Source organism: Corynebacterium sp. sy017 (assembly GCF_017918135.1).
Lineage (GTDB): Bacteria > Actinomycetota > Actinomycetes > Mycobacteriales > Mycobacteriaceae > Corynebacterium.
The window spans coordinates 230,687-346,029 of the sequence record NZ_RZUE01000002.1 but is presented as its reverse complement, the minus strand read 5'-3'; the positions used below and the strand labels follow the sequence as shown (position 1 = coordinate 346,029).

Below are 115,343 nucleotides of genomic sequence, written 5' to 3'. Positions count from 1 at the left end.
CAGTCTTGCCGATTTTGGGTGTGCATTACAATGGCATGGCTCTAAGCCCTGACGATCCGCTTACGGTGGAAAGCCCCTGGGTTGCTGTATCTCTGTGTATAGTATTGGCTGTTCTGGGGGTCATTATGGCGATTATCACGCCGGAGAAATCTCCCGGGCGAGCAGCCCGACGCACGAAACACGGCACACCACCTGCTCTTTCTCCGATAGATGAGAGTGCGACAGTTCCTGCTGGTGTGTATCGTCCCGTATCTTTTAATCGCCGACGCCCAGCCCATTTCCATGCAGCTGTTATCGCACTGAACAGGGCGTTATTCACACCAGCCATAGCCTCTTGCCTGGGGTTAAGCATCCTGCTGCTGGCTACTGTTGCTGTGGTTTATCCCGCTAGTTATGTTCATGGCTTATGGACTTTTGCGCTGCTGCCAATTGGTTGCGGCGTGTTACCGGTGTTAGCGTGGCAGTCCTTATCGAAAGCCTGGGCGTTGATGTATATGGAGAACCCGCGGTGTGCGAGCGCGCTGCTCATGTGGCTTGGACTATGTATTGGTGTGATGAGCACTGTGGCATCACTGGCTGGTGTATGCGCTGGTGGAACGCATGGTGATGAATGTCGGCGTTGGCTACTATCCAGCATTGTTGGCTTCATCATCTGCGTTGCTTCTCTGCTCATTGCGGTGTTTGTGTCATATGCTGCGGCGTTGGTACTGACGGTGGTGTTAGCCATAGTGTCTCTCACGCTTGGTGGGGATGTCTTGGCACACTCTGCTCTGTGGATGGCAGCCATGCCAGCGTGGGTTGAGATTGCGGATACCTCTGCACGGCTGATAAGAGCTATTCCTACTGCAGTGCTACTCGGTGTGGGCTTGGGTTTTACTGCGCAGTATTGCCTAGGGAAAGCGGTATTTAAGCTGCGGAAATAGCACAAAATAGTACGTTACGGCGCTTCTCTAAAGTTGCCAGCTAAGCCGTAATCCATTTTGAGATTCTTTAACTATTACCGAATATATATTCATGTTGCATGTTTCTTACATGAAAAAACAAGACCTTATTAAAAGAAAACAAATCCACAAAAGTTGGCATCCACAGTGACTATAGATCCCACACCGTCAATAAAATAACACGACTGCCTGTTCAACAATATCTACACAAAATAGCTCTTCTCATAGTCACAGAGCTCAAAGTGAGTACAGCTTAACTCAAGGTTCGCCAAAACCATGTAAGACTCAAAACCACCCCCATGATACAGGCAAAATAAAAACCAGCCCCCCCCCCATAACCTGAGAAAACATTAAAAAATAAAGCGTAAGCAGCATAAATAATACATAATTGCAGGCACCGTACACTTCACCGGAAAGGAAAGAATATGACTAAAAAAGGAAAAATTATTGCAGGCGTAATAGGCGGTCTAGTTGTATTGGCAGGAATTGGTGCAGCAATCGGTGGCGATGACAATAAAGAAACCACCATAGCCCAAGAACAAAAACCAGATCAAGCAGAAGAAAAAATCGAAGCAACGCCTGAAAGCAATACCCTCACCTATGTACTTGAATCTGACGGTGCACCGATTAATGCAAATTACATTGTAGAAGGAGCGAATGTAAGCCAAGAACAAGGCGTAGAATCAGGCTGGACAAAGGATCTCGAATTTGAGAATAAATGGAAAGCCATAGGAACAAACGTTATGGGACAGTTGCAAGGTTCTGGCTCTGTTACCTGCAAAATTCTATGGAACGGTGAGGTAATATCCGAAAATACCTCTACTGGTGACTACGCTGTAGTGACCTGCACTTCTGACACAGAAAAGATGTAGTTAATCACACCACTATACTGATCTTGATTCTTAACTTTTAATCAATACTGAAGTTGTCAGGAAAAAGATGAAAAGGAAGATAAAAAGATTTTGAGTACGAAGAGAGGATTTGGTGCTTGAGCATAGTTTTGGCTAGGCTGTTCTGCGGTAGCGTGTCCGAGCGGCCGAAGGTGCTCGCCTCGAAAGCGAGTGTTGGGTAACCCCCAACCGCGGGTTCAAATCCCGCCGTTACCGCCAAAAATCCCTCTAGTTATTTACTAACAGAGGGATTTATACACTTTAGAAAGTAGATTTCCAGCAATCACTGAAAATACGCTACTGTTACGTGAGATTAAGATATCAAACCCACCACTAGAACCTACCCAAACCACCCCTCACCACCAAAAACCTTCACCACCAAAAAGAAAAAGAATATGCCCCGCATAATGCGAGGCATATTCATAGGTTGTATCTCGAAGGCTAAAAATTAGTCTTTCTTAAAAGCACCAAGAACCTTGTTCGCTGCATCTTTTACAGCTTCACCGGCGTTAGATAGTGCTTCTTTAGCGTCAGCCTTAACCTGGTCCGCCTTGCCTTCGTTAGCAAGATCATCGTTACCAGTAACGTCGCCAAGACCTTCTTTTGCCTTACCGAGAGTATCCTCTACTTTGTTCTCGAAATCACTCATAATGTTCTCCTAAAAGAATTAGTTGATATACCGTACTCTCCCGAGTGTAGCCACTTTTGCGCATCAATACCGCGATAATCCAGGAATTCCCCAGATTGCAACCAAATCGCAACCAACATGAAACAAAGACGAAACTCTCCCACCTTTATACCCCTTATGCCCCACGCCAGTTCCCGCAGCTATGCCCCGTTCTCATCCCTCAAACAGCCATGCCCCACGCCAATTTCCACCACTATACTTCACGCTTATCACGGAAAAATTCCTGTAGCAGCTCTTGGCATTCCTGTTCTAGCACACCGCCACGCACATGAGTATGGTGCAGCACTTTCCTATCACGCACCACGTCGAACACAGATCCAACGGCTCCCGTTTTAGGTTCATAAGCACCAAAAATAATGCTACCAATCCTTGCCCCGACTAATGCGCCGGCACACATTGTGCATGGCTCTAGGGTCACCACTAAGGTGCAGTCACTCAAACGCCAACCATCATTATGAGCTACAACGGCTTGTCGGATAGCCAGCATTTCTGCGTGAGCAAGTGGGTCGGAGTCAATCTCGCGCCTATTGACCCCTTGTCCTATGAGAGTGCCGTCGGGAGCGTAAATATGTGCTCCGACGGGGACATCACGTGGGTTGGTGGTGCGTGCCAGTGCTAAGGCTTTGCGCATATATTCCTCGGCGCGCACGCATCCTTCCTGCTTTGCCATTCTCACTAGAGTCCCACTACTTTGTTGAACTCTTCCTCAAAACCTAATTCTTCGGCGATTCTTTGGAGCTGTTCGCTTGCCCACCAGTCAGTTTCGTCGCAGATCACATTCATGACTTGCTCGCTTAAACCGAGGTCAGCAAGGATTGCGAAGTCGCCTTCTGCCCACGGTTCCATTGTGTCGCGTTCTGCCGAATCAATGTCGGGCATCTCGACGGCTAACTCCTCGAGTATGGCTGCTGCGTAGTCGTCGTCGATCGCTGCGGTGGCGTCGGAAAGCAAAAGCCGCACCCCTTTTGGTGTGGGGCGCACGATAACGAAATAATCATCATCAACGCTGAGCAGAGCAAATGCCGCTTCTTGTGCCCGCAAATCGCGTACTGCCTGGATAGCGGTAGTAATGCTGCGGAAATCATCGGCAAAGGTGCGTACCTGCCATTGCGCATCTACTCGTGCAACTGTCACTGCAAAATCGTGCTTCATACAGCTAACCATAGTGGGAATGTGTCACACTTGTCAGGTGACTTCTCTTATTATTTCTCGCCCAGTGTGCATTATTGGTTTAGGTCTTATTGGTGGCTCCTTGCTCAGATCCTTAACGCAGCAGAATATCCCAGCTTATGGCTTTAATCGTTCCCCCTCAGGCGCAAAGGCTGCGCGCAAAGATGGGTTCGACGCTAGTTCTCATCTCATTGAGACACTAGAGCGTGCCGAAAAAGATAATGCACTCATCGTATTGGCGACTCCCATGCCGGCGATTGATTCCCTCTTGGCTGATATTGCCACTTATGCGCCTTCTTGTGGCTTTACCGACGTCGTGAGCGTGAAAACTGAGGTGTATAACCTCGTGTGCAAGCATAATATGCAAGATAAATACGTTGGTGGTCATCCTATGGCAGGAACAGCCAACTCCGGTTGGTCGGCTTCTGTTGATGATCTCTTCCGCGGTGCGGCATGGGTTATTACTTTTGACCATGCTGTCGATGCGCAGGACAAACCTAGCAAGGCGTGGATTTCGCTATGGAATGATGTTGCGGCAATGGCGCTTGCTGTGGGGGCTGAGGTGATTCCTGCTCGGGTTGCCCAGCATGATGCTGCGGTGGCGCGCATTTCACATTTGCCGCATTTACTTGCAGAAACTCTGGCAATTATTGGTGACAATGGCGGCGCGTTGTCCCTTTCCTTGGCTGCGGGTAGTTTCCGCGATGGCACACGGGTTGCTGGCACGGAGCCCTCTTTGGTTCAGGCAATGTGCGAAACTAATGCCTCCGCCCTCTTAACCGCGCTCGACGAAGCCCTGTCTCTTTTATCAGATACCAGGCAGCAGCTACTCAAGGATTCTCCCTCTATCCATGAGCTTGCCGACGCCGGGTACCGGTCTAGGATTCGCTATGAGGCGCGCTCTGGTGCCAGGGATACCGACTCTGTAAGCCCGGCGAAAATATCACATCGGCCAGTGTTTCGGGTGCATCCAGGGGCTCCGGGGTGGGTAGGTACATTGATTCAAGCGGAAAATTTAGGTGCTCGGATAGAGGTTTTTTAACCTGGAAACCGCGCGGATATTTCGGTGAGCATTCGGCAAGTATTAGGTGAGTGTTGCTTTACTTCCACAAAAATGTTAGTTTGTTGATATGTCAATTATTAAAGATATTGCACTTTTAATCTCTCGTGTCATCCTTGGTGTTATTCTCGTTGCCCACGGCTGGGATAAATTCCAAAACCTTGATGGGGTAACAGCCATGTTCACCCAAGTTGGCGCACCAATGCCAAATCTGAGCGCACTAGCTGCAGCTAGCATCGAACTTGGGGGCGGAATTTTGCTTATCCTCGGACTCCTTACCCCAATTGCCGGCGTCCTAGTATTCCTGGTTATGCTCGGCGCAGCCATCCTGGTACACCTAGAAAATGGCATTATGGCAGCCGATGGCGGCTGGGAGCTTGTTGGCGCAATTGGTGTAGCCGCGCTAGCACTAGCAGCAGCTGGTTCTGGCACATTCGGTATCGACCAGATCTTCCGACGCTCAAAGTCCAAGGATCCTAAGGTAGCACATACCGCAGAACAATAATGCAATAATCACATTTTTAATCATCTCACCACCGCAGTGCAGCATTGCACTGCGGTTTTTATTATCTGCAAACTATCTGCAATAAGTTCACGCAAAATTTTCCATCACTTTTCCCGCAAGAAACCACAGACCATCAACCTTAGTGATGGACCTTGGGGAGAGCGCTCCCCCCTTGGTGTGTCGTATCGATATATGACGCACCAGCCACAACATCACTCAAGGAATATGCAAGGAATTTAAGGGATAACTGTGAAAAAGAAAGTTCTCGCCACGTTTTCAGCTGCAACGTTAGTGTTCTCACTCACCGCTTGTGCACAATCATCTGACACTGAAACTGCTCATTCATCCGATAATACCCTCGTGGTATATACCAATTCTAATGCCGATGGTCGTGCCCAGTGGCTCACCGAAGAAGCCAAAAAAGCTGGATTTGATATCCAGATTGTTGGTCAGGGAGGCAGCGATACCACAAATAAGCTCATTGCCGAGCAAGGAAATCCTGTCACAGATATTGTTTTCGGTCTTAACAATATGTACTTTGAGCAGCTCGAATCCGAAGATATTTTGCTTGATTACACGCCGCAATGGTCAGATAAGGTTGATGAAAAACTTGGCGATAACGATAGCGAACATTCATATTGGCCACTCGTTCAACAAGGTATCGTGTTAGCCTATAATGCCGATAAACTCAGCCCAGAAGAAGCACCACAGGATTGGACTGATCTAGGCACAAAAGAAAAATTCCATGGTCACTACCAAACTGAGTCGGGTCTTGGGGGCGCGACCACAGCACTTGTAGTTGCCGGAATCCTGTCACGTTTTAGAGATGATAGTGGTGAGCTTGGGGTATCAGACAAAGGATGGAAGCAGATTGAATCATTCTTTGCCAATGGCTCCCCTTCTGTTCCAGATACTGACCTCTACGCCCGAATGAAAGACGGGGAGGTCGATATGGGGCAAATGTGGTCTTCGGGTATTCCAGCTTTTGAGCAAGAGTACAAAATCACAACTGGCATTGTAAAACCAAAGGTAGGAGTACCTTATGCCGTTGAACAAATTGGGATTGTCAATGGCAGTGACCGCACAGAACAAGCACAAAAGTTTATCGACTGGTTTGGTAGCGCCCAAACGCAGATAGCATGGTCGGCACAATTCAACTCTATGCCTGCCAATAAAGATGCTATTGCGCAAGCTGACCCAGCCATTGTTAATTTTCACAATGAATTACCCCAACAAGATATTGATTGGGATTTTGTGCGCGAAAACATAAACTCCTGGATCGAAAAAATCGAGCTTGAATACTTATAAGGGCAGCAACCCAGCAGCCCCATACGTCGCATAGCATCAACGTGCATAGATCAGAGCGGAAAGATTGCCCCAGTGATTACTTACCAAAACATAGACGTCGCTTTTCAGGATTTTACGGCAGTGAAAGATCTCAACCTACACATTAATGAGGGTGAATTTTTCACGTTCCTCGGTCCATCGGGGTGCGGTAAATCGACCACACTACGTACTTTGGCAGGTTTTGTGGAACCACGTTCTGGAAAAATACTCGTCGACGGCACAGATGTTACGCATCTGGCGCCTAATAAGCGCAATATAGGTATGGTTTTCCAGAATTATGCACTCTTTCCGTCGATGAGTGTGCGGGAAAACATTGCTTTCGGGTTAAAAGTTGCCTCACTGCCACGCAAGGAAATAGCGCAACGGGTACATGAAATTGCAGAGAAAGTGAAACTGCACAGTACAGAGCTCGATAAAAATCTCGATGAACTATCCGGTGGTCAGCAGCAACGAGTGGCTATTGCGCGTGCCCTTGTTATGCGCCCAAAGATTCTTCTCCTCGACGAGCCTTTGTCTAATCTCGACGCAGCGCTACGGCAACAATTGCGCTTAGAACTTAAAAAGCTACAAGCCGAATTTGGCATTACCACTATTTATGTCACGCATGACCAAGAAGAAGCACTCAGTATGTCCGATCGTATCGCGGTGTTTAATCATGGGAAAATAGAACAGATCGGAACCCCTACAGAAATCTATGAACGCTCAGCCACCGAGTTTGTGTGCAATTTTGTTGGCGCGTCTTCTGCCCTAACAGAGGTCATACTGACTGCCCTCAATAACCAAGGAGCAGCACTTCGCCCCCAAGCAAGCAGCTATATTAGAGGGGAGAAAATCGCATTTGTTCCCTTCCACCACGCGCTCCCCTTGCGCGGGAGGGTCGTCGCACAGCACTATCAAGGGATAACCTCTACCGCCATTGTTAGTATGCACGAGGATCCGCAATGCCAACTCAGCGTTATTTATGCTAATGACCAGCAGAGTTATCCTCAGGTTGGTCAGGAATGTACGGTGTTCATCAATCCGGCTGATGTTTTGCAATTTGACTCCGTCGCCAGTGCGGAAACAGATACTGAGGTGGCATAGATGAAGAAAAAACTCAGTCTGTGCCTCATTGCCCTTGTCTTGGCATGGGCAATTTTCACTTTCCTTATCTGGCCGCAAGCTAATCTGCTATTTTCCATATTCTTCCCCGATGGGCATTTTTCTTTCGACGCGGTGGAAAAGCTCATAAAATCACAACGCACTACTAGATCCTTGATAAATAGTGTGTTGCTTGCGCTCTTCCTTTCAGTCAGCAACAATCTCGTAGGTATCTTCATTGTGCTTGTCACCAGGTATTTTCGTATCTATGGTGCACAATTATTATGGCTAGGTTTCGCCACGACATTCATCTATGGCGGTGTAGTGCTCGCTGCTGGATACAAGTTCATTTATGGCGCCAAGGGCATTGCCACACAACTCTTATCCAGTTTTATTCCGGGACTAGATCCGCATTGGTTCCAAGGATTCTGGGCTGTCGCTTTTACGATGACACTCGCCACTACCACCAATCACCTCCTCTTTGTCTCGGCAGCATTAAGAAAAATAGATAATCAAACCATTGAGGCGGCTCGGAATATGGGAGCGTCGCATTTGCTCATTCTGCGTCGCATTGTCTTACCGACGCTCGCCCCCACCCTTTTTGCGGTCACTATTCTTACTTTCCTCACCGGTCTTGGAGCACTGTCCGCGCCGCAAATCCTGGGTGGACGCGAATTTCAGACGATAACGCCCCTGGTTCTCGCGTTTTCCATGAGTCAATCCTCTAGACAACTGGCTGCACTTTTAGCATTGAGTCTCGGACTGATCACCATTGGGCTCCTGGTTGTGTTTAATCACCTGGAAAAGTCGGGAATGTATTTCTCTGTTTCTAAGGTATCCATGCGACTACAAAAACAGAAAATCGACAATCCCATTGCAAACAATTTAATTCATCTACTCGCTTACTTCCTGTGGCTCCTCTACATCCTTCCCATTGCGCTAATCGTCATATTCTCCTTTATGCCACCAGCAGCCATTGCCGACGGGAAACTCAATTTCAGCGCCCTGAGTTTAGAAAATTACATACGCGTCTTTACTCACGACAATGCGCTACGGCCTTTCGTCGTCAGTGTTGGCTATGGCGTATTGGCTGCCCTCATCGCTACCGTGCTCATGCTTTTTGTTGCGCATATAGTGAGCAAATATCACACCGCACTTGCAAAAATACTGGAGTATGCACTACATATCCCTTGGCTATTACCAGCGACAATGCTCGCATTAGGTTTGATTATGAGTTACGATCACCCCACTGCACAATTAGGTGGCATGGTGCTTACTGGAACCCCAATCATATTGCTCATTGCCTATGTAATCGTGAAAATCCCATTCACACTACGCCTGCTCAAGGCGGCATTCAGCTCACTCAATTCCTCATGCGAAGAAGCTGCCACTCTGCTGGGCGCGAATCCGTTGTATATATTCCGACGTATTACATTGCCCGCAATCTTTCCAGCGACTGCAGCTGTTACCGCATTAAATATCACGAGTTTGCTTGATGATTACGATATGGCAGTCTTTTTGGCTCACCCACGCTATCAGCCCTTAGGGCTTATCATCCAAGCCAATACCACTGGTGCCGTAGGTCCTGAAGCTCATGCCAATACCCTTGTTTACTCGGTCTTGCTCATGATCATTTCTACTGTCACCATGTATGTAGTGTATGGACGTGCACATTCGGAAAGGTACACACGATGACTCCACCACATAATCGCATTACTATGGCTGATGTTGCTCGTGAGGCAGGGGTATCTCGTTCTTCGGTTTCGCGTGTGTTTTTGGGGCAGAAAAAAGTGTCTGCAGAAAATCGTCGGAAAGTACTGGAAGTTGCCGAGCGCCTGGGTTATGTTCCTAATGTTATTGCTAGTGAATTAGCCTCTCATCAATCTCGTACCGTCGGTTTGCTCCTGCGCGATGCTGCCAATCCTGCCTATGGGCTGCTTTTTACCGAACTACAGCGACAAGCTCAAGCTGCAGGGATCAATGTGGTTTCGATGACTATTTCTATTGATCGCCATGAGCAGCAGCATATTGCTAGTCTGAATCATTTATTAGGTATGCAAGTCGCTGGTCTTATTGTTGCCACAGGTAGTGTTCCCAGTGAGAAATTGGTGCCGTTTCATAATCGACTCCCCATTATTCGTGCTGGTCGCCCAGAGCCGACAGGAAAAATACACGCAGTTTCCTATGATGAAGTTGATGCTGGTACTCGCCTAGCGCATCATGTTGCACACCACGGACATCGTCATGTTGCGGTGATATGCACAGCACCAACAGCGTCTTATCCTGAGTGGGTACGAGCCAGCAGCATGATAACCACCTTAGCGGAACATAATGTTCAGGTCACCCAAATCCACGCCGATCACGATGATAATGGGCACAATCACCTGGCACAATGTCTTGACACTCCACGCAATGACACACCCATTACTGCAATTATGTGTCCCTCTGATGTCCGCCAACTCGAGGTCATCCGTTGGGCCAAGGCACGCGGTTTCGCCATTCCCGACGACCTCTCCATAACCGGTTGCGATGGTATTATGCCGGGGATTGACTTGTTAGGAATCTCCACCTACCGCATTGATGTTGCAGGAGTTGCCACGAGAGTAATCGAACACATTACTAACCTGATCTCAGCGCAGGCGCCACCTGCCACCATCATCAATGAAACCCTACCAGGCACACTCATACCTGGGCATACCGTCGCACAGCCACTACTGACCAATCACGCTTAAGGATTTTCATGTCTTTTACCTCTGCAGAACACCCAGCGCCAGAACATTTCCTTGTCCATTTCAGTGACACTCACTTTCTGGCACCACACACCACAACATTGCATGGTGTCGCACGCTATTATGATCACCTCGCACAGCTGTTGGAGAGTGTGGCGGAATATGCCATTGCGCCTGAGGCTCTCATTTTCTCTGGCGATTTGACTGATCATGGCGAGGAGCATGCTTATGCCTCACTGCGTGCGCTGGTCGAGCCTGTGGCACAACGAATGGGCGCGCGCGTTATTTGGATTATGGGCAATCATGATGACCGGACAAACTTCCGCCATATGCTTCTCGACGAACAACCCAGCAATCCACTAGCGCCCTGCGATAGTGTGCACTGGCTTGGCGGGTTACGCATTATTGCACTCGACACTTCAGTCCCTGGTCAGCACTATGGCGAGCTTAGCGACGCGCAACTAGAGTGGTTAGCCACTGAACTTCGTAGCACAGCACCAGAAGGCACTATTTTGGCCATGCATCACCCACCAATTCCATGTATCCAAGCACAAGCTCGGTCAGTGGAACTCCGAGGACAGCATAGGCTGAAAGAAGTGATTTACGGTAGCGATATTCGCAGTATTTTAGCTGGTCATGTCCACTATTCAACTTTTGCTACTTTTGCCGATATTCCGGTATCTGTTTCTATGGGAACCTGCTATACCCAGGATTTACTCACGCCAAAGCGTGGCACGCGTGGACGAGATGCAGGACAAGGAATGCATTTTGTTCATGTTTATCCCGACACCATTATGCATAGCGTCGTCCAGCAGCCCGGCGGAGAAACAGTAGGCAGATTCGTTCCTGGTGATGCCACGCAATAGCTGATTACAAGCCGATTACGCTACTGTGGGTTTTGGTGCAGGCTGTATATCCTTGAGCAGGAAAGCGAAAACAGCCAGGACGGCAGTAACGATACTTCCTGTGTGCATAATGAATACCACATTTTCAGCGTCGAAAACATACCCGAAGAAATAAGACGCCAATGAGAAACAATAAATGAGGAAAATATATGCCGGAATGCGTATTTCACGGTTATCTTCCGTAGTGGTTATTTTCATGAAGCGATTGAAATACACATTCTACACCCCATTACCAATGCCTAGCAATAATCCACCAAGGCATAATCCGAGCCACGACCAGGGCAAAAAGACACCGCCGATTCCTAAAGCAGTCAGTAGCGCACCTAAAGCCAAACCTGATTGGGTTCGTAGTCTAATTGAGCACAATTCAAGCGCAAGTGGTCCAAGTACCAGTCCGGTACTTATTGCGGTACCAATTGCACCAAACACCATTGTCCCCATGTCACGCATATTGAGAACATAAAGCACTACTCCCACATTCACGACTGAACCGAAAAATACAGTGCACAATGGTGTTATCAGGCGATTCCTCAGGCGTGTGTCACCAAGTAGTTCCACAAGACCGGAAAGAAAAATATGCTTCTTCTGCTGTTGTGTTTCAGTTTTATTAGCCGTCATTCCAGGAAAAATATCCGACCAGCGTATTGCACATAGTGCAGCGCTAAGGAAAGCGATAGCAGCCACCAATGCCACCACTGCGGAAAATCCCACATGAAATAGGAACCCAGTACAGGCGGGACCGGTCACAAAGCCTAGATTTCTCATTGTGGTTATCACACTATTGACCTGGTCAAAATGCTTTCCCTCGAAAGAATCCGCGATGATCACCATAATGACAGCCCACAAGAGTGCCCCCAACAATCCCATTAATCCTGAGCTAAAAATGAGCATATGCGGAGCGTCGAAAAGCGTAGCTGATAACGCCATGACACTGCCTTCACAGAGAAACACTGCGAAAATAATTGCACGACGATGCGCTATGCGAACAAGGAGTCGAGAACTTAATGGACCTGCCATGAGAGCGCCGATAGTTACTACGAGAAATAGAGTTACCGACATTCGGGCATCTATTGCAGAGATTTTTAGCAGCACAGCAGTAGCGAATATCTCATCCACCAGGCTACTCAATAAAAGAGCAACAGCCAGGACCATTGTCTTTCCCGATATTTTTACATTGCGCGCAATCATGAATTTTTATTATCCGCTACAGTCACACTCGCAGCAAAGGCCGCTGCTAGAGCTTTGCCATTGCGCTGAATATCAGCGTCATATTTTTCTTGTTCCTCGCGATACCAGGTTTCATCACCTCCGGAAAGCGATGCCCAATAACCAGCAGTACGTGGTGAAGCCTCAGGGTGGAATTGCACTGCAGTGATAGAACCGAGTCGGAAACTTTGCAGCGGGCAAGCAGCACTAGATGCTAAGAGCGTGGCACCTGCAGGCAACACAGTTACCGCATCGTGGTGCGAGAGTGGCAGGTGGGCTTTAGCGTCGAGGGCACCCAAAATGGGATCTGCCTGACCAGCTGAGGTCAAAACAATTTCGCGCACGCCCTCTTCGGCATGAGTGTGACTATTCACCACCACTTCACCGCCAAAGCAGTCAGCAATGATTTGATGCCCTAAACAAATGCCCATGACCGGGACATTCTGAGCCAAAGCCTGGCGCAGCAGGCGATGAAGATCAGGCAACCACGGGGACTGCTGAGCGTCGAGAGCATCCATAGTGCCACCAAGGATAAGAAGCGCCTCACCACATTCTCCTAATTGTGGAACTGGCTGTTCATAGAGCGCAATGAGTTGTATTTCCTGCCCAGCCTCCTGCAACCAAGTCTGGAATCTATCGAGGGTGACTTTCGGATCCGGTTGCATGACTGTGATCATTTTTACTCCCAAAGCTAAAACAAGACTAAGATATCTGTCATTAAATAGTTATGATGTAAACACTATAGCAAGCACAACACTACAACACCCACCAGCACTAAAGCAGCAAATGCTGACACATACCAACAAGTACAGACAGCCGCGCAAACACCCCACAAGAAAAGGAACCCACATGGCCGAGCTACTCACCACCATCAACGACACCATCTGGTCAACCCCACTCGTTATGCTCTTCCTTGCCGCCGGGATATTCTTCACCCTAAGAACCGGACTCATACAGGTACTCGGCTTACCCGACTTCTTCCGACAAATCCGACGCGAAAAAGCATCACAAGACGGACTCTCCCCATTCCAAACACTTATGGTATCCATGGCAGCTCGCGTCGGGATTGGCAACATAGCCGGAGTCGCCACCGCCATCGCCTTCGGCGGACCAGGTGCAGTATTCTGGATGTGGGTCATGGGATTCCTTGGCGCCGCCACATCCTTTATCGAATGCACCCTCGCACAAATCTACAAAGAACGCGACCCCGAAACAGGGCAATACCGAGGCGGACCTGCCTTCTACATCGAAAAAGCCTACGCCCACACCAAAGCCGCACCCATCCTCAAGATCCTTGCCCTCGTCGTGGCAGCAATCCACGCCATAGCCACCATATTCTTCCTCCCATCCATGCAAGCCAATGGCATCGCCAATGCAGTCACCACCGTCTGGCACCTCGACGCCCGCCTGATCGGGTTAATCCTCGCACTACTACTGGCAGTGATTGTCGTCGGCGGTGTACAACGCATCGCCCAATTCGCCAGTTTCATCGTCCCCTTCATGGCAAGCACCTACATCATCATCGCACTCATCATCATGCTCAGCCACGCCACACGCATACCAGAAGTATGTGAGCTCATCTTCAAGTCCGCCTTCGGCAAAGAAGAAATCTTCGCCGGCATCACAGGCTCCGCCTTTGCCTGGGGAATCCGACGCGGCGTATATTCCAACGAAGCCGGACAAGGAAACGGCGCCATGTTCGCAGGCTCCGCCGAAGTCAGCCACCCCGTCAAACAAGGCTTCGTCCAAGCCGTATCAGTTTACGTCGACACGCTACTCGTATGCTCCGCCACAGCCTTCATCATCATCTCCACCGATATGTTCAACGTATACAGCTCCACCGACGCATCCGGCAACACCCCACTGCTCTACCACGGCGCACTCGGCGACAACACCCCCGCAGGACCAAACTACGTCCAAGCCGGGCTCGACACCTTCATCGCCGGCACAGGACCTGCATTCGTCGCCATCGCCATCTGTTTCTTCGGATTCACCAGTGCCGTTGCCTGCTACTACCTTGCCGAAACAAACCTGTCATTCTTGCTGCGAAGTGGGGTTAAACGGCGAGGTTATGGCACTCAGCTTCCTCGGGTCGCTGCCCCGTTCTCCCGACGCATATCGTTCTCCCGGCGCATAGCCCAAGGCACGATTATCGCCGCCATGTTCATCGGGGCCACCAGCACACCCGGCGCCGCCTGGCTACTAGGCGACATCGGCATGGGCAGTCTCGCCTGGTTCAACCTCATCATCATTGTTGCACTACACAGGGTAGTTATCACCGCCCTCAAAGACTATCGACGCCAACGCGCCCAAGGACTCGACCCACAATTCCACCCCGAGAAACTAGGGATCAAGAACGCAGAGTTTTGGGTGGGGTGAGGGGTTATAAGAGGCGGTTTTGAGCGCGGAGCAGCATTACAATCTATGTTTTAAGTAGGATCCCTCAATCGTGAAAACTAATTAATTAGGAGCAACTTCCATGGTATTTACCCCTATCCATCGAGCTTTAGGATTCACAGCCGGAGATATCTCTCTTGAATTATTTAAGCAAGCTACTCAAAACCATGTCGAGGAGGTAGCTGATCTTGATTGGAAACGAGAGTTTTACAGTTTTCAGGATAAAAAGTGGGAAGAAAAAGCCGCTAAAGATATTGCAGCCATGGCTAATAGTGGTGGTGGGTGGATTGTGTTTGGAGTTGAAGAAGACGGTGAGCGTAATGCAGCATCGAAGATCTCTCCTGTGATATGGAATTCAGATATTCAACAACGCATACTCCGAGTTGCATATGCAAAAATTGGTCCGCCTGTACTTGGATTAGAGTTCCACCCTGTACCTGTTGATGATGAGAAAAGCGTAGTAGCTATGCATATCCCTGACTCGCCAGATGCACCTCATTTTGCACGTAAAGGTGATGACGCTTTCACTGCGCCACGTCGAAATGGACCACATACTGTATTCATGAGTGATCGAGAAATTGAACGTGGTTTTCGTGAAAGATTCCAATACGTCGATAATCAAGAGAAGTTATTACAGGATAAATTCAGAGAAGCTTCCCAATCTCTGTATGCAGAAAAAGGAGTGTTCATTGCTTTTGCTGCTCTTCCGAATGTGCCAATCCGGCATCGCTCTGCTCCGACACAAGATGATATACATGAACTAAATTATCAACGATCAATTCCTTTTATGTTTGGACAAAATGTTTCTTCTTATCTTTCGAAATGGAAAAGCCGTGATATTAGCAAAGGAATGCGCCAATGGAAAATTCGTACTGCTGCTCAAGCTGACGCGCAATCTCGAAAGTCACTTCAGGACGATGCTACAGTTCTTGCTGCTTATCAACTAGGCAACTATATGAAAAACGAAAAAGCTAAAACAAGCTATCCCGTTGGTCTAGTCAATCACTGTATTTCTAGGGATATTGAAGCTACTGTCATCGACTTTGTGTCTCTACTTCGTGCCTATGCTGAAAACCGACAAGCCAATGGTGGTTACCGAATTCGGGTTGGACTCGTAGGAGTTGAGAATCAACCAATTTATATACGAACTCGTGAAGAAGGTAATCACTTTCTTATCTCAGAAGAGTTCTCAGAACCAATCATGAGTTTCCAACCCGTCACCATTGAATTAGACCCTCTAATACCTCCGCAAAACCTACTTCCAGAAGTAATTGATTTGACACGAGATTTAATCAATCAAGGTGGAGTCCAACATTTTGAGATCATGAAAAATGTGGATGATCATCTCAAGTCAAAGTAAGCAGTAGACGATAATTCCTAAAGATACAAAGTATAGACTCACCACAGCTTTCCGCACAGTGGTGAGTACTTATTCGCTGTTCGCGGAGATAATCCTTCTAAATTATTCTTCGATTTTCCATCGAATGGTGAATAATTTTTTACGCTCCCGTTCCCCTTCTAGGGAAGCTTGGATGAGTGTTAAGTAGTCCTCCGATTGATTATCGAATTGATCACGCTTACGTCGATAAGTGTCTTCCTCTTCTTCTGCTTTGCGCTGCCACTTATTAGCTTCTTGGAGCAGTCGTAACTTATTCTTCGCGTCCGTTTCTTTTCGGGATTCGATACGCGCAGCTTTTTCTTTCTTTTGATATTCATGGATTCGGGCATCAAATTCAGCACGTAGATCTTGGCGATGTGCTTGTTGGAGAGATTCTTGCTCGAAATAGAAGTTTGCAGTTCGCTCCTCAAAATCACTACGAACCGTATTTTCCTGTGCATTCAGAAGATCATCAAGTTGGCCACTATCCAAGACATTTGATGGCGTGATACTAGTAGCAGAGAGATCAAGGAGTTGGCTTACCTGTTCATGGTCGAGTTTTTCTCCGTCGTCAGTTATACCTACGCTGAGTAGATAAGATTCAACAGTTGGTTGTATACCGGCTAGAAGGGTAAAAGTTACCTCGTCTACGCTGAGTATCCCACTCTTCCCCTTCAAATTACGCATTGGTGCAGCTACTCGCTCAGATGAGCTTAAAGAAAACTCCAGTTCTGCTACTGGCGTAGAGTGATTTTTAGCTGTGTCAATAACCCATTCGGCAAGGGCTGAATTGTAGCGATATTGATGCGCACCTGGTGTTGGGGCGCTTTTAAAGAAATAGTTTCCAAGCTGTATGCCACTGGCCGGTTGAGATAAAAGTTTGAAATGTGTGCCACCATTACTAAACACTGCGTAATCATTGAGTTCATACGTGGTAAGTGCAAGCAGAAGACGTTCAAAAGCATTGAGGACAACACCTGTTTGTTCGTCATAGTTTTTGAGCTTGTCATGCACACTTGGATCGAGATTATCGAAGACACGGTTACGAGTGCGCTGCATTTCTTCCGTAATTTCCGATGCGTACTGTGCCTCAAGTTTGTCAAAACCTTCTGCTATTTCTTCAGCAGTTTTCGCAGTATCGAGAATTTGCGCGATACTTTTCTCAAAGTCAAGGCCATCCTCAATATTGCCAAGTATTTCGTCAGATGCTCCAAATACCGAGGTGAAGAGCTTAAATTTTTCTGTTAGGAGTTCAAGGATACGTTCCTCAGCGGGGTTTCCTTTGTTTGAGAAATTCACTACGATGACGTTGTACTTTTGCCCGAAACGGTGTACACGTCCAATACGTTGCTCAACACGCTGAGGATTCCACGGTAGATCGTAATTAACGAGCATAGAACAGAACTGTAGATTGATACCTTCAGCTGCTGCTTCAGTAGCGATCATAATCGTGCCACGTTCTCGAAATGCGTCAACAAGGGCTTTACGACGGTCGGCAGCTTCAACTCCTGTGATGAGATCAGATCCTTGATTACGTTGCATCCACTCTTGGTAAATCTGAGTTGCTTCAGGACTATTGTTAGTACCGTTAAAGAGTACAAGTCCATCACCCCAGCCAGCTTGCTCAAGTGTCCGCGCAATGTATTCCTGAGTCTTAGTTGAATCAGTAAAGATTATTGCTTTCTGAGGTGCACCAACCTCCTTGAGCTTCGCAAAACCTTTTTCGAGTGCTTCTACGAGAGCAATACTTTTCTGATTGACCGTAATTGAGCGAGCTAATTCTACATAACCACGTAGTTCTTCAAGTTCTGCTTTTGCTTCGGCTTTTTTATCCAGAACTACACCAGTTTCGTCGATCTTGTTATTGGTTGCATCTTCAAGTTCCTCTGCTGTTAAATCTTGGTCAATAAGACCACCACGATTATCACGAACTTTGCCCATGGCTATTTCATCAGCAAGTCGGTTGGCAATGTTTTCTAGTGTGGCTGCGACTGCATAGGTAGAGGAACCTAGACGTTTACGGATAATAAGAGTTGTGAGTTGACGTTGGGATTTCGCAAAAGCATACAAGTTTTTGCGTTGGAGATAATCATTGACCAGTGTGTAAAGCTTCTGTTCCTCAGATGAGGGAGTGAAAGAAACCGTTAGTGGTTCGCGATTAGTGAAACGAATATAGCGGTTTGCATCTTTGCGCAATGTCCGCTTAGCGATCATTTTCACTCGATCAGTCAAATCATCACTGTCATATTCGTCTCCCTTATTAATATAACGAGCCTGAAATGAATTTAGTGAGCCAAAGAAATCAGGATCGAGCACTGCGACGAGTCCATAAAGTTCCTGTAGATGGTTCTGTAGTGGAGTCGCAGTAAGCAGGATTTTCTTGGTGGCACCAGACATGATTTCTGCGACGGCGCCAGCAATCTTTGCTTTTCCCGACCAATATGAGCGGAGTCTATGGGCTTCGTCCGCTACTACTAGATCCCATTGTCTGCTCAACAGGACAACATTGCGTTGCGCAAACTCGTAAGAACAGATCACCACTCCTGGAGCGCTATTGGCACTTAGCAAAGTATCTTTTGTAGTACTGTCCAATAGATTTGCAGGTAATGCAAACTTTTCTCCCAGCTCCTGTTTCCACTGCTGACGTAATGATGAAGGGGCTATGATAAGAATTCGACGTTTACGTTCCGCCCAATATTGGGACATGACGATGCCTGCTTCTATTGTCTTACCTAAACCGACTTCATCTGCCATAATCACGCCAGGAAGTGTGGTAGCCTTGAGTGCGAAAAGTGCAGCATCAATCTGATGAGGTTTAGGCTCAACCTTGGCATCAAATAGTAATCCTGCAAGTTTTCCAACATGATCAGAGGCGTAGGAACGCGCAAGCTCATGTGCATAGTATTTTGCTGAATATTGGTTAAGACTCATACTTCTAATCTTTCTGGGGCTCTGACTGTATATTCCACTCCGATTGCTTTGAAGTGTTTTTGCGCGGAGTTAATTTTTGCGTTCTCACTTGGTCGACGTTTCATTGGGTCAAGTGAACCTTTTGTCTCACAAATCATGTAGAGACGTTCTTCACCGTCTTCATTCTTGACGATTGCCCAATCTGGGTTATAAGGACCAACTGGGGTATCAATCTGGAACTTATCAGGAAGTTTCAGGAACAGTTTGATATTTTCCTGATTATCTAAGTATTCAGCGAATTTACGTTCTACATCTGAGTCATAAACCACGTAATCAAAGTCGGTTTTCTGGGTGTTTTTCACCTTGTATAATTGGTCGATGAATCTATCTTTTTCTGCTTTACCGTCTGCCTGTAACTCACGTAATTCATAGATCGACCCTTGTATTTTTTCGTATTGGACGCCGTCAACGAGGATCGACGATAAGTATGTCTTAATCGTGTTCCTTACCATTGTTGTAAAATCATTTGGGTTAGAAAGGAAATCTTTCAAGCGTCCAGAACGAAGCAAAATATCGATGATGGTCTTTCTGGTGAGTGAAGTGGATTCTTGGAGATGCGTAACTATATCTGGAAGAAGATAGTCAGATGCCAGTTCTGTAGAACGTGTTGCCTGTTCATAGGCTTTTGAGCCTCCTCGTGTAATCTTCATTCCGGCTCGAGTTATGCGAATACGAATCGGTAGAATTTCTGGAGCAGCTTTGATCGCATTAGCTGTAGTAGCGATCATCTCTTCTCGATTGAGACTTACTCGATACGTAGTGCGGGCTGTAATTTTTTCCCAAAAATGTTCAAATTCAGGATCCAAGTAGATTTCTTTATTGAGTTTGCGTGTAACCCGTTTCGTCTTTCGTTTAGTAAGTTCAGAAGTGCATTTGATCATCTGATTAATGACTTCGTTTTCGATTTCTCCATATGGTTCGGGAAGCTGCAATGAGAACCCAGGTATCGTAGGTTGGAAAGAAGGCTGTACTACACCTTTTTCGTCTATAAAACCAGCCTTGGTGAGATGCTGATGGATTTTTTGGGAACCACTAAAGCCGAGAGCGGTTTCTATCCCATCCTTATCAACCATAATTTTCGCAAAGTATCCCTCGTTTACATAACCAATTGCAACATTAGCTTTTTTATATTCAGCTTGCAGTCCCTTAGCAAAATCACTATAGGACTCATTTGCCACCACAGTTAATTGTGCTAATCCTCTATCACTCAAACGTTCACCAGATTGATTAACGGGTAAGCGTAAACCACGTCCGATAGTTTGACGCCGTTCAGTTTCTCCATTCATCTCGCGCAATGTGCAGATCTGGAATACGTTTGGATTATCCCAGCCTTCACGAAGCGCTGAATGTGAGAAAATGAATTGCACTGGTTCTTCCATGGACAGCAACCGAGCTTTATCTTTCATAATCAGCTCATAAGCATCATCATCTTTTTTATTGTTTTTTTCTGAAGAATCGACGAAAGTAACCGTTTTGTTAGTTCCTCGTCCTGTGGATGTCTGCGCGAAATAGCCTGAACGTAAATCTTGCGCTTCCCCGGGTATTGTCTCAGTCCATGCAGAATTTTTTGCCCGCTCTTCATCAAGAATCTTGTCAAACCACATGGCAAATTCGCCGTTGGCATCTGTGTTATTGGAGCCATCACCGAGATAATGCGCAACTTTATCAATGAAGAATAGTGAGAGAACTTTGATGCCTTCTTTGTTGACTTGTGCGGCTTTACGCAAATGTTCTCGGATAGTTTCACGAATCATTTCTTGGTAGATGTCCTTTGAGGCTCCACCGATTTCTTCTCCTACATAAAGAGGCTGGTTATGGTTGGTCAGGGTGATATATTCGGGAACAATGCTGATTTCATCGATCCGCCAGTTACCTGAATACGCTTCATTTCGGGTAAGTTCTGCAAGATCAACTCCGGGTTTCACCCATTTCTTCGTACGCTTTAATGAACCGTCCTTAGCGTATGCGATGAGTTCTATTTGTGCTTGAAAAGTGGGCTTATTCTTTACTCCATGTAACTTGATGTATGGAGTAGAGGATTCACCTTCTTGAACGGTTTCAGCAACCACAATTTGTTTCACTAGACCAAGTTCATGTGCGTCTACTGGGTCAAGACGATAAACAGTGTTTCGAGTTTTACGGTGGGTAGCTGAGTATCGTAAAGTGCACAGGGGGTTTAGCTCATCTACTGCAGACTGTGACAGTAAGGATTCCATGTTCTGTGGCTCATCCATAATTACTATTGGATGCACAGACTTCAGGAAATCTATTGGTTTGAGTCCATTAAGACGGTCCCGTTGTTGATGAATAATTCGGTTATTGGAATCGCCTCTGATTGAGTCAATTGTCATAATCATGATTTGCACACCTGTTGATGTCGCAAAGGAACGAACATCTTCAGGTGTTTTACCTGAGTAGACAAAAGAGTCGAAAGGTTGTTCTGGATATAGTGAGCGGAAATGTTCTCGCATGAGCGAGATGGAGGTATTGACTCCTTCACGGATGGCTACCGATGGAACCAGGATGATGAATTTGCGAAATGAGTAGCGTTTCGCGAGTTCGAAAATGGTGCGGAGATAGACGTAAGTTTTTCCTGTTCCGGTCTCCATTTCTACGTCGAATTGGAGCCCATCTAGTAGGTTGATGGCTGCTTCAAGACCGTTGCGATCCTGTATATGGCGGAGGTTTTCGAGGATTGTTGCTTCGTTGAGGAGTAGGTTGTTACCAACTGCCCCGATTTCGTTTACGATATCCACATCCAGACGTGGTTGCTCGTCTGTTTCGCGCCATAAGATTGTGCGTAAAACATCGGCGTCTTGAGGTTGCCCTTGGAATAGATCAGCAACTGCGTTGATCGCTTCAAGTTGGTAGCTTTGCTTATCATCAAAAATAAACTTCATGGCAGCGATCCTTATGCGATTGATAGATCAACGTTGTATGTCTTGCATAGTTGGACGAGGTTTGTCTTTAGCTCGTCGTCTCCTTGGAAGGCATCTTCGAGTATGATCAACCGTGCTTCAGTTGCGTTTACCAATTCACGTAGTTGTTCTAGGGTTGGCTTCACATGCTCATTGAAGTAGCCGATTACGAGTCCATTTTCTATGTTGAATACTGTCAAACCGGCAATATCAGTTTGTTCGTAGTGCTCTGTTAACGATAATCCAAGTTTGAGTATGGATTCGATGAATAGGTCTTCTGGTGATGCGTTATCTTCGGCTGAGTCACGGGCAGAGTTGAAGAGGTCTTCAAGTTCTTCTTCGCTAACGTCGGCTTTTACTTGCCATTTAGAGAAATTGGTGTCTGCAAGTTTATAAGATCGGAATCCCACATCAAGGTCTTTACGGCCATCAAGTTTTTGTTTTTCAGCCTCAAGAATTTTTGCTCCAGCACGACGGATACGTTCACGGGAAATCTCCGAAATTGTCTTGTAACCCGCTTTACGAGCCTCGGATTTTTCATCTGTTGGTTCAGGCAATTGCACCGATATACAGTGGCGGTTTCCGCCATCCTCTGCGTTCAATTTCATGACTGCATGTGCGGTAGTACCGGAACCACTAAAAAAGTCGAGGACTATACCGTCCTTTTCATTTTGCTTAGTCAAGACCCAGCGAAGCATCTCAAGGGATTTCGGATAGTCGAAGTACTTACCTCCAAGAAGGTTGGCAACTAAGAGGTTCCCACTCACTCTCGTGTCGAACTTCTTTAGTGTCGTATCCTTGACTAGACCTGTGGCTCTATTTTTATGATAAATCGCTAATTTTCCCTCGCGGTTGCGCTTGAACACTAACTCATTTCTATACTCATCAAGAAACCGAGAAGCCGTCCAGTTCCAAGGATACTGGACGCCATTTCTGATACCAGGGCGAATTGGCTCAAACCCATCACTAATGAGTTCCTGATTAACCTCGCCAAACGTGCCAGTATTGGGGTCGTACTCGTCACGTATAATCGCTTCTTTCGTGTGCACATTATAGTAGACGGTGTATCCACGATTTCGATTCGCGCTCAAGGGAGAATTGATTGAGTCAAACGAATTTGTAACTGCATAAAAGCCCTGAGAATCTTTAAACTTATACTTTTTCTCATCGATCTTAGTTTGAACCTCAGAGTTGACAGACCTAAAGTATTTTCGAACATACATTAACATATATTCATGTTGTTGCTTGAACGTAAGACTTTGGTTGGCGCCTTGTGCGGTTTTGTCGATGGCAAATGTGCTGACATAGCATACTTCTCCGAAAATCTCATCACAGACTTCACGAAGCCTAGACTGTTCACCGTCATCAATTGAGATACAGATGACGCCATCTTCAGCTAGTAGGTTACGCGCCAGCTTCAACCGTGGATACATCATGTTGAGCCAGTTGGAGTGATAGCGTCCGCCTGATTCTACGTTGCTGGATAAATGCCCCCCCCCGATAGTCTGCTCCGTCCACTCGAGATAACCGTTAACTCCGTCGCGGAAATTATCTTTGTAAACAAAGTCCTTGCCTGTGTTATAAGGGGGATCTATGTAGATCATCTTAATCTTGCCGTAGTAATGTTTCTGCAGGATTTTCAGAACTTCAAGATTGTCTCCCTCGATGAACACATTCTGGGTTGTGTCCCAATCAACAGAACTTCCATGATCCGGTAGGAGGGTTGCCGTCGTTGGCATTTGAGCGATTCGCTGAGCATCACGCTTACCAGGCCATACTAGACCGAACCTCTCTTTAGTGGAACCTGCATCATCATCGAGAAGCTCGGCAAGTTTATTGATATCCAGTTTCCCATCAGCAATAACCTCAGGAGCTAGTTCTGCGAGCTTTTGAGCAAGCTCAGTGCGGAAATTTGGGCTAGAACTTGGGATATTGAACTCTTCTTCTGACATCTGGTCACCTTTACTAATGACGGAACTGGAACTTATCGACAGCCCTAAGTGATTCTCACATGGTACAGCCTACTTTTAATGTACCCTGTGCCTTAAGTTATTTCTATGGAAGATGAGTAAAAAAACAAAATCATCCACCAATCGCTCTCAGTGGTGTCCAATTGTCGTAGCCTACAGCATACGCGGTCAACAAAATGTACAATTATCGTGACCAGCAGCAAATCATGTAACTATTCCAGGGATACAACCGATTACGAGAGCATACTCGTACTCACCGTATTGCACTCCGAGGATTACGATTGCTTTGGAGGATGCTGGCGATAATACGCGTTTCCAATAACGCTCCTGCCCTCATTGCACAAGCAAGCTCAGCTATAGCGTATGGGGTCGCGTTTTGTTGAGTGTTTGATCGACCGTTTAACATTGCGTCGCACCACGTATAAGTATGGCATTAACCTGAATACAGCGTTTTTATGATACATAGAATTTTAGAAGTCATACGTCAATCACAGCAGGTGCATTTTGGTGAGAACAGCATGGCGTGGTGCGATGAAACGTTTTTTGCGTTCTCACAAAAGGACACAGAACTACCGTTTCAGTGCCAAAAAGCGGTAGGAAAAATGCGGTTCAAGCAGGAGAAAATATCTGCTTTTTCTGCTGTCACCAGTGAAAATGAGGGGTTTTATCAGATCGTGAGCTGTGATTCTGCTACCGATGATATGCGGGTAGCTTTGTTGGGTGCTATGGAACCTGGGGCGCGGTTTGTTTCCGATAAAGCGCGCCTACCCTCGGGCTTTCACACAACTAGGCGTAAATCATACTATCATTCGTGGCAAACAAAACAGTGGCTCCCTGATGAGAATTAATGGGATTCATTCTTCGCTCAAAAAATCATGGACGCCTATAATGACGTTGCCACAAAGTACTTAGAGCACTATCTAGCGTGGCATAAGTGGTACAAAATGGACGCAAGTAGTGGACGGGAATTATTGCCTGCCGACCCTCATGACACTTATAGCAGCACCCGCGACACCATGAAATGGTGACACGATGCCAGCAATGAGTAGCCAAGCTCATTGCTGTGTTATAACTGCACTACAAGAACGTAGTGCCCAACATACATAAAAATTGGCGCTGACTAGGCAACCAGTAATATCTTTCACCGGTTTTTGCTGTTTAACGGCAAAAACATAAAATTACGGAAACCCGACCCCTAAAGGACTGGGTCGTGTGTTTTAGTATGCCCATTTTCCGAACAAAGCAGACTTGGCGCCGCTTTTCTCGTCTTATATACGAACGCCTCTAGAATTTTTTGTGTTGGGAACACATTTTTTGTTTTCGTTTTTGCTGTTAAAATAGTTTTTGTAATCAAATGCCAATCTTCGTGGAACAGGTTTTTCCAATACACTACTTCCCTATTACTGGTCTGTGTCGGCACCTGACTCTAGAACAATTTTAACTTTTGTTTTCAAGTTTAATCTTAGAATTAGAACATGTATCGCACCGTTTATGCCATTCACGAGAGCCTCCTGGGAATAAATAAACAGTCGCAACTCTGTCCATGTCCTTTTATCATAAAGCGCATCGTAATTTGAGGATAGACTAAGAACAATTCGCTTCACATAAGTAGAGGATGAAGGTACATGGGAAATGCTTGAAGACTTTCTGTTCCCGCACCAGCACTAACGATTTCACAAAAACAAAACTGTATAGAAGGTCATACCACAAAACATGAGAGAAGCTTCGAAAAGTCGAAAGTGCTACACAAGTCCATCAGAAACAAGCGAGCAGAATAATGGACCGACGTTCTACCCAATTCATTGGTCTACACAAGAGGACTGAGCAGACTCATGTTGCTTTATGTGCAACATACAAACACAATCTTTCAGGCTAAAAACGACAACAGATAGTTACTCATCTGATTAAAGTTTAGGATAGTGACAGCTGATGACTCCACACCACAGCAAGTTGCAGATTCATCTGATTATCAAAAGAATCGTACCCAATAATATCCGTTCTATGAAAACTTTACTGATGAGCATACCTGGTGCTCTTGCTTGCGGTTGGCTTTCTCCGTCCACAACAAAACAGCATTAATCGCACCGAAAGCAAGCAACAAATTTGTAACTCGGAAGACTATAGAAATCTTCCATCCTATACAGGACTTATCATCCGCAACAGTAATCAAACATAGAATGCTTTTTCTAAGAAACATAATTAATTCACGGTTTTACCAAGCGCCCTATCGATGACTTGGTTTAAAAAATCTGGAGGTTCTTTCTCAGTTCGTAATGTAACCAAACGATAACCATCATGATTTTTCTTAAAATTTATATTATGCTCTGATTCAAATCGAGTACGCATTTCATGCCATTCTGGCCATTCTTCTGATAAAAATGTTTCAAGATGATCACGAAATACAGCGACTCGCTCCGAAATATTCTGATCAGGAAAATCCTTTTCAGGTAAAGAAAAGTACTTCAATAATTTCCTGTTTAGTTTAATCCTGTCCTCTTGAGATTTACTGATCTGGCTATCAGACTGCCCATTTGATTTTTGTCTTTCTTCACCACCAGCATCACCATCGAATAAAACATACGCATGAATTCCAAGACCAGAAAGAATGGCGTGAGAAAGAAAAAAATTCGTTTTGGAACCCACTGGAACTATTTCCAGCCCAGATGCTTCAAGGTACCCAAGCCTCTCACGATCCCCGATTCCATAGAAAATTGCAACCTCAGAAGTACCTTCAACAAGCAATGTATAATTCGCGAATATGGCAGACGATAGAGTTCCACGAGCCATATTTCCCAATTGCGAAACGACTGTACTTGGTTTCACAAACGCTGTAAGTTTTTCCTTGATCTCTTCACGACTTGTGGAAAAAATTTGAACGCCCTTTTGATCATCATGCTTTACAATACGTCGAATCTGATCAAAATGTTTCGATTCTATAAAAGAAGGACTATGGGTTGCATAGGTAACTTGTATTCCTCTTTCAGGATTAGAGGCTAACTCTCGAAGTACTTTTGCAAAAACTCTCTCTTGGATCGGATGCTGATAGAGCTCTGGTTCTTCTATCGCTAAACAAATAACACCTGGATCCGAAGATTCATTGGATTCTGCAAGTACTTGTAATGCAGAAATTAGAAGAGTTCTTTGGAATCCATGTCCTTGACGTTCGATCTCAGTTTCTAAATCACTATCTAAGATCGATACACCAAATGTTGTTTTGGGAATCTTAGCATCAAGTTCTTCAGCTTTAACTGATATTTGTTTCCCCTTTGCATACATACCAACAGTATCATTTAATTTCTTATCTAAATCTTTTAGTTGCTTTCCGAAAGCCTCATCGAAAACTTTTTGTTGGCGTTGACGATATTCTTCAGATATCTTATACATCTCGTCATCCGCAGCAGAACGATCTACAGTTTTTTCTAAAATTTTTCCGATGATGCTAGATTTACCATCAGTTGTCTCCTCTCCAGCACGCAAATCAGCCGTAACAAGGACAAAATCGAACAAACCGTTCATTACCGATTGACTATTAAAACCAAAGAAATTCGTTTGTAATTCAGTTGGAGAACTTTCCAGCTCGTCAGTATTTGACGACTCCCATTCGAGCATAGATCGCTCTATAGCAGCACCCGTCTTAGCTTCGGGGAGACCTAATTCTGGTTTTTCTTCTCGCAGATCATTATACAGACGCTTTTTATCAGAAGCTGCTTTAGCCAAACGTATTTCTGTAAAATCAGGAAAGCTCAAAGCATTAGCTGACATCGACTCTTTACCGCCGACATACCACTCTTTCATTGCAGTAAAAGTCTCAGAATCTTCAGTTACATATTCACCAAGAACTTCACGATCAGCATCACTTAAATCATTAAAAGTTACTTGGACAGAAATAGGTTCAAAAGTGTTTCCATATGAACAATCCGACTCAGTTAATTCATCTTTTTTCCCATTAAAAAACCAATCCAAAGCTTTAAGAACTGTAGATTTACCTACACCATTAGGGCCAACAAAAGTGGTCACTTCCGAAAAGTCTACTCTCACATCACGCAAAGCACGAAAATTTTTTATTTCTACCTTCTGTATTCGCACTTAGGTTTCCTTTCCATAACTCTGAAGTACATTTGGATGAAATTTATGTAGAAGAACTCAAGAAACTACTTGTTATCTACCGCTCTCTAATCTTTTATCGCTGTAAGCTTTATATCCGTTAGTTTAAATGGGATTAAATATTATCCCCTCGTTAATTGCGATGATGTAGTTCTCAAAAAGCTGGTCATTTTTTATTGATGAATTACTACGACTCCATCTTCCATTAAATAATTATGGAAAGGAAAATCTTCCATGAAGGGCGAATCTATTGATTTATTCTTAGTAGATGGTACTCTGGCGGAATAATTACTGCTGAGGTTTCTGGTTGGACAGGCAAACTTGTGGCCGGCTCACGTAAGGAACTTAAACTCCTTTTCCAGAGAAAGAGGCTAATACCAATGGAGTTTACATACTCCTTAGCGAGGATTCTCGAGCAATCAATTCTACCTGGTGCTATATCGGAAGAACCGAGAATTTCGTCAACCGCCTCAGTGAACATCACAAAATAAAGCACAGTGGGAACGTGTTGTGATTATTTCCAGCTTGCATCATTCTTTCAATGAAGGCCACTGGGGTTACATGGAAACAAAGCTCCTCGAATTGGCACAAAGAGCAGGGCGTTGTTCTCTGGATGAAAATAAAACACTCCTCGGGGACGTAAACTCTCTGAGTCACAACAAACTACTGTTGAAGAGTTCATTGACCATGTGGAAATGGTATTGCCACTGCTTGATGTTTCTATCCTCCGCTCTGCTTATAGTGAAGATCCACATATACAAACAGTTATTACCGATGCCCCATTATTCTCTATCACACATCTTAACCAGGGGATTGATACGAAACTCAAAGTTATAGATGGCGAGTTCTTCTTGTTAGAGGGGTCGAAGGTAGCGGCTGAATGCACTCTCACTAGCAATACGGATTCCTCCAGCTACACAGCAGAGAGAATCAAATCTATACAGCAAAAACTACTCAGTGAAGGGTCACTAATTCTTGATCTCAAACTGGAACTGCAACTGTAACTGACATACCTTTTAATTCACCATCTGGGGCTTCCAACATTGCCCTGGGTAGATCCACCAATGGCCGTACAGAATGGCGCAATGACTTAGGGCAAACCTACAACGCATGGGAATCACAAGCAACCTAGATTATTTTCTAAGCACTTGTCCCCACCAGAGCCAAGGTTTCCCAAACACGCAATAATCGGAATCGGCATCATTAATGCGAATTCCGTATATCCCCATGAAACCACCAAGCGACTTAACACTCTACATATAATCGTAGAACTTATTGGTGAGTGCATTGCAGTGCACTAATCCCTTAATTGCCGAAGCAAGAAGTAAAGAAAAAACTTTACAGAAATCAGAGTTGAAAGATTGACAATATACCGGATCTCGTTCCCAGACTACTATCCACAAGAAACTCTACTGAGAGTACCAAGACTCAGTTTAGCCTCAGGTTAAGGAAGTTGTGTTATCCCAGAAATCCACTCTGGTGACAGTTACCACCTCATTCCCAGCCCCAAACAACTCAGCCGTTTTCTCCAACCAAGCACTGCGAGTAGTCTCTACTGGCACAGTGATCTTTTTGGTAAAACTCAAGTTTTCATTATCTTCACTGCTATCCGCACGAAGTTCATGCAGAAAAGTCGAACCGCTAGTTAGACCATGCGCACCAGAAGACTTTGGAACATACTTTGGAATCAGGTTCAATAGCTCCGCATCCCCCTCCCCTAAATAAAAAGGAAAGGATGGAGCAAATGCCTTACGCCCCAGATAGGTACTGAACACTGGCGAATTCAAGAAATCGAGAGACGGTGCGTCAGCAGAAGGCGTAATACGAACAAGAAATTCAGCATCGGCTAAATAGGTTCGACGCACAATTGAGGTGCCTTTTTGTGCATCTGGCGTAAGCTTAAGCATCTTATCGTTAGGACGTTTCCCCATAGCCGATAAAAGACGTGACCTAAACTGTCTTTCATCCTCATGTGGAGTAATGGTGTGAAAATCATCGACCATATGCCCCCGACGATCAACACGAACGTCAAAGGATAATTGGTATATCCACTCTGGCCATTGTCCTCGAATAAAACCATGAGCACCCGCCACTAGACCTTGCAAGGCACTTATTCGAGGAACGTGCTGACTCCGAACAAAATTACCCGTCACCGACGGCAAGGCCCAGGATTGCAATGGACCTGCTAAGCGTATGTAAGTAGATTTCATGATGTCTTACCTACGGTTAGGCTTTAATCCATGCAATTACTGCATCAATGAGATCCTCTTTAGAGCCATGCTGGGCTTCAGCAAAATACTTCTCTAAGTCTGGGAAGGTACCGGTGACATACTGTGTATCACCGAAGTTTTCTGCATCAAATTTGCGAGCAGCTTTGTACTGACTATCAAGCTCTGTAATTGTAGGATCCAGATATCCACCATGATTACTATCCGCCTGTACAGGCCTCTCGAAATCATACGCACAGCGGTAGCGTTGTTCTTCTGCAAGAATGACAGCGGGCTGGACAAAAGGTGCAGTTGAATGCTGTTTACCGCGTGGTAAGCCGTAAATAATTGCGTCGATAAGATGACGTAGATTTTCCTCAGAGCCAGAATGGTCAAAGCCTGTCCAACTAGAACGTAATTGCTCCTTATCAATGGTTATAGTGCGGTAAAAAACACCATTGGTGTACTGGGCAACGCCAAGATAAGTTGCTCCTGTTTCTTTGCGTTCTTCACGAAGGTCATCAACGGTAGAAAAGTAATCTGTAGCGATCTGAACTCCATGCGTAGTGACTGCTGGTGAAACGCTCAGTGCTGCTTCTGTGCCTTTTTGAGGAGCTGCTGCAAACATTCGTCCGAAAGCAGCAACTGCCAAAGAACCAGTTTTCCCGTCTTCAATAAAGTTTTCTTCAGAGGAAGTACCTGCTACTTGAGCTGCAGCGACCTCCAATTCTTCTTGGCTAAGCCATATCGAACGATCAGACTCTCGTGCCGAAGAATCGTTATCAGAGTCACCAGCAGAAATTTTAGTCAAGGTACCAATAAGCTTTTTGGCCTCTTTTTTGAGTGTTTTTTTATCAGCTTCCGGCGCAATTTCTAAAGCACGATGTACAACTTCATCCACTAATCCACCAGAACGCACTGAGAAATCTGAAGATGCTGTTTCATACTTAGTTCTAATTCCTCGTTTGATTGATTGAGAACTAAGCAATGCGCATGTCACACCACCTCGTCGTATGTTCTTTGGGGTACCTGCATCATCTCGGTTGAGGTTTGAGAATGGAATAGAAGCAACAATGTGCAGTGTTAGGTGATTACTCATGATAAGAACTCCTTCTTATTAGTTGATTGATGGTTCGTTGGATGAGGATTGATCTACTGGTGTGAAATTTTCTGACATATAAAAATCTCTTAGGACTTTTAGCCTATGGTTAACAGAAGGCTCTGAATAACCGTTTCCCCAGTACCAAAAGAGCTCCACAAAGCTCCACGCATTAAGCTGTACTTTGCTCCTTTCAGAATCTAAGAAGGCGAAGAGACGTCGGAATGTTGCTGTAGCTTCTTCAATATCCTGTGTATGCAGCTGAGAAATACGGATGCCAATAAACCGTTCAGCGTTGTCACGGTCATTCCCCATACTGCGTGCTGCGGTTGCAAGAAAACTCCCGACGCTTGAGCGTTCTTTTTTAGAATCAACAGAAAAGAGATCCGGATAGTGCGCAATAATTGCAGTTGTCCGCAGCAGGGCAGTTCGTTGCTGGGCACTAGGATGCGCTCCTAAGCATGGGAGCACATATGGATATGCTCGGGTTTCAGTATGTTCAACTCCTCCCGCCCGTAATGCAGAACGCATACGAGGATTCGATCTGTCATGGAACACGGGCACAATCTCCCCGATGAGAGGCTCCCAAGGAAGTTTCGTATCAGTCATTGTTATCCTCCCCCTTTTGTTTCAAGAGATAATCTACTCTATATTTCACTTGTCGTTGGGCTTGAAAATTCCTACGTGGATTTTGCATGAGATATGGGTTTAAAACATCTCGAAAGACCAATACAGCAGTATCACAGGCTTCTTGACGAAGCTTAATAATGGTTTCTTCAGGATCATCTTGCTCATTAAGTGTCCGCACCATGTTCTGATATATCGGATCTATACGGCGCCAAAACATTTCATTAACCACAGGTCTCAGGGACTCTAAATCATCGAGAACTACATTGCTTCGCTCAAGATCATGTGAGTTAGAACGACGGAAAGGTGCCCGAATGATATTGCGCAATTGCAGGAGAAAATCTGCCTCACCACGAATGGCATCTAGAATGTCTCCTTCTGGGTCGAAACACCAACGAGTCCGGTCTGTCTGAGTGATAACAGATTCACGAATCATCGCGGAAGAAGCATTACCCGCTATTTGATGCCGGAGAAAAACAATGGAGTCCTCAGTGAAATCCGGAGTAAGCACACGCCCTGAGACTGAATCGCTAACCATGTCCGTAATTCCTTCATGAGCCCATTCCACTGCTAGCTCCGTAGAATCCTTACTCAAATCCATGCGCTGTGCCTTCAGGACACCTTGTTTGTCAGGCTTATAAAGATAAAATGGATCGGTTGTATTACGTTGATCCCACCATGATTTGCGACTGTCCGACGTAGTTCCCATTTCTTTTAGTGCAAACCATTCTTCTGGGATTCCACCAGGCCCTACCCCGAGTAATTTTCCGTCCTCCCAACAACAAGCGGAAGTATTTGAACTCCAGGTAGCTCGCCACAATTCATGCATCATGCCGTCAGATAATCGAGATCGAGTTCCTGTGCGATCTGCCCATGCTGGCAAACCACCAGGCTTAACCCACGTTTTAGGAATGGATTTCAGCATGGATTCTAAAGGCGTAGCAGAATCAATAAGAAGTTCGGTTGCTGTATTTCCCGCCCCCAAGAAGCGTATGCCTGGTGAACCGTTGAGACATTTTGCACCATCATATTTTGCATTCCCAGTGAAAGAATACATCGCAAAAACCATGAGAGCACGGACAGCTTCAGCGGTATCTAAAGATTCAGGCTTAAATTTCGCCAGATCCCAGTAAGTTTGTGATGTTTCACTAGGAGCGGTAGGCGATAACTTCCACGCCGGTTTCTTACCCGGTGATACATCGCGGCTTGTGTCTTTCGCATTTTTCGGCGGTAGAACTGGGCGTTGGAAAAAAGGTTGCTCATCATCATAGAGATCTATTGCGGTACCTAACCGCTCAATCACTTGCTCTAAGAGAGCTGGAGAGATCCCTTCCCCCGTTTTCTCCCTCACGCGTTTAGGTAATTCTGGATCAAGTTGCACTGCGACAGCCACCAACGAACACAGGAAACGCCACAATGCCCCATACTCATAAGCAGGAATCTGCCTGTCTAATGCACTTTCTTTGCGATGCGCAGAGAGCAAAAAATCAGCGACACTTAGCTCTCCTTTTGTTGTACGAACCAATACAATGTCGGTCAAGACATTACATCGCATAGCTCACCTCACACAGTCAAATAAAGAATAAAATACCGTCGAAATTAACTGTCTTCCATAGTATAGTCAAGAGTACTCCCGCGCACGCGGGAAAGAGTGGATTCGGCGAAAATAACTAGAACTACCCCACGGCTTCGTGGGAATTAAAACCACCAACAAGGATAGGGAAGAATATGAATGATGTAAAAGAGACCCAAGTCTTCTGGACAAAGCTACCCGTACACACCGCCCTAAGTAGCGCACGCGAAGCTGGAGCATTGAGCAACAGTCGATCTGTGAACACCTTCCTCCAAGACCCACGCAGCCGACACCGGATGGTCATGTCACTGTTTCCAGATATTGATAGCTCCACCCCGCGGGAAAAATTCAAGATACTTTTCCGTTTAGAAAACACCCCTGGTCAAGCACCCTATTTCCTGATCCAATCCAACGTTGAACCAACAAAAAACCTCACCACTGAAGTCCTCACAAAAGAAGTATCATTCCCCCAGTTCAATGACGGCGATCAAATCGAGTTGAGACTTTCAATCAACCCGGTAAAGCGTCAAGAAAACACAACCGTACCCATAAGAATAGACCCAAAAACAGGCCCCGCTCCCTTGTTCACATGGATCATCAATAAACTTTCCCCAGCCATCAACATTGACGAGATTGTCAATCACAATCAAGAACTTCTAGGCGCAAAAACCACTGATACCAACTCCAAGAAGCTAGTCGTACAAATCGACACCATAGATGCTATCGGCACCGTTTCCAATGCATCTCAGCTTCATGAATGGTTATCCAATGGAATTGGTCGCGCAAAATCCTATGGTTGCGGTCTATTAACTGCTCGTCATATCTGACGATCCTCACAAATGACGTTAAGGAATAAGCCATGATAAACACGAGCTTATGGGCAAAAACCATCGTAGATTCCGATAACAACACAACCTTTTATCCACTCATAGCCCATCTACTTGACACAACCGTCGTCGCGGATTTTCTCTTTAAGAAATGGTTACGTTCCGGCCTTAAACAACTTATAGAAGATGATTTAGGTAGCACAGCGTCAGCACAATTTTGTCTAGCGGCTGGATTACATGACTTAGGAAAAGCTAGCCCATACTTTCAGCATCAGCCCTCGAAACGAGGGAAAGATTGGGATTTTATCAGGTCAGCTCTCACAGAGAATGGTTTTAATACCAGCACGGATGCGCAGAATAAGACCAGTAATGCTGATTTTCGCCATGAATATTTCTCGGTTATCGCACTGGGAAAAGATATAAAAACCAAAGATCTAGTAGTCGATAACTGGTTAGAGCTAGTATGGGTTGCCCATCATGGACAATTCTCGGTCATCAGCACTAATAAAACAGCACAGAAAAAGGCGAAGAAGGCGTATTCGTTCTTCCAAGATTCCCTCTGGGGTCATAGCCATCAAGAAATTATAAAGACCATAGAGCACGTAACCAATTGCACGCGGGAAAATTTATCAGAGAGCATCAGTCCCACTGTCTTAATTCTACTGTCAGGCCTGCTAGTACTTGCCGACAGAATAGCCTCCCAACAACCATGGGTGGAATATGGCGTAAACCTCTTAAAGAATCAACCTAATCTTCTGGAAAAACCTGACGAATGGTGCAGAATACGCAAAGAGAATGTAGCAAAACTTGTTGAGTCAACTGTAGGACTCTACCAACCTTTCGCAGACTACAAATCAGCCCGTCACGCCATCTTAGGCAATAATTCCCCACGTCCCGCGCAACAAGCAGCTGAGCATGCTGGCGACGGAGTGTGGTCTGTCATGGCGGCCACTGGATCTGGAAAAACAGAAGCAGCACTACTACGCCATATTCATCGGAATGAACGCCTCCTATTTTTACTCCCGACGCAAGCCACAACCACCGCGATGATGCGTCGAATTCACAAAGTATTTTCAGAAACAAAAAATGTTGCAGCGCTCGCGCATGGGTTAGCGGTTACGGATGAATTTTATTCTCAGCCAATAACGACCTTTAGGGACACAACTGATGAACACTACAACGATCAGGGCGGCCTTTACCCTACTGAATTTGTTCGTACTGGAGCATCCAGACTGTTAGCTCCAATATGCGTAGGCACTATTGATCAAGCTCTTATCAGTGCTTTGCCCACTAAATTCAACCATCTACGACTATTAGCACTCGCAAATGCACATATAGTCGTAGACGAAGTTCACACTATGGAGCATTATCAGACTGAATTAATGGCACAACTAATGACTTGGTTTGCTGCCACAAAAACACCAGTCACTTTCCTTACTGCAACTCTGCCTGCTTGGCAACACAAACGTCTATATCAAGCTTATCAAGGTAAATCCCCCGCCTTACCTCCTAAATTTCCGGCAGTGGAATCCTGGCATCCCGAAAAATCTTCAACTCAGATAGACCTTCCCGCAAACGTCGAAAAACTTACATTAGATATTGATGCAACAGATGATCTTGTTGAATCACATATCAGGTGGGTCAATCAGATGCGTGTACTATATCCACAGGCACGGATCGCAATTATTTGTAATACCGTCGCGCGGGCACAAGAAGTTGCTTCACATCTTGGTACAGATACGATTATTATTCATTCACGAATGACGGCCGTTCACCGCAACGACGCAGCGTCGAAGCTACATGAACTAGCTGGCCCAGGATCAACCAGCACAGGACTTACGGTTGTCGGCACACAAGCAATCGAAGCATCATTAGATTTTGATGTTGACTTAATGCGGATAGAGATATGCCCTGCCGCTAACCTCATTCAACGTGCTGGAAGACTATGGCGCAGAATAGATCCGAACCGTTTAGAACGATTATCAGATAACAACGAACGCACTCTATCTATCGCAATACCCTCAGACTTAGGGAAAGGGAATTCCCTCCCCTACAATCAAGCACATCTCGCCCGCACCGCCGATTGGCTGCAAAAACATTCCGCATTAAATCTACCGGGAGACATTCAAGAATTCATCGACACCACAACCCTATCGATTGAAGATATGCTAACTCAATCAGATGACCCTTCGGAAATAGAACTAGATGAAGCCGCCTATGCTATCGAACGAATACGAACAGCACGTGATGCGCTCATTAAATTCGCTGATGTTTTAGATCACGACGTCGAGGTTGCTGACTTCTCTCAAATAACCAAAAAAGACAAATCAAATACCAAAACCACACGCTTGATTGAACAACCAACAATCCCCGTTATCCTGTGTGACCCCACCGGAACAATTCCAGGTGCGTGGAAAGGACACTCCAGTGATCTAACCGCACTATCAACGCGCTCCGATATCCGAAAAGCATTAGGTGGATCACTATCCATCAGTTATGCACTAGCTGAAAAAGCACATCCAATTCCAATATCAGCAGGCAATCTGCTCAGCCGATACCACGCAATCGACAATGCAGCAGAACTATATAACCCCCACATAGGATACGTTGGACATAACACTTCTACTATCCACGAACAACTTGATAGTACACAATAATGGCATACTCAGAAGAAGCTCTTGCTTTTAGTCAAATACCCACAAAAGATCAGATTCGAGTAGAAGACAGAATATCCTTCTTATATCTGGAATACTGCCTGATTCGCCAAGACCGAACTGGCGTCGTAGCTATTGGACGTGACTACGAAGATATAACATCACATACAACAGATATCCCTCCAGCAGCGCGCATACAATTACCCGTGGCTGGTCTAGGCGTATTGCTTCTAGGACCTGGCACATCTATAAGCAATCCAGCAGCCACATCATGTGCAAGATCTGGAGTGTCAATAATGTTCACCTCCGGAGGTGGAATCAACTGTTACAGTCTCGGCACACCACTGACGTCGTCAGCTAAATGGGCAATAGCACAAGCAAAACTTATCGCCAATGAAGCTAGAGCACGCGACGCAGCACGTATTCTATACCGAAAACAACTAGGCATAGCGGAAATGAACGTTGATTCCATAGCCGCGATGCGAGGGATTGAAGGAAGAACCATTCGTTCGTTATATAAACGTCTAGCAAGCCAACATAAAATCAAAAGATTCAAACGCGATACCAACAGTAACGACCCTGTTAATCAAGGTCTTAACTTAGCCAATTCCATTCTTTATGGATGCGCAGCAACTGCTTGTGGTGCACTGGGAATAAACCCCGCACTAGGAATTATTCACCGCGGTGACATTAACTCCTTACTTTTTGATTTAGCTGACATATACAAGCCAAATATCTCAATCCCTCTAGCATTCTCATGCGCACAACATGAAGATTTTGATAAAAAATACGCCGTGAAATTAGAAAACGTATCCACCAGGACAAAATCGTAGAAAATATGCTCAATACACTCATCGAGATACTCTCACCCCACTTACCTGCACGCAATGATGACCGACTCATCGGAGGCAATAATCACGAAGTATCTGGACACACGCAATATGGAAAAGCAGGTACAAAAGAGGAGAGTTAATGTTTGCTGTCATTAAATGCTCCGCCATCCCCGAACACCTGTCCGGATACATATCACGATTTTTCTCAGAGATAGACCCCGGTTTATACATCGGCGTGACATCGCGTGCTGTAGTAGAACGCCTATGGGAACGATGCAACACTGCAACGATCGAAGGAACATTAATCCTCATCACTCCTCGGCATGATTCTGAACAAGGTTTTGAGGTTCGTTCAACGGGAAATCAACGCCGCCCTATCTTCGATTTTGATGGCATACAGTTAGCGCAACGCACCTACTCCACACGGCATAACGTTAATGTCTCAAACATAACTAATGAGACTAGCGGAAATGGCGATGATGACTTAAACCTGGACCTATTTTCACACGAAAACTCGACTTGTGAATTATAATTTCGCAGGTGGGATAGTATCTTCTCCGCGTATGCGGAGGTATTTCCTACGACCTTGTGTCCGTCTCTGGTGCGGAGCCATCTTCTCCGCGTATGCGGAGGTATTTCCTAGTGGAGCAAGCCCGCGAAGAAAAGCAAGATATCTTCTCCGCGTATGCGGAGGTATTTCACGGCGTGAAATGAAGACCATCGGTAAAGTACTATCTTCTCCGCGTATGCGGAGGTATTTCCATACTCTAATCCGGTATCAATATCAGATAGGAATCTTCTCCGCGTATGCGGAGGTATTTCCCCAGACCAACTCCACGACCAATGGGCAGGCAAATCTTCTCCGCGTATGCGGAGGTATTTCCGTCTAGCAAATGCTAGGTGGTCGCTAGAGGTTATCTTCTCCGCGTATGCGGAGGTATTTCCGACCTCATAACCCTCATTACGGGACAGCTGCAATCTTCTCCGCGTATGCGGAGGTATTTCTGCTTGTTGGTGTGTTGGTGGTAGGTTCATGTCATCTTCTCCGCGTATGCGGAGGTATTTCCCTGTCGTGGATACAGTCAATGGTGCGACAGCTATCTTCTCCGCGTATGCGGAGGTATTTCCCGCCGTATCCACGCTCCCAGACCGTTAAGTGCATCTTCTCCGCGTATGCGGAGGTATTTCCCACACAAACCAATGATGACGTGTGGAGTGTTCATCTTCTCCGCGTATGCGGAGGTATTTCCAACAAACAGCGTTCATGGTTCTGCTGTGTATAATCTTCTCCGCGTATGCGGAGGTATTTCCCAAGACAATCAATCGCAAAGCTTGACGAAACACTAACGAGAACTTTCCTGATAGAATCTAAAAAGAAGCGGGAATAACACAAGCTAAAGGAAAGAAATAAATGGAGGTCTAGGTACTAGCATTATCCGGATCCTCTCAAAAAGGGAGTTTTCGCTCTCCCACCTGCTCTTACCATAAAAAGGAGACAATAATGCGTTACTCAGACTTTGCGCTACTAGCTCTTACAGTGGCATTTTTCATCTTCCTAGAAATACCATGGTGGGGGTATTCCATCATCACAGGTGGAGCATTATCTGCCATTACACAAACTATCATAAGTAAGAAACGCTAATGAAATAAAAACTAGCTCACCCAGCGCCCCGGTCGTGGTGGGTGGAGATACTCAGCCCCAAAGTATGTGAAGTGTCGAGAATCACTTCACGTAGCAGAATGCTGTTGAGCGAAACGCCGCTCTGCAATCCGCTACCCAAACTGATACTAGACGACATTTAGCTAGTGATATTTTATCATCGCGAACATGAGCAAGAAAACCTTAAACCCTGGTCATGTGTGTGGTCGCTCTTATGTTCTGCCCGATTCTTTAGAAGATATGGACGGGCCAACGAACGGTGTCGTTAAGCTGCCTAACTATTTGGATTGGCATACCGATGATGGTTTTGATCTAGATGAAGAAGAAATGATTGATACCATGTATCGCACTGTCCTAAGGGAAGCGCTTAAAGTGGAGGATCTCAGATACCTCAATCACACCTTACTGCGTAAAATATGGGCATCTATCAGGATACCCCCTGTTTTGCGCGAACTCTACGAAACCAAATTTCCAGAGCTGAGAGAACTACGCGAACAAAGTAAAGACACTAAAATAGCGCTCTAACAGTAGTAATATGATGGTTCATGACGCTGTAACAGGGAAAATGCTATTGCCAATTGTACGCACTGATGATTATCATCTGGCTAAGCACTCGCAAAAGGTGAAAGAAAAGCCCCCAGCTACCGCTACTAGCTGGGGACACCCCTCTTAACAATACCGAAAGGAGATACTAAATGAAATTCACACTACTAGGTGCAAGCGCTGGGCTTATCATGCTGCTTGCGGGAGCAAGCACGTTTTTCCTTCCCGCATACCTCATATTAGGTATAGCCATCGACAAAGGTCTAAAACCAGAAGGCTAAACAATCTAGCGTTTTATGCCTTCGACGTTTTGCTAAGCACCCCCCAAAAAAAAGAAAATCCCGAACCACCATTTTAGGAACGATGCCTCGAGACTTCACAAAAGTGCGCCCGGAGGGATTCGAACCCCCAACCTTCTGATCCGTAGTCAGATGCTCTATCCGTTGAGCCACGGGCGCGCATTGCAGACACTGCATTGCTTGTTGCTGTGCAACGAGTTATAAAGTTACACCGATAGGCAGCAAATAGGCAAATTACCTAGTCAGCGACCTTAAAGCAGCCCCATACACAGCAAAACAAGCACCAATACGGAATCACTCCACCGGCGTACCCCGGTTAAAGTCCTTTGGATCTGGGCCAATGCGTCCCGCTATAGCCGAATCATCAGTCGCGCCAGCAGCTCCAGCACCATTTCTACTCACTACCCCGCCAAGTGCAGTGATGGCCGCCATCTGGGCGTCGTCAAGCACGAAGTCTGCGACGGCGAAGTTTTCCGCTATGCGCCCTGCGTTGGAGGAGCGCGGCAGGACGATGTCGCCACGTTGAATATGCCAGCGGATTATCACCTGAGCTGCGGTTTTTCCATGCGCCTCAGCGATACTTGCGATGTCCGCATTGTCCAACACCTTACCCTGGCCCAGCGGCGACCATGCTTGGGTGTGGATCCCGCGCGCCTGATTCTCCGCACGCAGCGTGTCCTGAGCAAAACCGGGGTGCACCTCAATCTGGTTCACCACGGGCGTTTCCCCCACGGCGATGAGTTCGTCGAGTGCCTCTGGGTAGAAGTTGCACACGCCGATGGAAGTGGTTTTGCCGGCTTCGCGCAGCTGGATCATGGATTCCCACGCCTGCACATATTTGCCGTATCCGGGGCATGGCCAGTGCAGGAGGTACAGGTCAACACGCTCCAAGCCTAGTTTCTCCAGGGATAATTCCATTGCTTCCTGGGCTTTTTCTTGGTCTGAGTTCCAGAGTTTCGTGGTCACAAAGAGATCCTCACGCGCGACGATCCCCTCAGCGATTGCCTGCGCAATGGCCTGGCCGACCTCTTGTTCATTGCCGTAGATAGCGGCGGTGTCTATGTGCCGATAACCGGTTTTAATGGCGGCGAGTGTGGCTTCATAGGCAACCTCACCTGGGAGTTGCCAGGTTCCGAAGCCGAGTTGTGGGATTGTGGTGCCGTCCAGCAGGGCGATAGTAGCGTTGCCAGCGGAGCTAGCGTTTCCGGCGTTTTCAGTGTTTTCGGCATTTTTATCAGTTGCAGTCATTCTTCCATTTGTACGCCTTTTATCCATTTTTTGCTGAACGACGCCAGGTTTCCACAGCTCAGCGTTCCCAATAAGACGTTTCCTGTTATCCAATAAGAACAGAATTAATACCTCATCGCTGGATCATTAGCGATTTAATAGGACATACACTTCATCAATCTTTTTAATTAATCCTTCAGGAATCTAATAAGCACCCCGTGCTGAGCATTAGTCAGCATGCGCACCTATTTTCACATAACCGTAGCTGATGCAGCAGCTGAGAAGATTGCCGTCGTTGGCACGGATAGTGCAGCTTTTGAGCAGACAAGCGTAGCAGATGGTCAGAACCCAGGCATAAAAATCAGCACTCTTGATTCTGTGGATAGTGCCACAGAGCAAGTACTCAATGGAACTATCGACGCAGCTATGGTCAAAACAGAACACGGCTATGATTTGATTGCACGCAATCATCCTGGCACACTCATCATTAACTTTGTCAACCAGAGCGTAGAGAAAATAGACCACAACAATACACTCACCAGCCTCGGTATCTCACCACAAAACTTTGAGCAATCGCTGACGCGATCACAGGTGAATATACACACTTTCGGATAGGATGAAGAGCAATCAGAGTCAGAAATCCAATCTATTATCACCGTACTCATTGTCACAGGAGTTATGTGTTATCTCATCTTCCTCTTCGCTGGTAATATCGGCGGACGAGTGACAGAAGAAAAAGCATCTCGTGTCGTAGAAATCATCTTGGCAACTATCCGCCCACAGGATCTTCTTATAGGCAAAATCATTGCTAACACGATTGTTGGCTGTGTAGCATCAGGAATTATTCTCGCCGCTAGCACTATCGCGCTACGCATAAGCGGCATCATGAGCTCCACTGTCCAAGCCATATACCTAATTCCTATATTTGCTTTCCTAATTTCCAACTTTTATTCCCAATTTTCCCTATTTAGCCCTCACATCCCCACGTAGAAACACTTTTTGCAACTTAACCCTTACCCAAAGGCAGTCAATTCATTGGTGATACTTATTCACGTTTCCCGTGAGACCACTACCAGCACCATAGCCCCATTAAACTACTATCGTTTCGTTGCCCGGGCAATATAAAAGCCTAAAAGGCGGATTCGACGACGGAGAATATCCGCCATCCGTGCTGTGACCTCACCCATGGGTCATGCGACGCAATTATTACTGAAGCGGGCCAAGTACTGAGCAGCTCAATCAGTTCTTCGCACAATCTCAATGAAAGGTGGTTGGTGGGCTCATCGAGCAAGAGGATATCATGGTCTCCTTGTAAAAGAATCCCCAATTCTAGCCGCTTCCTCTGGCCCACACTAAGTTCACAAGCAGCCATATCTACATTTTCTAGAAGCCCCAAAGAAGTAAGCCTCGGTGCTGCATCAGGGGTGGAAGAGTCGTATATCTCACGGGCAGTCCTTTTGTCCTGGCAATATAGGTCTTCATGTCCCAGATAGCCAATGCTAACTTCGTTACCTTTAAGGATAGAACCCTGAGTGGGCTTTAATTTCCCAGATATGATTTCCAACAGAGTAGTTTTTCCACTGCCGTTCGGACCTGTAACTATTATTTTGTCATCCGAAGCAATGTCAAGTGTGATAGCCCTTTTCGATCGTTTATTCACTTTTACTGATCGCAATTGGGCCAATAGCGCGGAGGACGGCACTGGGGTTTTAGTTGGAGCAATAGACATCACTAGAGATTGTGGAGGCTCAGGAATAGACGATCGATTAATCTGGTTAAGACGCTCCCGAGCAGCGCGTACTCGGCGTGATATTTGTGATTGCACACGATCTCCTCGTGCACCGTACGCTTTTTTGTTGTTGTCACTCATTGCGCGATGATGGTTTATCTGATGCGCCTTCACTGCTACAGTGTGCTTAAGTCTGCGAATTTCTTCTTGCTCATTAGCGTAGCGTTCTTTCCATCGATTAATCTCATCGTCTTTCTGCTTCAAATAATCGCGGTACGCTCCCCTATAGAGATACTGAGAGGAAAAGCTCTTATCAAGATCACATATTCCAGTTGGCACCTTCTCCAAGAATTCCCGATCATGAGAAACGAAAATGACTATACCCTCCCAATTTTTAATTTCATCTTGCAAGAAGATCCGTGATTGTTCATCGAGATAATTAGACGGTTCATCGAGAAGAAGAATCTCCGGCCGAGAAACCATAGTAAGTGCCATAGCAAGTCTGCGACGCTCTCCCGCGGAAAGCTCATCGACACGCTGCCGACGCGATAGCGACTCTAAACCCAATCCATATAAATATCGTTCAATTCGTTGCGGAGCAGACCAAACATCTTGAATCTCTGCCCTTTGTAAGGCATTACTATACTTCTCAAGAGAACCCGAATCCCCTGCGACCAGCTCACGCGATGCTTGATTGAGCTCCTCTTCGATTTCATACAAAGGTTCAAGACACGCTGCAATCTCATCAGAGACCAGGGAGTCCCCTCTGAGTAAATCTTTTTCCTGAGGCACAAACGCTGGTTTAGACGAGGAATCAACCAACCCAGACGTGGGGGATATTTCCCCAGCAAGTAGCGATAACAAAGTTGACTTACCTGCACCATTTTCCCCAATCACGCCAAGTTTTGCTCCCCAGCCAAGAGTCATTGACAGTTCCTGAAATAAAGTACGTTCCCCCACCCGATAGGAGACTGATTCACAAGCCAGAGTCACACCTTTTGCCATATAGTACACTGTACCATTTGAGTAGTATCGTAAACTCGTAAACATGGAGGACACAGTCAAAAAGCAACGCGAACGAATCATAGATTCCGCATATACCCTTGCTTTAAGGGAAGGCATTAGCGCCCTTAGTGTTCGCAAGGCAGCCAAGGAAGCATCCATCGGGGCAAGTACACTTCGTTATTACTTTCCCTCACAAGATGATTTGCGTGTTGCAGTGGTGGATAGATATCTCGAAAAAAACCTATCGGATATCCATATTCTTGACTCGTCACGAAGTGCCAGCGATCGGCTAGTTGAGTGCTTGCAGCAATTTCTCCCTACTTCTTCAATGGAAGAGTCTTCCTCCCTCCCCTGGCCCAGAACAGATGGGACAACGGCACCGGATGCTGATCCAGAATTAACCAACCAAATTTTAGGAATGGCCACGGATCACACGCATAGACGTATTGCCCATTGGCTTAATATCTTAAAAAAAGAAGCAGCGCTGGCCCCAGACCAGCCAACCACCCCCACAGTTGGCCTTCTTTGTGCTTTAGTTAACGGACTTTCTATAGATTTAAATTCCCGATTCCCATCAATCAGCCACACTGAAGCCATGGAAATCATACGAAATGTAGTTGACAAGCTTGTTCTCATCTAGAAACCAGACTCCAAAAGCTCTGAATCCCACTAGTTTCTTCAATAGCTTCGATAATGAAGCTATAAGGTAGTCGTATTTTCGGTGAGTTAAGAGGAAAATATGCCCATAACACCATCATCACCCCTGGTTAATAGCGTCAAATAAGCTATCGAATAACCCCACCATAAACACCCCCCTTATGTGCTGCGGTGATGGTTAACTCAACACAGTAAAAACAAGCAGACCACGATGCCCAGTATGCACAGGGTCAATGAAGAAAAAACGCCACCACCGCAGCAGAAAAACCTGATGACGGTACAAAAACCTCACATACGCACGCTTATTATCCCGACACCATACAGACAAAGCACTCACATCGCGGCACACCAACCAAAAACACTTTTTGCCCCTTAACCCCAACTTAACCCTAAAAACACAAAAAATCTCCCCCTAGCTGCAAGAACTAGGGGGAGATTTGCGGAGACGAGAGGATTTGAACCTCCGGTCCACCGTTAAGTAGACAACTCATTAGCAGTGAGCCCCATTCGGCCGCTCTGGCACGTCTCCGTGTGATCCTCAAGGAATCCTTAACAATAGTACAAGCACATATGTTCTGAAACAAACTCGCATTACAGTCCGCATTATTGCATTACCACTACCTGCTGCTACCTGCCACAGCATTCGATGGCAGCACCCAACTACTCCATACCCCCTTGTACTACTATTACTGCTCAAACGAGCTATGCTGGAAAAATGTCTGCACAACAATCGCCTCGTGAGCACACCGCCAACCCTATGCACCAAGCCAACCCTGCACAACAAACCACACCACGCCCTTTGGCTCATTTAGATAGTATTCCCACCTACTCCCCTGGCGCACGTAGCGTCGGAAAGCTGAAATTGTCCTCTAATGAGCCGAGTTTTCCACCTCTTGAGCAAGCAGTTGTCGCTATGACTGAGGCTGTTGGCACGGTGAACCGTTATCCAGATATGGCGAGTGTGGAATTGCGTGAGGCACTTGCGCAGCATTTGGGGTTAACTGTGGCAGAGGTTGCTGTTGGTTGTGGTTCTTCGGCACTGTGTCAGGGGCTAGTGCAGATTTGTGCTGGTCCTGGCGATGAGGTCATTTTCCCTTGGCGTAGTTTTGAGGCGTACCCTATTTTCACTACGGTTACTGGCGCTACATCTGTTCCTATTGCGCTGACCAGCCAGTTACGCAATGATCTTGAAGCAATGGCTGCTGCTATCACGCAGCGCACAAAGTTGATTTTTGTCTGTAATCCAAATAATCCCACTGGCACCACCATTTCTCGGCAGGATTTCGAGCGTTTTCTCGCTGCTGTTCCCCCGCATATCATCATTGCTCTCGACGAAGCCTATATCGAGTTCATGCGTGATCCAGATAGCCCGCAATCCCTGGATTATGTTCGCGATTATCCCAATGTCATTGGGGTGCGAACTTTCTCTAAGGCTTATGGGTTGGCTGGGTTACGCGTGGGGTATGCCCTTGGTAATCCCCAGCTTATCGACGCCCTGAACAAGGTTGCCCTTCCTTTCGGTGTCAATGCGGTGGCGCAGGCGGGAGCCGTGGCAAGTTTGGCGGCTGCTCAAGAATTGCTGGCTCGCACTGAGGTAGTCGTCGAGCAGCGGGAGCGTGCGGCATTGGCATTGGGTGCTGCGCCTTCTGAGAGTAATTTCATTTGGTTGCCTACCCAGTCGGCGCAGGAGTCTCAGGAGCTTGCAGCAGCCTTTGCTGAGCATGATATTTTGGTGCGTTCTTTTCCTGAGGGAGTGCGCATTACTATTACCGATGCGCAGGAGACACAACGATTGCTTGCTGCCTGGGAAAAGATTCGGCACTAACCAAACTGTGCGCTACTGGCTAGACTATGGGGTCATGAGAATAGTTAGTGTGCATGATGTCCCTCGCGATGCTCAGCTTATTGATGTGCGTGAAGTAGATGAGTTTGCTCAGGTACACGCCAGCGGCTCGGTTAATATACCCATGTCGGTGTTCCCTGAGCACCTGCACGAGCTTGATAGCAGCAAAGATATCTATGTCATTTGCAAGGCTGGTGTGCGCAGCGCACAGGTGGTTTCCTATCTGGCTGGGCAGGGTGTGTCAGCGATTAATGTGGACGGCGGAATGATGGCTTGGCTTGCCGCCCAGTTACCTACTGAGTAAACCACCAGGTGAGCTTGCCTCTATTTAATTAATGGAAAACACCCACGATTTGGCTTAACATAAGCTATATGACTAATTCTGAGCTGCCTGCTGCGCTCTTAGCATCGCCTTCTTTTCAATTGGAGCGTTTGCGACGCCGCACCCGTGACGAGGTAGAGGCTTCACTTGCGGAGCATAAAATTACTCTTCGCGGTTATTGGGTTTTGACCTGCTTATCTGGGCACCATGCTGCCAGTCAAGCGTCATTGTGTGAGATTCTTGCCATTGATGCGTCAGACATGGTGCGCCTTATTGATTCCTTAGAGAAGAATAATTGGGTTAAGCGGGAACGAGATCCGAAGGATCGTCGTAGGCAAATCGTTATGTCCACGAAAAAGGGACGGAATAAACAGAAAGATCTCAGTGAATTGGTAACACAGGCTGAGGATCGTGCCTTGGATGAGTCTACGTCTAAGCAGCTGAAACATTTACGCAAATTAGCCAAGTCCATTATTGCAGCCGAAGAAGAATAAAACACCTGGTGACAATGAGTATTTCTAGCTATCCAGCCCAATTTTTACGCAGTGCCCACGCCCCTGCACCCCGCACACTATACGAGATATTCTGCGCTACTGCGCATGATGTGCCAGATGCAGCTGCCATTGACGATGGCGATATTCTTACCTACGGCGAGTTGCTTGATGAAGTGCATCAACTCGCCGATTTTATGCATTCACAGGGAGTGCGGCGCGGCGATCGCATTGGTATTCGGATGCCTTCTGGACATCGTGACCTTTACATCAGTATTCTTGCCACTTTGGCAGCTGGTGCCGCTTATGTACCTGTGGATGCTGACGACCCTGATGAACGTGCAGAGATGGTTTTTGGCGAAGCAGCTATCAACGGGCTATTCGACGCCCAGGGGTTCCATATGCTTGCCCCTCGTTCCACAGGTGATACCAACCGCCCCACCCCCGACGATGACGCATGGATCATTTTCACCTCAGGCTCCACTGGAAAACCTAAAGGTGTGGCAGTAAGTCATCGCAGTGCTGCTGCCTTTGTGGACGCAGAATCCCAGCTTTTCTTGGTGAATTCCCCTGGTGGCCCGCTCAACACTGATGACCGAGTATTGGCGGGACTGTCCGTGGCTTTCGACGCCTCCTGCGAAGAAATGTGGTTGGCCTGGGCGCACGGTGCCTGCTTAGTCCCTGCCCCACGTTCCTTGGTGCGCTCTGGCCTTGACCTTGGTCCTTGGCTTATTAGGCGCGATATCACTGCCGTAAGCACTGTTCCGACCCTTGCTGGTATGTGGCCTAGTGAAGCATTGGATAATATCCGTTTGCTCATTGTCGGTGGTGAAGCCTGTTCAGCAGAACTGGTCGAACGCCTTTCTACCCCTGAGCGCGAGGTGTGGAACACCTATGGCCCTACTGAAGCAACTGTGGTTGCTTGTGCTACGCAGCTCTACCCTGGCAAGCCAGTGTCTATTGGGTTGCCGTTGGCTGGTTGGGATTTGGTGGTCGTCGACGAGCAGGGCAATCCGGTTGCTCCGGGTGAAGTCGGTGAGTTGGTCATTGGTGGTGTCGGCTTGGCGCGCTATCTCGACCCGGAGAAAGACAAAGAGAAATATGCGCCTTTGCCGCAGGTTGGTTGGGAGCGAGCATATCGCTCTGGAGATCATGTGCGTCTTGAGGCTGATGGGCTTTATTTCATTGGGCGTATCGACGACCAGGTTAAAATTGGTGGTCGGCGTATTGAACTTGGTGAAGTTGATGCTCACTTGGCTGCACTTGAGAATGTGCGTTCTTCCACGGTAGTTGTCCAAAATACCGCTGCTGGCGAAAAAGTATTGGTCGGTTATCTTAGTCTCAATGACCCAGAACAGGGTTTTGATCATGAGCGCGCGAGGCAGCGTCTGAGTGAGATCATGCCTGCTGCATTAGTTCCACGTTTGCACGTGCTCGACGACCTGCCGGTCACTACTTCTGGCAAAGTGGATAAAAAAGCCCTTCCGTGGCCACTACCAGGAACTACGGTAGAAGCCTCTGGACTTAGTCGTACTGAGCAGTGGTTGGCAACGCTATGGGTGGAGGTACTTGGCGTATCCATTTCTGATACAGATGCGGATTTCTTTGCGCTCGGTGGTACGTCACTGGCGGCAGCCACTCTGGTGGGGCGGATTCGTTCTCGGGTGCCTACCCTCTCTGTGCGTGATCTTTATGATCACCCGCGTCTTGGTGCTTTGGCCGAGAAAATCGATAGCATTACCCCACATGATTCTCCTGCCGCAGCCACGCAACCTACTCGCATAGTAAAACCTGTAGGCATGGGCACTCGCCTTACTCAAGGGTTGATTCAGGTTCCCATTATGACGTTGCAGGCAACAACATGGGTGGTTTGTTTATTGCTGCTCAATAATGTGGCTGCACTATGTGGGGTGCCGTGGGCGCACCCACTCAATTGGTTCTGGGTGTTACTGCTCTTTCTTATTTTTGCAACCCCTTTGGGGCGTTTACCCATTGGTGGCTTGGGTGCACGACTTATTACGCATGGCATTGCCCCTGGCACATATGCGCGCGGTGGTGCAGTGCACCTGCGCATTTGGGCTGCTGAGCGTCTTGCTGATGCCTCGGGTTCACGTTCTATTGCTGGTGCGACGTGGGTCAATTACTATGCGCGCACTCTGGGGGTAAAAATGGGCAAGGGTGTTAATCTGCATTCTTTGCCGCCGGTTACTGGTCTGCTTAGCTTAGGAAAAAATTGTTCAGTAGAGCCTGAAGTAGATCTCAGTGGCTATTGGGTGGATGGTGATCGCATCCACGTCGGCACTATTGACATTGGTGCTGGCGCACGTATTGGTACTCGCTCTACTTTGATGCCGCATACTCGTGTTGGTGCTGAGGCTCATGTAGAGCCTGGTTCTACCTTGATGAGTAATGCTGTTGTAAAGGATAGGGCTAGGTGGGCTGGTTCTCCAGCGCATAAGGTGGGTAAGTCTAAGCAGCATTTTCCGGATACTCGTCCACCGCGACGTTCCTGGTGGGTGCCTATTTATGGTTTGTCCTCTATTGTGCTGGCACTATTGCCGCTGTTTGCGTTGGCAGTGGGCGGGGCTGCTATGTTTGCACTGTCAGATACCCCAGTGGGGCTTATTGCCACCGCGCCGGTGGGAGCGCTGGTTGCTTTTGCTACTTATATGCTCATGATTTGGCTTTTGGTGCGCCTGTTGGGGCTTAACCTAAGTCCTAAAATTACTCCGGTGCGCTCTTTCTTAGGTTGGCGCATTTGGTTCATTGAGCGGCTCATGGATGATGCCCGCACCCATCTCTTTATCCTTTATGCGTCCCAATTGACCCCCTTGTGGTTACGTAGTTTGGGCGCAAAAATCGGTAAGAATGTCGAAATCTCTACCTCAGTGATGGTGCCGCAGTTGGTAGAGGTACGTGATGGTGCTTTTCTTGCCGACGACACTCTCATCGGTGGTTATGAACTAGGTGGTGGTTGGCTCTTTGCCGATCACACTCGCATTGGTAAGCGTTCCTTTGTGGGCAACTCTGGTATTGCAGGTCCAGGTAGACGCTTGGCGAAAAAGTCTTTGGTCGCTGTGCTTTCTTCTACTCCGAATAAAGCAAAGGCTGGTTCTAACTGGTGGGGTTCGCCACCAGAGCGTATGCGTCGAGTGCAAGTGCAAGCAGAAGAAGGCGAAATGCGCACCTATAATCCTGGGCTAACGGTGAAAATCATGCGCGGGTTCGTCGAAACGCTGCGCCTGAGTGCGGTTATGGTTTCAGCCGTGTTAGCAACAAGCGTTATGGTAGTTTTGCAGTGGCTCTATACTCATCATGGTTTAGCACTAATGTGGCTGCTCAGTGGGCTAGTGTTGATGGCTGCTGGTGTGGTCGCACTACTGATAACGGTCGTGGTGAAGTGGCTATGCGTTGGGCAGCACAAAGCGGGGGATCATCCCCTGTGGAGTTGGTTCGTGTGGCTTAATGAGCTGCAAGATACTTTGGTGGAAGTCGTGGCTGCACCATGGTTTTTGGGTCCGAATTTGGGCACAGGGTCACTCAATGTTGGGTTGCGGTTATTGGGCGCAAAAATTGGCAAGGGTGCGTGGGTAGAATCCTATTGGTTCCCGGAGACTGATCTGTGTCATGTCGGCGCTGGGGCAAGTATTGGCCCAGGTACCGTGGTGCAAACTCACTTATTCCAAGATCGTGTGATGAGTTTGGGCACAGTTACTATCGACGCTGGTGCTACCCTTGGGGCACATTCTGTGGCGTTACCAGGCAGCCACATTGGTGAAAATACCACGGTGGCACCTGGTTCCCTCGTCATGCGAGGTGACCAGATACCACCGCATACCCTATGGCAGGGTAATCCTATTGAGCCTACTGAGCCGCTTTCTTAAGGAAAACAGCTAATAAATCCGCAAATAGTGGGTGCGAACTGGGGATACCACATAGGTCAGTAACCAGTTCCGCCACTGCTTCCTCTTTGCCCTCTGTCAAGCTCAACCGACGCTGGAGCTCCTGAGATTCGCTATCTGATTCCACATCAAAGTTCAAGGCAGCTCCCACTGCGTCGAGCAATGCTGCTGGTCGATGCCCGCGCTGTGCTAATTGTGCTGCAGGTCCAATAAAGCGCTCGTGCTCGGATATTTTGCGCAGAGGTGCGCGTCCTACTCGATCAGTGGTGTCTGGGAGTTGTGGGTTGGCAAAGCGCACAAGAATTTTATCCACATATTCTTGCTGTTGTTGCTCACTAAACTCGTATTTTTCTACCAAAAGTTGTTTGGTTTCCGCTAGAACCGCCGCCACTTTCTGATGTACCTCGGGGTTGGCAAGCGCGTCGGAAATTTTTGTTATCCCGGCATCATTACCAAAGTATGCAGTCGCCGCGTGTCCGGTATTGACGGTAAAAAGTTTGCGAGTGATATAGGGTTCCAGATCAGCTACCCAGGTCACTCCAGGTATTTCTGGTATGTTTTCCCCGAAAGGTGTCTGTTCCACCACCCACTCAAAATAATTTTCTACCGTAACATCCAACCCTTGCCCTGGTTTTTGATTGGGCACAATACGATCAACAGCAGTGTTAGCGAAGAGAGCGACGTCGTCTGCTTGGGGATAATGCTCTCGAATAGCACGGGCGAGCCCTTCAGTGGCATTGATGGCATTCTCACACGCCAAAATCGCTACCTTATCCCCTTGCTTTCGACGCAATCCCTCGGCAATCGTCGGCGCAATAATCTCCAAGACCCGAGGGCCGACTGCCGTAGTGATCAGATCAGCACTGGCAATATGCTCATACAACTGCTCAAGATCTTGTGCAGAATTAACACCTGAGAAATTCGTGACCTCAATATCGCGTGGTTGCTCTCCTACTTCATGAACTGTGTAGGACTCTTGGGTATTGAGTGCGTCGATAAGCTCAGCAGAAACATCTGCAAATACGAGCTCATAGCCGGCATTGTGGAGAATAACACCAACAAAGCCTCGACCGATATTGCCTGCTCCAAAATGTAAGGCTTTCATGCGGTTACCTTTCCAAAAATATCGAGTATGTCTTCTTGCGTAGCTGCATCATGTAATTGTTGTACGCTATCTTTCTTCGCGAATAACTTTGCGATCTTCGATAGGATCTTCAGGTGCGAACCATCCGCACCCGCAATAGCAATAACGAAGTGTGCTTCTTTTCCGCCCCAGTCCACCGGCTGCTCATAACGCACAAATGCCAAGGCAGAATGTTTGATATATTGTTTTGCCTCATTAGTGCCATGCGGAATTGCTAGACCATTGCCCATAAATGTTGATACTGATGCTTCGCGTTCATGCATTGCAGCAACATAGCTTGCATCCACAGCACCAGCACGCACTAATAGTGCACCAGCTTCTTCAATAGCCTCATCTCTACTGCCGGCACTACCACTGAGAATGATGTTTTCTGGGCGCAACAATTCGCTTTTCTCTTCAGGTTCTGCTGGTGATTCTACTGGAGTGGCGTCGCCAGACTGCGGTTGACGCTGGCTACTAATGAGCGCAACAATCTCGTCATAGCGCGGTGATGCCATGAAATTATCCACCGTAATATGCATAGCGGAAGGGGTTTTCGCCTGTGCTCGGTCTACGAGATCTTCATGGCAGATAAGCAGGTCATAAGAGTCGGTGAGGTTATTGATTGCGCAATTGACCACACTGACTTGTTTGCCAAACCCAGCGTCATTAATTTTATTGCGCAAAACCGAAGCACCCATTGCAGAAGAACCCATACCTGCATCACAGGCAAACACAATGCGAGAAATCAGAGGAGTCTGCGCATCTTTATCCCCCAGCGCACTCGACGCCACGGCAGACTTCTTTCCTTTCATCTGCTGCATCTTCTGCGTTGCCTCATGCAAGTCCTCAGTAGCAGTTTTGGAGAACTTGAGAATAAGCGAAGCAATAACACCGGATACCACTGCTGCCATGAGCACACCTGCAATAACTGCAATATGTTTGCCTGGCGCGGTGACTCCCAAAATTGCGATGATGGAACCTGGGGCTGCCGTGGAACCAAGACCGGCACCTAAGAGTGTCTCAGTGAAGATACCAGCCATGCCACCTGCTATTGCTGCCACAATGAGGACTGGTTTCATGAGAACATACGGGAAATAAATCTCGTGAATACCACCGAAGAAATGAATAATCGCAGCACCGGGGGCTGTTGCTTTAGCAGAGCCACGACCAAAGAAAGTATAGGCAAGCAGAATACCCAACCCGGGTCCGGGATTTGCTTCCAGTAGGAACAGAAGCGAATATCCTTGATCCACCGCCTGCTCGGTGCCTAGTGGTGTAAGAATACCGTGGTTGATCGCATTGTTGAGGAATAGAACCTTGGCTGGCTCGATGAGAATCGAGGTGAGGAACAAGAGATTATTGCTGATGAGAAACTCCACTGCGCGGGCTGCGGCAGCCATCACCACATTCATCACTGGGGTGAGTAAGAACATGGAGGCAATCGCTCCAAGAGCAGCAAAAATACCTGCGGAGAAATTTGATACCAGCATCTCAAAGCCTGGTTTGATTTTTCCGTCCCATAGGGCATCAAGTTTCTTCATTAACCAGGCGAAAAGCGGACCACAGATCATTGCGCCCAAGAACATTGGCGAGCCGCTTTCGCCTTTGTCGAGGAATACTTCGCTGCTTGTTCCCATGATGACACCCATTGTGGCAATAGCACCGACGACGCCACCGCGAACGTCGTAAATGAGCCGTCCACCAGAGTATGCAATGAGAATTGGTAAAAGATAGAACACCATTGCGCTAACGAGCGTGGCGATTTTCTCATTGGGGAAATATCCATCTGGAATAAATAGTGCTGTGATAATTCCCCAGGCGATGAATGCGCCGATATTGGGCATAATCATTGAGGATAAGAAGGTGCCAAATTTTTGTACTCTGACCCGGATTCCACCTTGTGTGGTACGTGGTCGGGTATCTGTAGCTGCTTGAGTCACAATGAAACTTTCTAGGAAAAATTTTTGCGCTCTGTTTTGTCTCATAACTACTGGCTTAAGCAGAGCGCAACTGTAGTCATAATTCTAAAAAAGATACCCGTGGCACTTCAACATCAGCCACGGGTAAGTATGCTAAGTGTGCGGTTTGTTAATCGCCTTATCAATCACCTATTTGGTCGCGACCACGCATCACAATTTTCGGATCAGGTTCACCAACGAGTTCATAATCTTTATTGGTGTAGTCAAACTTGCTCAGAATATAGCGCATTGCATTAAGACGAGCACGCTTTTTGTCATTTGAGCGAATGGTAATCCACGGGGATTCATCGGTGTCGGTGTAGCGGAACTGTTCTTCTTTAGCACGAGTGTAATCATCCCAACGATCAAGAGAAGCAAGATCCATTGGAGAGAGTTTCCACTGGCGTACTGGATCAACTTGGCGAATAGCAAAGCGAGTACGCTGTTCTTTTTGTGATACAGAGAACCAGAACTTAGTGAGCGAAATACCTGAGCCAAGAATCATATTTTCGAGCATGGGTACTTCGCGCAAAAACTCCGCGTGCTGTGATTCTGTACAAAAGCCCATAACGCGTTCGACGCCAGAGCGGTTGTACCAAGAGCGGTCAAAGAACACGATTTCTCCAGCGGCAGGGAAATGTTGAATATAGCGCTGGAAATACCACGAAGTAGATTCACGCAATGATGGTTTTTCTAATGCCACGGTGCGCGCACCACGAGGATTGAGGTGCTCATTAAAGCGCTTAATCGTGCCACCTTTACCTGCGGCATCACGCCCCTCAAAGAGAATGATATGGCGCTGACCGGTATCTTTAGTCCAGTTTTGCCATTTGAGCAACTCGATTTGGAGTGCACGTTTTGTGTGCTCATATTCTTCTCGAGTCATGCGCTCTGAGTATGGGTAATTTTCTTTCCATGTATCAATAGGGGTACCGTCAGGAGCCAGAAGAACTGGATCGTCTTCATCGGTATCATCAACGAGATAGCCCTCGGTAGCAGCTAGGTCAATTACTGGGAGATCATTATCCGTGTCAGCCATAGTTTTAATTGTAGCCCCTAGCAGCCATGAAGGTGCGGTGAGCCAAAAGTTTTCTCCCCCACTCACCACCTACGGCATATAGAACACATACGGAGCACACATGAAAAAGCAATCCCACGTCCTGTTTTAGTGAAATGAACGTGGGATTGCACGCATCTAGCTCTGCTAGATGTTATCTACTTAATCGATGAATGCGCTCAGCTTAGAAGCCCATGCCACCCATCTCATCAGCACCTGGCATAGCTGGCGCAGCTGGTTCTGGTTTATCTGCTACTACAGCCTCGGTGGTAAGGAAGAGTGCTGCAATGGATGCAGCGTTTTGCAGTGCAGAACGAGTAACCTTTACTGGGTCGTTGATGCCTGCTGCCATGAGGTCAACGTATTCACCAGTTGCCGCATTCAAGCCTTCACCTGCTGGAAGTGAAGAAACTTTATCAGCAACAACACCTGGCTCAAGACCAGCGTTATAGGCGATTTGCTTTAGTGGAGCAGATAGTGCTTCACGAACAATTTTCACACCAGTTGCCTCGTCGCCAGAAAGCTCAAGATCATTGTCGAGCACGTGAGCTGCCTGGAGCAGTGCAACACCACCACCAGCAACGATACCTTCTTCAACCGCTGCCTTTGCGTTGCGAACAGCATCTTCGATGCGGTGCTTGCGTTCTTTAAGCTCAACCTCAGTTGCTGCACCAACCTTAATCACAGCAACGCCACCAGCGAGTTTCGCAAGACGCTCTTGGAGTTTCTCACGGTCATATTCGGAATCAGAGTTCTCGATCTCAGCGCGGATTTGCTTTACGCGACCTTGGATTTGCTCTGCGTCTCCTGAGCCCTCAACGATAGTGGTGTCGTCTTTAGTGACCACAACCTTGCGAGCACGACCCAAAAGTGGCAGGTCAGCAGTCTCTAGTGAAAGACCAACTTCCTCAGAAATAACCTGACCACCAGTCAAGATAGCGATATCTTGTAGTTGAGCTTTGCGACGATCACCAAAGCCTGGTGCCTTCACTGCAACAGACTTGAAAGTACCGCGAATCTTGTTGACTACCAGGGTAGACAAAGCCTCGCCCTCAACATCTTCAGCAATGATAAGCAATGGCTTACCGGACTGCATGACCTTCTCAAGCAATGGGAGGAGATCTTTAATGTTTGAGATCTTGCCAGAAACAAGCAAGACATATGGATCTTCTAGTACCGCTTCTTGGCGTTCCATGTCGGTAGCGAAGTAACCAGAGATGTAGCCCTTGTCAAAGCGCATACCCTCAGTAACCTCGAGATCAACACCGAAAGTGTTTGATTCTTCTACGGTAATAACAGATTCTTTGTTGAGCTTTCCACCGCCCACAGCATACATAGCTTTAGCGATCTGAGCACCAATAGCTGGGTCAGCAGCAGAAATACCGGCGGTTGCAGCGATCTGCTCCTCGGTTTCTACTTCTTTTGCACCAGCAAGGAGGTTTTCTGTAACCTTTGCCACGGCTTTTTCAATACCGCGCTTAATGCCCATTGGGTTTGAGCCAGCTGCTACATTGCGTAGTCCTTCACGAACCAAAGCCTGAGCCAAAACAGTAGCGGTAGTAGTACCGTCACCTGCTACGTCGTCAGTTTTCTTAGCAACCTCTTTAACGAGCTCTGCACCGATCTTCTCATATGGGTCTTCGAGTTCGATCTCGCGAGCGATAGAGACACCGTCGTTAGTGATAGTTGGGGCACCCCAGCTCTTTTCTAACACAACATTGCGTCCCTTTGGACCTAAGGTAACTTTAACGGCATCTGCCAAAGTATTAAGACCTTTTTCTAGGCCACGACGTGCTTCTTCATCAAAGGCAATAATTTTTGCCATGCGAATTGCGCTCCTTAAAACTCAATAGCACGACGACACTCAAGCGTCATGATAAGTTGCTTAGCCCAAGTGCCCGCGACGGCATGGAAATGTGAGTGGCATTTCCTCACCTAGACCATGAACTTGTGGTTTATTTTCTTTTATTTTTTAGCACTCTCATATTTCAAGTGCTAAGTCCCTTTTTTAGCAGTCTCACCCAAACAGTGCAAGATAACACTGTACGCCTTGAGAGAACATCAAGCTCTAACCCCATTCCACGCACACAACGTAGCGCACCACGTAGCGTACAATGCATCGCATAATGCACCAATACGCATAGCACTCCTATACTGTTTTTATGAGCACTACATTATCCCCAGAATTAGTAACCTCACTGAAGAAACATATCAGCGCCCAGCGCGATACTATTTGGCAAGATCTTCGTGAACTTACTGCCTTTAACTCCGTCCATTCCCGTCCTGAATGCGCCCAGGATCACGCAGCAGCTGCGCAGTGGGTAGCACAGGCTCTGGAAAAAGTGGGACTCACCGTAGAAACATATCCCGTCGAAGGCGGTGCCACCACGCTCATTGGTCGTAAAGCAGCACAAGCAGATGCACCCACCATCTTGCTCTACGCACACTATGACGTCGTCCCAGCGGGAGATCCAGAGGCATGGACGAACAATCCCTTCGAGCTTACCGAACGTGATGGACGTTGGTATGCGCGAGGCGCAGCAGATTGCAAAGGTAACTTGGTGATGCACCTTGCCGCACTACGCGCTTTAGCAGCAGCTGGTGGCAGTGACTTAGGAATCATTTTCCTCGTAGAAGGCTCCGAAGAACAAGGTGGTGCGGAACTTTCTCACCTGATCGAAACACGCCCTGAACTGTTCCGCAGTGACATCATCTTTATCGCTGACTCTGGCAATGCAGCAGTAGGAGTACCTACGTTAACCACCTCACTACGCGGTGGTGCACAAATTACAGTACGGGTAGATACTCTCGCCGCCCCTGTTCATTCAGGTAGTTTTGGTGGGGCTGCACCCGATGCTGTCGCTGCACTGGTACGTATTCTTGACTCCTTGCGCGATGAGCATGGTCGCACAGTCATTGATGGCGTTGATACCAGCACAACCTGGCAAGGAACTTCCTATGATAGGCAAGATTTCCGCACTGACGCAGGCATTTTAGATGGAGTTGCCATCATGGGTACCCCAGATGATGATCCTGCCGATATGGTATGGGCTCGTCCTGCTATATCTATTACTGGTTTTAGCTCCACCGAGGTCGCCAAGGCAGTTAATGCCGTTCCAGCCACTGCCAGCGCCCGCCTGAACCTGCGTGTCCCCATCAACTATGACAGTCATGAGGTAGCACAGGCAGTAGCAGCACATATTCATGCTCACACTCCTTGGGGCGCTCGTGTTCAGGTTGATATTGACGATGTCAATGCGCCGTTCGCTACTGATACCCGTGGCCAGGCGCTGTCACATCTCGCTCAGTGTCTCAGCGCGGCTTATGATGGCAAAGAAGTCACACACCTAGGTTCTGGTGGTTCTATTCCACTGTGCTCTGAGCTTATCGACGCTATGCCCCATGCTGAACTTGCTCTCTTTGGTGTCGAAGAACCTCGCAGTGTTATCCACTCACCTGATGAGTCGGTAGATCCACAAGAAATCATTGATATTGCTACTGCAGAGGCGGCGTTCTTGGCGAGCTATAAAAAATAATTTCTGCCTCTATCTATCCTGATAAGGCTGCGCTACACTCACTGTATGAATATATCTTCGCGCATACAACGAGCCTGGTCTGTAGTATATCCGCCCGCTACCTCGGGCGGTCGCATTCATGGTCTAGACCCTGCTCGCGCCCTGGCAATCATTGGTATGGTTGCGAGCCATTTAGCACCAAGTTCAGCGCAAAACAATCCACTGATTCATGGTTTCCCCTCGGCACTTTTTGCGGTTTTAGCAGGGGTTTCCATGTCGATTATGGCCAGTTCAGGTAATGCCGCAGGTGGCATAGCCGCAACACGAGCTCACCACAGATTATTGATCCGTGGCGTTATTATTTTTGCCATTGGGTTATTCCTGTCCTCAGTACAAATCAGCATTGCTGTAGTGCTGTTGTCTATTGCCGCGATCTTATTCTTCTTACCACCAGTAACGCATATGCGTACTCGCAATGTGTGGATATTATTCTTCATCTTGCTTGTCGTAGGTTCCGCGTTAACGTCGCTGCTTACTCAATTAGGTTCCGTTATGATGCTGGTGGGTACTCCTTATCCGCTCAATGCTTGGCTATGTTATGGCACAGCGGGAATTCTTATCCATCGATTCCTGGTCTTTTCCCGAAAAACACAGATTATTACTTTTCTTCTTACTGGTACGCTCAGCGCAGTCCTCTACTGGTATCTCTCTCGTTCCATAAGCGATTCTCTTAGTTCACAAAGCAGCGGTGGAAAATGGTCCGAAGGAAGCAGTAGCTGGTCTACCATGCCAGATTCTTCAATGAGTTTCCACCAAGCATTTCTTAGCTCGTGGGTAAGCAAGGAACCGCATACTGGTGGGATCGTCGATATTCTTTTCTCTTTGTGCGTCGCCCTTGCTGTTATTTCACTGTGTCTGTTGGTATGCACCCCGCGCATGGGAGCTGCCCTCTGTTATCCATTGCGTGCTCTGGGATCAATGGCGCTGACTTCTTATGTCATCCATGTACTCAGTGCTGGCATTTTCCTTTCCGGAAACATAGATATGGTTCAGGCTTATCATAATAGATGGATCGATAGCTCTAGCAGTGCCTATTCAGATCCGCAATCTGACTCACTGTCGTGGTCACGCTATCAGGAGAAGGTTGCTGCTGCCGGTAATTGGGAAGAATTCACCGAAAAGCAAAATGCCTATTATGCACAGAAATTCTCTGAAAGCAGCGATTCCATGCCAGATGTCGCCGACCTAGACTCATGGTCTGGATTCTTTATCACCATTGCCATCGTGCTCATTTTCGCAACCCTCTGGCGTCTATTCTTCCGACGCGGCCCCATTGAAGCTCTGGTGGCGTGGGGTGAAAAACGTGGACTTCGTGCCAACCGAGCACCCCGAGGAAACCCATCACAAAACCAAGCACCCGCGCTCACCGAAGAAAACCCAGAGAATAACAGCATCACGGTAAGCGTTATCAAGCCAAAACAGTTTTTAAGCTAAAATAAAAAGGTACGTGAGTGTCTTTTTACGAGTTAACTCGCACAGTCCGTACTCAAACTACACTGTAAAGGATCCACCGACCAGTGCTTTTCCTATTTTTTGCACTCGCCGGCGCTTCTATTCTTGCCCCATTCCTCATCGCACGGCTGGGGCAAAAAGCATTTGGCTTGCTCGCCCTCGTGCCCGCCTGTGGTTTTATCTGGGTACTTACCCTCTTTACCTCAGGCACTTTCGACGCAGGCGGCAGCCTGGGCGCACACTATAACTGGATGAGCAATGCTCATCTTGACCTCAGCTTCCGCCTCGATGCTCTTTCTGGATTTTTTAGCCTGATCATTCTTGGCATCGGCGCATTAGTGCTATTTTACTGCTGGGGTTATTTTGATTCCGCCCCCATAAGGCTACGTGCGTTCGCTGGAAATATGAGCGCGTTTACGTTAGCAATGTACGGACTCGTTATCTCGGATAATTTGCTCCTCCTCTATGTTTTTTGGGAAATAACTTCTGTACTATCCTTCCTGCTCGTAGGCTATTATGGCGAACGCGCCTCATCTCGTCGAGCAGCTACTCAAGCACTCATGATTACCACTCTTGGGGGCTTAGCGATGCTCGTAGGCATCATTGTGTTGGGCAGACAAACTAATGTGTGGACACTCAGTGCCTTGACAGGAGCCGAACTGGAAGGGACACACCACATTTCCTATGCCCTGGTTTTCATTCTCATTGGCGCATTGAGCAAATCTGCCATTGCGCCGGCACACTTTTGGCTCCCAGGCGCAATGGCAGCCCCCACCCCAGTTTCTGCATATCTACATTCAGCAGCAATGGTCAAAGCAGGCATCTATCTCATTGCCCGCTTTGCCCCAGAAGTACATTTTTCAAGCGCATGGCACGTGGTCATCATGCCGCTGGGAATTCTTAGCATGGTCATGGCAGGCTGGATGTCTTTGCGACAAAAAGACCTAAAATTAGTCCTCGCCTACGGCACTCTCAGCCAACTTGGTTTCATCACCACAATCATCGGCATTGGTTCCCAAGAAACCTTATTCGCTGGTCTTGCCCTCACATTCGCCCATAGCCTATTCAAGGCAACCCTATTCATGGTTGTGGGAGCTATCGACCACACCACTGGCACGCGTGATTGTCGAGAGCTATCGGGACTAGGCAAGAAACAACCACTATTGGCAGGAATCGCCCTCATTGCCACAGCGTCGATGGCAGGTATTATCCCCACCTATGGTTTTGTGGCAAAAGAAACTGTACTCAATACCATCATGCATGAACAATTACTACACGGTATGCCAGCAAAAATGGTACTAGCCGGCATAATTATTGGCTCAATCATGACGGTCGCTTATTCTTTACACTTCCTACACGGCGCTTTTGCCACAAAAGACACTACCCATTCCAGCGGTGGCGGTATTGCACCAAAAGTTGCCCAGATGCACACGCTACACACACGACTATGGCTACCACCTGCACTATTGAGTGCACTGTGCCTTGTCTTTGGGGTTGCCCCAGATCTCATCGGTTCGCTAATCCGCGTACATATCTCCACCCTTTTCCCAGAGAACACCCATATGCCGCACTTAGCGCTCTGGCATGGGTGGACTGTGGCTCTATTCATAAGCATCGGCATTATCACTGCTGGTTGTGCTATATTTTGGCAGCGTAAGACCGTCGCAAAGCTCTATTTTTCTGAGCCAGCGCTTGGCGACGCCAACGCAGCCTATGACACAATCCTGGCATTTTTACGCACAATATCACTGCGTCTTACTGCCTCAACACAGCGTGGTTCCTTGGTTTTTAACCTCGGCATTATCTTTGTGGTGCTGTGCATAATGCCTATGGCTGCGCTACTCATAGGCGAGCGCACTATCATCCGCATGGATGCGTGGACCACGCCCCTGCAAGCAGTAGCGGCAGGAATTATGGTCATCATGGCTATTGCTGCAGCTACCGTGCATAACCGGTTATCAGGATTATTATTCGTTGGCGCTACGGGCTATGGGGTAGCTTTCATCTTTGCCACCTATGGTGCACCTGATTTAGCCCTTACCCAGTTGCTTGTCGAAACCATTACCGTCGTAGTATTCATGCTGGTATTGCGTCGATTCCCAGCAGAAACACAATGGCGATCCCACCCCAAAACGATTCGATTCCGAGCATGGCTTTCTATTGCCGTGGGCATTGCCGTCACCATTTTTAGCACCTACGCTATCAATGCCCGAACTCTCGATTCCATTGCCACCACTATCCCTGACCTCGCCTATGAGATTGGTCATGGCGCAAATGCCGTCAATGTTCTCTTGGTTGATATACGCGCCTGGGATACATTCGGCGAAATCAGCGTTTTAGTTATTGCTGCCATTGGTGTTGCCTCACTGGTGTACCGCACCCGAACTTTCCGACGAGAATCTCGACGACCCACCCTAAGCACTACAGGGCGTCGGTGGCTTGCTTCAGCAAAATCCGATACCGCACGTAATCGTTCCTTGCTGGTCAATGTGACCACACGGCTGCTCTTCCCCACCATCATGATATTGAGTCTGTATTTCTTCTTTGCTGGTCACAATGCCCCCGGCGGTGGTTTTGCCGGCGGTCTTGTGGCTAGCTTAGGTATTGTGCTGCGCTACTTGGCAGGTGGCAAAGCAGAACTAGAAGAAACATTCCCTATTGATGCAGCACGCGTTCTTGGTGTTGGCTTATTGTTGAGTGCCATCAGTGCTATTGCCCCCTTATTCTTTGGGTATCCGCTGCTCACCTCGCTCTATTATCCAGTACATATACCGCATATTGGCACTGCTTCACTATCTTCTGTACTTGTTTTTGACGCTGGTGTGTATCTCATTGTTATTGGTTTGGTCGTCGCCATCCTCGGTTCCCTCGGTGTGCAACTAGATGAAGACGAGCATATGCGTAAACAACGAGCACGCGACCGAGCACGCCATTTGCGCAAAAAACTGCATGAACGAAAAGAGATGGAGGTACCCAGTGGTCGCTAATTTTTCTCTACTCCTAGCAGCCGCGGCACTCATCTCAGCTGGGGTGTATCTACTCCTCGACCGCGCCATGACCAAAATGATGCTTGGGCTGCTATTAGTGGGCAATGGAATCAACCTCTTGCTGCTCATGGCAGGTGGTAACCCTGGTTCTGCGCCTATTAAAGGACGTCAGTCGCTACTGTTTGGCGACACTGTAGCTGACCCACTTGCCCAAGGCATGATCTTGACTGCCATTGTGATCTCTATGGCAATGACTGCTTTTATCCTGGCACTTGCTTATCGTCAATATCGTTATCGCACCCAAGATTTGATTGATGATGATGCTGAAGATACCGCTATTGCAGCACGACCAGCCATTGCCGCAGCAGCTCCCGATCATGATGCGTCTGCCGATCCCAGTACGGGACGCCTGGGTGCTAGCGGCGATAACTTTGGCCCCAAATCCTTTGAGGCACCGGTGAAAGGAGATACTGATGAGTGATCTTTACTCCTTCTTACTAGCCTGGCTGCCCCTTATGATTCCGCTGCCGGTCCTCTTACCTGCCATTGGCGCGGCTTTGGTATTGCTCTTGAGTCCTTTTCCGCGGACTCAGCGCACGGTGACCATTGTGTTGTTGTTTTTATTGATTGCGCTCAATGTGAGTATGCTTTTTGTCGTCGACCAAGAAGGTATCCAAACAGTACAAATCGGTGGTTGGAATGCTCCGATAGGTATTACCCTAGTAGCCGATCGCTTATCGACGCTCATGCTCAGCGTTTCCTCCCTCGTCCTCTTTTGCGTAATGTGGTACGCCATTGCCCAAGGTATCCGCGATGGTGGTGAAGAAGATCCAGTAGCGGTATTCCTCCCCACATATCTTTTGCTCACGATGGGCATCAATTTATCCTTCTTGGCTGGTGATTTGTTCAATCTCTACGTGGGCTTTGAGATTTTTCTGGTCGCTTCCTACGTGTTGCTTACCTTATCGGCTTCTGCTGCCAGGGTACGCGCTGGGGTGAGCTACGTGATGGTATCCATGGCTTCCTCTTTCATCTTCCTCCTCGGGTTGGCCTTAGTATATGCCGCAGTAGGCACGCTCAATATGGCGCAAATCTCCCAGCGCATGGATTCTGTTCCCTCTGGAACCACTGCCATGATCTTTTCGGTACTCTTGGTCGCTTTCGGCATTAAAGCAGCAGTGTTCCCATTGGAGAACTGGCTGCCTGATTCTTATCCCACTGCCCCTTCCCTAGTGACAGCAGTCTTTGCTGGGCTTCTCACCAAAGTAGGCGTGTATTCGATTATTCGGATGCGTTCCACAGTGTTCATCGACGGCAGCTTGGATACTGTGCTGCTCTGGGTTGCCCTCGCCACCATGCTGGTAGGTATTTTAGGTGCAATGGCACAATCCGACATTAAGCGTCTCATGAGTTTTACCCTGGTCAGCCATATCGGTTATATGATTCTGGGCGTTGCGTTAGGTACTGCTCAAGGCTTATCTGGCGCTATTTTCTATGCCGTGCATCATATCTTGGTGCAAACCACATTATTCCTCGTCGTCGGCTTAATTGAACGACAAGCTGGCTCATCTTCACTGCGCCGACTAGGCTCTCTTGCACGTTCTTTCCCTATCCTTGGCGCTCTGTATTTAATTCCAGCGCTCAACCTCGGTGGTATTCCACCATTTTCTGGATTTTTGGGCAAAATTGTGCTGCTACAAGCAGCGGCCAACCAAGGTGGTGCCCTCAATTGGGTGCTGATTATTGGTGCAGTTATCACCAGCTTATTGACCCTCTACACAATGGTCGTGGTATGGGCAAAGGCATTTTGGCGCGACCGTGCCGACGCCCCAGAGGGCAGCACAGCTATGGCACACCCTGCGGTGTTACGCGACCTCCGCGATGAAATTGCCCTCACGGAACGCGATGATGTCGGGCGAGCACCCACTGGTATGATTGCAGCGACAATCGCCTTGGTGGCTACTTCTTTGGGCTTAACCTTTGTGGCAGGTCCAGTGTTAGCAGTGACTACGCGTGCTGCCGAGTCTGCACAAAATACCAGCATTTATCAGCAGGCAGTTTTGGGAGATACGCACAAAGCACCAACGCGTACTCTGGAACAAAAGCGTCTCGATGATGGCAGGGATCGCCGTGAATCTGGGGAGGGAGCATGATACATAAACTCCGACGAAGAATTCGCCCGTGGTTTTTATTGTGGGCAATCATTATGTGGGTACTGCTTCAAGGCACACTCACCGTCGCTCATGTTTTAGCGGGAGCCGTGCTAGGGTGTTTAGTCATGTTTGCACTGCCGTTACCAGCAATTCCTCGTGGCAATATCCACATCAATTATCGCGAACTTCTCCGCTTGGCATTGATCTGGCTCATCGGACTGGTTCGTGGAGCCTGTAGCGTAAGTTGGCTCGCGCTGCGCCCACAAGCACCACCGAAAACGGCTATTGTACAAGTGCCTATGCGCGTGGAAAGTGAATTGATTTTTGCCCTCGCCACGAGCTTGTATAACTTGCAGCCTGGTGGTTCGGTGACCGATATCGACGTAGGTAATAGAGTATGGACTGTCCATCTCCTAGATGCACATTCGCCAGAAAAAATTATGCAACAGCGTGCTGATATTGCCAGACTAGAGCGACAATTCATTCGCGCTTTTGAGAGGAGTAATCATGGATCCTGAGCTGTATAATCACTTCTTATTTGCGATTGCGGTTATTTTTGCTGTTTCTTTTATCCTGACCAGTTATCGCATTCTTGCAGGACCAAACTCCATTGATCGACTATTGGGCATGGACGGGTTAGCAGCTATGCTCCAATGCGCTTTTGCCACCTATATTTGTTTTTCGCTCGACAGTACCATCTCCAATGCCATGATTGTCATTGCTCTAGTCGGGTTTATTTCCACAGTATCTATTACTAGGTTCCGTAAAAGAGACGAGGCACGCTCATGAATACCGCCGACACAAACTTGATTCTCGATATTTTATCCTTGGCTTTCATTTTCCTCGGCGCAATTTTTGTCCTGTCAGCGGCTGTCGGTTTAGTCCGCTTTAAGGATAGTCTCTCGCGTGTTCATGCTATTACCAAACCACAAACATTGGGGTTGGTTCTTACCGTTATCGGCGCATTATTGCGCTTGCTCAGTGTGCCTGAGGTGCACCGCAGCGATATGGGTGTCTTAGTATTATTGGTGTTTTTCACCTTGATCACTAGCCCTATTACTGGGCAGCGTGTGGGACGGCTGGTGCGTCGTGAAGCGCTCTATGGGCAACCGGAAACTATGGCTCGCAATGAGGCTCCAGCTGAGCGTGCTATTCGACGCACTTAGCGTATTGGGCGCAAGGTGTCTAGCTCTGCACTTGTGGCTGCCACAACATCTGCCCAGGACTGGGTGCGCTCAAAGAGCGTGCGCTGGCGTTGGTAGCCGGCTCCTCGGGCAATAATTTCATGGATGAGGGCTAGTTCTGGTGCGCAATCAAGTTCTTGGGCGATATCGTCGAGGCGGGTTATCCAATGTGCAAGGTCTTGCGTGACTGGACATTCGTCTGTGTCGCGTGAGGTAATGATGAGTGCGTCTAGCCCATAGCGGGCAGCGCGCCATTTATTTTCTGCGATATGCCAATCTTGCAGCGTAGGGAGTTCTTCGCCACGGTCAATCATGCGGTCGAAATACACAATGAGGCAGTGGGTAAGCGCAACGATGGCGGAAAGTTCACGAATGTTGCTTGTGGCGTCGCTTATGCGGACTTCAATTGTGCCCCATTTTCCAGCTGGGCGGATATCAAAGTGCATACTGCCGGTGTGGTTAATGACCCCGGATTTATCCTGGTCTTTCATATAGGATTCCCACTGCTGCCAGTTGGCAAATTGATAAGGAAGTCCTGCTGTGGGTAATTGTTGATACAGCATGGTGCGGTTGGAGGCATAGCCGGTATCAATGCCATCCCATCCTGGTGAGGATGCTCCCAATGCCAATATGTGTGGATACATGGTGAGCATGGCGTTGATGATTGGCCAGACTCGTTCGCGTTCAGAGATACCCACGTGTACGTGAATGCCCCAGATGAGCATTTGGTTTCCCCAGTATTGAGTGCGCTCGATGATTTCTGCGTAGCTGCCTTTGTCGCTTACTGGTTGGGAGCGGAAATCACTAAAGGGGTGGGAACCCGATGACCAGAGGCGCAGGTCAAGCTGGGTGGCGGCGTGGGTTAATGCAGTGGTAGCCCGGTCGATATACTTTATGGCTTCTGGCACAGTGTGGCACACTGGGGTCACGATCTCGATGGTGTTGGCAAGAAATTCACGTTCCAGGTGTATATCTGGGTTGTGCTTTACGACGAGATCAATGACCTCACCAGCCCTGGGCACAAGATCACAGGTGGCGGGGTCGATGAGAGCAATTTCCCATTCAACACCCAAGGTAGGGTGTGGCGATGGGTGAAAGACCTGGCTCATACGCGTACTGCCTTAAATTAGAGAGTGGTGTTTTGGGTCAGCACGATTACAACGGAATTGTTCTGGTTGCTTTCTGCTGGCAATGTGTCATTGCGTGGTGCTGCAATGCCACCGAGACGAGTTGCTAGTTCCCTAGCAGCGGTTTCTTCTGCTTCATTGCCCGGAGTGAAATATACCGTTGTTTGTGCGTGGATTGGTTCTTGGTAGTTACCGGAGGCTCCAACTGTCCAGCCTTCCGCGCTGAGTTTATCTTTGGTTCGCGCAGCTAAACCGCTTTCTGTGGAGTTGTTGTAGATGTAGAGACGCATATCTTTCGCGTCTTTTGTGCGATCTATTTTTTCTTTCTTTGGAGTCTGCTCAGGTGTGCTTTCCACAGCACTGGCAGCTGGTGGCGGTGTAGGCTCCTGTGTTTCTGGCACTGGTGCCGGTTCTGGGGTTTGCGCAGCAGCGCCAGCTGCTTGTTGCTGGGCTTGTTGTTGTGCTTGTTGCTGGGCGCGTGCTATTGCCGCTTGGGATTGTTGCGCTGCATAAGAGGCTAATTGTTCTTGTGCATTCACGTCACCGGCACTATCGTCTGACTTTTTGTTGACAAGGGAATAGACTCCCCATGCTGCCAAAACAATAGCGACTGTAATAAGAATCATTGCCATCGCTCTTAGCGGGGCACCTTGAGTGTTTTCTTGCCGTTCATTCACGCTCATTATCTTACCCATCTCTGTGTCTAGCTTGAGATCTTCGCTGCGCGCGTCTATCTCGTTTGCGCCTTAATCGTGAGGCTAATACCGGATAGTGTTCCATTACCTCTGGTTGTTCAAGTGCGTGGTTGAGCAACTGATAATAGCGCACCGGGCTTATTCCCAATTCTTGTCTAATGGATTCTTCTTTTTTAGTTATAGTACGAGGTGCCGTGTTCTCATACTCAATTAGTTCTAGGCTGCTTAACTGTTCTCCACGCGGGCTATTCATGCTTTACACTGTAAATCATGTCTGTTCGTCCCATTGTTATCCACGGTGATCCCGTGCTCCACAATCCCACTACTCCAGTCACTGAGCCACTCAGTCAGTTGCAAGAACTCATTGCTGATATGTACGAAACAATGGATGCAGCCCACGGTGTTGGGTTGGCGGCAAACCAGATTGGCGTCGCAAAGCGTTTATTTGTTTACAACTGTCCTGATGAGGATGAATCTGGTGAGATACACATTCGACGCGGGTGCGTTATCAATCCAGTTTTGGAGACTTCTGAGCTGCCGGTTACTATGCCTGCCGACGACGGCAGCGATGATGAGGGCTGCTTATCGCTACCAGGTGAGGGCTTTCCTACTGGGCGCGCGCACTGGGCACGTGTGACAGGTCTTGATGAGCATGGTGATGAAGTAAGCGTGGAGGGCTATGGATTTTTTGCTCGATGTTTGCAGCATGAAGTTGGGCATCTTGATGGTTATGTGTACACGGATACTCTCATTGGCAGGTGGAAGCGTGCTGCAAAGAAAATAATTAAACGTAATGGTTGGACAACCCCTGGTGCTACCTGGTTGCCTGGGGTGGATCCTGATCCTTTTGGGCACGACGATCTCGACGATTAGTATGTTTCGTTCTGTATCACCGGATTGGAATCTGGCAGCTGGGCAACGTGTGGTGGTGCGTCGGAAAGCGGGAAATCATCACACTGATGTCATTGGTCATGTTGTCTCGGTATCTGAGGATCACGTGGTGCTTCGACCACAAAAAGTAGGTGGTTTTCCATCTAGTGCGCCTGAAATTGTCATTGCGCGCGATGATATTGCGGTTGTGCGGAAACTGAGTCCACGCACTGTGCGTAATTCGCAGATTCGTGATATTGAACGTGCTTATGCAAAGGCTTTTCCAGGTCTTGAGCACACGTGGTGTGGGCAATGGTTATTACGCGCTGGGGATGGTATTACTGAGCGTTCTAACTCGGCAGCTCCCCTGGGCAGTGCAGCATTATTTAGCCCGGTGCCGTTGGAGGAGATCACGCAATTTTATCGTGAGCATAATCTGGTGCCGCAACTTCTTATCCCAGAGCGTATTGCGCGTCCGGCGCAAAAACTGGCACAGAGCCAAGACTGGGAGCTAGGTCCGGAAATCATTGTGATGACCAGGGATCTTGCCGATATTCCTGCCCCAAAGACCACGTTACGGTTCCAGCTTGACGCTACTCCAAGCAAGCATTGGCTTGACCTGTATCATTTTCGTGGTCAGGCATTACCTGCGCGTGCCCTCGAATTGCTGTGCGCCGAAATTGATGGTCAGATGGGCTTTGGGGCTTTGTGCGATGACGCTGGGCAGATTGTTGCCATTACCCGTGGCACGATCACTGAGGCTGGGGGCGAGCAGTATTTAGGATATTCTGCAGTAGAAGTTGCTCCCGCTTGGCGACGTCGTGGCTTGGGTACTGATCTGGGGATTCATATGCTCGGGTGGGGGCAGGCACTCGGTGCTGACTATGCCTATTTGCACGTGCTTGAGTCGAATCATGCTGGTATTGGTTTGTACCAGAAGTTAGGGTTTGTGGAACATCATCGTCATCGATACGCCACTATCGCTCATAATGCCCACTAAAACTATGTAGTCTTGTGGTATGCGTATTGCGAACTGGAATGTAAACTCTGCGCGTACCAGAGTTGATCGCATGGTGGCTTTTCTTGCTCGCCATGATGTTGATGTATTGACGGTTCAAGAAACAAAGTGCAAAGATGAGCAGTTCCCTTATCAGGCATTCGAGGAATGTGGTTATCAGGTTGCTCACCTGGGTCATAATCAGTGGAATGGGGTAGCGCTTATTTCTCGAGTTGGTTTGACTGATGTATGCGAGCATTTTCCACATCAACCTGGTTTTAATAAAGACCCGGCTCAACGACAAGCCAGAGAAGCACGTGCGTTATCTGCACTGTGTCAGGGGGTGCGCGTGTGGAGTTTATATGTCCCTAATGGGCGAGAGATAGCTGACCCACATTATGACTATAAGCTGAGGTGGCTCTATAGCCTTGCCGACTATGTCACGCACAGTGCGGAGCACAAGTTGGTGCTCAGTGGTGATTTTAATATCGCGCCTGAGGATAAACACGTGTGGGATATTGAGGCTTTCATTGACAAGACGCATATTACTGAACCAGAGCGTCAAGCATTTGATAATCTCATTGATGCTGGATTATCTCTTACTTCCCCTACTGAAGGGTTTAGTTATTGGGATTATCAAGCAGGACGGTTTCAGCGTAATCAGGGAATGCTGATTGATTTTCAGTTGGCTCGTGGAGTAAGCGCTACTCAAGCATTTATCGACGTCGACGAGCGCAAAGGAAAAGGTGCTTCCGACCATGCCCCAGTGATTGTGGACTATAAAGATGAGTGAGATTCTAGACTAAAAATGCACTTTAATATCGACCTTTCTTCCTGGCAAACCATTGGGTTGGCAATTGATTACAGTATTAAGTTGGTCGCTATTGGTTTTGTGCCCGAAGGGCGCAGGCCAAGTTCTTCTACGGCATGGCTATTGGCAATTTTGGTGTTGCCCTATGTGGGATTACCACTGTTCTTGCTCATGGGCAGCCCTTATATCAACCGCAGACGTCACCGGGTGCAGCAAGAAGCAAATGACATGATGGCACAGGTGCATGAGCGAGAACCTGATTTTCCCGCTGACACTATCACTGACCCTGAGCTGCTCTCCATTATTCGGATGAATCGCGCTTTGACTTCCCTGCCAGCACTCAGTGGTATCAATCATGGTATCCATAGTGATTATGAGCGCACTATTGAGGCAATGGCTGCGGCAGTGGATAAAGCACAAAAATATGTTCATGCAGAGATTTATATTTTTGCGTGGGATCACACCACAGATGTGTTCTTTCGGGCATTAGAGCGGGCTGTGGCTCGTGGAGTAGAAGTGCGCGTGCTATTCGACCATGTGGGTAGTTGGAAATATCCTGGTTATCGCACATTGGGGCGCAAACTTAATGCGATCGGCGTGAGTTGGCACCTGATGTTACCTTTGCAACCGTGGCGGTGGCGTTTTCGCCGCCCAGACCTGCGTAACCACCGCAAGATGCTCATTATCGACGGCATCCGCGGCTTTATGGGCTCACAAAATATGATTGACTCCAGCTATCTTATGCGCAGCAATCGCAGGATTGGGCGGCATTGGGTCGATGTGATGGTGGAACTTTCTGGGCCGGTAGTGTCGTCGATGAATTATATTTTTGCGATCGATTGGTACACCGAATCAGAGGAGTTGCTTGTTATTGACGATAATGTGCCAGCCCCTGCAATTCCGCGTCAAGAGCACGATACTTCGGCAAATGTAGTGCAGCTTATTCCTTCAGGACCGGGATACCATACTGAGCCGAACCTGCGGATGTTTAATTCCATTATTCACCATGCAAAAAAGCGGCTCATCATGTGCTCGCCTTACTTTATCCCTGATGAATCCATGACCGAAGCAGTAACGTCGGCAGCCTATCGTGGTGTTGAAGTGGAACTTTATGTCAGTGAGCAGGGCGATCAATTCATGGTGCACCATGCTCAGTGTTCTTATTATCAGACTCTATTAGAAGCAGGTGTGAGGATCTTTTTGTATCGAAAACCAGCCGTGCTCCATTCTAAGTTTTTGCTTGCCGACCCAGATGCCGGTGATGGTGCGATTGGCGTGATTGGTTCTTCTAATATGGATATGCGCAGCTTTGGTCTGAACTATGAGATTTCTCTGATGAGCACGCGCGGTAATATCATTAGCCAGCTTAATGCGCTGTCGCAAGAATATCGCACTCAGTGTCGAGAGTTGTCGCTAACGGAATGGAAGAAACGCAGTTTAGCGTGCCGCTATGTTGATAATGTCATGCGACTGACCTCTGCTTTGCAGTAAGTGGATATTTTCCTGCTACCCTAATGTCCGTGCCCCAACGCTATGACAGCCCCAGAATCAACGCCCATGCTACAGCATGGACGCGCCTTAGTGAGCTGTTGCATTGGCTGCTTATCTTTGGTCTGATTTTTGCCTTGGGCATGAGCCTCAGCGTGCTTATCGACACGCTCCTAGGCATTATCATGGACTTCGATTTGCCGCACAATCTCAATTTACTTACTGCCTTTGCGCTGGGAATTTTTGCTACCGCAGTGGTACAATCATCCACTGCGATTTCTATTGCCACTATCTATTTTGTCAGCGCTGGTACCGTAGAAACTTCTGTGGCAGTGTTTATCATTTTTGGCATCAACCTAGGAACAACACTGTCTCCCCTATTGCTGTCCAACATATTCCCCGGCAATATCGCAGCAAAAAAAGCCAGTTTGCTCCATGTGCTCTTTAACACTTGCGGGTTACTCATTGCCATCCCCTTAGAGCTGAGTTTTCAGCCATTTTCTCAACTGGCTCAGGCATTAAGTCCAGCTATTGGTTCTTTTTCCACTCATTCTTTCTCAGCAGCACCTTGGTTATCTGTAGGCAAGCACTCCATCATGGCATCTATCGCCATAATTATGGGCTGCTCATTCCTGGCAGTGCTATGCATACGTCTCATTGCCACACTCAGCGCCCGTATTGTTGCTGGTACTGGGTTTGGCATCTTGGAAAGGGCTGGCAACTTAGGCACCAGCATTGGCCTGGCTGCTGGAGCATTAGTGACAATTCTAGTGGGCACTTCCTCCACTACGGTTACTGCTGTGACAGCCATGGCGTCGCGTCGCTGTCTTAGTGAACGCGTTAGTCTGGCAGTCATTATTGGCGCCAATATGGGTACCACTATCAGCGGTATTTTTGTCAGCTTTAGCTTATCCCATACCAGTCCCGCTGCCCTTCATGTAGCCCTCGTCCATGTTCTATTCAACGTGGTTATTGCGTTTTTGGTACTGCTCATCCCACAACTACGCTTTGGTCTGATGAGGCTTGCCGACTACTGCGCTCACCTTATGCAACGGCATTTCTTCCTGAGTAACTTAGTGCTGTTTCTCGTATGGTTTGCCATCCCCGCTGCACTATTCCTGACATAATAATTGCCCAAGTTTTTCTTTCAACCCAGGCCAAGCCTGGGCAAAAGCCGGCAACAGTTTCAGCTCGGTGACTTCATCCCAATCCACCCAACGCAATTCCGCCGACTCAGCATTGGGCACCACTGTTAATTGGTGCATGGCACGAGCAATAACAGTGGTATATGTCCACCCGCCAGCTAATTCTGGGCGCGCTGGATCGGCAGGAAAAGGCCCTGCGGTGATAAGAGCCTCTATAACGTGCACCTGTTCTGGGGTAATTCCTGTTTCTTCTTGGGCTTCACGCAATGCTGCTTCGATCACACTCTCGTACGGTTCTCGCGCCCCGCCTGGCAATGCCCACGTGTCTCCTTGTGCAGTCCATGCTGCGCGATGTTGCATGAGCACCGACCATTTTCCGCTACTGTCGGGAGCTACAAGTAATAATCCTGCTGCTCCTCTACTACCCCATAAGCGTGTATTATTTGGCCCTGCTGCCCATGATGCACTTGAGTTTTCTTGTTTCACAGCTGCAGCTTCCTTACGTCATTGGCTTGTTTCTACTATTGTAAAGTTATGCCAGAGATCTCACTAGATACCCCTGAAGATTCTTGGCTTGACCATGCCGATAATCGCACGCAACGTGCCCAAAGCACTCGGGACATATGGCGAGAATCTCTTGCTTTTCCGCTGCGATGGATCAAAAAGTTCTTCAGGTTCCTGGGCACAACCCCAGGTAAAATGACAAGTTTTGTCGTCGTATCTAGTATTGCGGTGCTCATTGCCGGGTTATTGATGTCACAAGCCTCTGCCCAACGACGAGCCGATCTCGGCGTACTGATCAGCAGCACTGAGCCAGTTTCTGCAATGAGCCACGACCTCTACACTGCGCTTTCCCTTGCCGATACTCAAGCAACAGTTGGCTTCGTGCGCTCTGGGGCAGATAGTGAACAAAACCGCCAACAGTATTACGCGGCATATCAACAAGCCACCCGTGCGGCAATACGCACTGCTGCTGGCTTATCCGAAGCTGATCCCGAAACAATGAATAAAGTGGTACGGATCAACGAGCTATTACCCACATATGCTGGTTTGGTCGAGACAGCATGGGCAAATAATCGCCAAGGCAACCCCGTTGGCGCAGCTTATATGTCGGAAGCCAATGCGCTTATGCGCAAAGAAATACTCCCGACGGCAGACCAACTCTACGCGATAACCTCTAGGCAGGTCGTCGAACAGCAACGGAACTTAGCAGTGCCATTGTGGGTGCCGCTTTCTGTTTTGTTCATTGCCTTGCTCATTTTGGTTGCTGTGCAAGTGTGGTTAGCAAAAGCGACACATCGACGGCTTAATCGCGGCTTTTTATTTGCCACAATTTTAATGGTCAGCGCTACGCTGTGGGTGTCTACGGCTAATATCCTGACCTGGCAAGCTGGTAATCAAGCCTATGAACAGGCAGCTGTTCCGCTTAATCAGCTCGTCAGTGCGCGAGTTATGGCCCAGCAAGCGCGCACCAATGAAACCATTGCCCTGGTGCATCGGCAGTCGCAAATCTCAAGCACAGTGACTTTTAGCTCGGCACATCATGCAGTATCCAAAGCATTGGATACTTTCGACGCCTCCCAAGTGGCAAAGGATTCCACTCACACAGATACTGCCAGAGACACCTTGGCGCAGTGGCAACAAGCCCACGACAGTCTCCTCGAGGCTTTGAGTGTGGGTGACTACGACACAGCGCTACCTTTGGCTGTGGGTGACTCTACCTCCGAAGGGAATGAGAGTTTTAAGAAACTTGATACGGAATTAGAAGTGCTCATCGACGACGCTCGCCAGAGTATGCGCGCTCATATCGCCCGCGGGGTAAGTGCATCTAGTTTTATCAGCATCGTGGTATTGGTGCTGTCGATACTATCCGTACTAGCCCTATGGTTAGGAATCCGAGCACGACTGTTGGAGTATTTATGATGAAAAAAACAATGTGTCTCGGTGCTATCGGACTAGTGTTCCTACTCACTAGCTGCGCTAGTGCAGATCAATTCCGGTTTGAGGATGAACACACAACACCAAGCGCTTATGTGCCTTTGCCTGATGGCGTTACCTTAGAAAAAGCCGATGGGGTCGCGCACGAACCTAATGAAACCACTAATCTTCTTGGCTCTCTTGCCCCGGATGAGCGTCGTCCGCAGGAACGTGTCCCAGAGATTATGCGCCGAGGCAGACTGATTGTTGGTGTAGATCAGTCCCAATACTTGCTGGGATACCGTGATCCTGCCTCTGGAGAAATTTTGGGCTTTGAGGCAGATATTGCCCGGGAGATAGCGCGAGATATCTTTGGTGATCCAAGCAAAGTAGAGTTCCGGTTCGTCGACAGTTCTTCTTGGGTCGAAGTCTTAGAAAGCAATCAAGTCGATTGCATTATCCGCAATATCTCCATCACCAGACAACGCCAAGACCAGGTGTTTTTCTCCACAGCCTATCTCACCGCGCAAACACGACTCCTAGTGCCAGCCAGATCTGAGGTAGAAACAATCGACGACCTTGCAGGGAAAACCGCCTGCGTCACCGACAAATCCACCTCTTTACAAAGCGCTAAAGCATACGCACCACACACCAATCTGCTAGTCGCTAACTCCGACTCTGATTGCTTGGTCAGCTTGCAACAATCCCAAGCAGACGCCCTGATCTCCGATGACATCACCCTCTCTGGAATCGCAGCCCAAGACCCCTTTACCCGAATCACCAACAGCACAATTGGCGAGGAACACTATGGCATTGCCTTCGCCAAACCAGGAGTACGCCACAATACCGACGGGCTCATCCGGCAAGTAAATAGCACTCTAGAACGTATTTTCTCCGATGGAACCTGGTATGAGCTCTATGACCAATGGCTTGGCGCATACTTACCCACCCAACAACCACCAGCACTGAACTACCGCAGCGAAAGGACGGTGCGCAACTAATGCCTATCCCAGACAATGAACACACCCAAGCAGCCTTCTATGATCCTTTCGCCAACGACCATGAACAGGTCACTACTGATCGCACCTACTCAAATGCCGACCCGGACATCGCAGCACTCATCAAAGGGCTCGATAACCTGCCCTATACTGAAGAAACTGGTGCCGTTGCCTTTGATCCTTTTGCTGACGACGAAGACGAAAACGACCAAGACTATGCACAACAAATAGGAAATCGCGCCCGCGAGGAAGCCCTCTCTACTTTCCGCCAACGACGTGGCACCAGCCGAAGCGCCCGCCCTGTTGCCAATGGCATGGTCAGCCTGCCATTCATCCCACTAATCCCCGAAGACTTAGCGCTGAAAAACCCCACAGACAACTCTGAGGTAGAACCACCTATTTTGCACCCTGGCGATATTGTTGCCGAGCAATATGAAATTGTTGGTGTCATTGCCCACGGCGGCATGGGCTGGATTTACCTTGGCACCGATCGTAATGTATCCGGTCGCATGGTCGTACTCAAAGGAATGATCGACAAAAATAATAGCCACGACTATGGTGCCGCCGAAGCAGAGCGGGAGTTCCTGGCAGATATTACCCACCCCGGGATTGTCAAAAGCTACAACTTTATCGACGATCCTCGCATACCTGGCGGACTCATCGTCATGGAATACGTACCAGGCCCCTCACTACGCGCCCTCAAGAAACAACAGGAAACCGGGCGTTTTGCCATTGACATTGCCATTGGCTACATCCTAGAGGTACTGCCTGCCCTCGACTACTTACACTCCCGTGGTGTGGTCTACAACGACCTCAAACCAGACAATATCATTGCCACAGAAAACCAAGTCAAACTCATCGACCTGGGCGCAGTATCTGGTATTGGCGCTTATGGGTTTATCTACGGCACAAAAGGATTCCAAGCACCGGAAGTAGCCACGCATGGCCCGTCGGTGGCAAGTGATATTTACACTGTGGGGCGCACCCTTGCTGCACTCACCATTCACCTGCCCGTCGAAAATGGCGCATACTCCACCAAACTTCCCACCCCCGATGAAGAACCACTCTTTGCCCAATATGTGTCTTTTCATCGCTTATTGCGCCGCGCCACTGAAGAAGATCCGCACAAACGCTTCAGTAGTATAAAGGAATTAGAGACTCAGCTCTACGGGGTGCTGCGTGAGTTCCTTGCCGTGCGCGATGGCAAACAATTCCCAGCACAGTATTCGCTATTCTCCCCACAGCGTTCCACCTACGGCACCAAGCACGCAGTTTTCCACACAGATCAGCTGCTCGACGGCATTGAGCGCTCAGTGAAAATGACCCCCACCGAGATTATCACCGCACTGCCTGTGCCACTACTTGATCGTGATGACCCAGGCGCAGTTCTCATCTCTGGATTCTCCTACACTGAGCCTTCAGAAGCCTTAGAGACAATGCGCCAAGCAATGACCCAAGACAAGTTCCGTGACTCAAAGGAAATCCCACTTGGTGTAGTACGCTCCCTGATCGACCTAGGCTTTACCGACGAAGCTCGCTCCTGGTTGGACACTCTCGAACCACAATTGGGATCTGATTGGCGCTACCAGTGGTATGCCGGCATTACAGCACTGTTACTTGAGGATTATCTGAGTGCTCAAGCGAACTTTAATCAGGTGTTCTCGGTACTGCCTGGGGAGTCCGCACCAAAACTGGCGCGTGCTGCGGTATCTGAGTTGATTTTGCAGCAGCTTGGTTTGGCAGATAAACCACAACTGTCCCCAGATGCGGCTATTGCAGCGGTGCGTTTAGATTTCCATTCACCGGGTGGTATGTGGAATCATTTGTCCACTGAGCCAGAAACCCTACGCTATAAGGGAATCTATCTCTACTCGCTCATCTGGGCGACAAATCCCGCCACAGTGTCCTCTGCGTTCGGGTTGGCGCGAATGCTCATGGCGGAAAACCAGGTGGAGTTGGCGGTACAAGCACTCGACCAAGTGCCCCAATCATCACGACATCACCGCATGGCACAGCTCACAGCGATTTTGCATTTGCTGTCTCAGGATCTTACTGAGTCGCGAATCCGTCGAGCCGCGAGGCGACTAGAGAAAATCCCCACCAATGAGCCCAGGTTCCAACAAATTCGCATTGCCGTGCTCAATGCCGGTTTAACCTGGTTGCATGAGACTGGATTGCCGGCCGCTGCTGCCTCAGGCGGGTTATTTGGGTTTGCTTTTACTCGCGATGGGCTACGCACCGGACTGTATGAGTCTTTGCGATCTCTCGCCCGGGCAACCCCGCACCCATTTCACCGTTATCAGCTCGTCGATATGGCAAACCAAGTCCGCCCTACGACGTGGTTCTAGCCAGTTTCTTCGCATACCTGGCAATAGCAAGCTCTTCGTTGGTAGGAACCACAAAAACTTTGATCTGAGATTTATCCGTAGAAATCTCTCGAGGACCTTTTGCCTTGGCTGCATTGCGCTCAGGGTCGAGCTGAATACCAAAGTTTTCTAAGTCAGCCAGTGCGTCGGCACGCACAAACTTATCATTCTCACCCACACCAGCGGTGAATGTGATGGCGTCGATACGCCCCAATGCCACCAAATAAGAACCAATAAACCTACGCAACTGGTGAATATAGATGTTGTAGGCAAGCCAAGCGTCACCATTTTCCTCCTCAATCATGGCGCGCAAGGTACGGAAATCATTAACCCCCGCAATGCCTTTAACCCCGGAGCGTTTGTTGAGTAGGGTGTCGATGTCATCAATGCTCATACCGTTGCGGTACAGGTGGAAAATAATGCCAGGGTCAATGTCGCCAGAGCGAGTACCCATCGCCAACCCTGCCAGTGGTGTCATCCCCATTGAGGTATCCACTGGTTTGCCATGCCGAATCGCCGCAGCTGAGGCACCATTACCCAAATGCAAGGTAATCTGATTCACCCGATCTGGATCCTTGCCCAACAAAGCAGGAACCTGCTGCGACACATACTCGTGACTAGTGCCGTGGAATCCATAACGGCGAATACCTTGCTCCGCCGCCACCTCACTATCGACGGCATACAATGCCGCAGCCGGTGGCAAGTTAAAAAAGAATCCCGTATCAAATACCGCCACATGAGGAACATCCGGCAAAAGTGCGCGAGCCACCTCGATACCTGAGATATTGGCAGGATTATGCAAGGGTGCCAATGGGATAAGACCACGAATCCACTCAACAATCTCATCCGTGATGATTTCCGGCTGGGAAAAAACTTGCCCACCATGCACCACCCGATGCCCTACTGCCTCGAGCTCTACCTCGCCAAGACCACAACCATGCTCATCCATAAGCCCAAATGCCAGATCCAACCCCACCCGATGATCGGCAATAGGCGCACACTTCTCATAGTCTTTTCCAGCAAAACTCAAGCTCACCCTGCCCTCTTGCTCACCAATGCGCTCGACTAAACCAACCGCATAAGGGGCAGCTGTGGCATCCTGATCAGGGTCGACAAGCTGAAACTTAATCGACGAGGAACCCGAATTCAACACAAGAATCAACGACATTATGCTTGTTCCTTAGCCTGAATAGCAGTAACAGCAACAGTATTGACAATATCGTCCACAGTAGCACCACGAGACAAATCATTAACCGGCTTATTCAACCCCTGCAAAATCGGCCCCACAGCCAAAGCACCAGCACTACGCTGCACCGCCTTATAGGTGATATTTCCCGCATCCAAGTCCGGGAAAATAAACACATTCGCCTGCCCCGCTACTGAAGAGTTTGGCATCTTCTTCTGCGCCACCGACGCCACCACCGCAGCGTCGAACTGCAATGGACCATCGACCGCCACCGAACCATCAAGCTCCTGTGCCCTAGCCACCGCTTGCGCCACCCGATCCACATCCGGACCACTGCCAGACGTACCCGTGGAATAGGACAACATAGCAACTTTAGGATCAAGCCCAAACTGTGCCGCTGTCCGCGCCGACACGACGGCCATCTCAGCCAATTGCTCCGGTGTCGGATTCGGGTTAACCGCACAGTCGCCAAAAGCCCAAAGTTTGCCCTGCATAACCATCAAGAAAATCGACGACACCACCGACGCCTCAGGCTTAGTCTTAATAATCTGAAAACTAGGCTTAATGGTGTGCGCCGTAGTATGGGCTGCACCAGAAACCATGCCGTCGGCAAGCCCATTGTGCACCATCATGGTTGCATAGTAGGAGATATCTGCCATCGTTTCGCGAGCCTGCTCGACAGTCACCCCCTTTGCCTTGCGCAACTGCGCAAATTGCTGCGCAAACTCCTCACGCTGTGGATCAGTCGCCGGATCCTTGAGTACAGCCGCAGAAATATCCAACTCCAACTCCACAGCGCGCGCCTGTATCTGCTCTGGCACACCCAAAATAGTCAGCTGGCAAATCCCCCTACTCAAGAGTTTGTCAGCAGCAATTAAAATGCGATCATCGTCGCCTTCAGGCAACACAATATGCGCCTGCTTAGTTTTAGCTTGGCGCAACAACCACGCCTCAAAAACCTCCGCGCTTATCACTGGCTCAAACTCTTGAGTAGGCAGAGTCTGACTACCTGCGGTTTCCTCAGTGAAAAATGCCGCTAGATACGCCCCAATCTTCTCGACCTCCTCGCGAACAAGATCCTCACGCACACCTGCGCCACTGAGCACAAACATGGGCACGCCCAATGCTGCGGCTAGACGTGCGTCGAAAGTAATGCTACCCGTGCCCAGGAACAAGACTCCCGACTCCGGCACACCCGCCAAAGCCTCAGCTACTGAGGAAACCTCGCCTAGGTCATGGATGGACAATCCTAATTGTTGCGCAAAATGCGCGCTATCAAAACTATCGAAATTGCAACCAATGCTGCTCACCAATGCAGAGTGTGCCACCAGCAGATTCCTTCCTGGTTCAGGGGCAAATACACTTACCAGTGTACTGCAGGCAGTCCTTTGCTAGATGGGCAAAAACGCGTAAAGTAAATGAGTAAAAAATTTTCCCTACTCAAAGGAATGACGACTATCTATGACTACTCCATTGCGCGTCGCCGTCATCGGCGCAGGGCCTGCCGGTATTTACGCTTCCGACCTACTGATCAAATCCGACGTCGACGTCAGCATTGACCTATTCGAGCGCATGCCAGCTCCATTCGGACTGATCCGCTATGGCGTAGCCCCAGACCATCCCCGCATCAAAGGCATCGTCAAATCCCTACACACAGTGCTCGACAAACCCCAACTGCGCCTCATTGGCAATGTGAATGTCGGCACAGACATCAGTGTCGAAGAGCTCAAAGAATACTACGACGCCATCATCTTCTCCACCGGCGCCACCGGCGACCGCGACCTAGGCATCCCAGGCCAAGACCTCCAAGGCTCCCACGGTGCCGGCGAATTCGTCGGCTTCTACGACGGCAACCCAGACTTTAGCCGCGACTGGGATCTCTCCGCGCGCCAAGTTGCCGTCGTAGGTGTAGGAAATGTTGGACTCGACGTCGCCCGTATCCTTGCCAAAACCGGCGAAGAACTCCACGTCACCGAAATTCCCGACAACGTGTACGAAACACTCAAAACCAACCAAGCCACAGAAGTACACGTATTCGGGCGCCGCGGACCAGCCCAAGCAAAATTCACCCCACTCGAACTCAAAGAACTCGACCACTCACCCACCATTGAAGTCGTAGTCAACCCAGAAGACATCGACTACGACGCCGCCTCCGAACAAGCACGCCGCGACTCCAAATCCCAAGACCTCGTGTGCCAAACCCTCGAAAACTACGCAATCCGAGAACCCAAAGGCGCACCACACAAACTCTACATCCACTTCTTTGAGTCACCAGTAGAAATCCTTGGCGACGACGGCAAAGTCGTGGGCATCCGCACCGAACGCACCGAACTCACCGGCGACGGCAACGTACGCGGCACCGGAAAATACACCGACTGGGAAGTCCAAGCAGTCTACCGTGCCGTCGGCTACCGCTCCGACGCCATCACCGACATCCCCTTCGACGAACAACGCGCCGTCATCCCCAACGACGGCGGCCACGTCCTCGACCACACCGGCGCCATCATCCCTGGACTCTACGCAACCGGCTGGATCAAACGCGGCCCAGTAGGACTAATCGGAAACACCAAATCCGACGCCAAAGAAACCACAGAAATGCTCCTCAACGACTGGACAACCGGAGCCCTCACCCCAGCACACCACCGCGACGACAACGCAATCCTTGAGTTACTCAAAGAACGCGGCATCACCACCACCAACTGGGACGGCTGGTACAAACTCGACGCAGCAGAACGCGCCCTTGGCGAAGCCGAAGGACGCGAACGCAAGAAAATCGTTGAGTGGGAAGAAATGCTCACCCACGCTAAAGCGACTGAGCACTAAGCCGCGCCTGGGCACTAGCCTGGGCTGTGGTTTCCGCAGTAGACAACGCCACAGTTACTGAAGGAAATACGCGAATATCCGACTCAGGCACACTCAGCGCACCTACCGCGGCGTGATAACTCACCTGACCACGCCGCGCCACACTCACACTAGCACCCGGAGAAATCAACGTGGTGTCCAACGGCAACCCCAAAATAGCGCGCGCATGCAACTCAAACTGACTGAAGCGTTGCGACGCCAACGTCACCACTGCCCGATCATGAGGCTGGGTAGCCGCACCAGAGAAATAGACATCGTCGCCAGAAACATAAAGCTCAACACCAATAACACCTCGACCCCCCAAGGCATTACTGACCCGAGCAGCCACCGAGCGCGCATTTTCCAGCGCCTGAGCAGACAAGGCAATAGGTTGCCACGCCCGAGTGTCCTCCACGCCAATTGGCTCGCAAAACCACGTCGCTAACTTTCCAGTCGCAGGATCAATCGACCGAGCCACCAAAAGCACAACCTGCTGCCCACACACACTTTCCACCACAACACGCTGCCCCTGCCATGCCGCAGCCACCTCAGACTCACTCGACACCACCACATAGCCACGACCAGTGGTGTGCGTCGAAGGTTTAACCACACAAGGGTAGCCGACCTGGCCAATCGCCACCTCAAACTCAGCGAACGACGACGCAACCTCGCACATCGGGATCGGCAACCCCAGCTTCTTGCGCGCCAAACGCAGCATCTGCTCCCTACTGAAAGAAAACTCGAGTGCCCCTACTGAAGGAACCAGACCCTGCAACTGCTCCAGCCCCGCAATATCAGACAGCGGCAGAATATAATCCGGATCGAATTCATCACAAAGAGCTCGCACATCTTGCGGGTCTTCTTCCACATGAACATGCGCTCCTAGCGCGCTAAAGGCGTTGGTAAGCTCTCCAGTGAACTCACCAACGCCAAGGACCAGCACGCGAGCTGCAGCTGCATCCACAGAATTTTCCATAGAACTACTGAGCGAAAATCTTGGTTACTTCGTCGATGCTGTTTTGCGCGTTGAGTGGAATCAACTTCTCAATCTCTTCAGTAACTGAGGAGATTTGCTCCTGAAGTTGCTTAACCTGTGGATCGTTGTTCATTAGCCACTCGTTAGCCGCAGCAGTGTCGTCTTGGAAATTACGCATTGGTGTGTGCGCTTCAGTAGAGTTAGGGAGCTGGAAACGCTCATTGACCTGACCATCTGGAATTCCATAAGCCTTTTCGATTGCCACGTCAGCTGGCTGGGAACGACCTACGAGTCCCAATACTGTCATGGATGTAACACCAAGCGCTTCGCCTGTGTTTGGATCGAAAGTCACACCACCAGAGTCACCTGGGCGCACCTCGCCCAAGTACCACAGTCCATTGCTGGTGCGCAGAACCTGAGTGCCACAAGTACGACCAGTGGTTTGTCCATCCTTGCAAATTGGCTTACCAAATTCATCGAATGATACTTCGCCTGGCTTGAGGTCAGGATAATCACGGACACTGGTAAGCTCTACTGGCTGCCCTTGAGAGTTACCGAACTGATCCTTTGAGTCAGCAATGCGAGTGGCATTCACTCCGTCGATAAGCACGATTGTGCCCCAGTCGTCTCCGTTGAGGACGGCTTCTACATTCTCATTGTCAGTGTTCAGGACTGGCGCGCCATGCTCACGGGTGCCGATGAGCTTATCGCCCTCATGAGTTGGCACATAAACCTCAGGCTGCATCGACATCTCACCATCAACGCCCCACACACAGTGACCTGCAGTGATGAGCACGTCACGCTTGGTTCCATCAGGCATGGTCACAGTACCTGGCACGCCCTGGGAGCAAGAGGCAGCGGAAAGCTGCGGTGGCATATTCTTGAGTGGAGAATCCTCTTCGATAACTGGGCGAATACGCATCGGCGCACCCGGAGCGATTTCTGCAGCATTAGCTACTACTGGAGAAAAAACCGCAGCTGAAGCTAATAGCAGCGATGCTTTACGACGAATCTTCATGAGAAACCTTTCAGTAGGGAATAATCATCTTCCACAGTACATTACTGAAGAATATCGTTCAGAACAATCGTTTGATCGCGACCAGGCCCAACACCAATGTAAGAGATTCGACACCCGGAGAGCTCCTCAAGCCTACGCACATACTGCTGCGCTTTCTCCGGCAAATCAGCAAATTCCTTACAGTCGGAAATGTCCTCATCCCACGCCGGCATAGTCTCAAAAATAGGAGTGGCGTGATGGAACTCGGATTGAGTCAATGGCATCTCGTCGTAACGCTGCCCGTCGACGTCATACGCAACACAAATTGGAATCTCCCCAATACCAGTGAGTACGTCGAGTTTCGTGAGGAACAAATCAGTAAACCCATTCACTCGCGAAGCATAACGAGCAATCACAGAATCATACCAGCCACAACGACGCTTACGCCCAGTATTCACACCGACCTCACCACCAGTAGTCTGCAAATACTCACCCCACTTGTCGAAAAGCTCCGTAGGAAACGGACCAGCACCAACGCGAGTGGTATAAGCCTTGATGATCCCCAAAGAACTCGTAATACGCGTCGGACCAACACCCGCACCCACACACGCACCACCAGTAGTGGGATTAGAACTCGTCACAAAAGGATACGTGCCATGATCAACATCAAGCATCGTTGCCTGACCACCCTCCATGAGAACGTGCTTACCCTCGTCGAGAGCACGATTGAGCACATACTCAGCATCAATCACCATCGGGCGCAAACGATCAGCATAAGACAGAAAATACTGCACAGTCTCTTCGACATCAATCGCCTGACGATTATACATCTTCACCAAAATCTGATTCTTCACATCCAAAGCCGAAGAAATCTTCTGACGCAAAATCGACTCATCAAAAATATCCTGCACCCGCAACCCCACACGCGACACCTTATCCGCATAAGCCGGACCAATACCACGACCAGTAGTACCAATTGCGCGCTTACCCAAGAAACGCTCCTGAACCCGATCCAAAACCTGATGATACGGCGCGACCAAATGCGCATTCGCCGAAATACGCAACCGCGACGCATCCGCCCCCCTCGCCTGCAAACCATCAATCTCAGCAAACAACGCCTCAAGATTGATTACCACACCATTACCCAACACCGGAACCGCATTCTCCGACAACACACCCGCAGGCAACAACTTCAACTCATACTTCTCGCCACCAACCACAACAGTATGACCAGCATTATTACCACCATTCGGCTTGACCACATAATCCACAAGCCCACCCAAAATATCAGTAGCCTTGCCCTTGCCTTCATCGCCCCACTGCGCGCCAACAATCACAATTGCAGCCATCGAAACACGTCCTATCCCATCCAAACTTAAAAGACGATTAATCATTCTACAGTGCACTAAGCTAAAGTCCATGCGCCTGGTACTACTGCACTGCGGGGCGCCGAAAGGCGCCGCCCCTACTCAAGAGTTTGAGAGCTTTGAGTTACCCCAGATTCCGACTCAAAAACAACTCAAATTTCTCGAAGCTATCTGCAAAGAAATGCTACCGACTGATCCCACCCCAACACTGGAAGAGATTATGCAGCAGCCAAATGTTGCTCACATGGGTGCACCTGTACGCGCGCCACAGTGCCCTACTGAAGAGTTACGCATCATTGTTTCTGGCACGGATGCCTCACTGTCTACAGTACTAACTCGATTAATGCGTTCAGACACTATGTGGGCATCTGTGGCATATCTCCCTACTGAAAAGTCTGTTGCAGCAAAAAACTGGGGTCTGCCTGTTGATTCTCTTGAGTCGTTACTTAACCTCGCAGTCTCAGGAGAGATTAAACCAGTACCAGTTATCAGGGATGACTCTGCCCATGTAGTAGCTGGCCACGCAATCATTGAGCAGTGGGAAAATCGTGAGTTTACTGGAGAGATTATTCTCGACGACGCCACGCTACTTAATCATCAAGCACGAAAACGAACTCCACAGTATGGCAAATTCGGCGCAAAACTTGTCCCCATGATCGATGCACCAGGTTTGATAGCTGGAGTGATGAACACATCTAGCGTTTCCCGTCGTTCATTATGGGGTCGTGTTTTACCAAAGTCTTCAGTAGAGAAGGAGTCAGTGCATACCGGACGCGCCCTCCAGGCAGGGGGCGTGGCGATTCGTGTGTCGATCGATGGCGTTGCGCGGACTCGTCCGGTGGGTCGGGTTACGTTTTATCGGCATCTTCGTGATGCCCAGATTGTTCGCCCGTAGTGTTGAGTAGGTTACTGCCGCTGTATTGCAGTACCGGGTGTTCGTTTGTGTATTCTATGTTGCGAATTTTGTCGCGCCAGATTGCCTTTCCTTGTTTGTAATAAATTTCAGCTCTCCCTTGAGTGATAAGTTTGTGGTGTTCTCTGCAGACCATCACAAGGTTGTTGATGTCTGTGTTTCCTCCTTTGTGCCATTCGTATATGTGATGTGCTTCCAGCATTCGCGCTTGGCGGTAGCATCCAGGGCCTGCGCAAAGTATTTGTTGTGCCGCGAGTGCTAATCGCTGGTCGATGTGGGCACTGCGGATAATTCGCCCCATGTATAGTGGTTGTTTTTCGTCGTCGAGCACGCTGATGAATCCGTGTGGTGCGAGTGTTTCGTTCACTGCGCGGTGTATGGTTCCGTCAGTTACTGCATAGGTGCCGTCGTTAAGTTGCCCGTCTAATCCGATCTGGTTGAGCGTTACGACGATATGTGGTTGGAGTGCACTGTCGCCATTTGTTTTTCCTTGAGTAAGGAGGTTGAGAAACACTTCTCCTCGTATTTGCGCACGCGTATGTGTTTCTTGGGCGCGAAAGGCTTGTTCGGTTTCGCGTTCTAGGAGATCGAGAAATGGGCGGATTCGGTCTGCATCTGCGCGCGCAATGATGTGGATTTGGTTGTCGGCATCCGGTTGCGAAATATGGACACTGTTGCAAGGACGATATATGCTGCGGGCATTAAGCGTGGAAACTCGGTGTCGACAGTGCGCGTCGATTGCGTTATATGTCGCAATGTTATGCGCCGCCTGTGTCAGTTCCAGCCTCAATTCGTGCTTACCGACGCCCACGTCAGCCTGTAGTTTTGCTACGTGCTTGTCGATGAGCAGTAGTACGTCCAGGCTCAACCCTTGGGCAGAATCTATTGCTTTCCTGAGAAAATCCAACTCCTCAGTAGGGAGGTCTTTGGTGGGGTTGAAGAGCCGCCTACCTAGCCGTACGATGGCACGCAATTTTCTTGAGTCCATTTTCCAGCGGTTGATGATTTCTGGGGCTTTAGAAAAGTGCTCATGTGCTTGGCGCACGAAAGTAATGCCGTTGCTATTGAGTGCGTCGAATACATTGAACAGTTCCATGCGCATGACAGTAGCTGCGGTGCGTGACCTACTCAAGAGAATGTTCGCGATTCTGTGGATAAGTCCATGCGCGGCTGGAGTTTTCCACAGTTTAGTTGTGCCAGAGTTCAGGTGGGTAGGCAGGTTGTTGGGTGGTAGGTGATAATACTGCTACTGCTGATTCGCGGGACATTCCGCATATTTGCAGTAGGTCTACAATGATTGAGCGTGATTGGGCGAGGATGACTTGTGCTGAGAGAACTTTATGCGCTGCTACGTCGAGGCTACAGCGTGCGCCAAGATATCGGAGGTTGCGGGTGAGTTCTGGGATTTCTACAGCTTCGAGCACTTCGCCTGGGCGTAGGAAGAGGTCGTGGAGGCGGGTTACTATTTCGGAGAGTTCTTCGATTATGTCGATTTGTTCTTCAGTAACGGTGTCGCCGTCTTGGACGAGTACCTGGGCGCGTCTGGCGAGTACACGGGTGTTTCTGATGGAGTTGTCTACGGGCACGAGGATTCGGATGAGTGATTTTACGCGTCGTCGTGATGCCCAGAGTAGTGGGGAGACTTTGGTGTCTTCTTCTCCTGATTTTGCAGCATCGAGCATGGCGTTGATATTTCCTTGGGAGCCGCGTACTTGGCGGATGGCTTCGCCGATGAGGTCACCGTCGTTGGTTTTTAGCCCTTGGGCGACGTCGGCAAGCACTGTGGAGGAAATCTGTAGCACTTTTGCTACTTCGCGACGCCCTCCTGCTAGAGGCGAATGGGGTATGAGTGCCATGACGACGATTCCTACGCCACATCCGACAAGGGCATCGATGACACGATTGACGCTATCCTCCGAGCCTGGGGGCATGATTGTTGCGATCAGGATGGTACCGATGGCTACCTGATTCATCAGTAGCTGAGCATTAGAAAGGAAGTTTGCTACCAGTAAGGCGAGAAAAACAGTAAGGCCGAGTTGCCAGTGTCCGGTGCCGATCGTCATGATGATGATATCACCGAGAGCAACTCCCATGGAGCAACCAATGCTGAGTTCAATTGCGCGTTTAATGCGCGCACCTGAGCTAAGCCCAAGGATAATAATTGCCGCCATGGGAGCAAAGAAAGGTCGAGCGTGCCCTAAGATGTCAGTGGCTACCCAAAAGGCAATGCCAGCTGCCAGGGCGCTTTGCAGGATAGAGACGAGATTGTAACGCACCCTGCGTACTCGGGATTGGAGCGTTTTGTCCCAACCCCGCAGATACGAGTAGGTACGAGATATCTGTCCTTTACTGCGCATTACTTGGCGGTGCTCTTTCCTACGCTGTGCAGGTCTTGGCATGCTTCGATAACACGCTCGGACATGCTTTGTTCTGCTTTCTTCATGTATGAGCGTGGGTCGTAGACTTTCTTGTTGCCTACTTCGCCATCTACTTTGAGCACGCCGTCGTAGTTGCTGAACATATGGGCAGCAATTGGGCGACTAAATGCGTATTGGGTGTCTGTGTCGACATTCATCTTGATGACGCCATAACGCAATGCTTCCTCGATTTTTTCTTTTTCAGAGCCTGAACCACCGTGGAATACGAAGTCGAATGGTAGCGCACTCTCGTCCAATCCGAGTTTTTGGCGCGCTACTTTTTGCCCCTCTAGCAGCACTTCTGGACGCAACTTCACATTTCCTGGCTTGTAAACGCCGTGCACATTGCCGAAAGTTGCTGCAAGTAGATAGCGCCCCTTCTCCCCCGTGCCGATTGCGTCGATAGTCTTCTCAAAGTCTTCAGTAGAAGTGTAAAGGTTTGCCCCTGCCTTGGCTTCTACGCCATCTTCCTCGCCACCGACGACGCCGATCTCAACCTCCAAGATGATGTGTGCTTTGCGGGCTTTCTCTAGTAGCTCCTGGGCAATCACGAGGTTTTCGTCGATAGGGATAGCGGAACCATCCCACATATGTGACTGGAATAATGGCAGCTCGCCACGATCGACGCGCTCTTGAGACACTGCAATGAGTGGGCGAACGTAGTCGTCAAGCACCTCTTTTTGACAGTGATCAGTGTGCAGTGCGACGTTGATGTCATAGGCTTTTGCTGCCTCGTGCGCAAAAGCAGCCAGAGCAAGTGCACCGCGTACTTTGTTTTTCACTGCAAGGCCTGAACCAAACTCAGCACCACCGGTGGAGAACTGTATGATACCGTCGGACTCCGCTTCGGCAAAACCTTTGAGTGCAGCGTTGATGGTTTCAGATGAAGTACAGTTAATCGCTGGGAATGCAAAACCGCTGTTTTTTGCGCGATCAAGCATCTCATTGTAGACCTCAGGGGTAGCAATAGGCATAGTTTCCTCCAAGTGGGTTATGTTGAACTACTACTTCCCATTATGCCCGATTATGCCAAACTCTTCAGTAGAGGCGTGCGGCTGCCTCCAAGAGCATCCAACCCGATAGCTGCACCGAAAGATCGCGACCTTCAATGCGTACTACGCGTACGAGGTCACTGAGTGCCGAGCCGCCGATTCCATAGTTGTGGGGCAGGCTGGCGTCGTCGGTCCAGTCAGCGGCAAAAACAGGTAATCCATCTACTTCAACTCGGTGACTCCAAACGCTTTTTGCCGAGGCCAATACTATCTTTCTGGCGGTTTTTCTCGCTTGTTGATTGACTTCGTGATCGTGTGGAAGTCGGATAGCTGCGTCTGCAAGGTAGCGTACGAGAATTCCCTTAAAGAGTCCGCCATCACCGTGCCCGGCTTCGGAATTGAGCACTCCTTGGGGTGATGTCATTGTTTTCGCCACAGCGGCAATCACAGATCGCACATGGGCAAAGTAGGTGGCTGCTTCTTCGTAATAACCGTCTTCACGCAAAGCAAGAGCAATTTCCAAGCATGCACCAATCACAACGCCTTGGCAGTAGGTGTACGTTTGTTTTGCTAACTCTGGGCCGTGCATACTCATGCGCATGCCGTCGATGATTAGTCCTTTGTCATCAACGAGATTGTCAAAGATCCAATCGACCAGCTCCCGCGCTTGGGTTATTTTTCCACGTCGAGCAAGCATAATTGCCACAGGCCCATTGGTGGGCACATTGTAAAATGTTTCACCGACTCGCCACGGCATTACTCCGACGTCAGGATCTTTGCCCTCAATGATATTGCTCTCTAGTTGGCGCTGGTATTTCTTCGGCGCACTGCCATTGTGTGCGCGGTCAATCGCTAGGGCTAACCAGGCTTTATCGTCATAGTAACTATTGACAGTCAGGGAGCGGAATTGGCGCAAACGAATACCATTGATGGTTTCTTGGAGGCGCTTTTTGCGTACAGGAGTACCACGTCGCGTAGCTGCGTCGACGAGGCAGTCAAGATAATGCGCTTGCCACCAATAATGCCAGCGGTAGAAGAGCTTTTCGCGTAAATGGGACGGCCACGCGACAACTGCTAAGTTAGTGTGCGGAATACCCCACAGCGGCCGCGCATGACGTTCATTGATAGCTGATTCTGCGAGGTCAGCGCGATGCGCCCAAATTTCCTTCACTCTTTCTCACTCTCTCCTACCATGCTTGAGTCAAGTCAGCGTGTTGCCGAATCCATGTGTGCATTGCTATTCCTGCGGCCACACCCGCATTGATTGATCTGGTTGAACCAAACTGAGCAATAGAACAAGTGAGCATGGAGTGTTCTTGTGCAGCGGCACTAATTCCCGGCCCTTCTTGTCCAAAGAGCAGCAAACAACGCTCAGGTAGAGTTGCCGTCTCTATAGGTACACTACCAGGGGTGTTATCAATTGCAACCACAGAAAGCCCATGCTCATGCGCCCAGTGGATAACGGAGGGAGTATCTTCGTGATGCTGGAGCCTCTGGTACCGGTCAGTGACCATAGCACCACGCCGATTCCATCGACGCCGCCCCACAATATGCACAGTGTCTACGGCGAACGCATTGGCAGTACGTACCACCGTGCCTATATTGGCGTCATTCTCAAAGTTCTCAATGGCAATATGCAATGCATGGCGACGCGTATCTATGTCTTGGATAATCGCCTCTCTGCGCCAATAGCGATAGTGATCCACCACATTGCGTCGATCGCCTTGTGCCAATAGCTCAGGATCATATTTTTCTTCAGTAGGTAGTGGCTGCCCTGGGTATTGCACTTCCCACGCTGCAACTCCATGCTGACCTTGACCCCACTCAGTCGGTCCTGGTGCGGTATCCGATTCTTTCTCCTGGCCCATCGTGTTATGCCAAACCTAGATCAGAAAGACTCAACAAAAAGCGGTATTCCAGACCTTGAGCAGCGATGACCTCGTCTGCCCCTGTGGCACGATCTACCACTGTTGCCACGCCAACGACCTGAGCTCCCGCTTCACGCAAAGCCTCCACTGCGGTCAGCGGCGAATTGCCAGTAGTGGTGGTATCTTCTACCACCAGCACTTTTTTCCCACTCACATCTGGACCTTCGATCCTGCGCTGCATACCATGTTTCTTTGCTTCTTTGCGCACTACGAACGCGTCGATATCGCGCCCTTGAGAGTGCATGATCGCGGTGGCTACTGGATCTGCCCCAAGCGTAAGCCCACCGACGGCAACAAAATCCCAATCAGCGCATAGTTGGCGCAACAACTCACCAATAAGACGAGAGGCACGATGATGCAAGGTCACCCGGCGTAAATCCACATAATAATCTGCTTCTTTTCCGGAGGATAAGGTGACTTTTCCGTGCACCACTGCTAGTTCTTTTACCAGTGCGGCAAGCTCTTGTTTTTTATCTTGGTCAATCATTATATTCTCCATATTCTTTATTCTTCGGGGCTCGCGTCATGGAAAATGTGCGAGTCTCCAACTTGTTTCCTTAAGATCTTAGTGCCTTGGCGCGTGTCTCTATCCTGAGAGTTTTTTCCATGCGCAATCGCTTGTACTTCATCAGCGCCCACCTCGCGCAATTCCATGATTCCTCGATTTTGTGCCTTGGCGCGTTTGGGTAATGTGACTGGTTCATCTTGCGCCACAATGCGTAATAATTCTGGCAACTCTTCTTCGGTATAGTCATCCCCCTCGGCACTAAGCGGAGGTGCAGGAAGAGGCCTCGTTGGGGTGTGCTCAGCAAAGTTAATGGCTGGGAAAGCACCACTTTTAGCTGGTAGTACCAGGGCGGCGTCGGCAAGCAGTTGTAGTTGGGGGATGGTTTCGTCCCAGTCTTGCGCGGTAGCGGTGCGCTCAAGTTGAGCTAGAACCCAATCATTTTCCCACCATAGAGCCTGAACTGCGTCAGGCATATGCTGACAGGCATGAACGATTCTGCTATCCATCATTCTTTCTGTGGCACCTTGATTACTGCTGGCAAAACTAAAACCGTGAACATCACTTAGTGGGGTGAGGTCAGTGCAGGCATCCCGGAACTCAATGTCTGGTTTTTGCGCACAAATAACTACCTCTGAGCTAGCACTTCGACGCATTGCCATCACTAAAACCCCGGCTATATCCACAAAGTAGAACTCGTGGTCAGCGATATTTGTGCTGATAAGATCTCGAATGACGCCACCCGACGCAGCTGCACCACGCGTCCATTCGTCTTCCAGGAATGGATCTTGTTTGGTGAACTCATAGCCATGATGCTGCGCCCAGGTTTTGCGCTCTTTTTTCCCTGTACTAAGGAGTTTTGTGCGGAATCCTCCAGCGGTTGCTTTCTCTTTTGCCGCAGCTGATGGTGTTTCCTCGGGCTGAGCTCGTTCTAAGGTGAGGTCATCGCCTTCGATGTAGTCATAATGGGGTTCGCTTTGGGCTGGTTGTGGCGTAGCGCTAGGAGCATTTTTACGCGCATAATCAGCGTAGAGCAGTGCCCCGCCAAGGAGTGCGAATAAAGCTGCGAAAAGAAAAAGCATAGTCATACCCTAGCGCGCTAGCGCGACATTGTTATTTTGCCGCCCCTAGCTGGAAGAATCTAATCTCCGGTTTCTACTGGATTACGCGGATCGGCGCTCCACTGCGACCAGCCACCAATATAGTGGCGTGGGGTACCCAGGCCTGCGATATTCATTGCCGCGATGACTTGCGCAGAGTGGTTTCCAGAACCTGAGTAGATTATGGCATTGTCGACGTCGGCAGCAGTGTTGATCCCGGCTTGACTAAAGAGTTCCTGCAATTGCGCCGCACTCTTAAATGTGCCATCTGCGTTGAGAACACTGCGCGTGGAGATATTGACAGCACTTGGAATATGCCCTGCTTTGAGGTCGAGAAACTCTTTTCGCCCAGCAAAGCGATTGGGCTCGCGAGCGTCGATAAGCAAACCGGTATGGGCTTTTACTTCCTCAATTGTTGCCACTGGCAAGTGCCCACCTGTGGCAAGCACTTCGCGGTAACCAGGAAGGTTACCTGGGCCACCCAGAGTTTCTTCGCCGAGGGCTTCCCAGGCTTTTTGCCCACCGTCGAGAATGAATACGCGAGAAAGCCCTACCCACTTGAATATCCACCATGCTCTAGCTGCAAAAAGTCCGTGATGGTCGTCGTAAACAATGATGTCACGATCAGCACTAATGCCCCATTTTGAGAACCACTTGTTGAGAAGGTTGAGGTTTGGGAGTGGATTGCGCCCATTTTCGGAGCTAGGCAAGCCGGATAATGCGGCGGCTGTGTCACAGAATAACGCTGTAGGAATATGATCCGAGCAGAATTGAGAATAGCCGTCACGCCCGTTGCGGTACCACATTGCGGCAAGAATCGTCTGCTTTTTACCTGATTGTATGCGCTCAGATAACTCTTTGGCACTGATGGTAATACTCATACTCCCAGTCTAAAGCCTTGCGACGAAGTCCGCTGGATAAAGCCTTGGGAGAATAAACATTGAATACTTATTTTTGCCCTAGAATATAATTTCATGTTTTCGCACTCCACTAAAGCACATACAATGTTCGTCTTCATGGATGAATCAGGTGATTTGCAATTTACCCCTAAAGGGAAACAACATTTCATTCTGAGCGCTGTATGCACAATCACACCAGAAAAATCAGCAGCTGCTATGCAAAAATTAAAATATGATCTTCTAGCTAGCGGCAGCAAAGACCTTCATTTTCATGCAACAGAAAATAGCAAAGGAACACGTCGGCGAGTTGCTGATGTAATTTCTTCTCTCGATAACATACGCATACACAGTATTTGGATTGATAAGGCATACACTCAACCAGATTTACAAGAGGAAGTAACACTGCTCAAATTATTTGGACAAAATATGGGACAGTGGGTGTATAACGCTATAGCCGATAAATGCAACCGAATAATTTTAATCTTTGATTCAGTTCTTACTGGCAAAAAGCAAAAGGCTTTAGAGAAGCAACTTAAAATAGCATTAGCTCCCTTACAAAAAGAGATACGCATTCTCTTTCACCCAGTAAAGCAAGATCTAAATGGTCAGATTGCTGATTATTACTCTTGGGCTCTTTTTCGCTCACTAGAAAGCAATGACCATGAGATGAAGAATAATTTATACTCAGGTGCATCCGAATGGGATACTTTCGATCTATTTAAGGACGTTGATAATCGCTTTTGGAATAGATAAAATGACCTCCTCACCTACCAGCATTACTGGAGAACCCGAGGGTTCTTATCGGCAAGGAGGAACCTTTCATCTCTACCCTAACATTGATGTTTACTTTGTCAATAGTCTCTAACAGAAGAAAAGGCAGTATAGCGGACAGACCCCTGCTGAGAACTCAAAGTTGATGTATCACATCAAGGAACCCCACCAACTCTCACACCCATTTCTTTCAGTAAGGAATTGGCACTAATGTTAGTAGTGACACATTAGTTCTCACTTGTAATCCCTATTGCAAAGAAGTGTGGTTTTCATGCACGAAACATCTGTATCCAACACCGCGCCACAGCAACCCAAAGCAAAGAAAGATCGCACCCATTGGCTTTATATTGGTGTGATTATTGCAGTTGTGGCCGGTATCCTATTCGGCATTATCGCCCCCGACGCAGCTAAAGCCTGCAAACCAATTGGCACAATGTTTGTCAGTCTTATCAAAATGATGATTGGACCTGTGATTTTCTGCACCATTGTGCTAGGTATTGGTTCGGTGCGCGCGGCCGCCTCGGTAGGTAAAGCCGGTGGGTTAGCACTGATCTATTTCATCATTATGTCTACTTTCGCGCTCGCCATTGGTCTTGTGGTTGGCAATTTCATTCAGCCTGGTGATGGGCTTAATATCGAAGCCACTAAGAGCGCTGGTGCCGAGTATGCTGCCCAAGCAGAGGGCAAGGGTGACGGCGGCACAATTGGTTTTATTCAGTCAATCATTCCTGACACGTTCTTTTCTGCGCTTACCTCTGGCTCTGTGTTGCAGGTGCTGTTCATTGCCTTGCTCACTGGTTTTGCTATCCAGTCTTTGGGTAGTCGTGGTGAGCCTATCTTGGCTGGTATTCGCCAATTGCAGCAGGTCATTTTTAAGATTCTGAATATGATTTTGTGGCTTGCCCCTATTGGTGCTTTTGGTGCTATGGCTGGCGTCGTTGGTGCTACTGGCATGAAGGCAGTATTGCAGTTGGGGATTTTGATGCTCGCATTCTATATCACCTGCATTATTTTCATTTTCGTTGTCCTAGGCAGCATTTTGTGGGCTTTTACCAGGGTTAATATCTTTAGGTTGTGTGGCTATTTAGGGCGCGAGTTCTTGTTGATTGTTGCCACGTCTTCCTCTGAGTCGGCGTTGCCGAATTTGATGCGCAAGATGGAACATTTGGGCGTAGCCACCCCTACTGTGGGAATTGTGGTTCCCACTGGTTACTCTTTTAATTTGGATGGCACTGCCATTTATCTGACCATGTCGGCGATTTTCATTTCCGACGCGATGAATATGCCTTTGAGTCTTGAGCAACAAATCAGCCTGCTGATTTTTATGATTATTGCTTCTAAGGGCGCTGCTGGTGTTACTGGTGCTGGTCTTGCCACTTTGGCTGGCGGTCTACAAGCACACCGCCCAGATCTTTTGGACGGTGTGGGAGTTATTGTGGGCATTGACCGCTTTATGTCTGAGGCTCGTGCTCTGACTAATTTTGCGGGCAATGCCGTCGCCACTATTTTGGTGGGTAAGTGGACAAAGACCATTGACATTGCCCGAGTTCAGGCGGTACTGCACGGTAAATTACCGTTTAGCGACAACGCTCAAACTCTTGAGTAGGGAGTCGTCTTCCTCTTGGGTTGATGCTAGGTGTACTTCCACAGTGTCGCCGTCGATAATGTCGCCAGCGAGCAATTTCTTAGCGAGCTGGTCGCCAATAGCTTGCTGAATCAAACGACGCAGCGGACGTGCACCGTAGGCTGGTTCATAGCCATGCTCTGCAAGCCATGCTTTGGCTGGCTGGTCAACTTCGAGGGTGAGACGCCTAGCAGCAAGGCGCTGAGCCAAGTCAGCGATCTGAATATCAACAATGCTGGTCAGTTGCTCTTGACTGAGTGGATCAAAGATCACCACATCGTCAAGGCGATTAACAAACTCTGGCTTAAAGGCTGCACGAACTGCTGCCATCATTTCTTCATTTGTGCCTCCTGCACCCAGGTTGGAGGTGAGAATGAGCACGGTATTTCGGAAATCTACAGTGCGTCCTTGTCCGTCGGTAAGGCGACCGTCGTCGAGCACTTGCAGCAGGATATCGAATACGTCTGGGTGTGCCTTTTCCACTTCGTCGAAAAGCACCACGGTATATGGTCGGCGACGCACTGCCTCGGTGAGTTGTCCGCCCTGGTCATAGCCTACATATCCTGGAGGGGCACCAACGAGACGTGCCACAGAGTGCTTTTCGGCAAACTCAGACATATCGATGCGCACCATGGCGCGCTCATCGTCAAACATGAATTGAGCCAAGGCTTTGGCCAACTCCGTTTTACCCACACCCGTTGGACCTAGGAACAGGAAGGATCCTGTTGGTCGGTTCGGATCAGCCACACCGGCACGAGCTCTACGCACCGCGTCGGAAACCGCAGTTACTGCTGCCAGCTGCCCGACGACACGCTTACCCAATTCTTGTTCCATATTGAGCAGTTTCTGTGTTTCACCTTGGAGCATCTTCCCTGCTGGGATTCCAGTCCACGCAGATACCACCTCAGCAATAATGTCTGGGGTAACCTCCTCGCTGAGCATTGTGGTGTCCACGCTTTCTTCGGCAGCTTGTGCCACAGTCTTTTCTAACTCTGGAATTTTCCCATAACGCAACTCTGCTACTTTGGCGTAGTCTCCCTCGCGTTCGGCAATGTCAGATTCAGAGCGCAATCGTTCTAATTCTTCTTTAGCCTCGCGCACTTTGTCGATAGCTTGTTTTTCATTATTCCACTGAGCTCGCAGGTGACCTAGCTTTTCGCGTTCGTCGGCAAGCTCTTGAAGCAGTTTCTGATGACGTTCCTGAGAAGCCGGGTCGGTTTCTTTTTGCAAAGCTACTTCTTCGATCTCTAGCCGACGCACAATGCGTTCCAGCTCATCAATTTCTTGAGGTGACGAGTCGATTTCCATGCGCAAACGAGAAGCTGCCTCGTCGACGAGGTCAATGGCTTTATCCGGCAAGAACCGTGACGTAATATAGCGATCCGACAAGGTTGCCGCTGCTACCAGCGCAGAGTCTTGGATACGCACACCATGATGAACCTCATAGCGCTCTTTAAGACCACGCAGAATAGCTACCGCTTCTTCCACACTGGGCTGATCCACCAAAACCTGCTGGAATCGACGCTCTAGTGCGGCATCTTTTTCAATATACTTGCGGTACTCGTCTAGGGTCGTTGCCCCAACCAAGCGCAATTCTCCGCGAGCAAGCAAAGGCTTAATCATATTGCCGGCATCCATTGCAGAGTCCCCGGTAGCACCAGCACCCACGATGGTGTGTAGCTCATCAATGAAAGTGATAATCTCACCTTCTGCAGCTTTGATCTCATCAAGCACTGCTTTTAAGCGTTCCTCGAACTCACCACGGTACTTTGCCCCGGCAACCATTGAGCCAAGATCGAGGCTCACTAAGGTTTTGCCTTTTAATGACTCAGGGACGTCACCAGCAACAATCCTGCGCGCCAATCCTTCCACGACAGCGGTTTTACCCACGCCAGGCTCACCAATGAGCACCGGGTTATTCTTCGTGCGCCTACTCAAGACTTGCACCACACGTCTAATTTCAGCATCACGCCCAATGACCGGGTCAATCTTTCCTTCCCTAGCCCGTGCGGTGAGGTCGGTGGAGTATTTTTCTAAGGCCTGGAATTGCCCTTCCGGGTCTTGATTGGTTACTTTTTTATTGCCGCGCACCGACGGAAAAACCCCTTTGATGACGTCATAGGTAGCACCACGTTTCGTGAGGAGCTCCGCCGCGTCTGAGCCACCCTGCGCAATTGCCGCTAGCAGCACCTCAGTCGAGACATACTCGTCACCTAATTCACCTGCTAATTCCTGCGCAGCTGTGAGCGCATTGAGCGCGTCGCGGTTAAAGTTAGGGTTTGCCAACCCATTACCCTGGGCTTTCGGGTAAGAATCGACAAGCCCCTCAGCTTCCCGACGCACCACCTCAGGGTCCACTCCCGTTGCTCTAAGCACCGGCGTGGCGATCCCCTCCTCTTGCCCGAGAATGGCAGCTAAGAGATGCGCCGGTCTAATATCTGGGTTCCCCTTTGCACTCGCTTGTTGCAGTGCAGTTTGGAGAGCTTCTTGAGTTTTGGTTGTTGGGTTAAAAGCGTTCATTGTTCTTCCTTTTTCGATAGGTTTATGTCTTACGCTTTCTACAACGCACAAAAAGTTGAGTTTGTTCCACTCAACTTTGTAATTTTCTGCTTTTTATTTTTCGCTTGTCGACGGTAGGTTAGTGCATTAAGACTCAATGGGGATCAAACCATCAAAAAATTACCCATACGGGGGATTTTTTGTATAAAAAATGCAAATTTTTAGCTAAAATCATATTATTACTTCATGCTACTGACACTTACAGTACGTAATTTTCGTTCCTTCGCACAGGAAACAACCTTAGATCTACAGCGACGATCTTTCCGCACACTTAAGCCTCGCAACGATGAAGCATGGGCAGAGAATGTGTATCCGCGCGCGGCAATTTTTGGTGCGAATGCTTCTGGCAAGACAAACTTTCTCCGACCTTTAGAGATCCTTCAAGAAGCTGTTTTCCGTTCCCTAACGGATGAGATCTGGGTAAAAGCGTTACATGATCCGCATCTACTCTATGAAGAAGAACCCTCTTTTTATGAAGTTGAATATGAAGTTCAGGGCGTACGGTTTCGATGGAATCTTGAGGTTGATGCTCACGGTGTTGTCCAAGAAGAACTGTATGCTGTCCCGTCTTCTAGGTGGAAGTTAGTATTCAGCCGCACTCGAAACCAGCTAAAGTTTGGCCAGGTCAAAATTTCTCGTGCAGTGCAGGAGAATATGCGCCAATTCATGACATCGTGGTCATTAGTACATTCGGCATGGTTGACAACAAAAAATCCAGGTGAATTTTCACAGGCCGCATCATGGTGGCGGAATGGTTTACTTCCCCCTATTAAACCTAGTGATGCAGATCAAGATACTCGGCATAAATGGTTGATGCGTTTTGCTTCGGATGGCAAATGGCTCAATGTCTTGCGCGTGATTCTTGAGGTAGCAGACGTGGGAATTAATGATATTGCGGTGGAGGAGATTGCCCCAGAGTGGGCTCAGAAATTCCATCAGGTTCTGGATATGGTCAGTCATGCCGAGTTCCCTCTTGAAGAGCTTTCCTCGGAACAGAAGAGCGCTCTAAATACAATCACTGAGCAAGAACTTAAAGAGTACTTTCGGTATATGCTCTTTGAGCATTCTGATGGAAAACAGGTTTTTCGATTGCATGAAGCTGAAGAATCCCAGGGTACTCGGACATGGATAGATTTAGTTGTTCCTGCGCTTCTTGCTTTAACGTCGGGACGGGTGATGGTTGTCGATGAAATAGATTCTTCGTTACACCCTTATTTAGTTCGGGAGTTAGTTGATTATTTTGCCGATCCAGAAATGAATACGAAGGGTGCGCAGCTTTTGTTCACTTCACACGACATCACTCTTATTGGTAAGCACCCAACCGATTTATTAGAACGCGGTGAGGTTTGGTTTGCTGAGAAAAAAAATTCTTATTCTGATCTTGTGGCACTCGATGAATTTCCAGTTAGACCTGTTCACAATATTGAGAAACAGTACCTAGAAGGCTCATTCGGTGCACTACCGTTTACGGATCGGACAAAGGTGTCGACGGTTTTGGATACACTGAGAAAGTAGTCTTTAAGGGGGGAAGAATGGCTGCGAGAAAGCTAAAGCCACGAACAAGACGAGGAAAAGGAATCCGTCCATTGAAACCAACTTTCATGTTGGTTTTGCAGGGGGAAGTTACTGAAAAACAGTATTTCGAGCGTTTACGCAGTACATTCCGTATTCCTAATCTTCATATTGTAGTTGAACCACACTCGCCGGAAAGAATTGTTTCCAAATCTTTAGAAGCGATAGATCGTCATACGGGGTCACCGTTCAGGAATGTATTTTATGTAGTGGATGTCGATGATTTTTCTCCAGATCAATTCCAACAGGGTTTTTCTCAAGCACGGAAACAGGTAACTAAAGACACGAGCTTTCACTTTGTTGTTTCTAATCCATGCTTTGAGGTATGGCTATTGGCTCATTATGAAAACATAAGAGGGAAACGTTTATCTCGTGTACTTCTATCTTCTGAGTTGGTGAAAAAAGGAGCCGTTAAGGGGAGAAATAAAAAACATATAGCAGATCAATTTCCGATTGAGAATTGGAAGACGGCAATGAAAAATGTTGATATTTTAGCGTTTGATGAGCATGGAATTTCTGAGGGGAAAGCATCAACAGCAATTCCGCATCTGATTTCCTGCTTACTAAACGATTGATATTGAACTCTTCTCGAAGTTCATATCCCAAATATAAAAGCTTGTCGACGGTGGTTTAGTGCATCGCACACTCAGATACAAAAAGTTGGGTTCTGGTAATACCAGAACCCAACCACACACTACCTATGGGAACACACCCAACTAAGCAGCACGCAAATGACCACCCGTCGTCACACGAGCACCAGGCTTCTTCACAGCCTTAGAACCCGTATTCACACTAGGCTTAGCACCAGGCTTAGACTCACCACGATGCTCAACAACCTGACCAGCAATCACATCAACCACAACCTTCTCAGGCTCACTTGGCTTAGCAGGCTTGTCAGACTCTGGCTCGCTTGGCTTATCACCCTCAGGTTTAGAAGGCTCAGACTGCCTAGCCCCACCAGACCCAGGCTTCGCCTTCGCAGGATCAGAATCCTTCACAGGCTGCTCAGAATCGACTATATCCTCAAGAGACACAAAGTGATCCTCTCCTGTTAAAGCATCTGATATATCTTCCTCTTGACTATCAGATTCAGGCGCAGAATACATCGCAGTGCACATGAATGACTCACCAGGCTCAAGCACCTTAGGATGATCCTCGCAGGTAACTTGTTCGGCTGAGCTCACCATATCCGTCACAGCAATATCCTTCATTGGTGTACTACCAGTGTTGACGACCTCAAATGTCACAGACTTCGTAGCACCTGGCTCAACCTCAGCAACAGAATACTCATCATCTTCCTCATCACTAGCCCTCTCCACGATCTGAATCTCAGGAACCGTCTCACTCTCAGAAGGCTTCACGGGCTTCTGCGGACTCACCTCCTCACTGATTCCCGTATCAGTATCCTCACTGAATGCTGTCTGGGCATCATCAGCGATGCCATAGTGCGTCACTTCAGGAACTTCAGACGCCTCAGGCGCTTCAGTTGTCTCATGCTCAGGATCTTCAGTCGATTCGATAGGAATTTCAATCGTAATTGTCTGGTTTCCATCCTCAGGATCCTTGTGCTCCGCAATCACATTCGCCGCAGCGCCCTCAGATAAACCATCAGCTTTCACAACCTGTGCCTCAGCGTCCTCAGAGGTCAACGTCTCGAACGCAACAAAAGATTTCGGCTGCGCTGCGTCGAACTTAAATGCTTCCTTAGGAACAGCAATAGGTACGAGGACAGTTCCAGACAAAGTCTCAGACTTACCGTCGTCGGCACCAGTCTTAAAAACTGAACCAATAGAAGCGACACCAGGTGTGAAAGTAATAGGCTGGGCGTCGATTCCTGCAATATGCTTGCCTGTTGCCTTATCAATAAGGTCAGCTGTCAGCGTGTATTCTTTACCACGCAGCACATTATTAACTCTCACAGTATCGAAGAAGGTAGCAAACTCACCTTTCTTATCCGCGGACCGATGGAAACTCAGTTTATTAGCGTCTGTTTCATCAATGCCTGTTGGTTCCGTATCCAAAGAGGTCGTGATAGAAGGCTTGAGTACCTTTTCAATGAAGATTGTTTGAGCCTGGTCAGTAGGGTCGTCGTGCTGAGCAATCACATTCGCCGCAGCGCCCTCAGATAAACCATCAGCCTTATTGGCTTGAGCCTTCTCACTTTCGGAGGTCAACGTCTCAAACGCAATGAAGCTCTCCACGTCTTTTTCCAGTTCAGACTTAGGGAGAAGAATCTTCACACGCACCATTCCGGACACGCTTTCAGAGTTACCGTCATCATCCCTAGCAGCATCGAAGTTATCGGCACCAGCAACAAATTTTTGCTTACCGACGACGCCCTCAATTGGCGTAACCACTTGATCTTTTTCTGGTTTGCGCACTAGCTGTGCGTCGAGTGCGTATTCTTCGCCACGAACCAGGTTTTTGACCTCAACATTGTCATAGATCACAACGTATTCAGTGCCATTTTCGACAACGGTTTCCAGTTCAGCCTCTTTAGCTTGTAACGCTTCCTGCTTAGCGTTGAACTCAGCCTTATCGTCGACAGCAACGGAGGTAGCGATCCGAGGAGCAGCAGGCTTACTTGGGTCGGGCAGACCAGGCTGATCTACTGGGAAGAAACGCTGGAAATCAGCCTCACCAGTTGAAATAGCTAGTTTGTCAATATCATAGGAGGTTGGGACAACTACGCTAATGTATTCGTTAGCGTTAGCCTCAGGAACAATATCGCGGAACTTTAACCCACCAGTACCTGGAGTAGATCCGTCTTCCGCAATAGGAGTGAGGTAATAGCCATCGGCAGCGGAATCTTGAAGATAAAAACCGTCTAAGGTTTTTTCTACATTACCAGTAATAACGAAACCAGTTTCCTTAGTAAAATCTTCAGGAGTAATAACTGTACTCAGCAAGTCTCCTTGGAATTTGATGACATTATTCTCATCATCCGCAAAACCAGGCTCGCCCGCTTCTAGCAGTCGCCCATATAGCTTTGATTTGTTAGCGCTCGACGTGGTGAGCAAAGCGCGAAGCATTAAGCCATATTTACCAACCTGAGCGATAGATTCCCGAATCGCGTCCTCATCCAACTCAGATTCTTGGGTGAGTGTTTGGAGACGGTGCACTTCCTGGGTGTATTTCTTTGCCATATTGATCGCAGAATCACGAAGTTTACCATTGTAAATAAGCTCAATGTCTTGTACTTCACTGCGATCAAAAGCGGTTGCCCCTTGTCCAGTTACTTGAGTGAGTTTCTCATAGTAAACATCGCCGTCACGAGAACCATCAAGAGTGTAGTGTCGACGGAAATCTTTTTCCGCCCGAGACTCCGTTCCTTCATTGATTGTCGGGCTACTAAACCCAAAATCAATGCAGTTGCCATGCACTAAGTTGGTTAAACCAGCAAATGGCTGCACGCCACCGCGTATTCCCGCATTGTCGTGCGTTAGTTGCGAGATAGCGTCGTAGCTATCAGATTTTTCTACTTTCTTCAGCAGGCCATTATTCTCGCCAGTAACAGCGCCGGCCTCAGTACCATGCCTTTGACCAGCGTCAAGCTGAGCGTCGCTATAGCCCTCATCGTAAGAGGTGAGTTCTTCATCAGCTGCCGCGTTGTTGTGCACACAAACGACGCCAAAAGACACCAAAGCAATGGATACCACCATAGCTAAGAAACGCCAGGCAAAATCGCGCAAAAACACTAAGCGGTTCACCAACAACCACCCGTCTTTTTACTACGAGCAATGTCCATATTTGTTCTCCTTTATATGAAATCAAGACACAAACATGGGGAGTCTACTCCACAAAGAATCCCATCTGTTAATCAAAAGTTTTCTAAATTTTTTCTTAAAATTCATATAAAAACAGGGCTTTTCTTAGGGTTTTAGAATCTCAGATATAGAAAAAATAAATAAAAAGACTCCCCCACAGCCTCCCCCATACCTTAAAGTCTGCCCAGTAATTACTAAGAAAACTTAAGCATAATCCAATACAGGCAACAGTTTACGCACCTGCTCCACTTTCGATAGGTCAAGATCCACACATACCACTTCGCTCAATTCCCCCAGTTCCACCATCGGTTCCCCTTGAGGGTTAACCACCATAGAATGTCCAATACCAGTTGGCGCAGCACTAGCACGCTCGTCGCTAGGCAATGCTTGATCAACCGCCACAATGTAGGACGTAGAATCCAAAGCCCGAGCTTGAGTCAAAAGTTGCCACTGTCGTAACTTATCCGCCCCGCCAGACCACGACGCAGCCACCACAATCACCTGAGCACCGTGGCGCGCCAACTCCACAAACTGCTGCGGGAACCGAATGTCATAGCAGGTAGCCACACCAAAACAAATGCCACCATACTCAAAAACCACAGTATCCTTACCGGCTGCCACCGTATCCGATTCCCGAAAACCGAAGGCATCATATGTATGAATTTTATGGTAATACTCAAGTTCCTGAGATGGCCGAGCAATGACAAGCGTATTGTGTACTCGGTTAATCCACTTACCAGAGCGTTCCACTCGATCTGCCGGGACAAACACCCCAGCAATAATAGCGATACTATATTCCGTAGCTAACTGCGCAAGCGTAGAGATAAACTCACCATCCATCTCTTCCGCTTGTATATCTAACCGCCCAGTACCAAATCCCTGCATCATTGCTTCAGGAAACACCACAAGCTGCGCCCCATCAGCTTTTGCTTGCACCACACTCCTACGTACTAGATCCACATTCTCTTGTTTATGACCAGTAGAACAAACCTGTGCAAGTGCAATTCGCATATCCCAAGCATAGCTGCTGCCTGTGGATAAAAACTGAAAACAGTATTGTTTTCCACAATTTTTTAGCTCCAAACCCCTCTGCCCTTCCCTACCCACCCCAAGCAAAACATAATGATGAGCATGACTTTAATCTTCACTCAACAATCTTTTCAGAACCTTGTCAGGCATCTCAGCCCCATGCCACTCAATACGCTCGATACTCCAAGCAAAACCATGCATGCTTTAACAGACCACAATGCCGACCTCACCCGCAAAGCACATGAAATCATCACCGCTTTCGACGAACATCTATCCGAATTACATTCTTTTGTCCAGAAATGCACCACCATAGATAACTCACTCCACACCACATTGAGCACCACCCTTCCAACACACAATTGATAACCCATGAGCATTTTCCCATTAAAATCAAGCGAACTTTCCTACACCTCAGCCCACCATAAAAATGTTGCCCTGCGCTACGAGCAATTGCTGCAAGCCCAGAAAAGCAATGTAGATACGGCATTTGCTACCGTATCTTCCATCGCATTTGATGCAGCTCAACAGCGCTTTTATGAAATACTGACGCGCTGGCACAAAATTCACACAACGACGCTGTGCATTATTAATGCACTCGATCACACTGCTAGTGCACAATCAAAATTAGAAGAAACATACAAACAAATTCTTTCTTTGTATGACATAGCGCAAGGAATTGCCGACTGTTCACTCCCCTTAACGATTGCCCTCAATCAGTTACAAACCTTAGGAAAAATTTTGGATTTCTGTTGCGCCAACACACTGCGCAATCGCGCACGCGAACCAGAACATTCTCTGTCAGAACGCAAAGAATTGAATCTTGACGAATTGCATGAACTCTCATTGATAGAAGCACCAGAAAATATCATTTCTTTGAGTAAAAAATTCCCTGATGCTCACATTCTGGAAGCCGATCAAAAAGGACACGTTACCCTGGCATTCGGAGATATTGATAATGCAAAATCAATTACGACGATCGTCGCTGGTGTAGGCTCAAGTTCCTCCGAAGGTATGCAAACCTATTCCAATCGTGCACAACATATTTATCAAAAAACTGGTACCCCTGTTGTCATGTGGCTTGGATATGATGCCCCTCCGTCGCTGGCTGCAGGAATCGCCAAAACTCCTGCTTTGCAAGCCCGTATACCACTACAAAAACTGCAGAAAGCATTAAGAGAAAGAAATCCACATGCTCGCCTGGTCGTATTAGGTCATAGCTACGGATCCACTGTTGCCGGATACGCAGCAACAGAATCAGGACTCGAGGCAGATAGTCTCATTCTTGCTGGCAGCCCTGGAGTACCAAGAAAACTTACCCTTAATTCTCAATCCCCCAAAATTATTGCCGCACTCGGCGATAAAGACCCTATTGGGTTAACAGGAACAGCACTAACCTCATTACATGGCATTGATCCTGCAGCACTGACCAGCGGTTATCCACTATTACGTATCCACGGTGGACATTCTGATTATTTTACCGATGAGTCATTTATCGCAATGCTCAAAAAAGAACTCAATAAACCTAAAGGCTAGAGCAGGCACACGGTACTTAACTAAGCACCTAACCTGCCTGCACAGTGTGGTACGTCGATATGAATAATCAGCACATATGCCCCTGATATTGATTGACTGGTGCAAGACATACTCACACCAGTCAAACCCAACCGCCGTAACGTAGTTGTTTAGAACAAACCTGTGGCATTCTCGTCATAAGAAACAAGAAGATTCTTAGTTTGCTGGTAATGTGCCAGCATCATAAGGTGATTTTCCCGTCCAATACCAGACTCTTTATAGCCACCAAAAGCAGCATGAGCTGGGTAATTGTGATACTGATTGACCCATACTCGTCCTGCCTGAATAGCGCGACCAGCACGGTAAGCAGTATTTTGCTGCCTAGTCCACACGCCAGCACCTAAACCATAGTTCGTGTCATTAGCAATACGGATTGCCTCATCGAAATCCTTGAACGTAGTAACCGAAAGCACTGGTCCAAAAATTTCTTCTTGGAAGATACGCATATCATTTGTTCCCTTGAAGATGGTTGGTTCAATATAGAACCCACCATCAAGCCCCTCAAGTTTATTGATATGGCCACCGGTAAGCACCTCAGCACCTTCTTGAGGACCAAGCTCAAGGTAGCTAGAGATCTTATCGAGCTGTTCCTGGGACGCCTGCGCACCCATCATTGTTTCAGTATCAAGCGGATTACCCAATTTAATTTTCTTCACGCGCTCGACGCCAAGGGCAAGGAAGTCGTCGGCAATAGCTTCATGAACCAGCGCACGTGATGGGCAGGTGCAAATCTCGCCCTGATTCAAGGCAAACATCGCAAGACCTTCGACGCACTTATCGCGGAAAGCATCATCTGCCTGCATAATATCCTCGAAGAAAATTGATGGCGATTTACCACCCAACTCGAGAGTCACTGGGATAATTTTATCCGCCGCTGCCTTGTTAATGAGCTTACCAACCTGGGTGGAACCAGTGAACGCAATTTTTCCGATTCGATGAGAAGAAGAAAGCGCAGCACCTGCTTCTTCTCCCAAACCATTAACGATATTTAACACACCTGCCGGTAATAAATCAGCAATAATCTCTACCAAATAAAGCAAGGATGCTGGGGTTTGCTCAGCCGGCTTGAGCACAATGGTGTTACCCGCAGCCAATGCCGGTGCAATTTTCCATGCAGCCATCAAAATAGGAAAGTTCCACGGAATAATCTGCCCAACCACACCAATTGGCTCGTGGAAATGATATGCCACTGTGTTCTCATCTAGCTGCGAAATGCCACCCTCTTGAGCACGAATAGCACCAGCGAAATAACGGAAATGATCCACAGTAAGCGGCAGGTCAGCTGCAAGAGTTTCTCGAACAGCCTTACCGTTATCCCACGTTTCTGCCACGGCAATTTTTTCAAGATTTTCTTCAATACGATCGGCAATTCGATTCAGCACCAAAGCGCGCTCTGCCGGCGACGTAGCACCCCAGGAGCTAGCCGCTGCATGGGCAGCGTCGAGTGCTTTTTCAATATCCTGTGCATCAGAACGTGCTACCTGACAGAAAACCTCACCAGTGACTGGGGTGATGTTATCCATATAACGACCTGCTACAGGAGCAACCCAATCACCACCGATGAAATTGTCATAGCGATCGCGGAATTCCACAATTGCGCCTGGTGTACCTGGATTAGCATAAATAGTCATAATTGCCTCACTTATTTCAGCATGATGTATATATGTGGCTTAGCGGTCACATGAACCACATAAGCGACCTACATCACGTTAACACGCTGAGGCAATCTTGACCAGAGGAACCCATTTAGCGCTTTCGAGAACTACGCGGCTCCCATAACACCACTGCTGTCGATCGCGGTACATGCACTATCTCACCACGCGACCGCACCCCATACTTAAGGAGCTGCTCCTTTTCCTGGCGCAACTGTTTATTCTCCGCCTTCAACCGAGCATTTTCTTTTTTTAAGTCAATAATTGCCTTGATCCCAGCCAAATTAACGCCATCTTCTTGACTAAGGCGTTGCACGGTGCGCAACAGCTCAACGTCGTCAAGCGAATAACGACGCCCACCCCCAGAAGTTCGCTGCGGAGTAACCAATCCGAGCCGATCATAGGTACGCAATGTCTGTGCGTGCATTCCTGCCAGCTCAGCAGCAACAGAAATAACAAACACTTCCTCAAAATCTTTGCCATTGGATTCAGACACAGCTCTCACCTCCAATTCTTAAGCTCCGGCCCAACCTGCACGCGGATCATAACCGGCATCTCGGGCAGTTTGTGCAAAACTACGCAGGGTACTCATCGCAGCAGGATCAAGATCCGTAGGAATTACTACCTCAACTTTTACTAGAAGATCGCCTGTTTCACCACCACGCTTCGCAATACCACGACCGCGCACCCTCAGCACTCGACCATTAGGGGTACCAGCTGGTATTTTTAAGCGAACATTATGCTCAAGTGTGGGAACAGAAATTGTTTCCCCTAGAGTCAATTCGGTAAACGAAACAGGAACAGTCACCTCAAGATCATCACCACTGCGGGTAAAAATAGAATCTGGTTTGACTTTCACATTGACAAATAAATCGCCTGCTGGGGCACCATGAGGACCAGCCTCACCCTGACCAGCTAAACGCACTTTTTGTCCGTCGATAACGCCAACTGGAATACGCACTGTGATGGAACGAGTTTTGTGTACTGTTCCTTTCCCGTCGCAATCGAGACAAGGATCGGTAATTTTTGTACCTGTGCCATCGCAATCAGTACACGGAGCCGAAAACCCAAATGCTCCTCGATTTTCGGAAGTAAAACCAGTACCAGAACAAGTAGTGCAGGTTGTTTTTTTAGCGCTTTGCGAACCTGAACCATGACACGTAGTGCAGGGCGCGTCTCCTGTTAATTTCAGTGGGATGGTTGTCCCTTGCGCCGCTTCCCGGAACTCAAGTGTGACATCAGTTTCTACGTCTGCACCTCGAGTAGGGCGCGGTGAACGTGGCTTATAGGCGCGTGTAGTATCGCGGTTAAAGAAAGTGCCAAAAATATCACCCAGGTTTGTGTCGCTAAAGTTTCCTTGGCGTGCACGTGCTGCACCAAGAAAATCACCTAGGTCGGAAAAATCAAAGCCTGCTTGAGTGCTATACCCATGAGCTTTATTGCTGGCAAGTAACGCACGAAACTCATCATATTCTTTGCGTTTACTCTCGTTACCTAAGACATCATAGGCTTGAGCTGCACGCTTGAATTTTTCTTCAGCTGCCTTGTTTCCCGGGTTTGAGTCCGGATGATTCTCACGAGCTATTTTGCGATAGGCTTTTTTTATTTCTGCTTCACTCGCCGTTGTGTTCACGCCTAGGTCTTGATAAAAATCTTGTTCTATCCATTCATTTTTGGGTGTCATCTTGCTCCCTCCTTTCAGTTTTCCAAGATCAAAGATGCACGATTAAAGATGAGAGAAAAATCGAGGCCTCTCCTCACCAAAGGCAACAGGAAAGACCTCGTAACTCATGCGATACGTTATTCTGTATCGTCTTCTGCAGTTGATTCCGCTTCTGAATCAACTGGATCAACGATAATGACCATTGCGGTACGCAATAAGCGCTCTTCTACCTGGTAGCCAAGTCGAAGGACAGTCCCAATGTATTTATCGTCGCCAGTAGAGAGGTCTTGCACAGCCTCATGACGCTCAGGATCAAATACCTCGCCAGCTGCACCAAAAGGTGTGACCTTAAAAGTATCTAAAACTGACACGAACTTATCACGGAAACTTTTGAGCGGTCCTTGTTCAAGATCACCATGTTGCTCCGCAAGCTCCAAATCATCCAGAATTGGCAACAATTGCGTGAGTACCTGAGCTTTTACATTTTCCACTCCAGCTTTACGCTCACGTTCCGTACGCCTACGGTAGTTGGCATATTCTGCAGATAGGCGTTGCAAATCTTCAGTACGTTCTGCCAACTGATCCTCAAGCGACGGTTGTGTGTCCTCTTCAGTTTCTGCAGTTTCTTCAACCGTGTCAGTTGAGTCCACTTCAGCTTCTGCGCCTGGATCTGCGTCTTTGAGCTGTGCCTCTAGATTTTCGAGCACCTCGTCGGCATGCTCATCTAGATTGTTGTGTTCGCTCACTTTTTGTCTTCTTCCTCATCAATAACTTCAGCATCCACTACATTCGGATCAGCATTATCGGCCTGCGCTGCAGCCGCTTTTGCTGCCTCTGCCTCGTAGATTAGCTTGCCAAGTTCTTGTGACTCAGTAGAAAGCTTTTCGACGGCACTCTTAATCGCTTCGATGTCGTCTCCCTTAAGAGCCTCATCAACAGCGTCTGCTGCTTCAGTAATCTTGGTCTTGAGTTCATCAGATGCCTTATCACCATTCTCCTCAAGGAACTGGCGAGTCTGGTGTGCCAACAGCTCTGCAGAGTTGCGAGTCTCTTGTTCCTCACGACGCTTCTTATCTTCATCAGCGTGAGCCTCAGCATCTTTGATCATGCGATCAATTTCTTCCTGAGACAAGCCGGAACCGTCTTGAATCTTGATGGTGTTCTCTTTGCCAGTTCCCTTATCCTTTGCGGAAACAGAAACAATACCGTTAGCGTCAATGTCGAAGGTAACCTCAATCTGTGGCAAACCACGTGGCGCAGGAGCAATTCCGCCAAGCTCAAAGGAACCAAGCAGCTTGTTTGCAGAAGCAATCTCACGCTCGCCCTGGTACACCTGGATTTGTACTGATGGCTGGTTATCTTCAGCAGTGGTGAATGTTTCTGAGCGCTTGGTTGGAATAGTGGTGTTGCGCTCGATGAGCTTAGTCATCACGCCACCTTTGGTTTCGATGCCCAAAGACAATGGGGTGACGTCGAGAAGCAAAACATCCTTTACTTCACCGCGAAGTACACCTGCCTGAAGTGCAGCACCAACGGCAACAACCTCATCTGGGTTCACACCCTTGTTTGGCTCACGACCACCGGTGAGTTCTTTAACGAGGTCAGACACAGCTGGCATACGGGTAGAACCACCCACAAGCACCACATGGTCAATCTCATTTACGGAAATACCGGCATCTTTAACCACCTGGTTGAAAGGAGCCTTGGTGCGGTCAAGCAAATCTTGAGTGATCTTCTGGAACTCAGTACGAGAAAGAGTCTCATCAAGGAATAGTGGGTTCTTGTCAGCATCCACAGTGATGTATGGCAAGTTAATTGTGGCGGACTGTGAAGCGGAAAGCTCAATCTTTGCTTTTTCAGCAGCTTCGCGTAGACGCTGCATAGCCATCTTGTCTTTAGAAAGATCTACGCCATGAGCTGTCTTGAACTTGTTGATGAGCCATTCCACAATGCGGTTGTCCCAGTCGTCACCACCGAGGTCATTGTCACCAGCGGTTGCGCGAACCTCTACCACGCCGTCACCGATCTCTAGGAGGGAAACGTCGAAAGTACCACCACCAAGGTCGAATACCAAGATGGTCTGCTCTTTCTCGCCCTTTTCTAGACCATAAGCCAAAGCAGCAGCAGTAGGCTCATTGACGATACGCAAAACATTCAAGCCAGCAATCTGACCTGCTTCTTTGGTTGCCTGACGCTGTGAATCGGAGAAGTATGCCGGAACGGTGATAACCGCATCGGTGACGTCCTCACCGAGGTATGCCTCAGCGTCTCGCTTGAGCTTCATGAGGGTACGAGCGGAAATTTCCTGTGGGGTGTAGCTCTTATCATCAATAGCTACTGTCCAATCTGTACCAATATGGCGCTTAACAGAGCGGATAGTGCGATCCACGTTAGTGACAGCCTGGTTCTTTGCAGACTGACCGACGAGCACCTCACCATTTTTAGCAAATGCCACCACGGATGGGGTGGTGCGTGCGCCCTCTGAGTTGGCGATAACTACTGGCTCGCCACCTTCGAGAACAGAAACAACTGAGTTTGTAGTACCAAGGTCAATACCTACTGCGCGACCCATGATTTTCCTCTTTTCTAGTAATGTACGTTTGTTTTTATCTTTTGTTCTTGCGCCAAGCCCGAAAGCGGGTTCGGAAATGAGAAAAGTTGATAGAACTCAACTCAACTCCCTTGAGCAACTATAGTCACCATACCTAAAGCATTGAGCCTATGCCACTCAACCTGACACTTACACTAACGTGCCCACCCCTAAAGTTGTTCCCACCAGACTCAACTTTTTACATTACCGCTGCTCACAGGCAGATAAAATCAGCTTGTTTCATTCTGAAACAGTCCGTTTGCGATGGATTCTATTTAGCGCCATTTGTCACTATTCATCACCATCGAATACCGCCACACGTCGCCACCATAACTACATCAGGACTAGACGCTCATCGAGAAAACAAAAAAATAATGTATAAAGCCCTCATTTTATGGCAGACTAAAAGGCGAACATATGAAAATACAATAAGACGTAACCGTCAGGATGAATAAACGAGAAAAAATGAATGATTCCGCTAACCCTGGTGCTGCACACAATGCCGTACCACTTTCAGCATCACACGCCAAAGATACTGACTTGATTGACATTGCCAGCCCCACAGCTGACCACTCCACAGCAGCAAACCCAATCGACCGCGCTCACCTGCTCGGTTCTGATATGCGTCGAGTAGCAGGCTGGGCAATGCGGTTCATCATCACCGCCATTGCAGCAGTTATTGCCTGGAAAGGGCTAGCACTTATCTGGACAATTATCCTTCCAATCATATTGGCACTGCTCGTCACCACCGTACTATGGCC

Annotated in this window: 100 protein-coding genes, 3 tRNA genes and 1 CRISPR repeat array (2 of these 104 running past the window's edge); of the genes, 54 read left to right on the top strand and 49 right to left on the bottom strand. The window is 48.3% G+C overall.

Going from position 1 to position 115,343, the window contains the following annotated elements:
* The 3 genes from EML15_RS05045 to EML15_RS05035 all read left to right on the top strand — a co-directional run.
* Nucleotides 1–923, top strand: the 3' portion of a protein-coding gene (locus EML15_RS05045) for a hypothetical protein (protein ID WP_144273762.1). Its footprint begins 604 nt before the window's first position; only the last 923 of its 1,527 coding nucleotides appear in the window; the start codon falls outside the window, past its left edge; it ends in the stop codon at nt 921–923.
* Between the two features lie 443 nt (nt 924–1,366).
* The gene (locus EML15_RS05040; protein WP_144273761.1) at nt 1,367–1,813 is read left to right on the top strand and encodes an MmpS family transport accessory protein; all 447 of its coding nucleotides are present in this window, start codon (nt 1,367–1,369) and stop codon (nt 1,811–1,813) included.
* Between the two features lie 146 nt (nt 1,814–1,959).
* Nucleotides 1,960–2,050 (top strand) — tRNA-Ser (locus tag EML15_RS05035).
* Nucleotides 2,051–2,279: 229 nt separating this feature from the next.
* On the opposite strand, the gene EML15_RS05030 is transcribed toward EML15_RS05035, so the two are convergent.
* The 3 genes from EML15_RS05030 to EML15_RS05020 all read right to left on the bottom strand — a co-directional run bounded on the left by EML15_RS05030 (nt 2,280) and on the right by EML15_RS05020 (nt 3,671).
* Nucleotides 2,280–2,480, bottom strand: coding sequence for a CsbD family protein (locus EML15_RS05030; RefSeq protein ID WP_144273760.1), 201 nt, complete (start codon nt 2,478–2,480; stop codon nt 2,280–2,282).
* Nucleotides 2,481–2,712: 232 nt separating this feature from the next.
* Nucleotides 2,713–3,189 carry a nucleoside deaminase gene (locus tag EML15_RS05025; protein WP_144273759.1) on the bottom strand — a complete coding sequence of 159 codons (477 nt, stop codon included), beginning with the start codon at nt 3,187–3,189 and terminating at the stop codon, nt 2,713–2,715.
* Between the two features lie 5 nt (nt 3,190–3,194).
* Nucleotides 3,195–3,671, bottom strand: a complete 477-nt coding sequence (locus EML15_RS05020; RefSeq protein ID WP_144273758.1) for a tRNA adenosine deaminase-associated protein — start codon at nt 3,669–3,671, stop codon at nt 3,195–3,197.
* 37 nt (nt 3,672–3,708) lie between these two features.
* Here EML15_RS05020 and EML15_RS05015 point away from each other — a divergent pair, with 37 nt between their 5' ends.
* The 7 genes from EML15_RS05015 (at nt 3,709) to EML15_RS04985 (ending at nt 11,276) form a co-directional block, all read left to right on the top strand.
* On the top strand, nt 3,709–4,731 hold the full coding sequence (locus EML15_RS05015; RefSeq protein WP_144273757.1) for a prephenate dehydrogenase: 1,023 nt from the start codon (nt 3,709–3,711) through the stop codon (nt 4,729–4,731).
* An 88-nt stretch (nt 4,732–4,819) separates the two neighbouring features.
* Nucleotides 4,820–5,254, top strand: a complete 435-nt coding sequence (locus EML15_RS05010; RefSeq protein WP_144273756.1) for a DoxX family protein — start codon at nt 4,820–4,822, stop codon at nt 5,252–5,254.
* Nucleotides 5,255–5,503: 249 nt separating this feature from the next.
* On the top strand, nt 5,504–6,562 hold the full coding sequence (locus EML15_RS05005) for an extracellular solute-binding protein (RefSeq protein ID WP_210471995.1): 1,059 nt from the start codon (nt 5,504–5,506) through the stop codon (nt 6,560–6,562).
* Nucleotides 6,563–6,634: 72 nt separating this feature from the next.
* The gene (locus EML15_RS05000) at nt 6,635–7,684 is read left to right on the top strand and encodes an ABC transporter ATP-binding protein (RefSeq protein ID WP_144273754.1); all 1,050 of its coding nucleotides are present in this window, start codon (nt 6,635–6,637) and stop codon (nt 7,682–7,684) included.
* A complete protein-coding gene (locus EML15_RS04995; protein WP_144273753.1) occupies nt 7,685–9,376 on the top strand; it encodes an iron ABC transporter permease in 1,692 nt (563 codons plus the stop codon).
* A complete protein-coding gene (locus EML15_RS04990; RefSeq protein WP_144273752.1) occupies nt 9,373–10,413 on the top strand; it encodes a LacI family DNA-binding transcriptional regulator in 1,041 nt (346 codons plus the stop codon). The genes EML15_RS04995 and EML15_RS04990 overlap by 4 nt, the downstream gene beginning before the upstream one ends.
* A gap of 8 nt (nt 10,414–10,421) precedes the next feature.
* A complete protein-coding gene (locus EML15_RS04985; RefSeq protein WP_144273751.1) occupies nt 10,422–11,276 on the top strand; it encodes a metallophosphoesterase in 855 nt (284 codons plus the stop codon).
* Between the two features lie 15 nt (nt 11,277–11,291).
* On the opposite strand, the gene EML15_RS04980 is transcribed toward EML15_RS04985, so the two are convergent.
* Genes EML15_RS04980 through EML15_RS04970 form a run of 3 tightly spaced genes read right to left on the bottom strand, consistent with a single transcriptional unit; the run spans nt 11,292 to nt 13,198 of the window.
* Nucleotides 11,292–11,513 carry a hypothetical protein gene (locus tag EML15_RS04980; protein ID WP_144273750.1) on the bottom strand — a complete coding sequence of 74 codons (222 nt, stop codon included), beginning with the start codon at nt 11,511–11,513 and terminating at the stop codon, nt 11,292–11,294.
* A gap of 21 nt (nt 11,514–11,534) precedes the next feature.
* Complete coding sequence (locus EML15_RS04975; protein ID WP_144273749.1) at nt 11,535–12,503, bottom strand: MFS transporter; 969 nt, start codon at nt 12,501–12,503, stop codon at nt 11,535–11,537.
* Nucleotides 12,500–13,198 (bottom strand): type 1 glutamine amidotransferase, encoded by a 699-nt coding sequence (locus EML15_RS04970; RefSeq protein WP_144273748.1) that lies wholly within the window; start codon nt 13,196–13,198, stop codon nt 12,500–12,502. The genes EML15_RS04975 and EML15_RS04970 overlap by 4 nt, the downstream gene beginning before the upstream one ends.
* A 172-nt stretch (nt 13,199–13,370) precedes the next feature.
* Between EML15_RS04970 and EML15_RS04965 the strand changes: the two genes are divergently transcribed.
* Both EML15_RS04965 and EML15_RS04960 read left to right on the top strand, forming a co-directional pair.
* Nucleotides 13,371–14,900: an alanine/glycine:cation symporter family protein gene (locus EML15_RS04965; protein ID WP_144273747.1), complete on the top strand. Its 1,530-nt coding sequence runs from the start codon at nt 13,371–13,373 to the stop codon at nt 14,898–14,900.
* Between the two features lie 100 nt (nt 14,901–15,000).
* Nucleotides 15,001–16,278, top strand: coding sequence for an ATP-binding protein (locus tag EML15_RS04960; RefSeq protein ID WP_144273746.1), 1,278 nt, complete (start codon nt 15,001–15,003; stop codon nt 16,276–16,278).
* Nucleotides 16,279–16,380: 102 nt separating this feature from the next.
* On the opposite strand, the gene EML15_RS04955 is transcribed toward EML15_RS04960, so the two are convergent.
* Genes EML15_RS04955 through EML15_RS04945 form a run of 3 tightly spaced genes read right to left on the bottom strand, consistent with a single transcriptional unit; the run spans nt 16,381 to nt 24,136 of the window.
* The gene (locus EML15_RS04955) at nt 16,381–19,227 is read right to left on the bottom strand and encodes an SNF2-related protein (protein WP_144273745.1); all 2,847 of its coding nucleotides are present in this window, start codon (nt 19,225–19,227) and stop codon (nt 16,381–16,383) included.
* A complete protein-coding gene (locus EML15_RS04950; protein WP_144273744.1) occupies nt 19,224–22,166 on the bottom strand; it encodes a DEAD/DEAH box helicase family protein in 2,943 nt (980 codons plus the stop codon). Before EML15_RS04950 ends, EML15_RS04955 begins: the two co-directional genes overlap by 4 nt.
* Before the next feature lie 11 nt (nt 22,167–22,177).
* Nucleotides 22,178–24,136: a site-specific DNA-methyltransferase gene (locus tag EML15_RS04945; protein WP_210471994.1), complete on the bottom strand. Its 1,959-nt coding sequence runs from the start codon at nt 24,134–24,136 to the stop codon at nt 22,178–22,180.
* A gap of 473 nt (nt 24,137–24,609) precedes the next feature.
* Between EML15_RS04945 and EML15_RS04940 the strand changes: the two genes are divergently transcribed.
* Complete coding sequence (locus EML15_RS04940) at nt 24,610–25,002, top strand: hypothetical protein (RefSeq protein WP_144273743.1); 393 nt, start codon at nt 24,610–24,612, stop codon at nt 25,000–25,002.
* A gap of 1,351 nt (nt 25,003–26,353) precedes the next feature.
* Here EML15_RS04940 and EML15_RS04935 read toward each other — a convergent pair.
* Entirely contained in the window at nt 26,354–28,240 is a 1,887-nt protein-coding gene (locus tag EML15_RS04935; RefSeq protein ID WP_144273742.1) for an AAA family ATPase, read from the bottom strand.
* A gap of 713 nt (nt 28,241–28,953) precedes the next feature.
* Between EML15_RS04935 and EML15_RS04925 the strand changes: the two genes are divergently transcribed.
* Nucleotides 28,954–29,262 carry a hypothetical protein gene (locus tag EML15_RS04925; protein WP_144273741.1) on the top strand — a complete coding sequence of 103 codons (309 nt, stop codon included), beginning with the start codon at nt 28,954–28,956 and terminating at the stop codon, nt 29,260–29,262.
* 435 nt (nt 29,263–29,697) lie between these two features.
* Here EML15_RS04925 and cas5e read toward each other — a convergent pair whose 3' ends face one another.
* From cas5e to EML15_RS04900, 4 genes are read right to left on the bottom strand one after another with little or no spacing between them, the layout of a single operon-like run.
* Nucleotides 29,698–30,468: a type I-E CRISPR-associated protein Cas5/CasD gene (cas5e, locus tag EML15_RS04915; RefSeq protein ID WP_144273740.1), complete on the bottom strand. Its 771-nt coding sequence runs from the start codon at nt 30,466–30,468 to the stop codon at nt 29,698–29,700.
* A gap of 16 nt (nt 30,469–30,484) precedes the next feature.
* A complete protein-coding gene (cas7e, locus tag EML15_RS04910) occupies nt 30,485–31,564 on the bottom strand; it encodes a type I-E CRISPR-associated protein Cas7/Cse4/CasC (RefSeq protein ID WP_144273739.1) in 1,080 nt (359 codons plus the stop codon).
* Between the two features lie 18 nt (nt 31,565–31,582).
* Nucleotides 31,583–32,173, bottom strand: a complete 591-nt coding sequence (locus EML15_RS04905; RefSeq protein ID WP_144273738.1) for a type I-E CRISPR-associated protein Cse2/CasB — start codon at nt 32,171–32,173, stop codon at nt 31,583–31,585.
* Complete coding sequence (locus EML15_RS04900) at nt 32,166–33,746, bottom strand: type I-E CRISPR-associated protein Cse1/CasA (RefSeq protein ID WP_144273737.1); 1,581 nt, start codon at nt 33,744–33,746, stop codon at nt 32,166–32,168. The genes EML15_RS04905 and EML15_RS04900 overlap by 8 nt, the downstream gene beginning before the upstream one ends.
* A 173-nt stretch (nt 33,747–33,919) precedes the next feature.
* On the opposite strand from EML15_RS04900, the gene cas6e reads away from it, so the two are divergent.
* The 6 genes from cas6e to EML15_RS04875 all read left to right on the top strand — a co-directional run bounded on the left by cas6e (nt 33,920) and on the right by EML15_RS04875 (nt 39,720).
* A complete protein-coding gene (cas6e, locus tag EML15_RS04895; RefSeq protein WP_144273736.1) occupies nt 33,920–34,591 on the top strand; it encodes a type I-E CRISPR-associated protein Cas6/Cse3/CasE in 672 nt (223 codons plus the stop codon).
* Nucleotides 34,592–34,623: 32 nt separating this feature from the next.
* Complete coding sequence (cas3, locus tag EML15_RS04890; protein WP_144273735.1) at nt 34,624–37,248, top strand: CRISPR-associated helicase Cas3'; 2,625 nt, start codon at nt 34,624–34,626, stop codon at nt 37,246–37,248.
* Complete coding sequence (gene cas1 / locus EML15_RS04885) at nt 37,248–38,078, top strand: CRISPR-associated endonuclease Cas1 (protein ID WP_246858132.1); 831 nt, start codon at nt 37,248–37,250, stop codon at nt 38,076–38,078. Before cas3 ends, cas1 begins: the two co-directional genes overlap by 1 nt.
* Before the next feature lie 5 nt (nt 38,079–38,083).
* Nucleotides 38,084–38,218, top strand: a complete 135-nt coding sequence (locus EML15_RS10205; protein ID WP_255455984.1) for a hypothetical protein — start codon at nt 38,084–38,086, stop codon at nt 38,216–38,218.
* On the top strand, nt 38,218–38,610 hold the full coding sequence (cas2e, locus tag EML15_RS04880; protein ID WP_144273734.1) for a type I-E CRISPR-associated endoribonuclease Cas2e: 393 nt from the start codon (nt 38,218–38,220) through the stop codon (nt 38,608–38,610). Before EML15_RS10205 ends, cas2e begins: the two co-directional genes overlap by 1 nt.
* Before the next feature lie 18 nt (nt 38,611–38,628).
* Nucleotides 38,629–39,389: direct repeats of the CRISPR family, unit length 28 nt; unit sequence ATCTTCTCCGCGTATGCGGAGGTATTTC.
* Between the two features lie 190 nt (nt 39,390–39,579).
* Nucleotides 39,580–39,720 carry a hypothetical protein gene (locus tag EML15_RS04875; protein ID WP_185967178.1) on the top strand — a complete coding sequence of 47 codons (141 nt, stop codon included), beginning with the start codon at nt 39,580–39,582 and terminating at the stop codon, nt 39,718–39,720.
* Nucleotides 39,721–39,736: 16 nt separating this feature from the next.
* On the opposite strand, the gene EML15_RS04870 is transcribed toward EML15_RS04875, so the two are convergent.
* Nucleotides 39,737–39,877 carry a hypothetical protein gene (locus tag EML15_RS04870; RefSeq protein WP_185967177.1) on the bottom strand — a complete coding sequence of 47 codons (141 nt, stop codon included), beginning with the start codon at nt 39,875–39,877 and terminating at the stop codon, nt 39,737–39,739.
* 29 nt (nt 39,878–39,906) lie between these two features.
* Between EML15_RS04870 and EML15_RS04865 the strand changes: the two genes are divergently transcribed.
* Nucleotides 39,907–40,263: a hypothetical protein gene (locus EML15_RS04865; RefSeq protein ID WP_144273733.1), complete on the top strand. Its 357-nt coding sequence runs from the start codon at nt 39,907–39,909 to the stop codon at nt 40,261–40,263.
* Between the two features lie 170 nt (nt 40,264–40,433).
* On the top strand, nt 40,434–40,562 hold the full coding sequence (locus EML15_RS10200; protein ID WP_255455983.1) for a hypothetical protein: 129 nt from the start codon (nt 40,434–40,436) through the stop codon (nt 40,560–40,562).
* 104 nt (nt 40,563–40,666) lie between these two features.
* Here the strand turns inward: EML15_RS10200 and EML15_RS04860 are convergent.
* Both EML15_RS04860 and EML15_RS04855 read right to left on the bottom strand, forming a co-directional pair.
* Nucleotides 40,667–40,739, bottom strand: a tRNA-Arg gene (locus EML15_RS04860).
* A 135-nt stretch (nt 40,740–40,874) separates the two neighbouring features.
* Entirely contained in the window at nt 40,875–41,828 is a 954-nt protein-coding gene (locus EML15_RS04855) for an aldo/keto reductase (RefSeq protein ID WP_144273732.1), read from the bottom strand.
* A gap of 216 nt (nt 41,829–42,044) precedes the next feature.
* On the opposite strand from EML15_RS04855, the gene EML15_RS04850 reads away from it, so the two are divergent.
* Nucleotides 42,045–42,422, top strand: coding sequence for a hypothetical protein (locus EML15_RS04850; protein ID WP_144273731.1), 378 nt, complete (start codon nt 42,045–42,047; stop codon nt 42,420–42,422).
* A gap of 68 nt (nt 42,423–42,490) precedes the next feature.
* Here EML15_RS04850 and EML15_RS10135 read toward each other — a convergent pair whose 3' ends face one another.
* Nucleotides 42,491–42,715: a hypothetical protein gene (locus tag EML15_RS10135; protein WP_246858131.1), complete on the bottom strand. Its 225-nt coding sequence runs from the start codon at nt 42,713–42,715 to the stop codon at nt 42,491–42,493.
* A 221-nt stretch (nt 42,716–42,936) separates the two neighbouring features.
* Nucleotides 42,937–44,496 (bottom strand): ATP-binding cassette domain-containing protein, encoded by a 1,560-nt coding sequence (locus EML15_RS04840; RefSeq protein ID WP_185967176.1) that lies wholly within the window; start codon nt 44,494–44,496, stop codon nt 42,937–42,939.
* 88 nt (nt 44,497–44,584) lie between these two features.
* Between EML15_RS04840 and EML15_RS04835 the strand changes: the two genes are divergently transcribed.
* Nucleotides 44,585–45,181, top strand: a complete 597-nt coding sequence (locus EML15_RS04835; protein WP_144273728.1) for a TetR/AcrR family transcriptional regulator — start codon at nt 44,585–44,587, stop codon at nt 45,179–45,181.
* Between the two features lie 457 nt (nt 45,182–45,638).
* Here the strand turns inward: EML15_RS04835 and EML15_RS04830 are convergent.
* Nucleotides 45,639–45,727: transfer RNA gene (locus EML15_RS04830), tRNA-Ser, on the bottom strand.
* Nucleotides 45,728–45,955: 228 nt separating this feature from the next.
* Here EML15_RS04830 and hisC point away from each other — a divergent pair.
* The 4 genes from hisC to EML15_RS04810 all read left to right on the top strand — a co-directional run bounded on the left by hisC (nt 45,956) and on the right by EML15_RS04810 (nt 51,738).
* Entirely contained in the window at nt 45,956–47,023 is a 1,068-nt protein-coding gene (gene hisC, locus EML15_RS04825; RefSeq protein WP_144274132.1) for a histidinol-phosphate transaminase, read from the top strand.
* A gap of 34 nt (nt 47,024–47,057) precedes the next feature.
* Complete coding sequence (locus tag EML15_RS04820) at nt 47,058–47,345, top strand: rhodanese-like domain-containing protein (RefSeq protein WP_144273727.1); 288 nt, start codon at nt 47,058–47,060, stop codon at nt 47,343–47,345.
* Between the two features lie 68 nt (nt 47,346–47,413).
* Nucleotides 47,414–47,857: a MarR family winged helix-turn-helix transcriptional regulator gene (locus EML15_RS04815; RefSeq protein WP_144273726.1), complete on the top strand. Its 444-nt coding sequence runs from the start codon at nt 47,414–47,416 to the stop codon at nt 47,855–47,857.
* 14 nt (nt 47,858–47,871) lie between these two features.
* The gene (locus EML15_RS04810; protein ID WP_144273725.1) at nt 47,872–51,738 is read left to right on the top strand and encodes a Pls/PosA family non-ribosomal peptide synthetase; all 3,867 of its coding nucleotides are present in this window, start codon (nt 47,872–47,874) and stop codon (nt 51,736–51,738) included.
* Here EML15_RS04810 and EML15_RS04805 read toward each other — a convergent pair.
* The 4 genes from EML15_RS04805 to groL all read right to left on the bottom strand — a co-directional run bounded on the left by EML15_RS04805 (nt 51,719) and on the right by groL (nt 57,722).
* Entirely contained in the window at nt 51,719–52,861 is a 1,143-nt protein-coding gene (locus tag EML15_RS04805) for a mannitol-1-phosphate 5-dehydrogenase (protein ID WP_144273724.1), read from the bottom strand. The two genes, EML15_RS04810 and EML15_RS04805, sit on opposite strands and share 20 nt — an antisense overlap.
* Nucleotides 52,858–54,867 (bottom strand): PTS mannitol transporter subunit IICBA, encoded by a 2,010-nt coding sequence (locus EML15_RS04800; protein WP_144273723.1) that lies wholly within the window; start codon nt 54,865–54,867, stop codon nt 52,858–52,860. Before EML15_RS04800 ends, EML15_RS04805 begins: the two co-directional genes overlap by 4 nt.
* A gap of 115 nt (nt 54,868–54,982) precedes the next feature.
* Entirely contained in the window at nt 54,983–55,879 is an 897-nt protein-coding gene (ppk2, locus tag EML15_RS04795; protein ID WP_144273722.1) for a polyphosphate kinase 2, read from the bottom strand.
* A 202-nt stretch (nt 55,880–56,081) separates the two neighbouring features.
* Nucleotides 56,082–57,722 carry a chaperonin GroEL gene (groL, locus tag EML15_RS04790; protein WP_144273721.1) on the bottom strand — a complete coding sequence of 547 codons (1,641 nt, stop codon included), beginning with the start codon at nt 57,720–57,722 and terminating at the stop codon, nt 56,082–56,084.
* A 337-nt stretch (nt 57,723–58,059) separates the two neighbouring features.
* Here groL and EML15_RS04785 point away from each other — a divergent pair, with 337 nt between their 5' ends.
* The 8 genes from EML15_RS04785 to EML15_RS04750 all read left to right on the top strand — a co-directional run bounded on the left by EML15_RS04785 (nt 58,060) and on the right by EML15_RS04750 (nt 67,230).
* Entirely contained in the window at nt 58,060–59,433 is a 1,374-nt protein-coding gene (locus EML15_RS04785; RefSeq protein WP_144273720.1) for a dipeptidase, read from the top strand.
* A gap of 45 nt (nt 59,434–59,478) precedes the next feature.
* On the top strand, nt 59,479–60,906 hold the full coding sequence (locus EML15_RS04780) for a DUF418 domain-containing protein (protein ID WP_144273719.1): 1,428 nt from the start codon (nt 59,479–59,481) through the stop codon (nt 60,904–60,906).
* A gap of 83 nt (nt 60,907–60,989) precedes the next feature.
* Nucleotides 60,990–63,911, top strand: a complete 2,922-nt coding sequence (locus EML15_RS04775; RefSeq protein WP_144273718.1) for a Na+/H+ antiporter subunit A — start codon at nt 60,990–60,992, stop codon at nt 63,909–63,911.
* A complete protein-coding gene (locus EML15_RS04770) occupies nt 63,901–64,392 on the top strand; it encodes a Na(+)/H(+) antiporter subunit C (RefSeq protein ID WP_144273717.1) in 492 nt (163 codons plus the stop codon). Before EML15_RS04775 ends, EML15_RS04770 begins: the two co-directional genes overlap by 11 nt.
* A complete protein-coding gene (locus tag EML15_RS04765; RefSeq protein WP_144273716.1) occupies nt 64,385–66,064 on the top strand; it encodes a Na+/H+ antiporter subunit D in 1,680 nt (559 codons plus the stop codon). Before EML15_RS04770 ends, EML15_RS04765 begins: the two co-directional genes overlap by 8 nt.
* Complete coding sequence (locus EML15_RS04760) at nt 66,061–66,582, top strand: Na+/H+ antiporter subunit E (protein ID WP_144273715.1); 522 nt, start codon at nt 66,061–66,063, stop codon at nt 66,580–66,582. Before EML15_RS04765 ends, EML15_RS04760 begins: the two co-directional genes overlap by 4 nt.
* Nucleotides 66,572–66,853, top strand: coding sequence for a monovalent cation/H+ antiporter complex subunit F (locus EML15_RS04755; protein ID WP_144273714.1), 282 nt, complete (start codon nt 66,572–66,574; stop codon nt 66,851–66,853). Before EML15_RS04760 ends, EML15_RS04755 begins: the two co-directional genes overlap by 11 nt.
* A complete protein-coding gene (locus tag EML15_RS04750) occupies nt 66,850–67,230 on the top strand; it encodes a monovalent cation/H(+) antiporter subunit G (RefSeq protein ID WP_144273713.1) in 381 nt (126 codons plus the stop codon). The genes EML15_RS04755 and EML15_RS04750 overlap by 4 nt, the downstream gene beginning before the upstream one ends.
* On the opposite strand, the gene EML15_RS04745 is transcribed toward EML15_RS04750, so the two are convergent.
* Genes EML15_RS04745 through EML15_RS04735 form a run of 3 tightly spaced genes read right to left on the bottom strand, consistent with a single transcriptional unit; the run spans nt 67,227 to nt 69,323 of the window.
* Nucleotides 67,227–68,357, bottom strand: coding sequence for a glutamate--cysteine ligase (locus tag EML15_RS04745; RefSeq protein ID WP_144273712.1), 1,131 nt, complete (start codon nt 68,355–68,357; stop codon nt 67,227–67,229). The genes EML15_RS04750 and EML15_RS04745 overlap by 4 nt on opposite strands.
* A 17-nt stretch (nt 68,358–68,374) precedes the next feature.
* On the bottom strand, nt 68,375–69,058 hold the full coding sequence (locus EML15_RS04740) for a LytR C-terminal domain-containing protein (RefSeq protein WP_144273711.1): 684 nt from the start codon (nt 69,056–69,058) through the stop codon (nt 68,375–68,377).
* Between the two features lie 4 nt (nt 69,059–69,062).
* On the bottom strand, nt 69,063–69,323 hold the full coding sequence (locus tag EML15_RS04735) for a DUF3263 domain-containing protein (RefSeq protein ID WP_144273710.1): 261 nt from the start codon (nt 69,321–69,323) through the stop codon (nt 69,063–69,065).
* 17 nt (nt 69,324–69,340) lie between these two features.
* On the opposite strand from EML15_RS04735, the gene EML15_RS04730 reads away from it, so the two are divergent.
* Genes EML15_RS04730 through EML15_RS04710 form a run of 5 tightly spaced genes read left to right on the top strand, consistent with a single transcriptional unit; the run spans nt 69,341 to nt 74,363 of the window.
* The gene (locus tag EML15_RS04730) at nt 69,341–69,943 is read left to right on the top strand and encodes a peptide deformylase (protein WP_144273709.1); all 603 of its coding nucleotides are present in this window, start codon (nt 69,341–69,343) and stop codon (nt 69,941–69,943) included.
* Nucleotide 69,944: 1 nt separating this feature from the next.
* Entirely contained in the window at nt 69,945–70,940 is a 996-nt protein-coding gene (locus tag EML15_RS04725) for a GNAT family N-acetyltransferase (RefSeq protein ID WP_144273708.1), read from the top strand.
* A 19-nt stretch (nt 70,941–70,959) separates the two neighbouring features.
* The gene (locus EML15_RS04720; RefSeq protein WP_144273707.1) at nt 70,960–71,730 is read left to right on the top strand and encodes an exodeoxyribonuclease III; all 771 of its coding nucleotides are present in this window, start codon (nt 70,960–70,962) and stop codon (nt 71,728–71,730) included.
* Between the two features lie 15 nt (nt 71,731–71,745).
* Complete coding sequence (gene cls, locus EML15_RS04715) at nt 71,746–73,239, top strand: cardiolipin synthase (protein ID WP_144273706.1); 1,494 nt, start codon at nt 71,746–71,748, stop codon at nt 73,237–73,239.
* Nucleotides 73,240–73,268: 29 nt separating this feature from the next.
* A complete protein-coding gene (locus EML15_RS04710) occupies nt 73,269–74,363 on the top strand; it encodes a hypothetical protein (RefSeq protein ID WP_185967175.1) in 1,095 nt (364 codons plus the stop codon).
* Here the strand turns inward: EML15_RS04710 and EML15_RS04705 are convergent.
* Nucleotides 74,349–74,867, bottom strand: a complete 519-nt coding sequence (locus EML15_RS04705; protein ID WP_144273704.1) for an NUDIX hydrolase — start codon at nt 74,865–74,867, stop codon at nt 74,349–74,351. The two genes, EML15_RS04710 and EML15_RS04705, sit on opposite strands and share 15 nt — an antisense overlap.
* Before the next feature lie 48 nt (nt 74,868–74,915).
* Here EML15_RS04705 and EML15_RS04700 point away from each other — a divergent pair, with 48 nt between their 5' ends.
* The 3 genes from EML15_RS04700 to EML15_RS04690 are packed head-to-tail and all read left to right on the top strand — an operon-like array spanning nt 74,916 to nt 79,644.
* On the top strand, nt 74,916–76,304 hold the full coding sequence (locus tag EML15_RS04700) for a phenol hydroxylase (protein WP_144273703.1): 1,389 nt from the start codon (nt 74,916–74,918) through the stop codon (nt 76,302–76,304).
* On the top strand, nt 76,301–77,299 hold the full coding sequence (locus EML15_RS04695) for a glutamate ABC transporter substrate-binding protein (protein WP_168195008.1): 999 nt from the start codon (nt 76,301–76,303) through the stop codon (nt 77,297–77,299). The genes EML15_RS04700 and EML15_RS04695 overlap by 4 nt, the downstream gene beginning before the upstream one ends.
* Nucleotides 77,299–79,644, top strand: coding sequence for a serine/threonine protein kinase (locus EML15_RS04690; RefSeq protein WP_185967198.1), 2,346 nt, complete (start codon nt 77,299–77,301; stop codon nt 79,642–79,644). Before EML15_RS04695 ends, EML15_RS04690 begins: the two co-directional genes overlap by 1 nt.
* On the opposite strand, the gene EML15_RS04685 is transcribed toward EML15_RS04690, so the two are convergent.
* Nucleotides 79,628–80,830 carry an acetate kinase gene (locus tag EML15_RS04685; RefSeq protein WP_144273700.1) on the bottom strand — a complete coding sequence of 401 codons (1,203 nt, stop codon included), beginning with the start codon at nt 80,828–80,830 and terminating at the stop codon, nt 79,628–79,630. The two genes, EML15_RS04690 and EML15_RS04685, sit on opposite strands and share 17 nt — an antisense overlap.
* Entirely contained in the window at nt 80,830–82,176 is a 1,347-nt protein-coding gene (gene pta / locus EML15_RS04680; protein WP_144273699.1) for a phosphate acetyltransferase, read from the bottom strand. The genes EML15_RS04685 and pta overlap by 1 nt, the downstream gene beginning before the upstream one ends.
* 90 nt (nt 82,177–82,266) lie before the next feature.
* On the opposite strand from pta, the gene EML15_RS10130 reads away from it, so the two are divergent.
* Nucleotides 82,267–82,407 carry a hypothetical protein gene (locus EML15_RS10130; protein WP_246847025.1) on the top strand — a complete coding sequence of 47 codons (141 nt, stop codon included), beginning with the start codon at nt 82,267–82,269 and terminating at the stop codon, nt 82,405–82,407.
* Nucleotides 82,358–83,671 carry an FAD-dependent oxidoreductase gene (locus tag EML15_RS04675; protein WP_255455989.1) on the top strand — a complete coding sequence of 438 codons (1,314 nt, stop codon included), beginning with the start codon at nt 82,358–82,360 and terminating at the stop codon, nt 83,669–83,671. Before EML15_RS10130 ends, EML15_RS04675 begins: the two co-directional genes overlap by 50 nt.
* On the opposite strand, the gene EML15_RS04670 is transcribed toward EML15_RS04675, so the two are convergent.
* The 3 genes from EML15_RS04670 to EML15_RS04660 are packed head-to-tail and all read right to left on the bottom strand — an operon-like array spanning nt 83,652 to nt 87,011.
* On the bottom strand, nt 83,652–84,665 hold the full coding sequence (locus EML15_RS04670; RefSeq protein ID WP_144273697.1) for an ATP-grasp domain-containing protein: 1,014 nt from the start codon (nt 84,663–84,665) through the stop codon (nt 83,652–83,654). The two genes, EML15_RS04675 and EML15_RS04670, sit on opposite strands and share 20 nt — an antisense overlap.
* A 4-nt stretch (nt 84,666–84,669) precedes the next feature.
* Nucleotides 84,670–85,683 carry a hypothetical protein gene (locus EML15_RS04665; RefSeq protein ID WP_144273696.1) on the bottom strand — a complete coding sequence of 338 codons (1,014 nt, stop codon included), beginning with the start codon at nt 85,681–85,683 and terminating at the stop codon, nt 84,670–84,672.
* A gap of 41 nt (nt 85,684–85,724) precedes the next feature.
* Nucleotides 85,725–87,011, bottom strand: coding sequence for an adenylosuccinate synthase (locus EML15_RS04660; RefSeq protein ID WP_144274130.1), 1,287 nt, complete (start codon nt 87,009–87,011; stop codon nt 85,725–85,727).
* Between the two features lie 70 nt (nt 87,012–87,081).
* Between EML15_RS04660 and EML15_RS04655 the strand changes: the two genes are divergently transcribed.
* Nucleotides 87,082–87,924: a hypothetical protein gene (locus EML15_RS04655; RefSeq protein WP_144273695.1), complete on the top strand. Its 843-nt coding sequence runs from the start codon at nt 87,082–87,084 to the stop codon at nt 87,922–87,924.
* Here the strand turns inward: EML15_RS04655 and EML15_RS04650 are convergent.
* The 8 genes from EML15_RS04650 to EML15_RS04615 form a co-directional block, all read right to left on the bottom strand.
* The gene (locus EML15_RS04650; RefSeq protein ID WP_185967174.1) at nt 87,878–89,038 is read right to left on the bottom strand and encodes an HNH endonuclease signature motif containing protein; all 1,161 of its coding nucleotides are present in this window, start codon (nt 89,036–89,038) and stop codon (nt 87,878–87,880) included. The two genes, EML15_RS04655 and EML15_RS04650, sit on opposite strands and share 47 nt — an antisense overlap.
* 91 nt (nt 89,039–89,129) lie before the next feature.
* Nucleotides 89,130–90,299 carry an FUSC family protein gene (locus EML15_RS04645; protein WP_144274128.1) on the bottom strand — a complete coding sequence of 390 codons (1,170 nt, stop codon included), beginning with the start codon at nt 90,297–90,299 and terminating at the stop codon, nt 89,130–89,132.
* Nucleotides 90,299–91,333: a class II fructose-bisphosphate aldolase gene (gene fbaA / locus EML15_RS04640; RefSeq protein ID WP_144273693.1), complete on the bottom strand. Its 1,035-nt coding sequence runs from the start codon at nt 91,331–91,333 to the stop codon at nt 90,299–90,301. Before fbaA ends, EML15_RS04645 begins: the two co-directional genes overlap by 1 nt.
* A gap of 64 nt (nt 91,334–91,397) precedes the next feature.
* Nucleotides 91,398–92,522: a glycoside hydrolase family 76 protein gene (locus EML15_RS04635; protein WP_144273692.1), complete on the bottom strand. Its 1,125-nt coding sequence runs from the start codon at nt 92,520–92,522 to the stop codon at nt 91,398–91,400.
* A 16-nt stretch (nt 92,523–92,538) separates the two neighbouring features.
* Nucleotides 92,539–93,219: a TrmH family RNA methyltransferase gene (locus EML15_RS04630; RefSeq protein ID WP_144273691.1), complete on the bottom strand. Its 681-nt coding sequence runs from the start codon at nt 93,217–93,219 to the stop codon at nt 92,539–92,541.
* 4 nt (nt 93,220–93,223) lie between these two features.
* Entirely contained in the window at nt 93,224–93,778 is a 555-nt protein-coding gene (gene pyrE / locus EML15_RS04625) for an orotate phosphoribosyltransferase (protein WP_144273690.1), read from the bottom strand.
* A gap of 5 nt (nt 93,779–93,783) precedes the next feature.
* Entirely contained in the window at nt 93,784–94,872 is a 1,089-nt protein-coding gene (locus tag EML15_RS04620) for a hypothetical protein (protein WP_144273689.1), read from the bottom strand.
* Between the two features lie 53 nt (nt 94,873–94,925).
* Nucleotides 94,926–95,765, bottom strand: coding sequence for a sulfurtransferase (locus EML15_RS04615; protein WP_144273688.1), 840 nt, complete (start codon nt 95,763–95,765; stop codon nt 94,926–94,928).
* A 135-nt stretch (nt 95,766–95,900) separates the two neighbouring features.
* Here EML15_RS04615 and EML15_RS04610 point away from each other — a divergent pair, with 135 nt between their 5' ends.
* Entirely contained in the window at nt 95,901–96,536 is a 636-nt protein-coding gene (locus EML15_RS04610) for a DUF3800 domain-containing protein (RefSeq protein ID WP_246846931.1), read from the top strand.
* A 289-nt stretch (nt 96,537–96,825) separates the two neighbouring features.
* Nucleotides 96,826–98,160, top strand: a complete 1,335-nt coding sequence (locus EML15_RS04605) for a cation:dicarboxylase symporter family transporter (RefSeq protein WP_144273686.1) — start codon at nt 96,826–96,828, stop codon at nt 98,158–98,160.
* Here the strand turns inward: EML15_RS04605 and clpB are convergent.
* On the bottom strand, nt 98,125–100,698 hold the full coding sequence (gene clpB / locus EML15_RS04600) for an ATP-dependent chaperone ClpB (protein WP_144273685.1): 2,574 nt from the start codon (nt 100,696–100,698) through the stop codon (nt 98,125–98,127). The two genes, EML15_RS04605 and clpB, sit on opposite strands and share 36 nt — an antisense overlap.
* A gap of 225 nt (nt 100,699–100,923) precedes the next feature.
* Here clpB and EML15_RS04595 point away from each other — a divergent pair, with 225 nt between their 5' ends.
* Together EML15_RS04595 and EML15_RS04590 are read left to right on the top strand one after the other, a co-directional pair.
* Entirely contained in the window at nt 100,924–102,252 is a 1,329-nt protein-coding gene (locus EML15_RS04595; protein ID WP_144273684.1) for an ATP-binding protein, read from the top strand.
* A gap of 17 nt (nt 102,253–102,269) precedes the next feature.
* The gene (locus tag EML15_RS04590; RefSeq protein WP_144273683.1) at nt 102,270–102,884 is read left to right on the top strand and encodes an RloB family protein; all 615 of its coding nucleotides are present in this window, start codon (nt 102,270–102,272) and stop codon (nt 102,882–102,884) included.
* A 141-nt stretch (nt 102,885–103,025) separates the two neighbouring features.
* Here the strand turns inward: EML15_RS04590 and EML15_RS04585 are convergent, their stop codons facing one another.
* Together EML15_RS04585 and EML15_RS04580 are read right to left on the bottom strand one after the other, a co-directional pair.
* Entirely contained in the window at nt 103,026–106,019 is a 2,994-nt protein-coding gene (locus EML15_RS04585; RefSeq protein ID WP_144273682.1) for a VaFE repeat-containing surface-anchored protein, read from the bottom strand.
* A 261-nt stretch (nt 106,020–106,280) separates the two neighbouring features.
* Nucleotides 106,281–107,087, bottom strand: coding sequence for a carbon-nitrogen hydrolase family protein (locus EML15_RS04580; RefSeq protein WP_144273681.1), 807 nt, complete (start codon nt 107,085–107,087; stop codon nt 106,281–106,283).
* A gap of 120 nt (nt 107,088–107,207) precedes the next feature.
* Between EML15_RS04580 and EML15_RS04575 the strand changes: the two genes are divergently transcribed.
* Complete coding sequence (locus EML15_RS04575) at nt 107,208–107,468, top strand: hypothetical protein (RefSeq protein WP_144273680.1); 261 nt, start codon at nt 107,208–107,210, stop codon at nt 107,466–107,468.
* A 6-nt stretch (nt 107,469–107,474) separates the two neighbouring features.
* Nucleotides 107,475–108,638, top strand: coding sequence for an alpha/beta hydrolase (locus EML15_RS04570; protein WP_144273679.1), 1,164 nt, complete (start codon nt 107,475–107,477; stop codon nt 108,636–108,638).
* Between the two features lie 149 nt (nt 108,639–108,787).
* On the opposite strand, the gene EML15_RS04565 is transcribed toward EML15_RS04570, so the two are convergent.
* From EML15_RS04565 to dnaK, 5 genes are all read right to left on the bottom strand, one after another.
* Nucleotides 108,788–110,308 carry an aldehyde dehydrogenase family protein gene (locus EML15_RS04565; RefSeq protein ID WP_144273678.1) on the bottom strand — a complete coding sequence of 507 codons (1,521 nt, stop codon included), beginning with the start codon at nt 110,306–110,308 and terminating at the stop codon, nt 108,788–108,790.
* A 115-nt stretch (nt 110,309–110,423) separates the two neighbouring features.
* On the bottom strand, nt 110,424–110,825 hold the full coding sequence (locus EML15_RS04560; RefSeq protein ID WP_255455982.1) for a helix-turn-helix transcriptional regulator: 402 nt from the start codon (nt 110,823–110,825) through the stop codon (nt 110,424–110,426).
* Between the two features lie 18 nt (nt 110,826–110,843).
* On the bottom strand, nt 110,844–112,013 hold the full coding sequence (gene dnaJ / locus EML15_RS04555; protein WP_144273677.1) for a molecular chaperone DnaJ: 1,170 nt from the start codon (nt 112,011–112,013) through the stop codon (nt 110,844–110,846).
* 116 nt (nt 112,014–112,129) lie between these two features.
* Nucleotides 112,130–112,699 (bottom strand): nucleotide exchange factor GrpE, encoded by a 570-nt coding sequence (gene grpE, locus EML15_RS04550; protein ID WP_246847021.1) that lies wholly within the window; start codon nt 112,697–112,699, stop codon nt 112,130–112,132.
* 35 nt (nt 112,700–112,734) lie between these two features.
* A complete protein-coding gene (dnaK, locus tag EML15_RS04545; protein ID WP_144273675.1) occupies nt 112,735–114,564 on the bottom strand; it encodes a molecular chaperone DnaK in 1,830 nt (609 codons plus the stop codon).
* 639 nt (nt 114,565–115,203) lie between these two features.
* On the opposite strand from dnaK, the gene EML15_RS04540 reads away from it, so the two are divergent.
* Nucleotides 115,204–115,343, top strand: partial view of an AI-2E family transporter gene (locus tag EML15_RS04540; protein WP_246858160.1) — the 5' end (the start) only. Its footprint extends 1,060 nt past the window's final position; the window shows 140 of its 1,200 coding nt (coding positions 1–140); the start codon lies at nt 115,204–115,206; its stop codon lies beyond the right edge, outside the window.

Excerpts from the sequence above, each read along its gene's own strand:
- EML15_RS05010 (WP_144273756.1), top strand. The coding sequence starts at position 4,820 with ATGTCAATTATTAAAGATATTGCACTTTTAATCTCTCGTGTCATCCTT.
- EML15_RS04670 (WP_144273697.1), bottom strand. The coding sequence starts at position 84,665 with ATGGAAAATTCTGTGGATGCAGCTGCAGCTCGCGTGCTGGTCCTTGGC.
- EML15_RS04800 (WP_144273723.1), bottom strand. The coding sequence starts at position 54,867 with ATGAGACAAAACAGAGCGCAAAAATTTTTCCTAGAAAGTTTCATTGTG.
- EML15_RS04740 (WP_144273711.1), bottom strand. The coding sequence starts at position 69,058 with ATGAGCGTGAATGAACGGCAAGAAAACACTCAAGGTGCCCCGCTAAGA.
- EML15_RS04660 (WP_144274130.1), bottom strand. The coding sequence starts at position 87,011 with ATGGCTGCAATTGTGATTGTTGGCGCGCAGTGGGGCGATGAAGGCAAG.
- pyrE (WP_144273690.1), bottom strand. The coding sequence starts at position 93,778 with ATGGAGAATATAATGATTGACCAAGATAAAAAACAAGAGCTTGCCGCA.
- EML15_RS04850 (WP_144273731.1), top strand. The coding sequence starts at position 42,045 with ATGCGCACCTATTTTCACATAACCGTAGCTGATGCAGCAGCTGAGAAG.
- EML15_RS04565 (WP_144273678.1), bottom strand. The coding sequence starts at position 110,308 with ATGACTATTTATGCTAATCCAGGTACACCAGGCGCAATTGTGGAATTC.
- dnaK (WP_144273675.1), bottom strand. The coding sequence starts at position 114,564 with ATGGGTCGCGCAGTAGGTATTGACCTTGGTACTACAAACTCAGTTGTT.
- EML15_RS04805 (WP_144273724.1), bottom strand. The coding sequence starts at position 52,861 with ATGAAAGCCTTACATTTTGGAGCAGGCAATATCGGTCGAGGCTTTGTT.
- EML15_RS04780 (WP_144273719.1), top strand. The coding sequence starts at position 59,479 with ATGAATATATCTTCGCGCATACAACGAGCCTGGTCTGTAGTATATCCG.
- EML15_RS04645 (WP_144274128.1), bottom strand. The coding sequence starts at position 90,299 with ATGCGCAGTAAAGGACAGATATCTCGTACCTACTCGTATCTGCGGGGT.
- EML15_RS04875 (WP_185967178.1), top strand. The coding sequence starts at position 39,580 with ATGCGTTACTCAGACTTTGCGCTACTAGCTCTTACAGTGGCATTTTTC.
- EML15_RS04590 (WP_144273683.1), top strand. The coding sequence starts at position 102,270 with ATGGCTGCGAGAAAGCTAAAGCCACGAACAAGACGAGGAAAAGGAATC.
- hisC (WP_144274132.1), top strand. The coding sequence starts at position 45,956 with ATGCACCAAGCCAACCCTGCACAACAAACCACACCACGCCCTTTGGCT.
- EML15_RS04605 (WP_144273686.1), top strand. The coding sequence starts at position 96,826 with ATGCACGAAACATCTGTATCCAACACCGCGCCACAGCAACCCAAAGCA.
- EML15_RS10205 (WP_255455984.1), top strand. The coding sequence starts at position 38,084 with ATGCTCAATACACTCATCGAGATACTCTCACCCCACTTACCTGCACGC.
- EML15_RS04665 (WP_144273696.1), bottom strand. The coding sequence starts at position 85,683 with ATGAAGATTCGTCGTAAAGCATCGCTGCTATTAGCTTCAGCTGCGGTT.
- EML15_RS04970 (WP_144273748.1), bottom strand. The coding sequence starts at position 13,198 with ATGATCACAGTCATGCAACCGGATCCGAAAGTCACCCTCGATAGATTC.
- EML15_RS04960 (WP_144273746.1), top strand. The coding sequence starts at position 15,001 with ATGGTATTTACCCCTATCCATCGAGCTTTAGGATTCACAGCCGGAGAT.
- cas7e (WP_144273739.1), bottom strand. The coding sequence starts at position 31,564 with ATGAGTAATCACCTAACACTGCACATTGTTGCTTCTATTCCATTCTCA.
- EML15_RS04685 (WP_144273700.1), bottom strand. The coding sequence starts at position 80,830 with ATGTCGTTGATTCTTGTGTTGAATTCGGGTTCCTCGTCGATTAAGTTT.
- dnaJ (WP_144273677.1), bottom strand. The coding sequence starts at position 112,013 with ATGACACCCAAAAATGAATGGATAGAACAAGATTTTTATCAAGACCTA.
- EML15_RS04980 (WP_144273750.1), bottom strand. The coding sequence starts at position 11,513 with ATGAAAATAACCACTACGGAAGATAACCGTGAAATACGCATTCCGGCA.
- EML15_RS04690 (WP_185967198.1), top strand. The coding sequence starts at position 77,299 with ATGCCTATCCCAGACAATGAACACACCCAAGCAGCCTTCTATGATCCT.
- EML15_RS04810 (WP_144273725.1), top strand. The coding sequence starts at position 47,872 with ATGAGTATTTCTAGCTATCCAGCCCAATTTTTACGCAGTGCCCACGCC.
- EML15_RS04950 (WP_144273744.1), bottom strand. The coding sequence starts at position 22,166 with ATGAAGTTTATTTTTGATGATAAGCAAAGCTACCAACTTGAAGCGATC.
- EML15_RS04735 (WP_144273710.1), bottom strand. The coding sequence starts at position 69,323 with ATGAATAGCCCGCGTGGAGAACAGTTAAGCAGCCTAGAACTAATTGAG.
- groL (WP_144273721.1), bottom strand. The coding sequence starts at position 57,722 with ATGGCAAAAATTATTGCCTTTGATGAAGAAGCACGTCGTGGCCTAGAA.
- EML15_RS04785 (WP_144273720.1), top strand. The coding sequence starts at position 58,060 with ATGAGCACTACATTATCCCCAGAATTAGTAACCTCACTGAAGAAACAT.
- EML15_RS04720 (WP_144273707.1), top strand. The coding sequence starts at position 70,960 with ATGCGTATTGCGAACTGGAATGTAAACTCTGCGCGTACCAGAGTTGAT.
- EML15_RS05030 (WP_144273760.1), bottom strand. The coding sequence starts at position 2,480 with ATGAGTGATTTCGAGAACAAAGTAGAGGATACTCTCGGTAAGGCAAAA.
- EML15_RS04765 (WP_144273716.1), top strand. The coding sequence starts at position 64,385 with ATGAGTGATCTTTACTCCTTCTTACTAGCCTGGCTGCCCCTTATGATT.
- EML15_RS04620 (WP_144273689.1), bottom strand. The coding sequence starts at position 94,872 with ATGACTATGCTTTTTCTTTTCGCAGCTTTATTCGCACTCCTTGGCGGG.
- EML15_RS04940 (WP_144273743.1), top strand. The coding sequence starts at position 24,610 with ATGATACATAGAATTTTAGAAGTCATACGTCAATCACAGCAGGTGCAT.
- EML15_RS04595 (WP_144273684.1), top strand. The coding sequence starts at position 100,924 with ATGCTACTGACACTTACAGTACGTAATTTTCGTTCCTTCGCACAGGAA.
- EML15_RS04815 (WP_144273726.1), top strand. The coding sequence starts at position 47,414 with ATGACTAATTCTGAGCTGCCTGCTGCGCTCTTAGCATCGCCTTCTTTT.
- EML15_RS04835 (WP_144273728.1), top strand. The coding sequence starts at position 44,585 with ATGGAGGACACAGTCAAAAAGCAACGCGAACGAATCATAGATTCCGCA.
- EML15_RS04870 (WP_185967177.1), bottom strand. The coding sequence starts at position 39,877 with ATGTCGTCTAGTATCAGTTTGGGTAGCGGATTGCAGAGCGGCGTTTCG.
- EML15_RS04760 (WP_144273715.1), top strand. The coding sequence starts at position 66,061 with ATGATACATAAACTCCGACGAAGAATTCGCCCGTGGTTTTTATTGTGG.
- EML15_RS05025 (WP_144273759.1), bottom strand. The coding sequence starts at position 3,189 with ATGGCAAAGCAGGAAGGATGCGTGCGCGCCGAGGAATATATGCGCAAA.
- EML15_RS04755 (WP_144273714.1), top strand. The coding sequence starts at position 66,572 with ATGGATCCTGAGCTGTATAATCACTTCTTATTTGCGATTGCGGTTATT.
- EML15_RS04995 (WP_144273753.1), top strand. The coding sequence starts at position 7,685 with ATGAAGAAAAAACTCAGTCTGTGCCTCATTGCCCTTGTCTTGGCATGG.
- ppk2 (WP_144273722.1), bottom strand. The coding sequence starts at position 55,879 with ATGGCTGACACGGATAATGATCTCCCAGTAATTGACCTAGCTGCTACC.
- EML15_RS10135 (WP_246858131.1), bottom strand. The coding sequence starts at position 42,715 with ATGGCTTGGACAGTGGAGCTCATGATGCCGCTTATGCGTAGCGCGATA.
- EML15_RS04630 (WP_144273691.1), bottom strand. The coding sequence starts at position 93,219 with ATGGGCCAGGAGAAAGAATCGGATACCGCACCAGGACCGACTGAGTGG.
- EML15_RS10200 (WP_255455983.1), top strand. The coding sequence starts at position 40,434 with ATGAAATTCACACTACTAGGTGCAAGCGCTGGGCTTATCATGCTGCTT.
- cas5e (WP_144273740.1), bottom strand. The coding sequence starts at position 30,468 with ATGAAATCTACTTACATACGCTTAGCAGGTCCATTGCAATCCTGGGCC.
- EML15_RS04575 (WP_144273680.1), top strand. The coding sequence starts at position 107,208 with ATGACTTTAATCTTCACTCAACAATCTTTTCAGAACCTTGTCAGGCAT.
- EML15_RS04945 (WP_210471994.1), bottom strand. The coding sequence starts at position 24,136 with ATGTCAGAAGAAGAGTTCAATATCCCAAGTTCTAGCCCAAATTTCCGC.
- EML15_RS04975 (WP_144273749.1), bottom strand. The coding sequence starts at position 12,503 with ATGATTGCGCGCAATGTAAAAATATCGGGAAAGACAATGGTCCTGGCT.
- EML15_RS04655 (WP_144273695.1), top strand. The coding sequence starts at position 87,082 with ATGCGCCTGGTACTACTGCACTGCGGGGCGCCGAAAGGCGCCGCCCCT.
- EML15_RS04865 (WP_144273733.1), top strand. The coding sequence starts at position 39,907 with ATGAGCAAGAAAACCTTAAACCCTGGTCATGTGTGTGGTCGCTCTTAT.
- clpB (WP_144273685.1), bottom strand. The coding sequence starts at position 100,698 with ATGAACGCTTTTAACCCAACAACCAAAACTCAAGAAGCTCTCCAAACT.
- EML15_RS04985 (WP_144273751.1), top strand. The coding sequence starts at position 10,422 with ATGTCTTTTACCTCTGCAGAACACCCAGCGCCAGAACATTTCCTTGTC.
- EML15_RS05020 (WP_144273758.1), bottom strand. The coding sequence starts at position 3,671 with ATGAAGCACGATTTTGCAGTGACAGTTGCACGAGTAGATGCGCAATGG.
- EML15_RS04750 (WP_144273713.1), top strand. The coding sequence starts at position 66,850 with ATGAATACCGCCGACACAAACTTGATTCTCGATATTTTATCCTTGGCT.
- EML15_RS04990 (WP_144273752.1), top strand. The coding sequence starts at position 9,373 with ATGACTCCACCACATAATCGCATTACTATGGCTGATGTTGCTCGTGAG.
- EML15_RS04730 (WP_144273709.1), top strand. The coding sequence starts at position 69,341 with ATGTCTGTTCGTCCCATTGTTATCCACGGTGATCCCGTGCTCCACAAT.
- EML15_RS04745 (WP_144273712.1), bottom strand. The coding sequence starts at position 68,357 with ATGAGCCAGGTCTTTCACCCATCGCCACACCCTACCTTGGGTGTTGAA.
- EML15_RS04580 (WP_144273681.1), bottom strand. The coding sequence starts at position 107,087 with ATGCGAATTGCACTTGCACAGGTTTGTTCTACTGGTCATAAACAAGAG.
- fbaA (WP_144273693.1), bottom strand. The coding sequence starts at position 91,333 with ATGCCTATTGCTACCCCTGAGGTCTACAATGAGATGCTTGATCGCGCA.
- EML15_RS04695 (WP_168195008.1), top strand. The coding sequence starts at position 76,301 with ATGATGAAAAAAACAATGTGTCTCGGTGCTATCGGACTAGTGTTCCTA.
- EML15_RS04615 (WP_144273688.1), bottom strand. The coding sequence starts at position 95,765 with ATGAGTATTACCATCAGTGCCAAAGAGTTATCTGAGCGCATACAATCA.
- EML15_RS04820 (WP_144273727.1), top strand. The coding sequence starts at position 47,058 with ATGAGAATAGTTAGTGTGCATGATGTCCCTCGCGATGCTCAGCTTATT.
- cas2e (WP_144273734.1), top strand. The coding sequence starts at position 38,218 with ATGTTTGCTGTCATTAAATGCTCCGCCATCCCCGAACACCTGTCCGGA.
- cas6e (WP_144273736.1), top strand. The coding sequence starts at position 33,920 with ATGAATGATGTAAAAGAGACCCAAGTCTTCTGGACAAAGCTACCCGTA.
- EML15_RS04610 (WP_246846931.1), top strand. The coding sequence starts at position 95,901 with ATGGATGAATCAGGTGATTTGCAATTTACCCCTAAAGGGAAACAACAT.
- EML15_RS04965 (WP_144273747.1), top strand. The coding sequence starts at position 13,371 with ATGGCCGAGCTACTCACCACCATCAACGACACCATCTGGTCAACCCCA.
- EML15_RS10130 (WP_246847025.1), top strand. The coding sequence starts at position 82,267 with ATGAGTAAAAAATTTTCCCTACTCAAAGGAATGACGACTATCTATGAC.
- cas3 (WP_144273735.1), top strand. The coding sequence starts at position 34,624 with ATGATAAACACGAGCTTATGGGCAAAAACCATCGTAGATTCCGATAAC.
- EML15_RS04955 (WP_144273745.1), bottom strand. The coding sequence starts at position 19,227 with ATGAGTCTTAACCAATATTCAGCAAAATACTATGCACATGAGCTTGCG.
- EML15_RS04570 (WP_144273679.1), top strand. The coding sequence starts at position 107,475 with ATGAGCATTTTCCCATTAAAATCAAGCGAACTTTCCTACACCTCAGCC.
- EML15_RS04925 (WP_144273741.1), top strand. The coding sequence starts at position 28,954 with ATGGTATTGCCACTGCTTGATGTTTCTATCCTCCGCTCTGCTTATAGT.
- EML15_RS04855 (WP_144273732.1), bottom strand. The coding sequence starts at position 41,828 with ATGACTGCAACTGATAAAAATGCCGAAAACACTGAAAACGCCGGAAAC.
- cas1 (WP_246858132.1), top strand. The coding sequence starts at position 37,248 with ATGGCATACTCAGAAGAAGCTCTTGCTTTTAGTCAAATACCCACAAAA.
- EML15_RS04725 (WP_144273708.1), top strand. The coding sequence starts at position 69,945 with ATGTTTCGTTCTGTATCACCGGATTGGAATCTGGCAGCTGGGCAACGT.
- EML15_RS04905 (WP_144273738.1), bottom strand. The coding sequence starts at position 32,173 with ATGACTGATACGAAACTTCCTTGGGAGCCTCTCATCGGGGAGATTGTG.
- EML15_RS04900 (WP_144273737.1), bottom strand. The coding sequence starts at position 33,746 with ATGCGATGTAATGTCTTGACCGACATTGTATTGGTTCGTACAACAAAA.
- cls (WP_144273706.1), top strand. The coding sequence starts at position 71,746 with ATGCACTTTAATATCGACCTTTCTTCCTGGCAAACCATTGGGTTGGCA.
- EML15_RS04650 (WP_185967174.1), bottom strand. The coding sequence starts at position 89,038 with ATGGAACTGTTCAATGTATTCGACGCACTCAATAGCAACGGCATTACT.
- EML15_RS05040 (WP_144273761.1), top strand. The coding sequence starts at position 1,367 with ATGACTAAAAAAGGAAAAATTATTGCAGGCGTAATAGGCGGTCTAGTT.
- EML15_RS04700 (WP_144273703.1), top strand. The coding sequence starts at position 74,916 with ATGCCAGAGATCTCACTAGATACCCCTGAAGATTCTTGGCTTGACCAT.